Genomic DNA, 114220 nt, shown 5'->3' with positions numbered 1-114220 from the left:
CGGCATCCACGTGCACGCCGTAACTGCGAGCAATTTTTGCCGCCACTTGAGTACGCAAAGCGGGCAAGCCAGTCATTGGCGAGTATTGGTTGTGACCACGGGCGATATGTTGGCCAACCGCATCGCGCAGCGCTTGCGGGCCATCAAAGTCAGGAAATCCCTGAGACAGGTTAAGCGCGCCGGTTTCTGCCGCGAGTTGCGACATGCGCGTAAAGATGGTGGTGCCGACATTCGGCAATTTACTGACAATCATGGACGTCACCCTTTCAGGGAGCTGCAAGTAGTAAGCCTCAAGCTGCAAGCTAAAGCATATTCGCTTTAACTTACAGCTTGCAGCTGAAAACTTACAGCTAGCGCGTTAGCGCTTGTCTCTACGATTTTTCTCGGCTTTCTTGTGGTGCGACATCATGCGGCGCTTCTTGTTGACCTGACGGTCAGTAAGCGAGTTCTTGTTGCCTTCGTACGGGTTCTCGCCACCTTTGAACTCGATGCGGATCGGCGTACCGACCAGCTTCAAGACTCGACGGTAGGTGTTTTCGAGATAACGGACGTAAGACTTCGGAACCTTCTCAACCTGGTTACCGTGAATCACGATAATCGGCGGGTTGGCACCACCCAAGTGGGCATAACGCAGCTTGATCCGGCGGCTGTTAACCATCGGTGGCGCGTGCTCACTGACCGCGTCTTCCAGAATCTGGGTCAGACGGTTGGTCGGCCAGCGCGTTACTGCCGACTTGAAGGAGTTCTGCACCGATTGGTACAGGTTACCGACACCGGTGCCGTGCAAGGCCGAGATAAAGTGAATATCGGCGAAGTCAACGAAGAACAGGCGACGGGTCAATTCGACCTTCACGAACTCGCGCTCGCTTGGGGTCATGCCGTCCCACTTGTTGATCGCGATGACTAGAGCACGACCGGCCTCCAGCGCAAAACCCAACAGGTTCAGGTCGTGGTCAACCACGCCTTCACGAGCGTCCATTACAAAGATCACCACGTTGGCGTCTTTGATGGCTTGCAGGGTTTTGACCACGGAGAATTTTTCGACTTCTTCGTGGATCTTGCCGCGCTTGCGCACACCCGCGGTGTCGATCAGCGTGTACTTCTCGTCATTGCGCTCAAACGGGATGTAGATACTGTCACGCGTGGTACCTGGCTGGTCGTACACGATCACCCGATCTTCACCCAGCATGCGGTTAACCAGGGTCGATTTACCGACGTTAGGGCGACCAATGATAGCGATCTTGATACCGTCTTTTTCACTTGGGCCAGGAATGCGCTTGGCTTCCTCACCTTCGAGCACGATTTCTTCTTCGCCGTCGACCGGCTCTTCTTCATCACGCGGGAAGTTGCCCAAGGCAATTTCCAGCATTTGCGTGATACCACGACCATGAGCACCGGCGATTGGAATCGCATCACCCATGCCCAAGGGTGCGAACTCGGCGCGAGCCATGTCCGGATCAATGTTATCGACCTTGTTGGCAACCACGTAAGAACGCTTGTTACGCTTACGCAGGTGCTCGCCGATCATCTGGTCAGCAGCGGTAAAACCCGCTTTTGCATCTACCAGGAACAGAACAACATCCGCTTCTTCGATCGCCAGCAGTGACTGCTCGGCCATCTTTTCGTCCATACCGTGCTCGTCACCGGAAATACCACCGGTGTCGACCAGAATGTAGGAACGCCCTTGCCACTTGGCCTCACCGTATTGGCGATCACGGGTTAGACCGGACAAGTCGCCGACGATAGCGTCGCGAGTCCTGGTCAGGCGGTTGAACAAGGTGGACTTGCCGACGTTAGGTCGGCCCACCAGGGCGATTACGGGAACCATGCGGCTCTCCACTTCGTTATTTCAGAAAATACAAAAGCCGCAGCAAGGCTGCGGCCAGAGTTCGGAACAGCACATATGTGCCGCGAGCCTTGCCAGAGCAAGGCTGCCTGAGACCCTAGAGCCTCAAGCATAGACGCCTTAGCGAATGGTCAGGGCTTCCAGTTTGCCGCTGTTACCAAACACGTAAATCATGTCACCGACCACCAGCGGACGTGCCCGAAGGCCATCACTGTCTACACGAGTACGGCCAACGAAACGACCATCAACCTGACTGAGCAGGTGCAGATAGCCTTCCATGTCGCCGACTGCCACGTAGCTGGAGAAAACTTCTGGTGCCGACAATTGACGGCGGGCCAGAGCATCGTTGCTCCACAAGGCAGTGGTCGAGCGCTCATCAACGCCTTCAACCGTACCGGACGCCAGGCTGACGTAGACGTTGCCAAAGCCCTGCGCGACACCGGCATAGCTGGAAGCATCGCGCTGCCAAAGCACGCGACCGCTTTCCAGTTCCAGTGCTGCCATACGGCCCTGGTAGCTCGCTACATACAGCGTGCCGCCGGACAACAGCAGACCGCCGTCAATATCAACGATGCGCTCCAGCTCCGAGCGACCTTGCGGTACGGCCACACGCTGCTCCCATACCGGCACACCGGTCTGAGTATCCAGCGCAACGACTTTACCGGTCGACAGACCTGCAACCGCCAGGTGATTGGTTACCAGCGGAGCACCGGTGCCACGCAAGGTCAAAACACCTGGCGTGCTGTCGTAGATCCAGCGCTGATCGCCCGTCGAGGCGTCCAGGCCAATCAGATGGTCGTCCTGAGTCTGAACCACAACGATATCGCCGTTGGTTGCAGGTGGAGCCAGCACTTCGCTGTTAACACGTGCGCGCCATTTCTCTTCACCGTTGCTGGCATCCAGAGCAATGACATCACCCTGCAAGGTACCCAGCAGCACCAGACCATAGCCCAGACCTACTGCGCCAGAAACAGGCTGATCGAGGTCTTTCTTCCACTGAACGTCACCGTTCATGCGGTCAAGAGACATCACTACGCCCGTCACGTCAGCGGCGTAGATGTTATTACCTTCAACAGCTGGTACCAGCATGTTATAGGTTTTGCCCTGACCGTCACCGATCGAGCGATCCCACTGCTTTTGCAACACGACTTCTTCTTTGAAGTCCGTCAATTCAGCCGGTGGAAGTTCTTTTTTGCTGTTGCTGCTGCAACCCGCGGCCAACACGACCAGAGCCAGCAATGCCGCATGTTTCCATCGAATCACTTCACGCATCCCCTTTGGCCAGGTCGTCCAGCTTGATTTGTAAGCCACCGACCGCCGCTTCATCCGACAGCGCGGCTTTGGCTTTTTCGTAGGCGGCACGTGCGTCGTCAGTACGGCCCTGCTGTACCAGCAGGTCGCCTTTCAGTTCTTCACGGCTGGCCAGGAATGCTTTGTCCGAATCGCCTTCAAGCAGTTTCAAGGCATCATCAACTTTGCCTTGTGCTGCCAGAACTTGAGCCAGACGCTGACGTGCAACTTCACCCAGCGTTGGGTTGGTTGGCTTGTCGACAATGGTTTTCAGCTCAGTGGCTGCGTCGTCGAGTTTGCCATTGTCCACGGCCACTTTAGCCACGAACAACCCGCCAAATTGTGCGTAGGCAGAACCTGCGTATTCGCCTTTCAACTTGTTGGCCAGATCAGCCACACGGGCCACATCGGGCTTACCGTCAGGCGTGAGTGTGGTTTCAAGCAACTGCTGATACAGAACCGACGCACCTTGCGACTGATTCGCCTGATATTTGTGCCATAGCTGCCAGCCGGACACCACTACCAGCGCAAGCAAGCCGCCAGTAAGCAGGGGTTTGCCGTTACGCTGCCACCAGTCTTTCAACTCGCCCAGCTGTTCATCTTCGTTACTCGACACCCCAACACTCCTTATTCGCTAAATCGGCTGTTTTACAGCTTCAACCCTGCACAACGCAGGTGGCCAAGTGCTCAGCTAGAGCATCCCAGGCAATCGTTTGTTGTTCGCCCTGGCCACGCAGAGGTTTGACGCCTACCACTTGCTGGGCCAATTCGTCGTCGCCCAGAATCAGTGCGTATAGCGCACCGCTTTTGTCGGCTTTTTTAAACTGGCTTTTGAAACTGCCGGCGCCCGCGTTGATCTGCAAGCGCAGGTTCGGCAATTGATCACGAACCCGCTCGCTCAATGCCAAGGCAGCCAGTTCGGCAGCCTCACCAAACGCGCACAGATAAACGTCCACCTGACGCGCCAACTCTTGCGGGATTTGTTCAAGCGTTTCAACCAACAGAATCAAACGCTCGATGCCCATTGCAAAGCCAACGCCAGTGGTCGGTTTGCCGCCCATTTGCTCGACCAGACCGTCATAACGGCCGCCCGCGCAGACAGTGCCTTGAGCGCCCAGCTTGTCAGTGACCCATTCAAATACGGTTTTGCTGTAGTAATCGAGGCCGCGAACCAGCTTGGGGTTGATCACATAAGGAATACCGGCAGCATCCAGACGGGCCTTCAGCCCTTCGAAATGCACCCGGGACTCTTCGTCGAGGTAATCCACCAGCTTGGGCGCATCCACCAGTACAGCCTGAGTATCGGCGTTCTTGGTATCAAGCACCCGCAGCGGGTTGGATTTCAAACGACGCTGGCTATCTTCGTCAAGCTCGCTCAAGCGCAAGGACAGGTATTCCACCAGCGCCGCACGATAGCGGGCGCGGGCTTCACTGGTACCCAGGCTGTTGAGCTCAAGCTTGACCGCATCACGGATGCCCAGCTCTCCCCACAGACGCCAGGTCAGCACGATCAATTCAGCATCGATGTCCGGCCCATCCAGGTTGAACACCTCAACCCCAATCTGATGGAACTGGCGATAGCGACCTTTCTGCGGGCGCTCGTGGCGGAACATCGGGCCGATGTACCACAACTTTTGAACCTGACCACCGCCGGTGATGCCGTGCTCAAGCACAGCACGGACGCACGCCGCCGTGCCTTCAGGACGCAAGGTCAGCGAATCGCCGTTGCGGTCCTCGAAGGTGTACATCTCTTTTTCGACGATATCAGTCACTTCGCCGATGGAGCGCTTGAACAGTTCGGTGAACTCGACGATAGGCATGCGAATTTGCTTGTAACCGTAGTTATCCAGCAAACGCGCTACCTTGCCTTCGACGTAACGCCATACAGGCGTCTGGTCGGGCAGAATGTCGTTCATGCCACGAATGGCTTGCAGAGACTTGCTCACAAAAAGTCCTTAATTCGTTTGATTAGCCGCGCGCGATAACCGCTGCGTCAGCTTCGACCTTTTCGGCCGCCTTCTGGCGAATCAGCTTTTCGAGCTCATCCACCAGGTTTTCATTCGTCAATTTCTGCGACGGCTTGCCATCGATATAAATCAGGTTGGGCGTTCCGCCGGTCAGGCCCACATGGGCCTCCTTGGCTTCACCGGGGCCATTTACAACACAGCCGATCACAGCGACATCCAAGGGCACCAGCAGATCTTCCAGGCGCCCTTCCAGCTCGTTCATGGTTTTAACCACGTCGAAGTTCTGGCGCGAACAGCTTGGGCACGCAATAAAGTTAATGCCACGCGAGCGCAAACGCAGTGATTTCAGGATGTCGTAACCAACTTTGACTTCCTCAACCGGGTCTGCTGCCAACGAGATACGGATAGTATCGCCAATTCCCTCGGCGAGCAGCATACCTAGGCCGACGGCAGATTTCACTGTGCCCGAACGTAAACCACCGGCTTCGGTGATACCCAAGTGCAGCGGCTGGACGATTTCCTTAGCCAGGAGACGGTAGGCTTCAACCGCCATAAACACGTCGGAGGCCTTAACGCTGACCTTGAAGTCCTTGAAATTCAGGCGTTCAAGGTGCTCAACGTGACGCAGTGCTGACTCTACCAGCGCAGCAGGGGTCGGTTCGCCGTACTTCTTTTGCAGGTCTTTCTCGAGCGAACCGGCGTTAACGCCGATCCGAATTGGAATACCGCGATCACGGGCAGCATCGACCACGGCACGTACACGGTCTTCGCGACCAATGTTGCCCGGGTTGATGCGCAAACAGTCCACACCCAACTCGGCTACGCGCAGCGCAATCCGATAATCGAAGTGGATGTCGGCAACCAATGGCACTTTGACCAATTGCTTGATACGGCCAAACGCTTCTGCTGCATCCATATCAGGTACGGAAACCCGCACGATATCGACACCTGCGGCTTCCAGACGATTGATTTGCGCAACGGTCGCTGCGACATCATTGGTATCGCTGTTGGTCATACTCTGTACAGCAATGGGGGCATCGCCACCGACTGGCACAGAGCCGACCCAGATTTTGCGCGATTCGCGACGTTTGATTGGTGATTCGCCGTGCATGACTTATTGACCTAACTTCAGGCGAGCAGTCTCGCCACTGGTGAAAGGAGCGACATCCACCGCCTGACCGTTGTAGGTCACTTGCGCGCCACGGGCAAAGCCCAGGCGCAAGCTCAGAGGTGGCTTGCCGCTCACTTCAAGATTTTCGCCTTTGCGCTTCAGGCCGCCAAACAACACTTTACCCGTCGCATCGGTGACTTGAGTCCAGCAATCTGCGTTGTATTGCACTGCAACCTTGCCAGCACCGGCTACTGGTGCGCTTTCGACAGGCGCAACTGCGGGAGCAACTGGCGTGGCAGCAAGCGTTGGCGCGACAGGTGCCGCAGGCGCAGACGGGTCAGAAGTGACGGCGGCAACGGGTGCGGAGGCAGTGGCGGCAGGCGCAGACGCAAGCGGAAGTGCCAATGCCGAGCTCTGCGTTTGCTCCTCAGCGGTTTGGGCTTCAACCGGTGATTGTGCTTCAACCTTGGCTTCAGCCACGGCCTGATCTTCCGGCTCGTCGAGCGGGTGGATCTGGGTGGTGCCGTCAGCACCTTCAACTTCCACGTGTTCCGGGGCCAGACCAATCAGGTCTTTGGTGCGCATGGACGTTTGGTCCTGCCACCAGATAAAGCCACCACCGATAACAGCGATCAGCAACAGCAGGCTGACAATACGCAAGATGGTGTGCGAAATACGCACCGGCTCTTCAATGCGGCCAAGGCTGTGCACACTACTGCCGTTGGCATCTGTTCCGGTGTAGAGATCAAACTCATGCACCAGCGCAGTCTGATCCATACCGAGCAATTTGGCATAGGCGCGAATATAACCACGAGCAAAGGTATGCCCCGGCAGCTTGTCGAACGCCCCCGCCTCAAGATTACTCAAGGAGCTGGCCGTGAGATTAAGCTTCATGGCGACTTCAGCCAACGTCCAGCCATTGTTTTCACGGGCCTGACGCAAGGTCTCACCAGGATTGACACGAGTCGCTGCTAGAACTTCGGGTTGCGCCGCTTTCATCATTGCTCCGACAGGTATTGCTGATATTCCGGCGTACCGGGATAGAGTCTTTTTAGTTGATGACCATAATTGGCTGTTGAAGCACGCTCGTCGAAAACATCTGCCAACCGCGCACCGAGCAATAGACTACGTGCATTTTGCCCGCTAAGCAGGCTAAAACGATCGTAAAAGTCACGTGCGGGCACATAATGCCTGTCTTCGTAAGACAACTCAGCCATTTCGAGCAGTGCGCGGGGTTGTCGGGGGTTCAAACGCAGGGCTTTTTCGAGCTGCTGACGGCCCTCATCCCGCTGACCCAACTTGAGTGCAGTCATCCCCAGATTCTCGAAGATGCGCGATCGATCAGGATAGAGCGGGTCGGCCAGAGCTTTTTGAAAGTACGCGCTGGCTTCTTGGTAGCGCTGTTGCTCAAACAGAAAGCTGGCGTAATTGTTGAGAATGCGCGGGTCGCCTGGCCGCCGGTTCAACGCCGTGCGAAATGCCTGTTCAGCCAGCTCAAACTCCATTTCAGACTGAAAAACCAAAGCCAGGGCGGCTTGGGTGTCCGGATCAGTCTTGTCGAGTTCGAGGGCCTTGCCCAAAGGTACTTTGGCCTGTTCTGCCATCCCCTGCTGGAGATAACCGAGGCCCAACTGAACATAAGCCTCACGCGCTGCATCACGCCCTTCGTCGCTGTTCATCGGGCTTGAGCTACCCGATGAAACGCAGCCCGCAACTAAGCCGGCCCATACGACACACAGCGCAGCGCGCAGGATCATGGATGTCCTCTCTCAGGACGCCGAGGCAGCGTTGGGCGCTGAGTCGGCATCGGCGTTGAGCTCACGCGCGGCAATCAGGCGCGAGCTGCGACGGGTGCGGTCATTGACCTGCCCCACCAACTGCCCACAGGCCGCGTCGATGTCTTCGCCGCGCGTCGTGCGCACGGTCACGTTGTAACCCGCCTGCTGCAACAGCTCCTGAAAACGGCGAATGGCGTTGTTGCTTGGACGCTCATAACCCGAATGCGGGAAAGGGTTGAACGGGATCAGGTTGATCTTGCACGGCGTGTCCTTGAGCAACTCGATCATTTCACGCGCGTGGTCAACATGGTCGTTCACGTCTTTGAGCAAGGTGTACTCGACGGTCAACACGCGCTTCTCACCCAAGGTCGCCATATAACGACGGCAAGAATCAAGCAGCATGGCCAGCGGGTACTTCTTGTTGATGGGCACCAACTGACTGCGCAGCTCGTCGTTAGGTGCGTGCAGTGACAATGCCAGGGAGACGTCAATGTGCTTGGCCAGCTCATCGATCATCGGCACTACGCCCGAGGTGGACAAGGTGACCCGGCGCTTGGAAATGCCGTAACCCAGGTCATCCATCATCAATTTCATGGCACTGATGACGTTGTCGAAGTTCAGCAGCGGTTCACCCATCCCCATCATCACCACATTGGTGATGGCACGGTCGATGGTTGCCGGAACACTGCCGAAGGATTTGTTGGCAATCCACACCTGACCGATCACTTCGGCGGCGGTGAGGTTGCTATTGAAACCTTGCTTGCCGGTGGAGCAGAAACTGCAGTCCAGGGCACAGCCAGCCTGGGACGAAACGCACAAGGTGCCGCGTTTGCCCGAGGGAATGTAAACCGTCTCGACGCAGCTGCCGGACTCTACACGTACCACCCATTTACGGGTGCCATCGCTGGAGATGTCCTCGCTGACGACTTCAGGCCCACGAACCTCAGCAATAGCCTTGAGCTTGTCGCGCAAGGCCTTGCTGACGTTAGTCATGGCGTCGAAATCTTCGACGCCAAAGTGGTGAATCCACTTCATGACCTGACCGGCACGGAAACGCTTCTCCCCGATTGAGTCGAAGAATTTCTCCATTTCCGGTTGAGTCAAACCCAACAGGTTGGTTTTGCCAGTCGTTGCAATCATGTCTTCACCCTCACTCACAAGCCAATACTTAGCGAGTGGTTACTTCAGTAGCTGCGAAAAAGTAGGAGATTTCGCGTGCAGCAGCGGCTTCCGAGTCGGAACCGTGAACAGCGTTCGCGTCGATGGAATCAGCGAAGTCAGCACGGATGGTGCCAGCAGCGGCTTCTTTAGGGTTGGTAGCGCCCATCAGTTCGCGGTTCAGAGCGATAGCGTTTTCGCCTTCCAGAACCTGAACAACAACTGGACCGGAGATCATGAAAGCAACCAGGTCGCCGAAGAAACCACGAGCGCTGTGCTCAGCGTAGAAGCCTTCAGCTTCAGCTTTGGACAGCTGCTTCATTTTCGAAGCTACAACCTTCAGGCCGGCTTTTTCAAAACGAGTGGTGATCTCGCCAATAACGTTTTTTGCAACAGCGTCAGGCTTGATGATGGAGAAAGTGCGTTGAACAGCCATGGTGTAACTCCAGAAACAATGATTTAAGCGAAAAATTAAACCCGCGAATTATACGCGGGTTCTGGGGTATTGCATAATTACGTCGTTACAAGCTTAGTCGGCTTCTTCGATCCACAACCCCTGAATGGCTTCGAGAACCTTCTCTCCACCACGATCCGGGATGTCGTCAAAGTCAGGCAGCGCCATCACCAGATTGCGCAGCTTGACGAAGTTCACGGTCAGAGGATCAACATCCGGGTGAGCTTCAGCCAGTTGTATTGCAATTTCTTGAACATCAACCCATTTAAGGCTCATGACAATTCCTTATCAGTGCGGCGCTTCGGCAGCATGGTTAAGGGAATATTTCGGAATCTCGACCGTCAGGTCTTCAGTACCGACCTTGGCCTGGCAGCTCAAACGGGAGTGAGCTTCAAGACCCCAGGCACGATCCAGGTAGTCTTCTTCCAGCTCATCAGCCTCTTCGAGCGAGTCAAAGCCTTCACGAATAATGCAGTGACAGGTCGTGCACGCACAGACACCACCACAAGCACTTTCGATTTCGATGTGATTGTCATGGGCCACTTCGAGAATGGACTTGCCGGTCTCAGCCTCAACGACCATACCGTCCGGGCAATGCTCGGCATGTGGCAGAAAAATGATCTGCGGCATCAGTTATTCCTCGATTTCATTCAGGTTGCGCCCAGACAGGGCGGCTTTGACCGTCAAATCCATACGACGGGCAGCAAAGGCATCAGTGACTTGCGACAGACGCTTGGTCTGCTGCTCGATGGCGTAACCATCTGTGCCTTTCATCAATTCAGACAATTCTTGCATTTGCGCTTCGATGACCATGCGCTCTTCGGCGTCCAGCAAGCGATCACCGTCAACCTCTAGCGCTGACTGCACAGCCTCGATCAAACGCTGCGCATCGACCTGTTGCTCACGCAACACACGGGCCACTTTGTCATCACCTGCGTACTGGAACGAGTCTTTGAGCATCTTGGCAATTTCGCCATCGGTCAGACCGTAAGACGGCTTGACCTGAATGCTCGCCTCAACGCCCGAACCCAGCTCGCGAGCGGCAACGCTGAGCAAACCATCCGCATCGACCTGAAAGGTCACACGAATTTTGGCTGCGCCGGCCACCATCGGCGGAATGCCACGCAACTCAAAGCGTGCCAGGGAACGGCAGTCGCTAATCAGTTCACGCTCGCCTTGCAGCACATGAATCATCATGGCCGTCTGACCATCTTTGTAGGTCGTGAAATCCTGCGCACGGGCCACTGGAATCGTGGTGTTGCGCGGGATAACTTTCTCCATCAAGCCGCCCATGGTCTCAAGACCGAGCGACAATGGAATCACGTCCAGCAGCAACAGCTCGCCACCTTCACGCTTGTTACCCGCTAGGGTATCGGCCTGGATCGCAGCACCCATGGCCACCACTTGATCCGGGTCGATATCGGTCAGCGGCTCGCGACCAAACATTCCGGCGACGGCTTCACGAACACGCGGTACGCGGGTCGAACCGCCAACCATGACAACGGCCTGAACGTCTTCAATTTCGATATTGGCGTCGCGCACGGCGCGGCGGCAAGCCTTGAGGCTGCGTGCAACCATGGGCTCAATCAGCGCATCAAAGGCTTCACGGGTCAGCTCTGCACTCCACTCGCCAAAAGCAACCGTTACAGATGACGCATCAGTCAGCGCTTCTTTGGCAGCGCAAGCAGCCTGAAGCAAAGCGCGCTGAGTGCCGGGATCTAGATCAGCCGACAAGCCCGCCTGCTCGATCATCCAACCCGCAATGGCATGATCGAAATCATCGCCGCCCAACGCGCTATCACCACCCGTGGCCAGCACTTCAAACACACCGCCGGTCAGGCGCAGGATCGAAATATCGAACGTGCCTCCGCCCAGGTCATAAATAGCCACAACCCCTTCAGCCGACTGATCCAGCCCGTAAGCCACGGCCGCAGCGGTTGGCTCATTGAGCAAACGCAGCACATTGAGGCCTGCCAATTTGGCTGCATCTTTGGTGGCTTGACGCTGAGCGTCATCGAAATAGGCCGGAACGGTGATCACCGCACCCACCAATTCCCCGCCCAAGGTCTTTTCAGCGCGCTCACGCAGCACTTTCAGAATTTCAGCAGACACTTCAACCGGGCTTTTAGGCCCTTGCACGGTGTCGATAAACGGCATGTGCGACTCACCGCCAACAAAGCGATAAGGCAGCTGCTCGCCCAACTGCTTGACGTCAGACAAGCCGCGGCCCATCAAGCGTTTGACCGACAGGATGGTATTGAAAGGGTCGCTTGCGGCTGCCAGACGTGCCGACTCACCGACCTCGACGCGATCAGCGTGATAGCGAACGGCAGACGGTAAAATGACATTGCCATTTGCGTCAGCCAAGGGCTCGGAAAGACCGCTGCGCAATGCAGCGACCAACGAATTGGTAGTGCCCAAGTCGATCCCCACAGCCAGACGACGCTGGTGCGGTTGAGGACTTTGGCCGGGTTCGGCGATCTGCAGTAGGGCCATCGTAATCAGGACTTATCTGTAATCAGGCGTGCCATCAGGGAAGCACGGAGTTAATCGTCGAGGCGCTCTTCTAGCTGGCGCACTTCGTAAGTGAGCTTGTCGAGGAACTGCATGCGGCGCATCAGACGTTCAGCCTGCTCGCGTTGCGCAGCGTCATCCCAACAAGCAGCGAAGCTGTCATTCAGTTGATCCTGAGCGACTTTCAGTCGACGCTTGAATGCTGCAATACCCGCCATATCGGCGCTGTCCTGCAAATCTTCAAGTTCTTCGCGCCACTGCATTTGCTGCATCAGAAACTCGGGATCATGCACCGTGACTTCCAGCGGCAACTCCCCACCCTTCAATGCCAGCAGATAGCGCGCACGTTTGGACGGGTTTTTGAGCGTCTGATAAGCCTCATTGAGGCTGGCCGACTGCTCCAGCGCCAGGCGCTGCTCGCGCTCGGAAGCATCAGCAAAACGATCCGGGTGAACACCGCGCGCCAACTCTCGGTAGCGCACAGCGAGCTGATCGAGGTCCAGAACGAAACTCGGTTGCAGCTCAAACAAAGCAAAATGACAAGGAGTACCCACGACTAGCCTCAGATGTTGAAGCTTTCGCCGCAGCCACATTCGCCGCGCACGTTAGGGTTATTGAACTTGAAGCCCTCGTTCAGGCCTTCCTTGACGAAGTCCAGCTCAGTGCCGTCCAGGTAAGTCAGGCTCTTAGGATCAATGATCACTTTTTCGCCATGGGTTTCGAAGACCTGGTCTTCTTCGCCCACTTCATCGACAAACTCCAGCACATAGGCAAGACCGGAACAGCCTGTGGTGCGAACACCCAGACGAATCCCCTCACCTTTGCCGCGCCCGTCAAGGGAGCGGCGAATGTGTCGAGCAGCCGCTTCTGTCATGCTGATAGCCATCGTGACTCCTTACCTTTTGCCAGTCTCTTCACCACGCCTGCGCCATTAAAGACGCAAGCCATGCGGATCAGATCAAACCTTTCTTCAGCTTGTAATCGCGAACAGCCGCCTTGATGGCGTCTTCTGCGAGTACCGAGCAGTGAATTTTCACCGGAGGCAAAGCCAGTTCTTCGGCCAGCTGAGTGTTCTTGATGGTCTCTGCTTCATCCAGAGTCTTGCCCTTCATCCACTCGGTAGCCAGGGAGCTGGACGCAATTGCCGAACCGCAACCATAGGTCTTGAACTTGGCATCTTCAATGATGCCCTGCTCGTTAACCTTGATCTGCAAACGCATTACGTCGCCGCACGCCGGTGCGCCCACCATGCCGGTGCCAACATCCGGGTCTTCCGCGTCCATCTTGCCGACGTTGCGCGGGTTCTCGTAGTGGTCAATGACCTTTTCGCTGTAAGCCATGGTACTAATCCTCACTCATCAGAGAGTCGCTCTTCAGACGTTGTAAACGCTGCTTTGGCTGCGTTTACAACGCCTGTCTACGGCGACTTGAAATATCAGTGCGCCGCCCACTCGATTTTCGAGATGTCGATGCCGTCTTTGTACATGTCCCACAGCGGCGACAGAGCGCGCAGCTTGGTAACGGCCTCGCACACTTTCTGCGCGGCGTAGTCGATTTCTTCTTCGGTGGTGAACCGGCCGAAGGTGAAACGGATCGAGCTGTGTGCCAATTCGTCGTTGCGGCCCAGGGCGCGCAATACGTAGGACGGCTCAAGGGAAGCAGAGGTGCATGCCGAACCGGACGACACCGCCAGATCCTTGAGCGCCATGATCAGCGACTCGCCTTCAACGTAGTTGAAGCTCAGGTTCAGGTTGTGCGGTACGCGGTGAATCATGCTGCCGTTAACGTACAGCTCTTCAAGGTGTTCAACCTGCTTGAAGAAACGGTCGCTCAAGGCTTTGATTCGAATGTTTTCAGCGGCCATTTCTTCTTTGGCAATCTGGAACGCTTCGCCCATGCCCACGATCTGGTGGGTGGCCAAGGTGCCGGAACGCATGCCGCGCTCGTGACCGCCGCCGTGCATGGCGGCTTCAATACGTACGCGCGGTTTGCGACTTACGTACAGAGCACCAATGCCTTTAGGGCCGTAGGTTTTGTGAGCCGAGAAGGACATCAAGTCGACTTTCAGCTTGGCCAGGTCGATTTCAACCTTACCGGTGGACTGTGCCGCATCAACATGGAACAGCACGCCGCGCGAGCGAGTCAGCTCACCAATGGCAGCGATGTCGTTGATGGTGCCGATTTCGTTGTTCACATGCATGATCGACACCAGGATGGTGTCATCGCGCATGGCGGCTTCAACCATGGCAGGCGTAACCAGACCGTCTTCACCCGGCTCGATGTAGGTCACTTCAAAGCCTTCACGCTCCAGCTGACGCATGGTGTCGAGAACGGCTTTGTGCTCAATCTTGTCGGTGATCAGGTGCTTGCCTTTGGTGGCATAGAAATGCGCTGCACCTTTGATTGCCAGGTTGTTGGCCTCGGTTGCACCGGAGGTCCAGACAATTTCACGCGGGTCAGCGTTAACCAGGTCAGCGACCTGGCGACGACCGTTCTCAACCGCTTCTTCAGCTTTCCAGCCGAACACGTGAGAGCGCGAAGCCGGGTTACCGAAGTTCCCGTCAACCAGCAAGCAGTCGCTCATTTTTTGAGCAACACGCGGATCAACCGGGGTGGTGGCTGAGTAATCAAGGTAAATGGGCAATTTCATGGACTATCTCCTAAATCAGGCTGGCTGGCGCACCGTCGTTTTTATGCAATCACTCGACGGCGGACGCTTCGATCTTATCCAGGTGCGGCGCTTTGCCATTACAGCGGCGCTGATCCTGACGCTGGGCTACTTCTTGTACCTCACGGCGAGTAACAAGATCAGCCAAGCTGATACCGCTGAGAAATTCGTGGATTTGCAGGCTCAGGTCGCACCACAAGTGGTGGGTCAGGCACGTGTCACCGGCATGGCAATCGCCAAGCCCTTGGCAACGCGTGGCGTCGACAGATTCGTTGACCGCATCAATCACTTGAGCGACCTGAATACCTTGCATGTCACGCGACAGCCGATAGCCGCCGCCCGGCCCGCGCACGCTGGAAACCAGGCTGCTGCGGCGCAATTTGGCGAACAATTGCTCAAGGTAGGAAAGAGAAATGCCTTGGCGCTCGGAAATATCAGCCAGGGACACCGGCCCGTGCTGTGCGTGCAACGCCAAATCAAGCATTGCAGTAACGGCGTAACGGCCTTTTGTAGTCAGTCTCATGGACAGGTACCACGGAATTCGGAATGGAGGCGAGTATGCTATTCCCGACTATTTAAGTCAACTATTAGACCTAGCACTTTAGTCGGGATTACCCGCAAAACAGCGGCCGCATTGTAGCAGGGTCTGCGACGTAATGGCACACGGGCCACAGCAAACGCCCTGCTCACCGTCGTAGACTTCAATAAGGGTTGCAGGAATCTCCTGCAGCCCAAAAAGCACGGCCGCTTCGCGCCCGATCGCAGCCTGCGGCAGCGGCTACAAGCCTACACGGCCTGACTTTCGTCCTTGCCTTTAACGCAGGCAAAGTCTTCTTCACGCAGCTCAGGAAGATCCTGCGCGCAATAAGGACTGCCCAAATCCTTCAGAGCGCCGCACATACCCTCAAGCTTGCCGTCAACCGCTTGAAGATGATCCAGCAATTGGGCAATCGCTCGCGCCACCGGATCTGGCATGTCTTCACCCACACCATAGGCATCAAAGCCGATTTTTTCAGCCATCGCCTTGCGCTTGGCTTCGACCGCATCGTCACTTTTGACAATGATACGACCCGGAATCCCTACTACCGTCGCGCCGGCAGGCACAGGCTTGGTGACTACCGCATTGGAACCGACCTTGGCGCCAGCACCCACGGTAAACGGCCCCAGCACCTTGGCACCCGCACCGACCACCACACCATTTTCCAGCGTTGGGTGACGCTTGCCTTTATTCCAACTGGTACCGCCCAGCGTCACCCCCTGGTACAGCGTCACGTCATCACCGATCTCGGCAGTCTCACCAATCACAATACCCATGCCGTGATCAATGAAGAAACGGCGCCCGACTTTGGCCCCAGGATGAATCTCGATACCGGTCAACCAACGCCCGAAATTCGACACCAGGCGCGCCAACCATTTCCAGCCCGCCCCCCACAACACAGCCGACAGGCGATGAATCCAGATGGCATGCATGCCCGGATAGCAGGTCAGCACCTCGAAAGCATTTCGCGCCGCAGGATCACGATGAAACACACTTTGAATATCTTCACGCAGACGCTCAAACATGATCAATCCTTGCGCTTGAGCAGCTCGCCGCGGGCTGCTTTTTGGGTTTCAGTGAGAATGCCACGCAAAATATTCATCTCCGCCCGACTGACCGAACTGCGGCCATACAGTCGGCGTAAACGCGCCATCAAATGACGCGGCTTCTCAGGGTCCATAAACTCAATGGCAACCAGTGTCTGCTCCAGGTGCTCGTAAAAGCGCTCCAGCTCATCCATGGTCGCTAGCTCCCCACTTTTGGTGGAGGCCACTTCTTCTTTTTCGACCTTGCTGGGCTGGCCCTGAGCCGCCAACCAGGCCATGCGAATCTCATAGCTCAACACCTGAACAGCCGCACCCAGGTTCAGGGAGCTGAACTCAGGGTCTGAAGGGATGTGCACATGAAAGTGGCAACGCTGCAGCTCGTCGTTCGTGAGGCCGGAGTCTTCACGACCAAACACCAAGGCGATTTCTGCACCGTTAGCGGCCTCGGCCACGACTTTTTGCCCGCACTCACGCGGATCCAGCAGCGGCCAGGGAATACGGCGATCACGCGCACTGGTGCCCAGCACCAGATTGCAGCCCACCAACGCATCCTCAAGCGTGGCGACGACTTGCGCATTTTCTAGAATATCGCCCGCCCCAGAAGCACGCGCATCGGCTTCATGGTGCGGAAATACTCGGGGCTCAACCAGCACCAGACGCGACAAGCCCATGTTTTTCATGGCGCGCGCAGCACCGCCGATGTTCCCGGGATGGCTGGTATTGACCAGAACGACACGAATATTAGGCAACAAAGGAAGCGCTCACAGGCCAGCAAAAGGGAACAAATCTTACCTAACGAAAACGCCATAAGCTACGAAAGCTAACGCAAACCTTCATCTACTAAAGTTTTCTGATAGAATATTCGGCTTTCTTTAACAACCTTAGGTGAAACGTCCATGCAGCCCATGCTGAATATCGCGCTGCGCGCCGCCCGCAGCGCCAGTGAATTGATTTTCCGCTCCATCGAGCGCCTGGATACCATTAAGGTTGACGAAAAAGACGCCAAGGATTACGTCTCTGAAGTCGATCGTGCGGCCGAACAGAAAATCATCGACGCCCTGCGCAAGGCTTACCCGACGCACGGCATCCTCGGTGAAGAAACCGGCTTGCACCCAGGCAGCGGTGAAGGTGAAGACTACCTGTGGATCATCGACCCACTGGATGGCACCACCAACTTCCTGCGCGGCGTTCCACACTTCGCCGTCAGCATCGCCTGCAAATACCGCGGCCGCCTAGAGCACGCCGTGGTTCTGGATCCGGTTCGCCAGGAAGAGTTCACCGCCAGCCGTGGCCGTGGCGCTCAACTGAACGGTCGCCGCCTGCGTGTCAGCGGTCGCACCAGCCTGGAAGGCGCATTGCTGGGTACGGGTTTCCCGTTCCGCGACAACCAGATGGATAACCTCGAAAACTACCTGGGCATGTTCCGCAGCCTGGTTGGTCAAACCGCCGGCATCCGCCGCGCAGGCGCCGCCAGCCTGGATCTGGCTTACGTGGCTGCTGGTCGTTTCGATGCATTCTGGGAGTCAGGCCTGTCCGAGTGGGACATGGCCGCAGGCGCACTGCTGATTCAAGAAGCAGGCGGCCTGGTCAGCGACTTCACCGGTAGCCACGATTTCCTTGAAAAAGGCCACATCGTTGCTGGCAACACCAAATGCTTCAAAGCAGTTCTGACTGCAATCCAGCCTCACCTGCCGGCTTCGCTGAAACGCTAAGCGAAACCCACAGACAAAAAAGCACCCTTAAAGGGTGCTTTTTTTTGGCTTGCGGTTTCCGAGCTGGAAACTGCAAATCCCGAACTTAATTCAAAATCAGGTTGCCCTGCTTATCCACGGCAATCTCACTGCCCGGCTCACGATCCATCCGCACCTTGCCTTCCTTGCCGTTTAAGGAATAGCGCACGTCATAACCAACGACCTTTTGACTGATGTCGTTGACAGTATTGCAGCGTGTTTGGGTCGTGGTGTAGGTATCGCGGTTCTGCATACCTTCCTGAACCTTGTTACCGGCATATCCACCGCCCACCGCACCGGCAACAGTAGCAATCTTCTTGCCGCTACCGCCACCTATCTGATTACCCAGCAAACCGCCCGCCACCGCGCCAATCACGCTACCGACGATTTGATGCTGATCCTTGACCGGCGCTTGTCGCGTCACAGCCACTTCCTTGCACACTTCTCGCGGCGTCTTGATCTGCTGATTGACCGGAACAACCGCCAACACCTGCGCAGCATCAGGGGATTTAACCAAGCTGTAGGTCGCAAAAGCACCTCCGGCAGTCACACCGACAGCACCCAAAACAGCACCAACCAGCAAAGACTTGTTCACGCGAACCTCCAGACCATCACACGTGGGGACAGTCCCACACCAATCCTGGAGTTGGAGCATAAAAAAAGGCGCGAGTTCAATACTCGCGCCTTTTTGTTACGGCTTTGAGATAACTAACCGTTAAGGACGGTCATCGACCTCTTTCTCGCTCGCTGCAGGCGGAATCAAATCCTCAGCACTGAGGTTCAGCCAGATCAATACCACGTTGGCGATGTAAATCGACGAGTAAGTACCCGCCAACACACCCACGAACAAGGCAATCGAGAAGCCCCACAGGTTATCGCCACCAAAGATCAGCAGTGCAGCGATCGCCAGCAGGGTGGAGATGGACGTTGCCATGGTGCGCAGCAGGGTTTGCGTGGTCGAGATGTTGATGTTCTCGATCAGGCTGGCCTTGCGCAGCACCCGGAAGTTCTCACGAACCCGGTCAAATACCACGATGGTGTCGTTGAGCGAGTAGCCGATGATTGCCAGCACCGCCGCCAACACCGTCAGGTCAAAGGTGATCTGGAACCACGACAGCACGCCCATGGTGACGATCACGTCATGCACCAGCGACACAATGGCGCCAACCGCGAACTTCCACTGAAAGCGGAAAGCCAGGTAGAGCATGATGCCGCCCAGCGCCATCAGCATGCCAAGGCCGCCTTGATCGCGAAGCTCTTCACCCACTTGCGGGCCCACAAACTCAACCCGCTTGATCACCGCAGGGTTGCTGGTATCTGCCTGACCCAATGCGGCGGCCACCTTGTTGCCGAGCAACGGATCATCACCGGGCATACGCACCAGCAAGTCTGTGGTCGCACCAAAGCTCTGCACTACCGCGTCATGAAAACCCGCCGTAGCCAGCTCATTACGCACCTTGGTCAGGTCAGCTGGCTTTTCGTAGGTCAGCTCGATGAGCGTACCGCCGGTGAAGTCCAGGCCGTAGTTCATGCCCTTGTGGAACATGCTGAACAATGCCAGCACGGTAAGCACTACAGTGACGCCGAACGCAACGTTGCGAACGCCCATGAAGTTGATTGTACGTAACATGGCAGCCCCTTAAATCCACAACTTCTTGAAGTCCCGACCGCCATACACCAGGTTGACCATTGCGCGGGTCACCATAATGGCCGTGAACATCGAGGTAAAGATCCCGAGGGACATGGTCACCGCAAAGCCTTTAACCGGCCCGGTACCCATGGCAAAGAGAATCCCGCCGACCAACAGGGTTGTCAGGTTGGAGTCAACAATGGCCGTAAAGGCACGGTTGAAACCTTCGTTGATTGCCCGTTGCGGGGTCATGCCATTAGCCATTTCCTCACGAATCCGCGAGAAGATCAGCACGTTGGCATCGACCGCCATACCCATCGTCAATACGATACCGGCGATACCTGGCAGGGTCAGTGTTGCCCCCAGCACCGACATCAAGGCCAGCAGCAAGACCATGTTGCCCGCCAGTGCCACCGTCGCAATCACACCGAAGAAGCGGTAGATGGCAATGATGAAGATCGACACGAACAGCATGCCCCACAGCGATGCATCAATACCCTTGGTGATGTTGTCAGCACCCAGGCTCGGGCCAATGGTGCGCTCTTCAGCGAAGTACATCGGCGCTGCCAGACCACCAGCACGCAGCAACAGCGCGAGCTCGGAAGCCTCACCCTGGCCATTCAGACCGGTAATCCGGAACTGACTGCCCAGCGGCGACTGAATGGTCGCCAGGCTGATGATCTTCTTGTCTTCCTTGAAGGTCTGTACCGGCACTTCTTTCTCGACACCGTCTACCACTTGCTTGGTGTACGTCGTCACCGGGCGCTGCTCGATGAAGATAACCGCCATGCTGCGACCGACGTTGCTGCGAGTTGAACGGCTCATCAGCTCACCACCATGACCATCAAGCTTGATGTTCACTTGTGGACGGCCGTGCTCGTCAAAGCCCGCCTGAGCATCGGTCACCTGGTCACCGGTGATGATCAGGCCACGCTCGATTTGCGCGGCAGGACGATTGCCTTCACGGAACTCGAAGGTCTCGGAAGTGGCTTTGGATGCGCCCGGCTCTGCAGCCAGACGGAACTCAAGGTTGGCTGTCTTGCCCAGAATACGCTTGGCTTCTGCGGTGTCTTGCACGCCCGGCAATTCAACCACGATGCGGTTGGCACCCTGACGCTGAACCAAAGGCTCGGCAACACCCAACTCGTTGACCCGGTTACGGACCGTTGTCAGGTTTTGCTTGATGGAATATTCACGGATTTCCGCCAGCTTGGCCGGGGTCATCGCCAGACGCAGAACTGGCTGGCCGTTAAGGTCCGCTGTCGTTACGTCAAAGTCATTGAAGTTCTTGCGGATCAGGCTACGCGCTTGCTCAAGGACAGCTTCATCAGTGAAACCCAGCTGAATGGCACCATTGAGTTGCGGCAGGCTGCGATAACGCACTTTCTCTTTACGAAGCAGGCTTTTGACATCGCTTTCGTACACTTTCATGCGTGCATCGACAGCTTTGTCCATGTCCACTTCCAGCAGGAAGTGCACACCACCCGACAAGTCCAGACCCAACTTCATTGGGTGAGCGCCCAGGCTACGCAGCCATTGCGGCGTGGTCTGTGCCAAGTTAAGCGCTACAACATAGTCGTCGCCCAGGGTCTTGCGTACAACATCCTTGGCGGGTAACTGGTCGTCTTTCTTCTCCAGTCGCAGCAAGCCACCCTTGCCGTTCTCGGATAACGTAGCTGCCTTGACGGCAATGCCAGCTTGCGCCAACGCCTTGCTTGCACGATCCAGATCAGCTTGAGTGACCTGCAACGCAGTGCTCGCACCCGAAATCTGGATCGCCGGGTCATCTGGGTACAGATTGGGAGCGGAATAAATAAAACCGATCGCCAGCACAGCCAGGATCAGAATGTATTTCCACAGAGGGTATTTGTTCAGCATCAATCACGCCGCCCGCTTAAAACGCGGGGCGCCTTGCGCGCCCCGTCGATTGTTAAAAGTTGAAACTTAGATCGCTTTCAGCGTGCCTTTAGGCAACGTGGCTGCAACAGAGCCTTTCTGAATTTTCAGCTCGACAGTGTCAGACACTTCGATCACAACAAATGCATCGGAAACCTTGACGATTTTGCCGGCAATGCCGCCAGTCGTTACGATCTCGTCGCCTTTTTGCAGGTTACCCAACAGGGCTTTCTGCTCTTTGGCGCGCTTGGCCTGTGGACGCCAGATCATCAGATAGAAGATGACCAGGAAACCCACCAGGAAAATCCATTCAAAACCACCACCCATAGGGCCAGCAGCGGCAGGTGCAGCAGCGTCCGCGAAAGCGGAAGAGATGAAAAAGCTCATTAAGCACTCCAGTTGCATTGTTGTTTCTTAAAGGTCGTAATTTCAGTCCAGGGGCGGCACAGGAAGCCCGCGCTTGGCATAGAAGGCGTCGACAAAGGTGGCCAATGTACCCTGTTGAATAGCCTCGCGCAAACCAGCCATGAGCACCTGATAGTGCCGCAAATTGTGGATGGTATTGAGCATGCTCCCCAACATTTCACCGCACTTGTCCAGATGATGCAGATAAGCGCGGGAGAAGTTCTGGCAGGTGTAACAATCGCAGGTCGGATCCAGCGGCGAATCATCATGGCGATGGAACGCATTACGGATCTTGATCACACCCGTATCGATAAACAAATGCCCGTTGCGGGCGTTGCGGGTTGGCATCACGCAATCGAACATGTCCACACCGCGGCGCACACCCTCAACCAGATCTTCAGGCTTGCCAACTCCCATAAGGTAACGAGGTTTGTCAGCAGGCATCATCGCCGGCAGGTAATCCAGCACTTTGATCATTTCGTGCTTGGGCTCGCCCACCGACAACCCGCCAATGGCCAGGCCATCAAAGCCGATCTTGTTCAGGCCTTCGAGCGAGCGTTCGCGCAGGTTCTGGTGCATGCCGCCCTGAACGATACCGAACAAAGCTGCGGTGTTATCACCATGAGCGTTCTTGGAGCGCTGCGCCCAGCGCAACGACAGTTCCATGGACACGCGCGCTACATCTTCATCCGCCGGGTACGGCGTGCACTCGTCGAAAATCATCACGACGTCGGAGCCAAGGTCACGCTGAACCTGCATCGACTCTTCCGGCCCCATAAACACTTTGGCGCCGTCTACCGGTGATGCAAAGGTCACGCCCTCTTCCTTGATCTTGCGCATGGCGCCCAGGCTGAACACCTGAAAACCACCCGAGTCAGTCAGGATCGGCCCTTGCCACTTCATGAAGTCGTGCAGATCGCCGTGCTTCTTGATCACTTCAGTGCCAGGGCGCAGCCACAGGTGAAAAGTGTTGCCCAAAATCATCTGCGCGCCGATGGCTTCAATATCACGCGGCAGCATGCCCTTGACCGTGCCATAGGTGCCTACAGGCATAAAGGCCGGGGTTTCAACCACACCACGCGGGAAGGTCAAACGACCGCGACGCGCCTTGCCATCAGTGGCAAGCAGCTCGAAAGACATACGACAGTTGCTCATGCTTGATCCTCTGGGGCCGGGGCAGGAGCCGTCGGCGCAGGATTGCGGGTGATGAACATTGCATCACCGTAACTAAAGAAGCGGTACCCATGCTCAACCGCAGCCTTATAGGCCGCCATAGTTTCGGGATAACCGGCGAACGCCGAAACCAGCATCAACAGCGTGGATTCCGGCAAATGGAAATTGGTCACCAGCGCATCGACCACATGGAAAGGCCGACCGGGGAAAATAAAGATATCGGTGTCACCACTGAACGGCTTGAGCACACCATCACGTGCCGCGCTCTCAAGCGAACGAACACTGGTGGTGCCCACCGCAATCACGCGACCGCCGCGTGCACGGCATGCGGCTACGGCATCCACCACATCCTGACCGACCTCAAGCCACTCAGTGTGCATATGGTGATCTTCAAGACGCTCGACCCGTACAGGCTGGAACGTACCCGCGCCCACGTGCAGGGTCACAAATGCAGTCTCGACACCCTTGGCGGCAATGGCTTGCATCAACGGCTCATCGAAATGCAGACCCGCTGTGGGGGCAGCTACTGCGCCCAGTCGCTGAGCGTAAACCGTCTGATAACGCTCGCGATCCGAACCTTCGTCCGGGCGATCGATATAAGGCGGCAACGGCATGTGCCCGACACGGTCCAGCAGCGGCAACACCTCTTCGGCAAAGCCCAACTCGAACAACGCATCGTGGCGTGCCAGCATCTCGGCTTCGCCGCCGCCATCAATCAGGATTTTCGAGCCTGGTTTGGGCGACTTGCTGGAGCGCACATGCGCCAGCACCCGATGACTGTCGAGCACCCGCTCAACCAGAATTTCCAGCTTGCCGCCCGACGCCTTTTGGCCGAACAAACGGGCTGGAATCACCCGGGTATTGTTAAACACCATCAAATCGCCCGGGCGTAAATGCTCAAGCAAATCAGTAAATTGACGATGTGCCAGTGCCCCGCTCTCCCCATCAAGGGTCAGCAGGCGACTGTTGCGGCGCTCCGCCAAAGGATGGCGTGCGATGAGTGAATCAGGGAGCTCGAAAGTAAAGTCAGCAACGCGCATGATAGGTTTCGTCTAGCAGGGCCGGGGAGTTTAACGGACTTAGTAAAAATAGACCAATAAGTTGTTGACCGACCTCAACCTCATCTCTATACTTCGCCGCCATTGAGCCCTGATGGCGGAATTGGTAGACGCGGCGGATTCAAAATCCGTTTTCGAAAGAAGTGGGAGTTCGAGTCTCCCTCGGGGCACCAAACAAAGATCTCAAGGTGCTGCTCAATGCACCTTGAATACAAAAAAACCGGCCACTAGCGCCGGTTTTTTTGTGCCTGCGATTTAGCCCCGTCACTGACTGGAACCCGTCCCATGGATTCGCCTCTGGAAACCGTCGCCCTGTACGCCCTCAAACTGGCTTATGAGCCCGAAGGGGCAAGCCCGCTGTTGCGCGACGACCCGGCAATGGCTCAATACCAGCGCGAAGTCTTTGCCCTGCTGCTGCGCAACGGCGATGTCGACGCCATTCAGCTCAAGCTCAGCCAATGCCTTGAGGTGGCGCTGATTGCCCTGGGCGGCGCGGGGACTGTGATGGGCAGGGAGCTGAATAAGCTGTCCGCTCAGGTCGCTGATGCTCAGACGCTCGAACAACTGCACCTACCTTTGGCCCATCTCAAGGACTACTTGAAAGCCATTCAGTGATCAGTGGTCTTGAAACTTCTCGATGTACGCCAGGATGTTGTCGATTTTTTCCGGGTCACTGATGCCCCAGAAAATCATTCGGGTGCCCTTGACCACTTTCTTCGGCGCTTCGATATAGGCCGCCAGTTTGTCTCGTGTCCACACCACACCGGAATTCTTCATGGCGTCTGAGTACAGATAGGTCGGTGAAGTCCCAGCCGCGCGTCCAATCACGCCATTGAGCTGCGGGCCAAAACCGTCCCGCGCGTTTTCGCCAATGCTGTGACAGCCTCCGCACATTTTGTTGTACAACCTCTCGCCCGCTTCGGCATCGCCAGCGGCCAAGGCCACCGTGCTGTTAAAGAACGCAGCGAGGCTTAGAACAGCGGTCAATAACAGCGCTTTTTGCATGAGTGCTTCCACATTCAGGTATCTGACCAAGCGGCAATCTTACAGGGCCTCGATCCGGTCAGCGCACGCAAAACGCTGACTCGGATCAAGGATTGTTGCTCACAAAAGGCGCTCGCGATCAATATTGATGAATAACGTTCGTTGACCCACTATGGCCTCTGTTCATCTGAACCCATTGCGAGGCGTCATGCTTTCTGAAAACGATTACGTCACCGTTGACGCCACTGTATTGGGCGAAACAACCCTTGCGGACTTCATTAAAGACGTTCGCCGTCCAGTTCGCTTTCAGAGCATTGATTTCAGCGGGCAAGACTTGTCCCGTCTAAACCTGAGTCACTCACGCTTTGAGCGCTGCCTCTTTGGCGACACCAATCTGACGGCGGCCGACCTTTCCAACACTCACTGGCAAAGCTGTCGAGCAGCCCAGGCGGTGTTTCGTTCTGCAACGCTGGAAGAAGCGGTGTTTGTTAATTGCGACTTGAACAATACCCTTTGGCAACGCAGCAAGCTGGCCCACGCCTTATTCGAAGGCTGTAAATTAACCGGAGCCAATTTCGTAGACAGCTCTACTCTGGGGCTCGTGTTCAAAGACTGCGTGTTGCGCAGTGCCGTCCTGTCGGGACTGTCCTTCTACAAAACCGAGCTGCACAATCTGGATTTCGCCGAAGCCGACCTGAGCTATTGCGACTTTCGCCAGGCGGTTTTTGTTGAAGGCGGCAGTCTTTCCCTCGCTCGGGTCAACAATGCGCGCTTTGATCAAGCCGACTTGCGAGAAGCCAGCCTGCACGGGCTCCACCTCACCGACGCCAAACTGTTCAAGGGCGCGATTATCTCCAAATCTCAAGCCGGCATGCTGCTGGCCGGCCTCGGGTTGCACGTTCTGTAATCAATGCAACATCTGCTCCGCCAACAACACCAGCGCAATGATGACCATCAACACCCCAGAGACCCGACTGACGGTTTTCGCAGCACTGGGCCGGGTCTGCAATACCGCTTGAGCACTGAAGCCCACCAGCAGATAGACCACCGCACAACTCAACGCATGCAAAGCGCCCAAGGCCAAGAGTTGCGCCGGGATCGGCCAGTTCGATAACGGGTCGGTGAATTGCGGCAACAGCGCCAGAAACAGCAATAAAACCTTGGGATTCATGCCACTGACGCACGCGCCCTTCCAGACCCAGCGAGACCAGGAATCCTCGATCTGCGCCTGCCCCTCTTCGGGGGCAGATGGCTGGCGAACCATCGCAATGCCCAGCCACAGCAGATACAGAGCACCGGCCAAGGTGAGCAGCGACAAGACCACCGGGCTTTTGGCGAGCAACGCGCCCACGCCCGCCGCCACCAACAGCGTTGCCAGCAAATGCCCCGACAGCAACCCCGCAACCGCAGGTGCGACGCGGCGCTCGCGCATACCGGCTGAAATGGCGTAAGCCCAGTCTGCGCCGGGGGTAATGATGAACAGAAACGACACCACCCAAAAGGCGGCCACAATGCTGAGAGTCACAGGATGCCTACCTTCTACGCGCCGAGTGCGTCACACCTGATGTGGCGAACGCTATGTGTAGAAGAATAGGGAAATGCTGGTAGGATTATCTTTCGTTTATACCAAGACCACCTAACCAGACTGGAAGGTTCTTCTGCATGGATCGTATTGACCGAAAGATTCTTGCGCAGCTGCACGCGGACGGCCGGCTTTCTCTCACTGAACTGGCTGAGCGGGTAGGTTTGAGCCTTTCACCTTGCCATCGACGGGTACGGGCACTGGAAGAATCAGGGGTGATTTTGGGGTATCGCGCACTGTTAGCGCCCAAAGAGCTGGGCCTTGGTTTTTCAGCGATCGTGTTCGTGACCTTACGCGAAGTAACGCGTCAGGCGATTACCGACTTTGAAGCCGCTTTGCTGGAGGTCCCTCAGATCGTCGAAGCACAGCGGCTGTTTGGCGACCCGGACTACCTGCTGCAAGTGATCACCAAAGACCTTGCAGCCTTTCAGCAGCTCTATGATGAGTCCCTGACCTCACTGCCCAACGTCCAAAGGCTGGTCTCGACGCTGGTCATGAAAAACGTCATCAATGACCGGGTGTTGCCGCTGTAGCCGCAGGCTGCGATCGGGCGCGAAACGCCCGCAAACCGGGGGTCTTAGGTATGTCTGGGTTTACGGCGGCGGTGCCGCCGATCGCAGCCTTCGTTCCTCGACAGCGGCTACAGCGTCTGTATACCGCCGGCCAACCCCTGTGCCAACGCATCGAGAAAAACACGCACTTTGGGCAGATCCTGACGGTTTTTTGGCCACACTAGATGGATCGGCAACCCCTCACTGGCCAACTGCGGCAGTACTTCGACCAAGGAGCCGTCAGCCAGTGGTTGCTTGATCAGCCAGGTTGGCAACTGGGCAATACCGCACCCGGCCACAACCGCCATTACCTGCCCTTCGCCATCACCCACGATGTACTGGGCGGGCATGACCCGTCGCTCAATCTCGCCCGGTCGGGTACCCGCAAAACGCCACGGGCTGACCGTCCCGTCTGCCAAACCATAAGCGACACACTGGTGATGCTCCAGATCACGATCAGTCGCAGGTGTGCCGTGGACGCTCAAATACGACGGGGCAGCACAAAACACATGCCGCTCACTGCCCAGGTAGTGATGTTCCAGCGTCGCCGGCCAGACCTGTGGCCCACCGACCCGCACCACAATATCGACGCCCTCTTCCACCGGGTCGATAAAGCGATCCGAAAACGAGATATGCGGCAACAACAGCGCATGCGCATGCACACAACGCAGAATCACCGGCAATGCCAACAAACGGCCGAACGCTGCTGGCAAATCAATGCGCACTCGCCCCCGCGGCACGGTGTTTTGCACATGCAAGGCCAGCTCGGCCTCTTCCAGTTCAGCCAATACGCCAGTGCAGGTTCGATAGAACGCGCTGCCCGCATCGGTCAGGGCCAAGCGCCGTGTTGTGCGCTCAAACAAACGCACCTGTAACCGGTCTTCAAGACGGGCGATAGCTTTGCTGATCGCCGATGCCGTCAAATTCAAGCGCTCGGCCGCAGCCCGAAAACTGCCTGCATCCGCGACACAGACAAACACATCAATGCCTTTCAAGCGCTCCGAAGAAAACATACCGGCCCCTATTCATGAATTCAGTTCACGTGATTGAGTAAAAGGTATCGCAAATAAGCGCTCATTTCCCCAGTAAGCTGATTCACTTCTATTTATTCACAAAACAGGCTGATCGATGACTTCGCAAAAACCCACGGTTTTAATCACCGGCGCCACCGGCCAGATTGGCGGCGATACCCTGCGCAACCTACTGGAGGATGACAGCATCACGCTGGTGGCAGCGGTACGCTCTGCAGCCAAAGCCAAACCTTTTGAAGCGCTGGGCATCCGCACCGTCATGCTCGACTTCGACAAGGAAGAGACACTGGCACCGGCCTTACAGGGCATTGACCGCGCCTTGCTGGTCACGGGCTATACGGTGGATATGCTGCGCCAAAGCAAAGCGTTCCTTGATCAAGCGAAAAAAGCCGGCGTGCAGCACATCGTGCACCTGGGCGCCTGCGGGCGGGACGACACCACCATCGGCCACTGGGCCTGGCACCAGTTTGTAGAGCGCTACATCGAATGGTGCGGCTTCTCGTTCACCCACTTGCGGCCCGAGTGCTTTATGCAAAACCTGCTCAGCTACGATGGCACCCAAGCCGTTAAAAACGGGGTGATCGAGCAATACACCGGCGACGCACGTTTCAGTTGGGTGGACGGCGAAGACGTTGCCCGCGTTGCAGCGCAGACGCTACTGCATCCACAAAAACATGGCGGCAAAACCTATCGCTTGGGCTACGACGTGCAATCCTACGGGGACATCGCCGCCATCATGACCCGCGTGCTGGGTCAGCCGTTCCGCTATGACGCCCAATCGCCGGATGTGTTTCTGGAAAACATGCGCGCAGCCGGGGCCGAAATGGCTTACATGACCTGCGTACACGACAACTTCACCCGTATGGCCGCACGGCAGATCCCCGGTGTTGAAGAAACCTTCGACAACTTCCCAGAGATCACTGGCCGCCAGCCCGTGCGCTGGGAAGACTTTGTGCAAAAGCACCGCAGCGCGTTTGTTTATTCCTGAGCCCGCTGGATCGCAAAATTGTTCCAGGACTGGCTGACTTATAAATCCCGTAGCAGTTGCCGCAGGCTGCGTTCGACAGCGCAGCCGGCGGAAATACAGGCAGTTCGGATCGGCAATTCACCTCCGGTAACTGGTTACGATTGCTACGCAGCCATCGGCAGTTGCTACAGGGGCGCTCAGCTGCGACTAGGATTGTTTGATCAGCCCGCGCAGCAAGGTTTCGGTCTGCTCGCGCACGATCTTCATCAGCAACGCGTACCGCTCTGGCGTTAACGCGTCCCAGCCCAGTGACTTGAGGGAGCTGTTACGTGTCAGGTGAAATGGCAGCAACTGGCCGGTCAGCGTCATGCAACGCAGGCTGCACTCTTCGTCACTCGCCTCTGGGCCCATGAGTCGCGAGATGATGCCGCTGGTTACACCAATGATGCGCTGACCAATGCGTTGGCTGACCACTTCTTCATTCGCGCTGGGGCCCAAACCTGCTTGTTCGCGCGCGTAAAATTTACGCCAGCTATTGGTGCGATTGGAGAGCAGCATGAATTCAGCAATCTTGCTCTGCACCGCGCAGAAAGTCTCAATCAGTTGTTCACTGTCCGGTCGCCCGCCCAGTTGCGCCTGAGCCGCTTCGATGGTGGGTGCCAGATAGTCCCAGATGCGCTCGACCATGTACTCGGTACAGGCCCGGTAGACCCCTTCCTTGTTCTTGAAGTAGTAATTCAATGCCGGCGCATTCACGCCCGCCAGCTCGGCAATATCGCGAGTGGATGCACCGTCGTACCCCCGCTCGCCAAACAGGTTCAGGGCCGCTTCGATAATCCGTGCGCTGGTTTCATCCCCACAGGTGTAGCCGCCTTCGCTGGCAGGTCGGCGCCGGTGAATGCTGGTCATGGGTCTCTCCTTGATCAATGAAGTCGCGAGTTTGCCTGAATTTATATCGATTGACATAATTTTACCGATCGTAATAATTGTTACAGACGCTAACAATTGAGATCATCATGACCGCACATCAACCCCTCGATGAACCGACCCAGCTGCGGCCATCACGACGCAGGTCCTTGAAAAAAATGCTTTTGCGAGGATTTGGATTGGCCGCTCTGGTCGGTGCAGCGGTGTGGGGAGCGCACTGGTGGAGCGTGGGGCGATTTATTGAAAGCACCAACGACGCTTATTTGCAGGCTGATAGTCTGAGCGTGTCAGCGAAAATCTCGGGCACGGTGAGTGAGGTGTATGTCACTGACAATCAGACTGTCAGTGTCGGTCAGCCACTGGTGCGCCTCGATGTTCGGCCCTATCAGGCAGCGCGGGAAAAATCCGAAGCGGCCATTCGTGCCGCACAGGCTGATATTGCTCGGGGCGAGGCGGAACTGGAGCAGCACACCGCTTCGATTGCCCAGGTACAGGCGCAACTCGACGGAGAAATTGCCAACGAGCAATACGCCGCCGCACAGGTCAAACGTTACGCGCCACTGGCCCAAAGTGGTGCCGAGACGCAAGAACGCATGGCCGAGCTGCGCAATGCCCTGCGTCAGGCCAGTGCTCAACGGGCAGCTCAGGCCGCCGCCCTGAACGTGGCCCAACGTCAGTTGCACACTCAACGCGCCGCCATCGAACAGGCCCGCGCGCAGTTAGCCAGTGCGCAGGCCAGCACCCGTCAAAGCACACTCGATGAGCAAGACACCGTGGTTTACAGCACGCTGGACGGACGGGTGGGCAGCCGTTCGGTGCGGGTGGGCCAATACCTGCAACCCGGCACCCGGCTGATGACCATCGTGCCGATCAATGAGGTGTACCTCACCGCCAATTTCAAGGAAACCCAGATCGAGCGCATGCACCCCGGTCAGACCGTCGCGGTGCACATTGATGCCTGGCCGGGGGTTGAGTTTGAAGGCGTGATCGAAAGCCTGTCACCCGGCACCGGCTCGCAATTTGCCTTGCTGCCGTCCAACAATGCCACCGGCAACTTCACCAAAATCGTTCAGCGAGTGCCTGTGCGCATTCGTCTGCACGCTTCACCCGACGCCAGCATCGAATGGATGCCGGGATTGTCAGCCACGGCCGACGTCGATACTCGTCGTGGCTAATGCAGCCGCTGCACCCGCAGCGCTCAATCCCCCTCAGGCAAATGCCAGCACCAGCGACTGGATCGTAGTCTTTGCAGGTGCGTTGGGGGCGTTAATGGCCACACTGGACATCTCCATCACCAACGCCGCGCTGCCGCAGATTCAGGGCCAGATTGGTGCCTCGGGCACGGAAGGCACGTGGATTTCAACCGGCTATTTAATGGCCGAAATTGTCATGATCCCGCTGACCGCGTGGCTGACGCGGGTGTTTGGTCTGCGCAACTTTCTGATCGGCAACGCCATTCTGTTCAGTGTGTTTTCAATCCTCTGCGGCCTCAGCGAAACCTTGCCGCAAATGGTCATCGGCCGACTCGGCCAAGGCTTCGCGGGCGGTGCCATGATCCCAACGGCGCAAGTGCTGGTGGCCACCCGCTTGCCGCGTCATCAAATGCCCATCGGCATGACGATATTCGGCCTGATCGTGCTGCTCGGCCCGCTATTGGGGCCTGTGTTGGGCGGCACCTTGACCGAGAATTTCAGCTGGCGCTGGTGCTTCTTCTTGAATATTCCGGTGTGCGCCCTGCTGCTGGTCATGCTGAGTCATGGCCTGAAAAAAAGTACGAGCAGCTGGCAAGCCTTTATCAACGCCGACTGGTTGGGGATTATTGGCCTGACCCTGGGCTTGAGTGCCATGACCGTGGTGCTGGAAGAAGGCAACCGCGAGCGCTGGTTCGAGTCCTCGCACATCATTGCACTGAGCCTGCTGGCCGTGGCCGGGATTGCCCTGCTGCTGTATGCACAGAAACTCACCCAAACGCCGATCGTGCGCCTCAGATTGTTGCTCAACCCACGCTTTGCCAGTGTGATCGCGATTGTCTTTGTGGTCGGCTGCGGGCTGTACTGCGTGGCCTTTGTGTTGCCGCAGTTTCTCAGCAATATCGCGGGTTTCAACGCTCAACAATCGGGTGCAGTGATGCTGATGTCAGGCCTGCCAGCCTTCTTGATGATGCCGATTCTGCCGCGCCTGATCGGCCGCGTAGACACCCGCCTTTTGGTGATGGCAGGCCTGGGCTGTCTGGCCAGCAGTTGTTTACTGGCCACGGGACTGACGGCTGACAGTGTGGGCGACAATTTCACCCGCACTCAATTACTGCTGGGGCTGGGCCAAGTGCTGGCGATGATGCCGCTCAATCAGGCGTCTATGAGCTGTGTGCCGCCCCATGAAGCGGGCGAAGCGGCCGGTATTTACAACATGGCGCGCAACCTCGGCGGCTCGGTGGGGCTGGCGTTGCTGGGCACCTTTATCGAACGGCGCAGCAGTTTCCATGACGACACCCTGCGCGATGCCGTGAACGTGCAATCCGTCGAAGCGCAAAACCACCTTGCCACGGCGACCCAAGGCTTTTTCGCTGAACACGGCGATCTTGCCCATGCCCAGCTTCAAGCCTTGGGCCAACTGGCCAGTCAAATTCAAGTGCAGGCGCAAGTGATGACCTACAGCGAAACCTTTTACGTGCTCGGCATCGCTTTACTGCTGTGCCTGCCCCTGGCCTTCTTTTTGAAAAAGCCGCCTGCCGGTACGCCCTTGAGCACAGGACACTGACCATGATCGCGAGCAAATCCCTGAGCCTGCTGTGCCCGCTGTTGCTGGTGGGCTGCACCCTTGGCCCGGACTACCACGCCGCGCCCGACAGCACGCTGCAAGGCACGGCCTTTCAACGTCAAGTACCCGGCACTCGGGCCGGTACGCCACAGGTTGCCGAGTGGTGGCGCGACCTCAATGATCCGCTGCTCAATGAGCTGATCGACAGCAGCCTGCGCAACAGCCCCGATCTGCACGCTGCGGCAGCGCGCTTGCGTCAGGCCCGCGCCGGCCTGTCAGAAAAGCGCAGTGACCTGCTGCCAAACAGTTCGGCCACGGCGGCAGCTTTGTACACCGGCTCGGGGGACAAAAACACCGACGCCACGCACCTGTACCTGAGCGGTTTTGACGCCAGCTGGGAGCTGGATATGTTCGGCGGCGGACGCCGTGCCGTTGAAGCGGCCAGCGCCGAAGCCGATGCCGTACAGGCCGACCTCGCTGACGCCCATGTGCAACTGGCGGCTGAAGTCGGCCAAGCGTATGTCGGCCTGCGCGACCAGCAGCAGCGCCTGCTTATTGCCCGCGAGTCCGAAACACTGGAGCGGCAGTTGCTCGACTTTACCGAGCAACGTTTGACCCAAGGCACGGCGTCGGAGCTGGATCGTGAACGCATTGCCACTCAAGTAGAGACCACCCGGGCCGCCTCCATTGCACTGGAACTGGAGGTGATCGAATCCCTCGATGAACTGGCCGTGCTTAGCGGTCTGCCGCCCGGTGCACTGGACACCCGCTTGCAGCAGCAAACGGCCCTGCCCGTACTGCCCGCCACGGTCAACATCGGCGACCCTGCGCACCTGCTTCAACAACGCCCGGACATCCGCGCCGCCGAACGTCGGCTGGCCTCCAGTACCGCGCAAATCGGGGAACGCAAGGCAGCGGCTTTTCCCAAAGTCAGCCTGTTTGGCTCCCTGAGTTTCAGCGCCAGCGAGCCGGGCCATTTACTGCGCAAAGATAACCTCAGCGCGCTGGGCGTGCCGTACCTGCAATGGAACTGGTTGGATTTTGGCCGGGTACAGGCGCAGGTCACCCAAGCCGAAGCCGGACGCGATGAAGCCTTGGCCACCTACCGCAGCAGCGTGCTTGGCGCTTTGCGCGATGCTGACGTGGCACTGGCACGCTATGGCAATGAACGTCAACGTCGCAGCACCCTTGGCCGGGTCGAGAGCAGCGCCGTGCGCGCCTCCCAACTGACCGATCAACGTTACCGTGCGGGCACCAGCAGTGTGCTGGACTGGCTCGACGCCGAACGCACTCGCTACCGGGCCGAACAGGATCGGGTTCACAGCGACGGCCAACTGATCAAGGACTACATAGCTCTGCAAAAGAGTCTTGGGTTAGGGTGGCGCTCCCAATCCACTCGGCACTGTTGCAAAACATGAAACGTCCTACCCGTGTTAATTAATTAACCTTACAAACAACGTCTTTAACTTACACACCCATACCGGCAAGTATTAGCCGCAAGCTGCCAATACTTGCCAATCTTTAAACCTGTTAGTTGTAGAACGCGTTGATTTATTGCCCTTATGAAGACGGCCACTGAGTCCACACACATCATTTATTGAACATGGCACCGTCTTTGCTCTCCTGATAAAAACAACAGGAGCAATGCATGATGGAAAAACTAACAAAACCTACGTTATTACAGCTCTCCTCTCAAAGACCGGCTGCCCTCGAAAGAATCCCTGAACCCCGGTCAAATCGTTTTTCCCAACTATTGAGTGATACAACGGATCGCGCAAAGGAAAAACCTGCGATCGTCGCCTGCTCAACGCTCTGCAAGTCAGTGACGCCACGTTCAACTCGCTTCGCGAACAGCCTGAATATTGAACAGCGAACATCCACGGTAGATGACAAAGACTTCTTGCTCATGCCTGCAGCATTAGAGAGTATGCGAAGGGCTGTAAAATGACCGATCTCAACGTTCCCCCCTTACAGAACTTCACCCCACTCGGCGTACGCTATAAAAGAACGTCATTAGCCCAAACATCACCCAGCGAGACCTTCGCGCAGGCACTGAAAAAGACTACACATAAAAAAGAAATACCCCACCACGAAAGGACAGATACCAGAGTTGGATTGCTAAAACAGGAGATTATGGCTGAGACGGAAAACGATTCGAAAAAAGCAGCGCTGTTGGCTGAAGTCTATGCTTACCGATCCTTGACTTGCGAGGTCGTAGACCTGTTTGACTACCCAGTAATACGTTACTGGGCTACCGGCGAAATTGTGACATCTGAGTCCAAGGCTTATTTTCAGGAAACATGGAGTCGCATGCAAATAAAAAGGACTGACCTCTATCAAGCAGAGCTTTCAAAGGGTACACCTGCAGTCAAAATCCTTGAAAAAATATTAAGCTTCAATGATGCCCTTCCTCAGAAATTTCGGGACATCACTAATTGGTAGTTCAAGACTCCCTCCCTGCGCGCAGGGAGGGAACCTGTGAATCACCAATTGACCGTGATGTGTCCCAGCTGGCCAGCAAGTGGGACCCTACCTGCATTGCCAACCCTTAGAGCATAATAAAATTTACGACTTGCCAACACCTTACTAAAACGCGCTGTTGACCCTACTCGCTGACGCGATATATCTAAACAGGCGCCACTCGCGTGGCATATGTAGACTTCCAATCCTTGGGGCCAACCTACCACGCTCCAGTTCCAACTCACATTGCTCACCGTCGCGGCAGAAGGCGCATGCCTACTGACTGGCAAATCAGCCGTATAAAGATAGCCTTTGGAATGAATAACCGGCAAAGCGACCGAGGATTGATAATTTCCAGCCAGTGCATTATTAACCAAAACTATACATGTCAAACAAAATAGCAATACTGTGCGAAGCCAATACCACTTTATATAATTAAAATCCATTTATTCACCTAATCCATTTTATTTAAGAAAACGAGAACCTTGAGTAGCTCATAATTTTTTGTTATCGAGCTCGACAACCAGACATTAGTAGACTGGCAGTCAAGATCAACCCCTTTAAGTGCGTACTACATACTTTTAGGAAAAGACGCAGATTTCTGAAGGTCACAAACACAATAAACCTTACAAATGACCGGACGCAAAGAAGTGAGTGCAACACCTCGCCCACGCTAAGTTTGCGTCATGTCCAATACATAACGCAGCATTGAAGAACGCGGGGGCCTTCAAGACGGGCAATACAAGCAACTCACTCAGCTCTAACAGCCCGGATGCTGGGTCGTAGCCGTTTGCTACGCCGCACCCGATTTATTGCGAACCAAACTCAAAGATAGTATGAAAACTTAATAACGCACTGACCCATCAATATGGACATATAAAAATGAGGCTTTTAAACCCCTCATCACACGCCAGTTCCAACTTATATGACTTCTTATCGTGGAAAGAGGCGCAAACTGGCACTTAACATCCAGCCACACAGTTTGACAACTATATACCACCCTCCCCAGAACCCCTGACTTACTGTGAAGTTATCCCCCACAAGTAAGTGATATTCCATGAACACCTACAGCAGCCAAAAAATGGCGAGCCTTGATATCTATGACATTGCTAATAACTTGGGCTACCGCACGACCGACCGCAGTGACTCTGCTGCTTTTAACCTAGCGATGAAAATCATTGCCGGACTGCTCAGGGATTGTTCCGTATCTGACCTGTCGAAGGAACAATGTGCCCATCCGACATTTCTGAAAGTTTTTTGCACACAACTCAGTGCACGTCGCGCAACCGCACTGGCCATTGGCGCCGAGCTTGATAAAACAGATCATCAGCATGTACGGGATCTTGTTTGCAAACTGGCCAATCTTATTTGGAGCGTCGAATTTCCGTTGCTCAGTTACCCCCTGCTCCACCCGCACCGGACGTCGCGCGCACAGTTCAGAGAGCGCGTTATTGCAACGCTGTCCAGTTTTCCGTTGAACCGGGTGATGAGCGAATGCACCACCCACTTCATCGCCAATCTGCTCGACTGCCAGCACCTCAGAAACCTGCAACAGGTACTGACCAACAGACTCATGACTGATAACAGCATTGAGATGCTGTTGGCCCGGCAGCCAAGCCTGATGGAGTGCTTACACGCGGAACTCAAGGCCATTTTTACCGATCTTCCGGATACGCTGCTGCTCGCCAACTTCGACTCACTGTGGTTTGTCGACAGAGAAGGGAGCCCCCCTTTTGAACAAAGCCTGGCAAGCCTCATCCGACAATCGTTAGCGACCTCCCCCCAGACAGAGCCGGTGAGTCGGCCTACTGAAATTCGCTTTTTGACACAACTGAACCCACCCCAAGAACAGTACTTGTCGATCGCTGAACCTCAGTACAGGGCCTTCTGTGAGCGCATTAAAAACCTCAACACGACCTGCATCGAGCGTTTGAAAGGCTACTGGAGCAGCCCCGCAGACGACCGTGCCGATTCCCCTACAAAAGAGCAGGACTATGTCGTCCACCTCAAGCAATTTCTGGAGACACACCGGCAACTGCTGTGCGCCGATGGCTACCTTGACCACGATGATGACACCGCCATTCGCACCCTGATCTTTCAGTCCTCCCTTGAAACCCCAAATAAATTGGGGGCTGCGCGACTCGGCATACGCAATGCCGCTTCATTAAAACCACGGAGCAGCTCATTTGCCGTGGCATTTCAGATCAGGACCCCAACCGCAGCAGTGCCCCGGACCACCTATGTGTTCACCGCGCACCACGGCTTTGAGGTGTTCGCCAACGCGAACCAAGCCAGAACCGCACTGTATCAACACTTGAACAACCGCCAATCGCTCCCTGCCTGGGTTGAGTCTGTGGCCCTTGAACACAAGGCAGAGACGGCGTTTTTCAGTCACCGCGTGCGCAAAACCATGACATTGGAACGCCTCAGGGAAAACATCGTTGAGGGTTTAATCGCTTTCAAACTCGAACAAAGCTACGAGGACATAAACACAACGTTTAACCAGTTCCGTGCGCTTCAAACCGAACAACAAACGATGAGCCTAAGCACGTGGTTTGACTTGGCAACTCGCCGCACATCGCGGCCCACCACTGGCGATTTTTTAAATGCCCGCGCTCACCGTGTGATCGAAGGCCTCCTCCCCGAAGCAATCGCTCAGGCTTTTTTAATCCAGCAAGAGCCTCAGATCGAACTGCCCCTTCATCGCCAACTGCCAACACCCGACATTGCCAACGTTCTGCACCCCTCAACCGAACTGAAAACGCTGATCACCGACACTCAATTCAAAGCCTTCGCCAGCGACCTGCTGGCTACGCACGTTCACCAAACCCTGTTGAGGAAGGTGCTGGAGGATGTGCTTGATCCGATTGCAGCAAGCGTTCCGATCACGCCAGAAATTGGCCTGAAGCTGGTTCATAAATATGTCAGCCACAACAAAGCAATACCCGAGATTGATAGCCGTCACCACCGAGTCATCATTGCGGTGCAGCAAGCGCTGCGTAAAAACACGTTTTTCACCGCCGATTATCACTATCTGACGTCATGTTTTCTGTTGCTGGGCAATGCACCAATAACAGGCACAAGCAATGAGCCTCTGAGTTCAGGGCTTTGGGCATCGGCCAACGTGTGCGCGGCCTCTTCAACACTGGACATCCATGCCAACATTTCAGGAGGTGAGCGCACGCCGGATATTAATGCGCTGACGGCGTACTTAGAGCTTTCGACGCTTATTCGTGACCCAAGGTTTCCCGACTCAGGACTTCATCGTGACGCGACATTCACCACGCATATGAGCATCGTGGTGGATTCACCTGTTTTTCAACAGTTGGAACGGGCCGCTGTCAGTACGTCCTCTTGGACAGAACAAGAGCGCAAGGAGGCGACGCCCGACATGACCAAGGCGCTGGCGTTGGCTTGCATCACCGACTACCTGTATCCACCCGAGAACCACAGCGAAGGCTATGTCTGCGGTCTTAACTTGAACACCCTGGCAATGGGCGGTCACTCGATCAGAGAGGTGCGGCGACAGGTCATGGAGCATCTGCGCAGCACGCTCCATTGCACATCCGAACATGCTATGCGTCTGGCTTTTGAGTTGATTGCCGGGCGCTATTGCCCGCAGTTGACGGTGTATGACGTACCGCAGGATCTGCGCTATGGCGATACCCGCGACGCCGTTGACTTTCGTCACGCAGTGGCATTGGCCGAATCAGCCCGGCCCGGTGCTGCTGTCGCTCTGGGGTATAAGCGCCTGATCGAACTTTTGAACAAGACCCTCTCTCAATCGATGACCCACGATGAACAACTGGCCATCACCGCACTGCGCCAAGAGCCCCTCCTGCATTTTGCAATGTGCCGCGCAAAAATTCCTTTCACGGACACGGCCGAGGTAAAACCTGAAGAGGCGATGATTGCCCTGCAATACAGCCTCGAGCTTGAAGAGCAAAAGGCCTCGGCCATGAGCACACTGGTGCAGCTCCCGCCGGATCGCAAAAAAATGGCACTCCAGCAATTGTCAGAACATCACCCCGGCATAGATGTGAACAAAAAACGGCCCTTCACCGAAGCCGAAATCCATAAGTACTTCGTCCCCCGTTTCAAAACCCGCGGACGCACTATGAACATGTCGCTCGTGGAACGGTATATGACCTGCGGCCAGGACCGTGCCTTCTCTGACGGTGAGCTGGGCTTGGAATCCAAGGGGTTGGGAGGTTGCACGCTGCTCAAGGCATTCAATGAGCAGTTCGATGCTTTTCAACAAAAATACAACGCCGCACTGAAGGTGCAGCTCACCCACGCAATCAATGATTTAACTCCCGAACTGCGGCGCGATCTGCTCAACGCCGAACATTTCCTGAGGGTTACTTTCACGGTTGAGGACCAAGAGGTGCCTGGTTTCTATGGCGTGTTGGCATTTTCAACAGACCCGCAAAACAATGGCTTTTATGAAGTGTTTTGCCCTTCCGGCACCGTCCGAAAAATACAGGCTGAGGGAAACACCCCTATTCAATATGACGCTGATGATTGGGCACTCACTGAGGCAAACAAGTACGTGATTGGTGTACCCCAACTCGATCAGCAAGCGTACCTGACAGGCACGCCCGGTAGTCTGAAAGGCACACCGGCACTAAAGTTGAGCTTTACATTGAACAACCCGGCAGGGGTCAGCGAAGAGGAGCGTGTGCAGCAACTGTGCGAGAAGTTGGTCGACTCAATCTTCAGCCAGAGCCTGTCGCAGCAGCGTTCAGCATTCAGAGGCTCCACGCCTTACGAATCGTACCGTGATGAGCTGGTCAATCGAACCGAGATCATTTTCAAAGTCCTTATTCCGTTCTATTCCCTCTATCGAGATATAGAGAGCAAGAACGTCTCAGCAGGGACGGTGCTATTGGGCGCCCTGGAAGTTCTGGCGTTTGTTGTGCCCTTCGGCAAAGCGGCTTACAGCGGTTTCAGAGCCTCCATCACAGTGGGCAAGATTGTGGTGCGCAGCACCTCATTCGGGGTTTCAAAATTTGCACTGAACTCAATGAAAACGCTCTATGCCAGCAAGACTTTTGCGACGACGTTGGGCAAAGAATTGATTTCTGCCGCGAACCCGTTAGCCCTCGCAGGGCTTTTGTTCCGAGGCGGTCTCAAAGGGGTGGCATTTATTCGGTTCAAGCTTCAGGCCGCAAAGTCGCTGAATAACCTGATATCACTGACAGAACTTAAAACCAGACTGCATCCCGAGAGGGCCTATTCATCTTTTATTACGGCCCCTTTGATTCAACCAAAAGCCATCAACAGCCCGCTCATCGACCCGCCTCTTGTTCAGTTCAAACCTGATTTTTCGTGGGGTAATCGCAAGCTGAATATTGCCCAACAACATTTCTTTCATGTTAATGATGTAGATTTATCCATCGCGCAACGGGTGGATAACATTTATCAGCTGGCGGAATTAAGCTACATCAAAATGCAGGGTAATATTTTTGCGGTAACACGCGCTTCAGGCCGTGAATTCATGCACGTGTATAAAGGCACTGTAACAGGCCCAGCGGTTCGATATAGCGCAACCAACAACAGCTGGGAGCTTGCCCACAGCGGTCTTGCCGGAGGCATGGAAACGCCTTCAACTTCCCAATTTTTTCAGCGCCAGTTAAGTGTACCCATGGACAACATAATCAATCTAAATGCCTCTGCTCACACGCCTGATTATGTCATTGTATTGCGCCAGTATCTGACTCAAGTTGCGTATGACGCCAACTTGGGCACTTGGCGCCAACGCAGTGTGACATCACTGCCCGGAGCTCACGCCGAGGTGGATATGACATTCGGCGACCCTGTTTGGCTTAAATCGGATGGCAAATGGGAAACAGGCAATATTGAACAATACAACGGGGTTAAACCCTCTCTACCCACCGCCCAAACACATCTCACTTTTACACTGCCGCAGTTACCTCAACTGCCTCAAAACACATTGGCCATCCCGAGTAAAATCCATTACATCTGGATCGGCACTCAAGCGCCGGGCAGTCACCTGTTTGACAGGATTGCTAAAAATTTCAAGTACGCCACTGAATTCACCAGCACCTTGCATCTCGATGTCAGCGATGAACTATTCACTCAAATAAAATTTATGAGCGACATATACACTCCCACGTTACAGCTCTCCAAAATCAAGGACGAGCCCTTTTACGAAGTATTCAAAAATAGTATAAACGCTGATCAATACACCACTATTTTAGAGGCAGAACATAAAACCTGGTCTGCGGCCTGCGATGTCATTCGATTCCCGTTGATCAATTATTACGGCGGCCTCTATCTGGACATGGATGATGCATTGATCGTTTCGCTTGTGGCAGGTGATATCAAAGCAGCACCGCATGACCTTTTATTAGGCGGCATTGTTACGGAAGCCACATTGGATTTTGAAGGCTATAACACGAGCCATTTTGCATCACATCCAAACAGCGAAATGTTAACCGCCATCTCTGCCGAAATGCATAAGCGCTTTATAGAGAACAGAGGTTTTTACTCGCAACCCAAACCCGTGCTTGACCTGACGCTGACGGGGGACGCTTTGGTCAAAAACAAGGCCGATTGCAAAGCTTATCACCAGACCTATTTTCGACTCACCGGCCCCACACTGATGAATGATGTTCTAATCGATAAAATACCCGTCGTTCATAAAACCATGTTTGAACTGATGCCCAAGTACAGCACATTCCAGACACAAGGCATCTATGACGTCACGCATCACAAACAAGCGATTGATTGCACCCATTACTACTTCCCGTTTTCAAGTAAATACATCATTGAAACTGGAAACGAACATTCCTGGATGTAATGCGCTGTAAAAACCAAAAAAAAAAACCGCCCTTCTCATCGAAGGGCGGTTTTTTTGATTCTGGCTTTATTAGTGCGCGTAAGTGAGTAACAACTCGCTAGGCACTTTAAAGTCCAGTGACATCATGACGCTCAACGCGGTAATGGTGAAGATCGAGAACACGAACAGCTTGCGTGCCCAGACCTTGTCGTCGACGGCCTTGTAGCCTGTCCACGCCATGTACAGCCAGTACATGCCCATCGCTGCTGCTACGGCCATGTAGCTCATGCCGGCGTAACCGCCAAGTGTGAGCATCAGGGTCGCGATCAGGAACGCGAGGATGTAAAGCAGGATGTGCTTCTTGGCAACCTTGATCCCGCGCTTCACCGGCAGCACCGGAATCGATGCGGCCAGGTAATCGTTGAAGCGGAAGATCGCGATGGCGTACGAATGCGGCATCTGCCACAGGCTAAACATCACCAGCAGGGTCAGAGCAGCCATGTCGAAGTGGTTACTCACTGCGACATAGCCGATAACCGGAGGCATTGCACCCGACAGACTGCCTATCAGCGTGCCGTGAACCGACTTGCGCTTGAAGTACAGGCTGTACAAACACACATAGATCACAAAGCCGATCGCTGCGAACAGAGCCGCCAGCGGGTTGGCCACGCGATACAACAGCACCAGGCCAGCGACCCCCAGCAAGGTGGCGTAAAGCAGTGCCACCTTGAGGGAAATCAAACCTTGTACCAATACGCGGTTTTTGGTGCGGTCCATCTTGATGTCGATGTCGCGGTCAATGCAGTTGTTAAACACGCATCCAGACGCAACCACCAAGGAGGTGCCGATTACCGCGGCCAGGAAGAGGGCAAGATCGAAATGCCCCTTCGAGGCCAGGAAGAACCCGCCTGCCACAGAAAGCACGTTACCGAAAATGATCCCCGGTTTGGTGATTTGGATAAAGTGCTTGAAGGACATCGGGTCTTACCTCACTTCGCCATCATTTCAGCGTGGATGCTAAACATGATCCACAGGGACAAGCCCACCAGCAGGACAATTACCAGCGCGGCAAACACCAGCGCTGTCACGTTATTGCGTTGTGCCGGCGAGCGGTCCAGGTGCAGGAAGTACACCAGGTGAACAACCACTTGCACCACTGCGCACAGCAGTACGACTGCCAGCGTGGTGATCTTCGGCAAGCTCGGGTACATGACCAGCCCGAACGGAATGGCGGTCAGGATTACCGACAGGATGAAGCCGATCACGTATGACTTCACGCTGCCGTGGTTGGCGCCGTCGGAATGTGCGTTAGCCATTACAAAGTCCCCATCAGGTAAACAACGGTGAATACGCAGATCCACACCACGTCCAGGAAGTGCCAGAACAGGCTCAAGCAGCTCAGACGGGTCTTGTTGGTCGCCGTCAGGCCGTTTTTCTGGACCTGATACATCATGATCGCCATCCAGATCAGACCGCTGGTCACGTGCAGACCGTGGGTACCGACCAGGGTGAAGAACCCGGACAGGAAGCCTGAACGGCTAGGGCCGTAGCCTTCGGAGATCAACAGGTGGAACTCGTTGATTTCCATGGCGATAAAGCCGGCACCCAGCAGGAAAGTCATCGCAAGCCAGAACAGCACTTGCGGCTTCTTGCCCTTGAACAACGCCAGCATGGCGAAGCCGTAGGTGATCGAGCTGAACAGCAACAGGGCAGTTTCACCCAGTACGTACGGCAGTTCGAAGATGTCGTGGCCCGACGGGCCACCTGCAACGTTGTTCACCAATACCGCGTATACCGCGAAGATCGACGCAAACAAGATGCAGTCGGTCATCAGGTAAAGCCAGAAACCGAATACGGTTGTCTCGCCTGCATCGTGGTGCTCATCATGATGCTCATGGTCGTGACCATGAGCGTTTCCAGCAGTGGTCGCTAAGTTCGACATGGTTTAAACCTGTTCCAACTTGGATTCAACACCGGTAGCCGGGATTGCTTTGGCGGCTACCAGACGCTTGTGCTGCTCGGCCTCGATACGCTCGATGGTCTCGACCGGCACCATGTAGCCTTGGTCGTCACGGGCGGCGTGAGCAACGAAGACAACAACCGTGCCTACCAGACCCACGATGGCCAGCCACCAGATGTGCCAGATCATCGCGAAACCGAAGACGGTCAGCAGTGCGCCCATGTACACACCAGTCGCGGTGTTGTTAGGCATGTGGATCGGCGAGTACTTGGCCGGAGCCTTATACGCTGTTCCGTTTTCTTTCGCTTCGGTGAACGCGTCGATACCGTTTACGTGTGGCACAACAGCGAAGTTGTAGAACGGTGGTGGCGACGAAGTCGACCATTCCAGGGTGTGACCATTCCATGGATCGCCGAATTCGCAGGCGTTCTCTGGTTTGTTACGGTCACGTACGCTGACGTACAGCTGGATCAACTGGCTGGCGATACCCAATGCAATCAGGAACGCGCCGAACGCAGCAACGTACAGGTAAGGCACCCACTCAGGGTTGGTTGTGGCGTTCAGACGACGGGTCATACCCATGAAGCCTAGTGCATACAGCGGCATGAACGCGATGAAGAAGCCAACAATCCAGAACCAGAACGCTGCCTTGCCCCACTTCTCGTTCAGTTTGAAGCCGAACGCTTTAGGGAAGTAGAAGCTGAAACCAGCGATGTAACCGAATACCGCACCGCCAATGATCACGTTATGGAAGTGAGCAATTACAAACAGGCTGTTGTGCAGTACGAAGTCAGCACCCGGGATGGCCAGCAGTACGCCAGTCATACCACCAATGGCGAAGGTCACCATGAAGCCCAGGGTCCACAGAACCTGGCTGGTGAAGCGCAGACGACCTTGGTAGATGGTGAACAGCCAGTTGAATAGCTTGACCCCCGTCGGGATCGAAATAAGCATCGTCGCCAGACCGAAGAAGGCATTGACGCTCGCACCCGAACCCATGGTGAAGAAGTGGTGCAGCCAAACCATGAAACCCAGCACCGAGATCGCGCCGGAGGCGTAGACCATCGAGTGGTGACCGAACAGACGCTTGCCGGTGAACGTGGAGATAACTTCAGAGAAGATACCAAACGCTGGCAGAATGAGGATGTACACCTCAGGGTGACCCCACGCCCAGAACAGGTTGACGTACATCATTGGATTGCCACCAAGTTCATTGGTGAAAATGTGGAAATCCATGTAACGGTCAAGTGTCAGCAGTGCCAGGGTAGCGGTCAGGATCGGGAACGAAGCCACGATCAGGACGTTTGCCCAGGTGCAGGTCCAAGTGAAGATCGGCATGTCCATCAGTTTCATGCCTGGAGCACGCATCTTCAGCACGGTCGCCAGGAAGTTAACCCCGGTTAACGTCGTACCTAGCCCCGATAACTGCAGGGCCCAGATGTAGTAGTCCATCCCCACGCCAGGGCTGTACTGCAAGCCCGACAGCGGCGGATAAGCAACCCAACCGGTCTTGGCGAACTCGCCGACGCCCAGCGACAGGTTAACCAGCACAACGCCGGACACCAGCAGCCAGAAGCTCAGGGAGTTAAGGAACGGATAGGCAACGTCACGTGCGCCGATCTGCAGCGGCACTGCAAGGTTCATCAGGCCGGTGAAGAATGGCATCGCCATGAAGATGATCATGATCACACCGTGAGCGGTGAAGATCTGGTCATAGTGTTCAGGCGGCAAGTAGCCAGGTGAACCCTCGGTGGCCATGGCCAACTGGGTACGCATCATGACGGCATCGGCAAAACCGCGCAGCAGCATGATCATGGCGACGATGATGTACATCACGCCGATTTTCTTGTGGTCGACTGACGTTAGCCATTCAGTCCACAAGTAGGTCCACTTCTTGAAGTAGGTTATTGCTGCAAACAGTGCCAGACCACCCAGCGCGATCATGGCAATGGTCACCATTACGATCGGCTCGTGGAATGGGACCGCTTCCCAACTTAATTTACCAAACATCGTTTACTCCTCTGCCCCGGCAGCTGAATTCGAACTCTCGTCCACCCCATCGGTCCCGGCGACTGCTTTCTTCTCGTGCTTCACCGGCTTGCCTGGTGTCATACCTTCATACTTGTCGATGATGGTCTGGAACAGGTTCGGTGCGTACGAAGAATAAAGCGCAACGGGGTTGTTTTGACTTGGCTTGGACAAGGCGGCGTATTCAGCTTGATCAAGCTGTTTAGGTGACGCTTTGACTTCATTTACCCAGGCGTCGAAATCGGCCTGAGAGGTCGCAATTGCTTTGAATTTCATGCCGGTGAAGCCCGCGCCGCTGTAGTTGGCAGAGATGCCATCCAGTTCAGCGTTGTGGTTGGCAATCAAGTGCAACTTGGTCGTCATACCGGCCATGGCGTAGATCTGGCCGCCCAGGCCTGGAATGAAGAACGAGTTCATGACCGTGTCAGAGGTGATACGGAAATTGATCGGCGTATTGGCCGGGAACACGATCTTGTTGACAGTGGCGATACCCTGTTCCGGGTAGATGAACAGCCACTTCCAATCCATTGCTACCACTTCGATGGTCAACGGTTTGACGTCGGACTCAAGTGGACGGTATGGATCCAGAGCGTGGGTCGACTTGTAGGTCAAAACGCCCAAGGCGAGGATGATCAGGATAGGAACAGTCCAGATCACGACTTCGATCTTGGTGGAGTGCGACCATTTAGGTGCGTAGGTAGCATCTTTGTTCGACGCACGGTATTTCCACGCGAAGATAAACGTCATCGCGATGACCGGGACCACAACCAGGAGCATCAACAATGTTGCAGTGATGATCAGATTACGCTCTTCGATCCCGACCTGCCCCACTGGATTGAGCAATGTCCAATTGCAACCTCCCAGCAGCAACGTGCCGAAAAGTGGCAATAAGCCAAGGAGTCTGGGGTACCTTTTTTTAGTCATCTCACGACCTCTAAAACAGCTTGCACAATGCAGTTGGTTTTTTTCGCCAACGCTTCACCCTGCCAAGCGTTGGCTCTTTTCCGGAATTGAATGAAGCCCTGCTCTATCACTATCACTATCAGGCGATTAGGCGAATTCCGGGGTAGCAGTGATTTCTTATTTGATACGTGGTCAATGGCCTTGTTACGGACCAAATCCATTTGGTGCAGAACTTAGAAGGGTTGCCAGTACCTGGGAGTCGCATGGGACGCCTGTCGAACTGCCCAGACGTCCGTCAACTACCCGCTTGGGCTCAGGGACGAGCAGGCTGGACGTTCAGTGCGTGCGATTGTAGTTAGGTAGCCCTCCATAAACCATGTCTCATACCGAAATAATTCATCTCGGCTACGGTAACAATCCCTAACTATTATTACGCCACAGGCTCTTAAGCCCTCTCGACGTCGCTTGTAGCACGCCACTGACCCTTTCAAAAAACGCCTCTTTTTAGCGCACGACTACCCCATCGTCAACCCGCGTAAACGCCCAAACAAAGAGGCTTACAGCGATTTTCCATTGAGTCGCCCAACGTACTTTTCAACCCCGGCCTTACAGAAGTAAGCCGTGATCCATTAATACCCGATCGGCGGTTTTATGACCCGCCTTCCCCCGCTAAATCCGCTGTGCGACACCCTTTGCGTGACAATATGTCGCAGCTTAGCAGACCCTTTTTTTAATGCTTCATCACATCCTGTTGACATTTTGGGAGGACATAAAAAACCCGTACTTCCAGAAGAAGTACGGGACTGTTGCAAAGGCTTTACTGTGTTTTTCTGCGATTGCGGTAAATGCCCACCGGCACCAGCAAGGTGGTCAATACAAACGCTACCAACGCCCATTGCGCCAGCGACAAGCCCAATACTGGGGGATAAGGCGTTGAGCAAAAGCCATCGACTTGAAAACCCAAAGGGAAAATCGCAGCCAGCGGCAGACCATCAACGATGGGCTGCAACACATCAAGGCCACAGCTCACGGCCGGGTTGGAAAGGATATAGACATGGCGCGCCGCCGCGACAATGCCGCCAATGGCACTGAGCACCACCAGCACCTCACACACCGTAATACTGCGCCGGGTCGGCATCGCCACACCGATAAAGGCAAAGAGTGCGATCAGTAACAAGGCATAGCGTTGCAGAATGCACAGCGGGCATGGCGCCTCGCCGAGAACGATTTGCATGTATAACGCCCCACCGATCAGCGCCAGGCAAATCAACCCGAGCAACGCCAGAAAGCGCTTCTCGGGGCCCAAACGCATCGTGTCATGTGTCATCGCGCATCCCTTAAGCCTGAATAATGGAAAAGTCCGCAGTTTACACGCAGACCTGCAGCCTGAAGGAGTGAAAACTGTGTGGATAAACGTGGCGTAAGGTAATTAATGCAGCATTAAAGACTGGAAGCAGCACCCATGCGTCGAAACAGGGTGCGGCCAAACCCCGTAGTCGCTGTCGAGGAACGAAGGCTGCGATCGGCGGCGCAACCGATCGCAGCCTTCGGCAGCGGCTACAGTTAGATCAATCCAACAGCGCAGCCGGGCCGAAGAACTCATAACGGCTTTGTTGCTCTGGCACGCCCAGCGCCTTGAGGTGGCGTTTTACCGAGCGCATAAAGCCTTGCGGGCCAAGGAAGTACACGTCTACATCACGATCAGCAGGTAACCATTGTGCCAGCACCTCCTCCGTCAGCAGGCCAACATGGTCTGCCCCTTCGTCATGCTCCTCATAGCAGTAGAAACGCTTCAGCTGAGGGTGTTGCTCGGCCAGCTCATCGACCCACGTGCGGAACGCATGTACACGGGCATTGCGGGCACAGTGAATGAAATGAATGGGACGGCCTGTTTTGAGCGCAACTTCAAGCATTGGCAAGGTCGGAGTAATGCCCACGCCACCGCTGATCAATACCAAAGGCTTATCGCTCTCGGTCAGGGTGAACTCTCCAGCGGGTGGAAATAGCTTAAGGGTATCGCCCACTTGCATACGCTCATGGAGGTAGTTAGACACTACGCCACTGTCCACACGCTTGACGCTGATGCGGTAGCGGCCCAGCTGGGCTGTGGCCGACAATGAATAGTTACGACGCACTTCTTCGCCATCGATATTCAATTTGAGACCAATGTACTGACCGGGGGTGAACTCTAAAATGGCCTGTTCATCCACCGGGCGGAAGTAGAAAGAGGTCACTTCAGCGCTTTCTTCAACTTTGGCCACCAGTTTGAATTCCCGCGCGCCACGCCAGCCACCCGGCGCATTAGCCTTTTCTTCGTACAGCGCCGCCTCGGCGCCTATCAGAATTTCAGCCAGCTGATTGTAGGCGGCACCCCAGGCTGCAAGCACCTCAGGGGTGGCAATGTCGCGGCCCAGCACCTCTTCTATGGCCCGCAGGAGGCAGCTGCCAACAATGGGGTAATGCTCGGGAAGAATTTGCAGGGCAACGTGCTTGTTGATGATACGTGCCACCAGATCACCCAACTGGTCGAGTTGGTCGATATGACGGGCATACATCAATACGCCATTAGCCAGTGCCCGAGGTTGAGCTCCGCTGGCCTGGTTGGCCGGATTGAACAAAGGACGCACTTCAGGGTGCTCGGCGAGCATCATTTGATAAAAATGAGTGGTCAGTGCTTCACCACCGCTTTCCAGCAGCGGTACAGTCGATTTGACGATGGCACGATCTTGAGCAGTAAGCATAAGAGTGACTCCTGATAATGTAGAACCATTGCCCTCTACACATCACTATTCGTGCCAACATATAAAGCCTTGTAAATCATCAACTTATAAATATATTTGTCATTTTGACCCACTCTGAACTAGAGTCATATCGACTACACGAGGTCAAAATGACTGCAAAATTGCTGCTCACCACACTCTTGCCACTGGTCGCTGACCTGGCCCGCGACCTGCCTGAAAGTGAACGCTACCGCCGCTTGCTGCATGCACTGCGCACCTTGCTGCCGTGCGATGCGGCAGCGTTATTAAGGCTGGACGGTGAATGGTTGGTGCCCTTGGCCGTCGATGGTTTAAGCCTCGACACACTGGGCCGGCGGTTTAAAGTCAGCGAACACCCGCGTTTTGAATTTCTGCTCAGCAGCCCCGGCCCCACGCGCTTTCCCAGTAATTGCGAACTGCCGGACCCCTACGACGGACTGGTGGATGGTTTGGGCGATCACCTGGAAGTTCACGACTGCATGGGTTGCCCGCTGTTTGTTGATGAGCAGCCCTGGGGATTATTGACGCTGGACGCGCTGGACCCAAAACGCTTTGAACCCATTGAACTGGATGACCTTCAAGCTTTTGCCAGCCTCGCAGCGGCTACGGTTAAAGTGGCCCAGCGCATTGAGCACCTGGCTCTGCGGGTCGAGGATGAACAGCAAAGGGCCGAATCGTACCGTCAGGCCCACGATTCACCTGATAAAGAACTGATCGGCCAGAGCCTTCCACACAAACGCCTGCTTGAAGAAATAGCCTTGGTAGGCAGCAGTGACTTGACTGTACTGATCACAGGCGAAACTGGAGTCGGCAAGGAGCTGGTGGCCCAGGCCATTCATGCGGCCTCGCCGCGCGCAGATAAACCGATGATCAGCCTCAATTGCGCTGCGTTGCCCGACACATTGGTAGAAAGCGAACTGTTCGGCCATGTGCGAGGCGCTTTTACAGGGGCCACCCAAGATCGGCGCGGCAAATTCGAACTGGCCAATGGCGGCACATTGTTTCTGGATGAAGTGGGCGAATTATCACTGACGATACAGGCGAAGCTGTTACGCGTGCTGCAAAGTGGACAGTTGCAGCGCTTGGGTTCAGATCAGGAGCATCGTGTCGACGTGCGCTTAATCGCGGCAACCAACCGGGATTTGGCCGAAGAAGTGCGCAGCGGTCGCTACCGTGCAGACTTCTACCATCGTTTGAGCGTCTACCCGCTCAGGGTTCCGGCGTTGCGTGAGCGCGGGGGGGATGTGCTGCTGTTAAGTGGCTTCTTTCTGGAACAAAACCGTTCGCGCCTGGGCCTTGGCAGCCTACGGTTAAGCGCCGATGCCCAAGCCGCACTGCTGCACTATGACTGGCCGGGGAATGTGCGAGAACTGGAACACCTGATAGCGCGCAGCGCGTTAAAAGCCTTGGGCCGTTGCACCATTCGACCGCGTATTTTGACGTTGACGGCGGCGGATCTTGATTTGCCGACTGTCACAGAGCGCGCTGGCATGAATGAGCCGCCGATGAGCATAGAAAACGTGGGCGACTTGCGTCATGCCACTGAGAATTACCAGAGGCAGCTCATCAGCGCCTGCCTGGAACGTCATCAGCATAATTGGGCCAGCGCGGCCCGCGAGCTGGGGGTCGACCGGGCGAATCTGGGGCGGATGGCCAAGCGATTGGGGTTGAAGTAAACACTGCCCTCTCCCAAAGGGAGAGGGGACCAACAGCAAAAGCAAATCCAGCCCCCTCTCCCTTTGGGAGAGGGTCGTGAAGACCACACAATCTCACAGACCACCTAAAGCCCAACCCGATCAGGTCGATAACCCTGTATCCCACGCCACCCTTGGCCTTTTGAAGGTTTTTATGTCCTCTAACAACGCCCGCGCAGATTCACTTTCGCTTCTGCTCTTTACCCTGCGCAGCGGCAAGCTGATGGCAATCAATCTGCTCAAAGTCAGTGAAATCATTCCGTGCCCGCCACTGACCAAAATGCCCGAATCGCATCCCCATGTGAAAGGCATTGCGGTGCTGCGTGGCCTGTCTCTTTCAGTAATCGACCTGAGCCGTGCCATCGGCGAACAACCGTTGCTCGATCCTGATGGCGGCTGCCTGATCGTGACCGATGTCAGCCGCTCCAGACAGGGGCTTCACGTACAAGCCGTCAGCAAGATCGTGCACTGCCTGACGACGGACATTCGCCCGCCGCCCTATGGCTCTGGCAAACGCTCGTACATCACCGGCGTTACCCAGGTCGAGGGTGCGCTGGTGCAAATACTGGACATCGAAAAAGTCATTCACGGTATTGCCCCCACCCGAGTTGAAAACTCAGCTGAAGTTCTCAGCCGTGAAGATGCCAAACTGCTGGCCAACGCGCGAATTCTGGTGGTGGATGACAGCCAGGTGGCCTTGCAACAATCGGTCATCACCTTGCGCAATCTAGGCTTGCATTGCCACACTGCCCGCAGCGCCAAGGAAGCCATCGACCGCCTGCTGGAGTTACAAGGCACGCCGCAGCAGATCAACGTGGTGGTCTCGGACATCGAAATGTCTGAAATGGACGGCTACGCGTTCACCCGTACGGTACGCGACACCCCCGACTTTGCTCACCTGTATGTGCTGTTGCATACCTCATTGAACAGCACCATGAACACCCAGAAAGCCCACTTGGCCGGAGCCAATGCGGTGCTGACCAAGTTTTCATCGCCGGAGTTGACGCAATGCCTGATTCAGGCAGCGCGCACGGTTGCTGACCAAGGCTATTAAACAGCATGAGTGACTACAGCTTGTTGTTACGTAAAGACCTGCGCGAACCCTTATTAGCCGTTCGCTGGCCTGACGACGTAACGCTAGCAACCCTGGACCCACAATGGCTGCCTCAGGCCCACGCCTTGCTTGCCCTGGCGTATGGTTGCGGCCAAGGCAGCGTCGAATCGCTTGCGCACTGGCAACACGCCTTGGTGCATGACGCTGAATATGATCCGCAGTTGTGTTTTGCACTCCTGCGCAAAGGTCAGGTCATCGCGTTTGCACAAGCCTGGACAAGCGCCTTCCTCAAGGATTTGGTCGTGCATCCCGACCACCAGCGCCGTGGCTTGGGCGAGGCATTGCTAAGCCATGTGTTCGCGGCCTTTGAGCAACGTCGCGAAGCCTGCGTGGACCTCAAGGTCATGGAACACAATCACACGGCCTTGTGCCTGTATCAAAAACACGGCATGACCGTGGTGCAACGCGAACGGGTGCTCTAACCCATAGTCGCGTTGATCAGCGTTTGCCCATGGTTTTACGCGTGCCATGCGGCGGTGCGCCCGGCGTTGTATCGTGGCCGCCAAGCCCGCTCTTCTGGTAATACGCTTTGCCCTGAGATTTGGCTTTAGCAAACTCGGCGGGCTTGAACGGGAATTTGAAGGCCGGGATCACCGGCTTTTCTTCGGCAGTGAGGCGGGTTTCGCTGTCAACCGTGTCCACAGCATCAGGAGCGGTTGTTTGTGTAGGAGTAGTCATGAAGGCTCCGGGATACGGGAATAATCAGGCCAATTGGCGAAAAGCCGCGCAGTATACCTGCCTCGTTCCCCCGCCGCTCAGTCACAAGTAGGAAATAGTTACCACACCCTTTTCACTCGGAGACTCTATACGGGCGCCTGCGGGTTCGAGCACCTGATACGACGCGACAAACGGTAGGTCAGCAAAGCGGCATACCCGGGTAGCACGGTTCACGGCCAGTACGACTGAGGGAGTGACGTTGATACGCTCGGTTGAGGCGCCATACGTGACCTTGGCGCCAGTGCCCAGATCGCACATTCGCTCGACGATAGAGCCTCGAAAATAGAGGGTGCCCCCGTCTACGGCTGTCTGGGCATTTACTTCAATTATCAGCCCCATCATCACGTATGCCGACAGCCCGAACGCTACATTCTTCATGATGCATCTCCGTGCGGGAACGCTGGAGCGCTCCTCTTTCTTATAAGCCTATCGGCCTTATATGACAGATCCTGACAAGCCTTCACAATTTTTAAATTTAGCTGTCAGTAATGTCAGTTAGCCGTCACTGTACTGACCGGGTTCACGCGCTATAACCCTTGGATGAGCCTACTCAACAATCTCACGCACACGGCGTCTAACCGGCATGCCCACTAAAACCAATAAAATATGGCTGGGGGCATTAGTGGTTGCCCTTATCGGCGGCACACTGTGGTGGGCCACACGCGCCACCCCCCTCACGTCATCCGGTGCTGCGCCCGTACCGGTCAGAGTGATTCACGTGGTTCAGCAAGATGTGCCGCGTTATGTGAGCGGGATTGGATCAGTGCTGTCGCTGCACAGTGTGACCATACGCCCGCAAATCGACGGCATTCTGACCCGACTGCTGGTAACCGAAGGCCAGACGGTCAAAGCCGGGGACTTGCTGGCAACGCTCGATGACCGCGCAATCAAGGCCAGCCTCGCTCAAGCCAAAGCCCAGCTGGGGCAGAATCAGGCGCAGCTGCACGTTGCCCGGATCAACCTCAAGCGTTACCAGTTGCTCAGTGTCGACAACGGCGTGTCCAAACAAACCCTCGACCAGCAACAGGCGCTGGTCAATGAACTCAACGCCACGGCGCAAGGTAATCAGGCCGCCATTGCCGCCGCAGAGGTTCAGTTATCGTTCACCCAAATTCACTCGCCGGTGTCGGGTCGTGTCGGCATTCGCACGGCTGACCCGGGCAACTTCCTGCGCGTCAGCGATGCACAGGGCCTATTTTCTGTCACTCAAATCGACCCGATTGCCGTGGAGTTTTCGTTACCGCAACAGTGGCTGCCGACCTTGCACACACTCCTCGACGCCCCGCAACCGGCCTTGGTCAAAGCCTTTCTAGGTAACGCCGGCCCCGGTGGCACGCCGCTGGGCCAAGGGCGCTTGAGTCTGATCGACAACCAGGTCTCTGCAACCACCGGTACGATTAAAGTCAAAGCTCAATTCGATAACCCCACCCATACCTTGTGGCCCGGCCAGTTAGTCAATATCGAGATCCAGACCGGGCTTGAACAACGCGCCCTCGTGGTGCCGCCGCAGGTCGTGCAGCGCGGGCTGGATAATTACTTCGTGTACCGCACGGCGGGCGACTCGGTTGAAACCGTGCCGGTGCAGATGATCTATCAAGACACGACGCTCAACGTGATCAGCGGGGTCAATGTGGGCGACACACTGGTCAGCGATGGCCAGTCACGACTTAAACCGGGCTCACGCATCACCGTTTTGAGCGAACCGGGGCTAACCGACGCGCCGGTGCAACCATGAGCCGCAGCCGCTCGCTCTCTGCCTGGTGTGTTGATCATCCGATAGCCACAGTGTTACTGACCTTTGCGCTGGTATTGCTGGGGTTGATCGCCTTCCCGCGGCTGCCCATCGCGCCTTTGCCCGAGGCGGAATTCCCGACCATTCAGGTCTCTGCGCAGTTACCCGGCGCCAGCCCCGACACGATGGCGTCGTCGGTGGCCACACCTTTGGAAGTGCAGTTCAGCGCCATCCCCGGCATGACCCAAATGACCTCCAGCAGCGCGCTGGGTTCGACCACCCTGACCCTGCAATTCACCCTCGACAAAAGCATTGATACCGCCGCCCAAGAAGTACAGGCGGCCATCAATACCGCATCCGGCAAGTTGCCCAAGGACATGCCGACATTACCGACCTGGAAGAAGGTCAACCCGGCGGACAGCCCGGTATTGATCCTCAGCATTAGCTCAATGCAAATGCCCGGCACCGAGCTGAGCGATTACGTCGAAACTTTGCTGGCCCGACAGATCAGCCAAATCGACGGCGTGGGCTTGATCAATATCACTGGCCAGCAGCGTCCCGCGATCCGGGTACAAGCGTCTGCGGACAAACTGGCCGCCATTGGCTTGACGCTGGCCGATATACGTCTGGCCATTCAACAAACCAGCCTCAATCTTGCCAAAGGTGCGCTCTACGGGCCTTCGAGCATTTCGACCCTGTCGACCAACGACCAATTGTTCAACGCCGACGAGTACAGCCAGTTGGTGGTCTCTTACAAAGCGGGGGCCCCGGTACAACTTCGGGACGTGGCGCGTGTGATCGACGGCTCCGAAAACGACTATGTGCAAGCGTGGTCCGGCCATCAGCCGGGCCTCAACCTGGTGATTTCGCGCCAGCCTGGCGCCAACATTGTCGAGACCGTAGACCGTATTCAGGCCGCCCTGCCCGGCTTGCAAGCGATGCTCCCGGCATCGGTTGAAGTCACCGTACTGAGCGACCGCACCAAAACCATTCGCGCGTCCTTGCATGAGGTGGAAATAACCTTGCTGATTGCCGTGCTGTTGGTGATCGCCGTCATGGCGCTGTTCTTGCGCCAATGGTCAGCCACCCTGATCGTGTCCGCCGTGCTCGGTGTCTCACTGATTGCCAGTTTTGCCTTGATGTATGTGCTGGGCTTCAGCCTGAATAACCTGACACTGGTGGCCATTGTCGTGGCCGTGGGGTTTGTGGTCGACGATGCCATCGTGGTGGTGGAAAACATTCACCGCCACCTCGAAGCGGGCGAGAGCATGCGTGATGCGGCGATCAAAGGCTCCAGCGAAATTGGCTTTACTGTGGTGTCGATCAGCTTTTCGCTGGTGGCGGCCTTTATCCCACTGCTGTTTATGGGCGGTGTAGTGGGCCGTCTGTTCAAGGAGTTCGCCCTGACCGCCACCTCGACCATTTTGATTTCGGTGCTGGTGTCGCTGACCCTGGCGCCCACGCTGGCAGCGCTGTTCATGCGCGCGCCGGTGCATCACGCCGATGCCAAACCGGGGTTTGGTGAACGCTTGCTGAGGCTTTACGACAGAGCGTTGCAACGCGCACTGGCGCACCAACGGCTGATGCTGGGGATCTTCGCTGTCACACTGGCGATGGCCATCGTTGGCTATGTATTGATCCCCAAAGGCTTCTTCCCGGTACAGGACACCGGCTTCGTGCTTGGCACCACTGAGGCGGCGTCTGATATTTCTTTTAGTGACATGAAGCAAAAGCATCTGGCGCTGGCCGACATCGTCAGCAACGATCCCGCCGTGCAGTCATTTTCCCACTCCGTGGGGGTGACCGGCAGCAACCAGACCATCGCCAACGGACGCTTCTGGATTGCCCTCAAGGATCGCGGCGACCGCGACGTGTCCGCCAGCGAATTTATCGACCGTATCCGCCCGCAACTGGCCAACGTGCCGGGCATCGTGCTGTACCTGCGCGCCGGGCAAGACATCAACCTTAGCTCGGGGCCAAGCCGCAGCCAGTATCAATATGTACTCAAAAGCAACGATGGGCCGACGCTCAATACCTGGACTCAGCGGCTGACTGAAAAGCTGCGGACCAACCCGGCCTTCCGCGACGTGTCCAACGACCTGCAACTGGGTGGCAGCATCACCTCGATCACTATCGACCGCAATGCTGCCGCACGTTTTGGCCTTACCGCGACCGATGTGGACGAGGCGTTGTACGATGCGTTTGGCCAGCGCCAGGTCAATGAATTCCAGACCGAAATCAATCAGTACAACGTGATTCTGGAAGTCGATACGCAGCAACGTGGCCAGGCGCAAAGCCTCAACTACTTCTACCTGCGCTCCCCGTTGACCGGCGAAATGGTGCCGCTGTCGGCCGTGGCTAAAGTCAATGCGCCGGTCAGCGGCCCATTGTCCATCAGCCATGACGGCATGTTTCCGGCCGCCAACCTGTCGTTCAACCTCGCCCCAGGCGTGGCGCTGGGTGATGCGGTGTTAATGCTCAATCAAGCGAAAAACGAAATTGGCATGCCGGCCACCATCAGCGGCAACTTTCAGGGCGCGGCACAAGCCTTCCAGAGCTCGCTGGCCAGCCAGCCGTGGTTGATTCTGGCGGCGCTGGTGGCGGTGTACATCATTCTCGGCGTGCTGTACGAAAGCCTTGTACACCCGCTGACCATCATCTCAACCTTACCTTCGGCCGGGCTTGGCGCACTGTTGATGTTATGGCTGTGCGGTCAGGACTTCTCCATCATGGCGCTGATCGGCCTGGTTCTGCTGATCGGTATCGTCAAGAAAAACGGCATTTTGATGGTCGACTTCGCCCTTGATGCCCAGCGCACTCGCGGCTTAACGCCCGAACAGGCGATTTACGAAGCTTGCCTCACGCGTTTTCGGCCCATCATCATGACCACCCTCGCCGCCTTGCTCGGCGCACTGCCGTTGATGCTGGGTTATGGCACCGGCGCTGAACTGCGCCAGCCCCTGGGCATTGCCGTCGTCGGCGGGCTGTTGGTGAGCCAGGCGCTGACGCTGTTTACCACGCCAGTCATATACTTGTGGCTCGAACGGCTGTTCCATCGTTCCAAACCTGTCAGCGAGCTGGCGACAAATCACTGAGGCGGGTCATGCGCGTTCTGATTATTGAAGATGAAGATAAAACCGCCGACTACCTGCACCGCGGCCTGACCGAGCAAGGCTACACCGTGGATGTGGCCCGCGATGGCCTTGAAGGGTTGCACCTGGCACTGGAAAGCGATTACGCGGTGATCGTGCTTGATGTGATGCTGCCAGGCCTGGACGGCTTTGCTGTGTTACGCGCTCTTCGCGCGCGCAAACAAACCCCGGTGATCATGCTGACCGCGCGCGAGCGGGTAGAAGACCGCATTCGCGGCCTGCGCGAAGGGGCCGATGATTACTTGGGCAAGCCGTTTTCATTTCTGGAACTGGTCGCCCGTCTGCAAGCATTGACCCGCCGAAGCGGCGGCCATGAACCGGTGCAGGTGACGGTCGATGACTTGTGGATCGACTTGATCAGCCGCAAGGCAACCCGTTCCGGCAGTCGGCTGGATCTGACCGCCAAAGAATTTTCACTGCTCAGCGTGCTGGCCCGACGCCAGGGTGAAATCCTGTCTAAAACGGCCATTGCAGAAATGGTCTGGGACATCAATTTCGACAGCGATGCCAATGTGGTCGAGGTGGCGATCAAACGCTTGCGCGCCAAACTCGACGGCCCCTTTGAACACAAATTGCTGCACACCATCCGCGGCATGGGATACGTACTGGAGCGGCGCAGTGACTAAGCGCCCCAATCGCTTTAACGCCATCGCCCTGCGCCTGAGCGCGCTGTTTACGCTGGTGGCCTTGTTGGTATTTGTATTGATTGGCGGGGCGCTCTACCAGCAAGTCGACAAAAGCATTGGCTTACTGCCCGAAGCGGAGCTGGATGCGCGTTACAGCGTACTGGAATCGTCCATTAACCGATTTGGCAACCCAGATCATTGGGCCAAAATAAGCGCCAAACTCAAATTGCTCAGTGAAGAAGACAAGCGCATTCGGTTTTGGGTCATCAGTGATCATCCCGATTATGAATACGGTCAGCCTGACGCCACCGTCCGGGCATTTGCCAAAGGGCCACCGGGCGTGCGTGACCTGCAATTGCCCGGCGAAGCCTACCCCTTCAAAGTGTTGATCAGCCAGATGCCGGCCAAAGATCAGCGTCCACCCCTGCGCTTTTTGATCGCCATCGACACCGAGACCTTTCGCCAAACTCAGCACCATTTACTGGTGGCGCTGGTCAGCCTGGCAATAATTGGCGTTTTGCTCGCGTCGCTATTGGGGTACTGGGTGGCCACTATTGGCCTAAAACCCCTGATCAAGCTGTCTGAAGAAGCGCAAAAGCTCACACCACCCCGCTTGTCCGGACGCTTGCACCTGGCCTCATTACCGCCCGAGCTGGATCAATTCGCCCACGCGTTCAATGCCACCCTGGAGCGGGTCGAACAGGCCTACAACCGACTGGAGTCCTTCAATGCCGATGTGGCCCATGAACTGCGCTCGCCACTGACCAACCTGATTGGTCAGACCCAAGTGGCACTGACTCGGGGGCGCTCGGCCGAACATTACTTCGAGGTGCTGCAATCCAACCTTGAAGAACTGGAGCGTTTGCGCACCATCATTAACGACATGCTGTTTTTGGCCAGTGCCGATCAGGGCAGCAAGGCCAGTAAATTGGTGCATGCCTCATTGGCAGACGAAGTCGCAACGACTCTGGAGTATCTTGAGTTCATCCTTGAAGATGCGCATGTACAGGTCAACGTCAGTGGCGATGCCCACGCCAACATTGAAAAAGCCCATCTGCGTCGAGCGCTGATTAACCTGCTCAACAACGCAGTGCAGCACACCGATGCCGGGCAAACGATTGAAGTGTTGATCATCCAGACCGCTGAACGAGTGAGCATCAGCATCAGTAATCCCGGTGAGCCCATAAGCGAAGAGCATCTCACTCACTTGTTTGAACGCTTTTATCGTGTCGATGCCTCACGCCATAACAGCGGTGCCAATCACGGTCTGGGGCTGGCAATCGTCAAGGCGATTGCTCAAATGCATGGCGGAGATGTCTTTGTGTATAGCCGTGCAAACCTCAATACGTTTGGGCTGTACATCCCGACATAGCCATCGGCAACAGCCACGAAGCGTCTAGCCCGAACCTCTCAGCCTTTGTTACTTAAAACGCAAAAGTCCTTGTTCAAAACAAGGCTTTTTCGCCCCCTCATCCCGCTATAAATTTGTCTCAACCAAACAGAACTTGCTCAGCAAGAAGGTCTTTGAAATGTCCAGCAGTATGGGTATGGCTAGCGTTTTCGTTTTGTCATCTTTGTTGTTGTCGCCCCTGGCCATGGCGGAAGAATCGCCTGCATTCGTCGCGCAAAATGCGGCCCGCGCAGCCGCTTTCGAACAGCACCAGGAAGAGCTCACAGCACAGCAGCAAAACGTTGCGCAGCCTCAGCAAACACAAGCTACGGCTAGCACGTCCGATGAAGCGAAAGACAGCTGATCCGAGGCAACACGACTTCCCGACCCAGTCGCTCACACGCTACAGATGTGACTGACTGTTTCAAAAGCCGCTATCATAGCGGCTTTTTTTTGTGCCTGAAAAAGTCGCCGCCGCACGGGGCGCTTTAAAACAAGAACAGAACTTTTTAAAAGAAAATAAAAACTGCCGCCACTCTCAAGGAGCAACTCACTGGTGAAGTCTTCACTCAAACTCAGTCCGTTATTCATTGCCCTGGCTGCAACGATCTCTACCTTCGCCCACGCCGACGACGAGGCCACTCAAGACGGTTTTATTGAAGGCTCAAGCCTCAACCTGCACGCTCGCAACTACTACATGAACCACGACATCCGCAGCCCGCATGCCGATGACAGCAAAGAATGGGGCCAAGGATTTCTCGGTAAGTTCGAGTCGGGCTTCACTCAAGGCGTGGTCGGGTTCGGACTGGACGCGTACGCCATGCTGGGCCTTAAGCTCGACGGTGGTGGCGGTACGGATGGCAGCAGCATCCTGCCTGTCAGTGATGGTAACGGCAAAGCACCGACCTCATTTTCGTCCGCAGGCGCTGCACTGAAAATCCGTGCCTTCGACACTGAACTTAAAGCCGGCGATCTGTTTTTGACCAATCCGGTGATTGCCGGCGGTGAAACCCGCATGCTGCCGCAAACCTTTCGCGGCGTCAGCCTGACGAACAATAGCTTTGACGGCTGGATGCTGGAAGGCGGTCAGGTCAGCTTCAACAAACCCTACAACCAGAGCGGCATGCACCGCCTGACGACCACCTATGGCGACCTCGGCGATCAGACCACCAAGCACCTGACCTGGGCGGGCGTAGCGTGGAGCGGCGTCCCGCAGATCACCAGCAACCTGTATGCCGCACAGCTCAAGGATGTATGGAACCAGTACTACTACGATCTGGACTACACCCACGCGCTGACTGAGAGCATCAGCCTCAACCCCGGTGTGCATTTCTATCACACCGAGAACAGCGGCAAAGCGCTGCTCGGGGACATCGACAACAACACCTTCAGCCTGCACCTGGCGCTGGCAATGGCGGGCCACACCGTCACGGCGGTGTATCAGCGGGTGAATGGCGACACCCCGTTTGACTACATCAATCAAGGCGACAGTGTCTATCTGGATAACTCACAGCAATATTCAGACTTCAACGGACCCAACGAACGCTCCTGGAAGCTGCAATACGAATACGATTTTGCGGGCCTTGGAATTGCGGGGCTGACGTCGACTGTTTCGTACTCGCACGGTGAACTGGACCTGACAAAAGCTGACCCGAACAGCATCGGTTACGGCAACTGGTACAACCCCGAAGGTAAAAACGCCCGTCACTGGGAGCGCGATCTGGGCCTTAAATACGTGATACAGGACGGCAAAGCCAAAGACCTCGCGATCAACCTGCGCTGGGCGTCTAACCGCGGCAACACGGCTTACCAAACGGTGGATAACGATGTTGATGAGTACCGTGTAATCATCGACTATCCTCTTGACGTGTTTTAAACGATAAGCTCAAGGCTGGCGCTTGCTGGCCTTGAGCTTTTTGACTGTGACTCATGCCCAGCGCCGTTGACATCAGTGAGGGTCGAGCTATTACATCTTTCGTTCGCACACGCATCATCACGCAGCGCATGCTGATAAGCGCCACAACCCTGCTAGTGGTGACGGCTCTGTGCATCGTCAGCTATTTGCTGGTGCGCGAGTACCGCAACACTGAACAACAGGCCACGCGTTCAGCGTTTAATCTTGTGCAACTGATTGATCGTGAGGCACGCAATACCGTATCGCTTTACGACACGGCGCTGATGAGCTTGATCAGTTTGTTTCAAAGCCATGCCCTCGATTCTTTTCCTCAACCCCTTAAAAACACACTGCTGTTTCACCAAGCCAGCGAGCTGCCTTCAAACGGCGGTTTTTATGTACTCAACGCGGTGGGCAACCTGATTGCAACTTCAGCTGCGGACGTCGTCCTGGGCGAGAACGTAACCGAGCAACCTTGGTTCAAGGTGCATCGCGAGCTGGACAGCGGAGAGATCTTCATCAGTCGCCCGTTTCAAAACAGCGGTAGAAATGGCGACTGGAGCATCCGATTTTCCCGCCGTATGTCCGCACCAGACGGCTCTTTTGCGGGCGTGGCAGTGGCCCAGTTGAAGCTGGACTACTTCACCAGCCTGTTACGCAGCCTGGATTTGGGCCCCGATGGCAACATAAGCCTCTTTCGCACTGACGGCATCATGCTCGTGCAATACCCTCCGATCCCCTCCATTCGTACAGGGGAAGACCTGAGCAGCTACCCCAACTACATGCGACTGCTGAATGAGGGGTACGGTAGCTTTATCGCTATGTCTGAAACCTTTCAGACGCCACGGCTCTATACGTTCGCTCAGGTTTACAACTTGCCTGTCGTGGTGGTGGTGGGCTTATCTGGGGAATATATTTTCAGCAGTTGGTGGCATACAGCCTTACTGATCGGAACCGCCACCCTGCTGCTGTGCCTGGGCTTGATCTGGCTGACGCTGTTGCTAAGTCATGAACTGAACTTGCGCCAACAGGCCGAGCGCTCGCTCGCTGAACTCGCCTCAACAGATCCTTTGAGCGGGTTGGCCAATCGCCGCGTCTTGGATAAAACCCTTGCCGAAGAATGGCGTATTGCACAGCGCACTGGCCGGCCTGTATCGCTTTTGATGATTGATATTGATCACCTCAAACAATTCAACGACCTCTATGGGCATCAGAGTGGCGATGAGGCTATTCGTCGGGTCGCGAAGATCATCAAAACGCACATGCGTCGACCCCGAGATCTGGCCACTCGTTACAGCGCAGAAGAGTTTGCCGTTGTACTGGCCGACACCGATGCGGCGGGCGCCCGACAATTGGCTGAAGAAATCCGCTCGTCAGTCGATGCGATGGAGACTTTGCCCCAGGGTAAGCAAAAACTCACGGCAAGCCTGGGGGCGTGCACCTGTTATGCCAAGCCAGGGGATGACGTTCAAGTGCTGTTAAGCATGGCGGACAAAGCCCTGTACCAAGCCAAGAAAGGGGGCAGAAACCGAGTCGTTGCAATCAACCAGACCGGGCTTAATGCGATCAAGCCTTCCCCCGAAATCCTTTAACCGCCGCAACGGTGCGAATGCGCACCATAAAAAAAGCCACCCGAGGGTGGCTTTCAAAACTAGAGAAAGAAGTTTTTACTTAAACAGCTGCAACCGGACGCATGTACGAGATCGGTGCCGTGCTGGCATCTTCAAAGGTCACGACTTCCCAAGCATCTTTCTGCTCAATCAGCTTGCGAAGCAGCTGGTTGTTCAGTGCATGGCCAGACTTGAAGCCCCTGAATTCACCAATCAGGCTATTGCCCAAGAGGTAAAGATCACCAATGGCGTCGAGAATCTTGTGCTTCACGAATTCGTCTTCATAGCGAAGACCGTCTTCGTTCAGTACACCGTTAGCATCAACCACGATGGCGTTTTCTACGCTACCGCCTAGTGCAAGGTTGTGCTTGCGCAGGTACTCGATGTCACTCATAAAACCGAAAGTACGGGCGCGGCTGACTTCTTTAACAAACGAAGTGCTGGAAAAATCCACGCTTGCACTTTGGGTACGGTTAAGGAAAACCGGGTGATCAAAGTCGATCTCGAAGCTCACCTTAAAGCCTTCGAAAGGGACAAAGGTGGCGCGCTTGTCGCCATCTTCTACGGTCACTTCACGCAGGATTCGAATGAACTTCTTCGGCGCGTCCTGTTCTTCCAGGCCCGCCGATTGAATCAGAAACACGAAAGGCCCGGCGCTACCGTCCATAATCGGGACTTCAGACGCGGAGAGTTCGACGTAGGCGTTATCGATCCCCAGGCCAGCCATGGCCGAGAGCAAGTGCTCTACCGTGTCTACTTTTACATCGCCGTTGACCAACGTGGTCGACATCGTCGTCTCGCCGACGTTTTCCGCGCGAGCAGGAATCTGCACCACAGGGTCAAGGTCTGCACGACAAAACACGATGCCGGTATCCACAGGCGCAGGTTTGAGGGTCAAGTAGACCTTCTCACCGGAGTGCAGGCCGACACCTGTGGCACGGATAATATTTTTCAGGGTGCGTTGTTTAATCATGGCATTGGCCGCTTCAGCGCAAATTGCGAACTGGTATCAACAAAGGCTGGCGATAATAGCAGACCGAGCCTTTGCTGAATACCAATCACCTTAATCCCCCTGATTGATTTCATTAATCAGCCTGTCGACGCAGGAAAGCCGGGATGTCCAGGTAGTCCAGATCGTCTTGCGGATTCAGTTTGGCAGCAGTTGTTGCCCCTTGCTGAGCCTGATTACGCATCACGGTTGGACGATCCAGATCGCGGTAATTCACCACTGGCTGTTCCTGACGCTCGGTACGTGCGTCCTGACGAGCAGGTGCGGTATGTGCCTGAGAGGCGGCGTAGGAAGCCTGCACGTTATCAATGACCTTAACCGGCTTCTCGATTTTCGCGCCCAAACCAGTCGCTACCACGGTCACGTGCAATTCGTCGCGCATGTCCGGATCGATCACCGTGCCCACTTTGACCATCGCGTGCTCCGAAGCAAAGGCTTCGATGATGCTGCCCACGTCGGAGTATTCACCCAGTGACAGGTCAGGACCGGCAGTGATGTTAACCAGGATGCCGCGAGCGCCTTCCAGGTTTACGTCTTCGAGCAACGGATTGCGAATGGCCGCTTCGGTGGCTTCACGCGCACGGTTCGGACCGCTGGCGCAGCCAGTGCCCATCATCGCCATGCCCATTTCGCTCATCACGGTACGCACGTCGGCAAAGTCGACGTTGATCATGCCCGGACGCTTGATGATGTCGGAGATACCGCGAACGGCACCGGCCAGCACGTCATCAGCCTTGGCAAACGCAGACAGCAGGCTCGCGTCCTTGCCCAGGATGGTCAGCAGTTTTTCGTTCGGAATCGTGATCAACGAGTCGACGCTTTCGGACAGCAGACGAATACCTTCGTCAGCAATCTGCATGCGCTTGCGACCTTCGAACGGGAATGGACGTGTCACCACCGCAACGGTGAGGATGCCCATTTCCTTGGCCACTTCGGCAATGATCGGCGCAGCACCGGTACCGGTACCACCGCCCATACCCGTGGTGATGAACACCATATTGGTGCCCTGCAACACTTCAGCGATGCGCTCACGGTCTTCAAGAGCAGCCTGACGGCCGACCTCAGGGTTTGCGCCGGCACCCAGGCCCTTGGTCACACCAGTGCCCAATTGCAGGATGGTACGCGCGCCGATGCTTTTGAGCGCTTGTGCGTCAGTGTTGGCGCAGATGAATTCCACACCTTCGATGTTGCTCTTAACCATATGGTTAACAGCATTGCCACCGCCACCACCAACACCGATAACCTTGATTACCGGGCTTTGCGGGATGTTGTCTACGAGTTCGAACATGGTCCCTCTCCTTACAGTTCTCTAGTTTTTTTCGCCTACTTCTACCGCTTTGAATCTTTTACTGCTCATGCTTTAAAAGTTGCCCTGCACCCAGCGCTTGAGGCGCTCGAACACAGGGGCTTTCTGTTCATCACTGCTGTAGTTGTCGCGGTTGCTGATACCCGATATGGAAATACCGTCCGACTGCTTTTGCAGTCCGTACAGCAACAAGCCCACAGCGGTGGAGTAAATCGGATTGCGCACAACATCAGACAAGCCTTTGGCGCTGTGCGGAACGCCCAGACGCACTGGCATGTGGAAGATTTCTTCCGCCAGTTCAACTGCGCCTTCCATTTTCGAAGTGCCGCCGGTCAGGACAATGCCTGCCGGAATCAGGTCTTCGTAGCCGCTGCGACGCAGCTCCGCCTGAATCAGGGTGAACAGCTCGTCGTAACGCGGCTCGACCACTTCGGCCAGCGCCTGACGAGACAGCTCGCGCGGAGGACGATCGCCCACGCTCGGCACCTTGATGGTTTCACCGGCACCCGCCAGTTTGGCCAGTGCACAGGCGTAACGGATTTTGATTTCTTCGGCGTACTGCGTCGGGGTGCGTAGCGCCATCGCGATGTCGTTGGTCACCTGATCACCCGCAATCGGGATCACTGCCGTATGGCGGATGGCGCCTTCGGTGAAAATAGCGATGTCGGTCGTGCCGCCGCCGATGTCGACCAGGCACACGCCCAGCTCTTTTTCGTCATCGGTGAGCACCGAGTAAGCCGAGGCCAACTGCTCAAGGATGATGTCATCAACCTCAAGGCCACAACGACGTACACACTTCTCGATGTTCTGGGCGGCATTCACTGCACAGGTCACCACGTGCACCTTGGCCTCCAGACGCACGCCCGACATGCCCAGCGGCTCACGCACGCCTTCCTGGTTATCGATCACGTAATCCTGCGCGAGTGTGTGCAGCACACGCTGGTCAGCAGGAATCGCGACAGCCTGTGCAGCATCGAGTACACGCTCAAGGTCTGCAGAGCTGACTTCACGGTCGCGGATTGCCACGATGCCGTGGGAGTTCAAGCTGCGGATGTGGCTACCGGCCACGCCGACGAATGCCGAGTGAATCCGGCAACCGGCCATCAGCTGCGCTTCTTCGATGGCGCGCTGGATCGATTGCACGGTGGACTCGATGTTCACCACCACGCCCTTTTTCAGGCCCCGGGACGGATGCGTGCCAATACCGACGATTTCGATCGTGCCGTCTTCACCGACCTCGCCCACCAGCGCCACCACCTTGGAGGTGCCGATATCGAGACCGACGATCATTTTTCCGCTTTGCACGTTTGCCATGGGTCCTGCCTCTTCTTAATTCTTCGCGACAGCGGGTTGGGCTATCGTGGGAGCCACAGGTTCCCGCCAGCCGACGGCCAATCCGTTGGCGTAACGCAAATCAATGCGCGCTATGTTCGTAATCTGTTCTTTAAGCGTCTTGTCATAGATGGCTATGAATCGACGCATTTTCTCTACCAGGTGATCGCGCCCCAACAACAGCTCGATTCCCGGCCCTGCACTGCCAGCTCCGGTGGTCAGGAACCAGCTACCGCGCTCACGAAGCTCCAGACGGGCGATGGAAAAGCCCATCGGACGCAACATCTGGCTTAACACCTGATACTGCTGCATCACTTGCTGCTGAGCCCGTTGTGGACCAAACAGCTGCGGCAAGTGCTCGTAATTGGCCAGTTCACGCGGTGTAAACGCCTGCCCCTGGTTGTTGAGCAAAGCTTCATCACCCCAACGAGCGACGGGCAGTTGCTCTTCAAGGCGAATGACCACCTGGTCAGGCCACACGCGGCGTACTTCTGCGTGGGCAATCCATGGCATTTGCTCAAGCTCGGTGCGCATGCCTTCCAGATCCACCGTAAAGAAGCTCGCGGCCATGTAGGGGGCAATGCGCTGCTGCACGGCTTGTTGGCTGATATAGGTCAAATCACCCTGCACGTTGATATTGCTGATCGGGCGGTCCGCGTACGGCATCAAGCGCTGCGCACCTTCGTAGGTGCCATAACCCAACACAACCAACAAGACCGGCCAAAACAACATCTTCAAAAAGCCAAAATTGGCTTTTGGCAGACGCCCCGACATCGGCTCTTTAGCCACCATTCGGCTTGCACCCCGTGGCACCGGCTTACGGCCGGGAACAGGTTGCTGATGACGAAGCGATGCGCCTTGCATGGTCTTAACCTCGCGACTCTTCAACACTGGCGGCCAGGATCGACAACACCAGTTGCTGGAAATCCAGACCGGCAGCCTTGGCCGCCATCGGCACCAGACTGTGATCGGTCATGCCCGGGGCCGTGTTGACCTCAAGCAGCCAGAACTGCCCTTCGGCATCCTGCATCACGTCCAGACGGCCCCAACCGGCAATACCAATTGCCTCACAGGCTTTGGCGGTGAGGTCCATCAATTCTTTTTCCTTGGCCTCATCCAGACCGCACGGCACCCGGTATTGAGTGTCGTTGGCCACGTACTTGGCGTCGTAGTCGTAGAACGTATGCGGAGTGCCCAGTGCAATCGGTGGCAACACCTGATCACGCAGGGTGGCGATGGTGAACTCGGGACCGGTGATCCATTGTTCTACCAATACTTGCGAGTCGTACTTACTGGCCTCGGCCCACGCGCTGATTAATTCATCAACGTTGTTCACTTTGGCCATACCGATACTTGAACCTTCATGGGCCGGTTTGACGATCAAAGGGAAGCTCAGTTCCTTCGCTGCGCAAATACAATCAGCTTCAGTGGCCAGCACGGCGTGTCGCGGAGTCGGAATACCCAAGCTGTGCCACACCTGTTTGGTGCGCAGCTTGTCCATGGCCAGTGCCGAGGCGAGGATGCCGCTGCCGGTGTAAGGAATGCACAGGCACTCCAGCAGCCCTTGCATGCTGCCGTCTTCGCCACCACGGCCGTGAAGAATGATAAAGGCGCGGTCGATTTTTTCTTGCGTAATGCGTGAGATGAAATCGTCGCCTACATCAATGCCGAATGCATCGACGCCCGCATTTTGCAGCGCTGCAAGCACGGCATTGCCGGAGTTGAGCGACACCTCGCGCTCGGCGCTTTTGCCGCCGAACAGCACTGCCACACGGCCGAAGTCGGCGGGGGCAATGGTCGAGAACAGGTTGGCGTAGGCAGCAGTCATTTCAACTTCCCTTCTGTGGCTGCAACAACAGCACCGGCAAACAGCGGACTTTTAATAAGTTGCGGTGCCAGACGGCCAATATCGCCCGCCCCTTGGCACAACAAGATGTCGCCAGCACGCAGCAGCGGCTTGACGATCGGTGCCAGCTCAACACCGCGCTCGATGTAGATCGGGTCCAACTGACCCCGTTGACGGATGCTGTGGCACAGCTGACGGCTGTCAGCCCCCGGGATAGGCTCTTCACCGGCCGGGTAGACCTCCATCAATAACAACACATTGGCGTCGGCCAGCACTTGCACAAAATCGTCATAAAGGTCGCGGGTGCGACTGAAACGGTGCGGCTGGTACACCATGACCAGACGGCGCTCCGGCCAGCCCCCGCGTACCGCCTTGATCACGGCGGCCACTTCGGTCGGGTGGTGACCGTAGTCGTCCACCAACATCACACTGCCCCCTTCCACGGGCAGCTCGCCGTACACCTGGAAGCGTCGACCGACACCTTCAAAGCGAGACAGCCCCTGAACGATGGCCTCATCGCTGATCCCTTCATCCGAAGCGATGCAAATGGTGGCCAAGGCGTTCAATACGTTGTGGTTGCCCGGCATATTGACCGACACATCCAGAGGTTCACGATCAGGACGCAGAACGGTAAAGAAGGTCTGCATGCCTTGCTGGCGAACATTGATCGCCCGAACGTCTGCCGCTTCGCTGAAGCCGTACGTGACCGTTGGACGCTTGACCAGCGGCAGGATTTCACGCACTACCGGGTCGTCGAGACACACCACGGCCAAACCGTAGAACGGCAGGTTGTGCAGGAACTCAACAAAGGTTTTCTTCAGTTTGTTGAAGTCACCTTCGTAGGTCGCCATGTGGTCGGCGTCGATGTTGGTCACAACGGCGACCAGCGGCTGCAAGTGCAGAAAGCTGGCATCGCTTTCGTCAGCTTCGGCAATCAGATAGCGGCTGGTACCCAGCTGAGCATTGGTGCCTGCTGCATTCAGCCGGCCACCGATGACAAAGGTCGGGTCCAGACCACCGGCCGCAAATACGGACGCCAGCAGGCTGGTGGTGGTGGTTTTGCCATGCGTACCGGCAACGGCAATACCGTGGCGATAGCGCATCAACTCAGCCAGCATCTCGGCCCGAGGCACCACTGGAATACGACGTTCCAGCGCATTAGCGACTTCAGGGTTAGAGGTATTGACCGCGCTCGACACCACCAGCACATCGGCATGGGCAGCGTTTTCAGCGAGATGGCCGATAAAAATCTTCGCGCCGAACGACTCGAGGCGTTCAGTCACAGGGGATGCGTTCAGGTCGGAACCCGACACCTGGTAACCGAGGTTAAGCAATACCTCGGCGATACCGCACATGCCCACACCACCGATACCGACAAAGTGAATATGACGGATACGGCGCATTTCCGGCTGTGGAATGGCTTTCTGATTCTCAACCATTGGCCACCTCCAGGCAGATATCAACAACGTTGCGGGTTGCATCAGGTTTGGCCAGGCGGCGAGCATGGGTCGCCATGCTGTTCAGTCGTTCCGGTTGCATCAATACCTCTGTCAGGCGTTCAGCCAGTTCAGCTGCGCCAGTTGTCGCTTGCGGCATCAGGAAGGCGGCGCCCTCGCGTGCCAAAAAGTCGGCATTACGGCTCTGATGGTCGTCAATCGCGTGGGGCAAAGGCACCAACAGCGAAGGTAGACCGGCCGCAGCCAGTTCACTGACAGTCAGCGCGCCTGCGCGACAAACCACCAGGTCGGCCCAGCCATAGGCATGGGCCATGTCTTTGATAAACGGCTGAACATCAGCCTCAACGCCGACCGCTTGATAACGCTCGGCCGTTATTTGATCGTGTTGCTTGCCCGCCTGATGAAACACCTCAGGACGCACCTCGGCCGGTACTTTGGCCACTGCCTCAGGCAAGAGTTTGTTCAACGGCTCAGCACCCAGACTCCCGCCCAGCACCAGCAGGCGCGCCTTGCGGCCTTGCAGTGGAGCGCGCGGCGCCAGACCGAACAGCTCACTGCGCACCGGGTTGCCGGTGGTGCGCAATTTGTCCATCGCTGTAAAGGTTTGCGGGAAGGCTTCACACACACGGCTCGCCATCGGTACCAACAAACGGTTGGCCGTTCCGGCCACCGCGTTCTGCTCGTGAATGATCACGGGCACTCCGCAGGTTTTCGCCGCCAGGCCACCTGGGCCTGTGACGTAGCCGCCAAAGCCCAACACGCAAACAGGCTTGAGTTGACGAATAATTTTGCGCGCCTGAAACAAAGCCTTGAGCAGCACAAACGGCGCTTTGAGCAGCGACAGTTTGCTTTTGCCCCGCAGGCCCGCCACGTTAATCAGGTGCAGTTTGAAGCCCGCGGGCTCAACGAGTTCGTTCTCGATGCCACGCGGTGTTCCCAGCCAATGCACGGTGTAGCCACGCGCCTGGAACTCACGTGCGCACGCCAGTGCCGGGAACACATGCCCGCCAGTGCCGCCCGCCATGATCAGCACATTAGCGCCCATGGTTCGGCTCCTCTGCGAAGTCGCTTTCTTTGAAATCGGTCTCTTCGCTGCCCAGGTGGGTTCGACTCTCCCACTCGATGCGCAGCAACAAACCCATACACACACAGCAAATCACCAACGAGCTGCCGCCATAACTGAGGAACGGCAAGGTCAGACCTTTGGTTGGCAGCAGACCGACGTTTACCCCGATATTGATCAGGAATTGGCCAATCCACAGGAAGGACAGGCCATACGCCATGTAGGCGGCGAAATATTGTTTGGCGCGCTCAGCCCACAGGCCGATGTACATGCCGCGTACGCAGACGAACACGAACAGCGCCACGGTCAGCAGCGAGCCGACCACGCCCAGCTCTTCAGCCAGCACCGAGAACACGAAGTCGGTGTGAGCTTCTGGCAGGTAGAACTGCTTTTGTACGCTGTTGCCCAAGCCCACCCCGAACCATTCGCCGCGACCAAACGCAATCAGTGCCTGGGTCAGTTGGTAGCCGGAACCGAATTGATCGGACCACGGGTCGGTAAAGGTAATCAGACGCGCCATCCGGTAAGGCTGAGCCTGTACCAGGACGAATACTGCACCGACTGCAAGCGCCACCATCAGGGCGAAACGGAACAGACCGACGCCACCCAGAAACAGCATCGCCGCTGCCGCCCCCATCATTACAACCGTTGCGCCAAAGTCCGGCTCCATCAGCAACAGACCGGCCATTGGCAGCAACACGATGAACGGCTTGAAGAAGCCCATCCAGCTTTCGCGAACTTCTTTTTGCTGGCGCACCAGATAACCGGCGAGGTAAATCACCACGAATACCTTGGCAATTTCCGAAGGCTGGACGTTGAAAAAGCTGAAGCCAATCCAGCGCATGGAACCGTTGACCTCACGGCCAATTCCCGGCAGCAGCACCATCACCAACAAACCGAACGCACCCAACAGCAACATCCAGCCCATACGTTGCCAAGTCGCAATCGGCACCATCATGGTCAGCACACAAGCGCCCAGACCGAGCACGATATAAAACAGATGGCGGATCATGTGGTACAGCGTGTTGCCTGACTGCAAAGCAGCCACTTCGGACGACGCCGAAGTAATCATCACCAGGCCCAGACCGAGCAGCGCCAGGCAGCCGGCGAGCAACGGGAAGTCGAGGTCAATGCCACGGCCCGTGATCAAGGGTGAAGGATAAGGTTTGATAATGCCGAAGATCATGCCAAGGCCTCCACAGCGCGAGCGAACAGCTGGCCGCGCTCTTCGTAGTTCTTGAACATGTCGAAGCTGGCACAGGCCGGAGACAGCAACACGGCGTCACCCGGCTGCGCCAACACGCGGCTTTGTGCAATCGCGTCGTCCAGCGAAACGGCTCGCACTTGCGGTACTTCCTCGCCCAAGGCTGCAGCGATCAAATCCGCATCACGGCCAATCAACACCACGGCGCGACAATGCTTGGCCACGGAGTCACGCAGGCCGCTGAAGTCAGCGCCCTTGCCATCCCCGCCAGCGATCAGCACCAGCTTGCCATCCATGTCGGCACCCAAACCGTCGATGGCTGCCAGTGCAGCGCCCACGTTGGTGGCCTTGGAATCGTTGTAGTAGCTCACCCCATCGAGTTCACGCACCCATTGGCAGCGGTGTTCAAGCCCGGTGAAGCGGCGCAGGCTGCTCAACATGGCGTCGAACGGCAAGCCTACGGCATGCCCCAGCGCCAGAGCGGCCAACGCATTCGCCTGGTTATGGGCGCCACGCACTTTCAGCTCGCGCACCGGCATCAGGTTTTGAAATTCAAAGGCCAGGTATTTTTCGCCGTTTTCTTCACGCAGGCCAAAGGCCTTGAAGTCAGGCGCGCTCAGACCGAAGGTCCAGCACGGCAGACCCTCCCCCATCAGTGGGCGGGTCAAGGCATCCTGGCGATTGACAACCACCTGTTTGGCCCCGCGGAAAATCCGGTGCTTGGCCAGATGGTAAGCCGGCAGACCGCTGTAACGGTCCATGTGGTCTTCGCTGACATTCAGCACGGTGGCCACTTCGGCGCCCAGCTGATTGGTGGTTTCCAGCTGAAAGCTAGACAGCTCCATCACGTACAGCTCGACGTCATCGTTGAGCAGATCGAGCGCTGGAGTACCGAGGTTGCCGCCGACCGCCACGCGCTTACCGGCAGCCGCCGCCATTTCGCCAACCAACGTGGTCACGGTGCTCTTGGCGTTGGAACCACTGATTGCCACGATGGGCGCTTTCGCGTTACGCGCGAACAGATCGATGTCACCCGACAGCTTCACCCCACGGGCAGCCGCCGCTTGCAGCGCAGGCGTCGCCAGGGCCAGACCGGGACTCACGTAGAGTTCATCGGCGCGGCACAGGAAGTCGACATCCAGTTCGCCACAACGCACTTCCACTTGCGGGTAGTCACGGCGCAGCGTGGCCAGCTCCGGTGGTGTTTCCCGCGTATCAGCCACAGCAAACGACACGCCCTGCTGCGCTAGAAAGCGCACCAGAGACATGCCGCTCTTGCCGAGGCCGACAACAATGCGGAAGTGGTCAGAAGCGATCAGAGACACAGGTTCTACCTCAGCTTCAGAGTGGCAAGGCCAATCAGCACAAGAATCACGGTGATAATCCAGAAACGGACAATCACTCGCGGCTCAGGCCAGCCCTTGAGTTCAAAGTGGTGATGAATCGGTGCCATGCGAAACACCCGTTTGCCGGTCAACTTGAAGGACGCGACTTGTATCACCACTGACAGGGTTTCCATCACGAACACACCGCCCATGATGAACAGCACGATTTCCTGGCGCACAATCACTGCAATGGTGCCCAGCGCAGCACCCAGTGCCAGCGCGCCGACATCGCCCATGAAGACTTGCGCCGGGTAGGTGTTGAACCACAGAAATCCAAGGCCAGCGCCTATCAGCGCGCCACAGAAGACAATCAGTTCGCCTGCCCCCGGCACGTACGGAATGAGCAGGTAATCAGCGAACTTCACGTTACCCGACAGGTAGCAGAAGATACCCAAGGCACCGCCCACCATTACCGTTGGCATGATCGCCAAGCCGTCGAGGCCATCAGTCAGGTTGACGGCGTTGCTCGACCCCACGATCACGAAGTAGGTCAGCACCACAAAACCAATGCCCAGCGGAATGCTGGCATCTTTAAGGATCGGCAGAATCAGTGTGGTTTCAACAGCGCTAGGGGCTGTGGCGTATAGAAAGATCGCTGCACCCAGACCGAAAACCGACTGCCAGAAATACTTCCAGCGGCTCGGGAGGCCGCGGGAGTTTTTCTCGATCACTTTGCGATAATCGTCTACCCAACCAATGGCACCGAACAGCAGGGTCACAATCATCACGACCCAGACATAGCGGTTGCTCAGATCAGCCCACAACAAGGTGCTGACGGTGATCGCCGACAGAATAAGCGCACCACCCATAGTGGGCGTACCGGACTTGGACAAGTGTGACTGCGGACCATCATTACGAACCGACTGGCCAATCTGGCGGTTTTGCAGGGTGCGGATCATCCACGGCCCAAGGCACAACGACAAGGTCAACGCGGTCAGTACCCCAAGAATCCCGCGCAAGGACAGGTACTGGAAGACCGCGAAGCCTTTATAGAACTGTTGCAGATACTCCGCTAGCAGCAGCAGCATTAGTGTTTCTCCCCGCTGGAACCGCACAAAGCCGCAACGACGTTTTCCATCGCTGCACTGCGCGAGCCCTTGATCAAAATAGTGGTGTTGGTTTGGTGCTCAGCGCGAAGCGCCTTGATCAGGTCAGCCTGATTGGCGAAATGACGAGCCTGTGGTCCAAATTTAGAGACGGCATGAGCCATCATCGGTCCCACCGCATAGAACGCTGAAACCTTGTCGGCGGCATATGCGCCTACTTCACGATGTCCTTGCTCCGCCCACTCACCCAGCTCGCCAATATCTCCGAGCACCAGGACGGTGCGACCGGAAAAGGCGGCGAGTATATCAATGGCGGCGCACATTGAGGTGGGGTTTGCGTTGTAAGTGTCATCAATAATTCGCAAGCCAGCGGCCGTCACTTGAGCAACCGCACGCCCTTTGACCGGCTGCACCGCTTCAAGGCCGGTTTTGATGCCAAACATCGACACACCCAACGCATGAGCAGCGGCCGCAGCGGCCAATGCATTGGCCACGTTGTGAGTCCCCAGCAGGTTGAGTTGAACCTGCTCAACACCCATCGGGCTGTACAGTGTGAAACCGGGGCAGCCCCGTGCGTCTCGGGTCAGATCGCCCGCGTGAAAATCGGCTTGAGGGTTGCTCAACGCAAAGCTGAGCACCTTGCGGCCCGCGGCCCGGTTCTTCCAGATACCAAAAGCCTTGTCATCCAGATTCAGAACGGCGACGCCATCGGCGTCCAGCCCTTCAATGATTTCACCTTTGGCTTCGACGATTTTGTCCGGCCCACCGAATTCGCCTACATGAGCAGTGCCTGCATTATTAAGCACAGCAACATGAGGTCGGGTCATGGCGACGGTGTATGCAATTTCACCCAGACGCGAAGCACCCAGCTCAATCACGGCAGCAGTATGCTCGTGAGTCAGTTCAAGCAGTGTGAGCGGCACGCCCAGATCGTTATTCAAATTCCCTTTGGTCGCCAATACCGGCCCGCGCGTGCGCAGGATGCAGGCCAGCATTTCTTTGACCGTGGTTTTACCGCTGGAGCCGGTAATCGCTGCAACAGACCTGTCATAACCGGCACGATTAAGCGCACCCAGTTGACCCAAGGCTTCGCGGGTATTTTTGACGACGAGTTGCGGCAGCGCCGACTCAGGCACTTCTCTCTCAACCAGGGCAGCCACAGCGCCCTTGGCGGCGACTTCATTCAAATAGTTGTGGCCGTCGAAGCGCGGGCCGGTCAGCGCGATAAACAGCTGGCCTTTGGTGATTGCGCGACTGTCGATGCTGACGCCGCTGAAGCGGCTATCCGCTGCGACTAAACGCCCGCCAAGGGCGTCGGCTACTTCGCTCAACAACAGAGGTTTAAGCATGCGTGGCCTCCCAAGCATCGAGCGCCTTTTGAGCTTCGACCAGATCAGAGAAGTCGTGGCGTACGCCGTTAATTTCCTGATAGTCCTCATGACCTTTGCCGGCCAGCACAATCACATCTTCAGCACGAGCGCTGGCGATGATCCTGGAAATCGCGTCACCGCGACCGGCGACAAAAGTCACGTTGTCAGGAGCAGCAAAACCAGCCCGTATATCTTCAAAAATTTGCGCAGGCGATTCGGTGCGCGGGTTGTCATCGGTGACCAACACCGCGTCAGCCAAACGCTCAACCACCTCGGCCATTAACGGGCGTTTGCCGCGATCACGATCACCGCCGCACCCGAACAGGCACAACAACTGACCTTTGGCGTGGGGACGCATGGCCAGCAGCACTTTTTCCAGTGCATCCGGGGTATGGGCGTAATCGACCACCACCAGCGGTTTGTTGCCGCCACCCAAGCGCTGCATACGCCCCACCGGGCCTTCAAGCTTGGGCAATACTTTGAGAATGTCATCCAGCGGGTAATCGAGCCCCATCAAGGCGCCTACCGCTGCCAGTACGTTGCTCAGATTGAAGCGCCCCAACAAAGGGCTGCGCAGGTGATGCTCACCTTGCGGGGTAACCAATGTGGCGCGCACGCCCTCATCATCGAAGGTTGCTTCGCGGCAATACAAATAGGCGCTGCTGTCTTCAAGGCTGTAACTGATCAGGCGCGAGTCGTGCTTTTCTGTGGCCAGTTGACGACCGAAGTCATCGTCCAGATTCAGTACGCGGCAACGCAGATCAGCCCATGCGAACAGTTTGGCCTTGGCGGCGGCGTAGGCCTCCATGGTGCCGTGGTAATCCAGATGATCGCGGGACAGGTTGGTCAACACCGCCACATCGAACGCCAACGCACTGACCCGGCCTTGATCAAGCCCGTGGGACGAAACTTCCATCGCAACCGCTTTGGCTCCGGCCTTTTTCAAGTCAGCCAGCATGGCTTGCACGGCAATCGGATCAGGCGTGGTGTGGCGGCCACTTTGCAGCGCGCCGTAAAAGCCAGTGCCCAGAGTCCCCACGATGCCGCAGTGCTGACCGAGCAAATCCAGGGCTTGCGCAACCAGTTGAGTCACACTGGTTTTGCCGTTAGTGCCGGTCACACCGACCAGATTCAGATGATGGCTCGGTTCACCGTAAAAACGCCCGGCAATGTCCGACAACTGCGCGGCCAACCCCTTGACCGGAATCAATGGAACCGCGGTGATCGGCAATACATCGGCGCCGTCCACTTCATAAGCCACAGCGGCCGCGCCTCGCTTGAGTGCGTCACCAATATGCTCGCGGCCATCGAGCTTGCCACCCGGCACCGCGAGGAACAAATCTCCGGCGCGCACATTGCGGCTATCGAGCGTCAGCTCACGAATCAACAGATCGTGGCCAGCGTGAGGAAAAATCTTGTTCAGGCTCAGGGACATTAGCCGCGCCCTCCTTTGGCTGTGGCAGCAGCGGCTGCAGCTTGTTGCTCGGCGGCTGTCGGCAGGTTGTCCGGTGTCACGTTCATCAGGCGCAGGGTCCCCGACATGACTTTGCTGAAGACCGGGGCAGAGACCAGACCACCGAAGTAACCGGCCTTGCTCGGCTCATCAATCACGACAACGATCGCGTAACGCGGATCGCTCATCGGACCAAACCCGGCGAACAGAGAACGATAAGAATTCACCGCATAGCCTTTAACGCCGCCCGAGGACGTTTTACGCGCAGTACCTGACTTGCCTCCGACATGATAAGCCGGCACCTTGGCACGCCAGACACCCCGTGGGTTTTCAATCACTTCCTGCAACATGCCCTGAACGGTTTTGGCCACTTGTTCAGGCATGACTTGGGTGCCCTCTACAGGCTTGTCCTTGTCTGTTTTAAGCAAGGTCAGTGGCGCCAGCTTGCCGTTGTTGGCCAATGCCGAGAAAGCGTGGACCAGCTGGATAGCCGTTACCGAAACGCCGTAGCCGTAAGACAGGGTCGCGGTTTCAGCCTTGCGCCACTCGCGGTAGTTCGGCAGATTGCCGACGCGTTCACCCGGAAAGCCCAGGCCTGTGTCTTGACCCAGACCCATTTTTGCCATCTGCCGGAAGATCGCTTCACCGCCAATATCGAAAGCGACCTTACTCATGCCGACGTTACTGGAGTTGATCAGGATGCCGGTCAAGTCAAGGACCGGTCCTTCGGTGCGCGATACGTCACGAATGGTGTACTTGCCCAACTGCAACGTCCCCGGATACACCTCGACTTTATCCGTCGGTTTCCAGCGACCGGTTTCCAGTGCCGCGCTCATCGAGATCGGTTTAACGGTCGAACCTGGTTCAAACACGTCGATCATGGCGCGGTTGCGCATCATTGCCGGCTGCAGGTTGCGGCGGTTGTTCGGGTTGTAAGTCGGCTGGTTGACCATGGCCAGAATCTCGCCGGTCTTCACATCCATGATCACCAGACTGCCCGCCTTGGCACCGTTCTCGACCAGCGCATTGCGCAGTTCGCGGTTGGCCAGATATTGCAGGCGCAGGTCAATCGACAACGCCAAGGTCTTCCCTGCCTTGGCGTTTTTTGTCACCTGAATGTCTTTGATCAAGCGCCCTCGTCGGTCCTTGATCACTTGTCGCTTACCCGGAACACCGGCCAGCCACTCGTCATAAGCCAGCTCAACGCCCTCGCGACCTTTATCGTCGATATCGGTAAAGCCGACCATATGCGCGGTGACTTCACCGGCAGGATAGAAACGTCGAAACTCCTCGATGCCATAAACGCCTGGCACTTTCAGATCGAGAACGACTTGGCCCTGCTCCGGCGTCAGCCCCCGAACCAGATAGATAAACTCTTTGTTGGCTTGCTGCTCAAGACGGGCCGTCAGTACTTTCGGGTCTTGGCCCAACGCGTGCGCCAACGCTGGCCAGCGGTCTTTGGCCGTTTGCATTTCTTTGGCATTGGCCCACAACGTGGTCACCGGCGTACTCACAGCCAACGGCTCGCCATTGCGGTCAGTAATCAGGCCACGATGCGCAGGAATCTGGATATGACGCATGCTGCGCGCATCGCCCTGACCTTTAAGGAAGTCATGGTCAATGACCTGCAAGTAGACAATTTGGCAGGCAATAGCCCCTACCAGCAGTGCCAGCAATGCCAGCACTACGCGAAAACGCCACGGGTAGAGTGCGCCTTCGAGTTTAATCATGGCGCCACCATCCGCACTTCCGCTGCGCCCGGAATGTGCATTTTCAGTTGTTCACTGGCCAGTGTTTCAATGCGGCTATGGGCCGTCCAGGTACTTTGCTCCAGGATCAGGCGCCCCCACTCGGCTTGCGCTTTGTCGCGCACGCTCAGCTCCCCGTACAGGGTATTGAGCAACTGTCGGTTCCAGTGAGCACTGTAGGAAACGCCCACGGCCGAGACCAGCACGCCAATAAATAGCAGCAACATGAAAAAGCTTCCGCCGGGAAGTGGCTTGGCGAAGAGCTTGTTCAACGAAGCTTCTCCGCGACGCGCATAACAGCGCTGCGCGAACGCGGATTGGCCTTGAGCTCTGCTTCAGAAGCTGTCTGGGCCTTGCCGTGGATCTTGATTTTGGGAATAAAGGCAACGTGCTGTACGGGCAAGCCGCGTGGCAAATTGTCGGGCTCGCCCTTGACCAGTTTTCGCATGAACAGCTTAACGATGCGGTCTTCAAGAGAATGGAAGCTGATCACAACCAAACGGCCGCCAACTTCGAGCGACTCCAGCGCCGCTTCGAGTCCCGCCTCAAGATCACCCAGCTCGTTATTAACGTGAATACGCAGCCCTTGAAACGTTCGGGTGGCCGGGTGCTTGCCCTTCTCCCAAGCCGGATTGGCCGTTTTCAACACCTCAGCAAGATCACCCGTGCGCTCGAACGGCTGGATTTCGCGGCGCTCAACGACAGCGCGAGCCATGCGGCCCGAGAAACGCTCTTCGCCGTACTCTTTGAAAACCCGAGTGATTTCTTCATGGGAAGCCGTGTTCACGAACTCAGCCGCGCTGATCCCTTGACTCGGGTCCATGCGCATATCCAACGGGCCGTCATTCATAAAGCTGAAGCCGCGCTCTGGATCGTCAAGCTGCGGCGAAGATACGCCAAGATCAAGCAGAACACCGCTCACCTTGCCCGCCAAACCCCGCGCAGCAACTTCGGAGCCCATCTCGGCAAAACTGCGTTGCACAATGACAAAGCGGCCGTCTTCGGCCGCTAGCGCTTGCCCGGTGGCAATCGCTTGTGGATCTTTATCAAACCCGAGGAGACGCCCCTCAGGCCCCAGCTTCTGGAGTATCAAGCGGCTATGTCCGCCGCGACCGAAGGTGCCATCCAGATAGCATCCATCAGGACGTACGGCGAGAGCCTCTACGGCTTCGTCGAGCAGTACGGTGATGTGGTTGAAGTCGCTATCTATAGTCACAGAATTAAATCACGCAGTTCTTCAGGCATAGCGCCCGGTTGTTGAATGGCTGCAAGGTCAGCGGCAGAAACAGCTTCCCAGGCATCCTCGTCCCACAGTTGAAACTTGTTCAGCTGGCCCACCAACATTGCGCGTTTATCCAACCTGGCATATTCACGCAACCGCGGCGGCACCAGAAAACGACCGCTGCCATCGAGCTCAAGGTCGACGGCGTTACCAATCAAAAGACGCTGCAAACGACGGTTTTCTTCCCGTAGCGAAGGCAACGCACGAAGCTTGGTTTCAATCAATTCCCACTCATCAAGCGGGTAAACGCACAAGCAAGGATCGACCGCATCGATGGTCACGATCAGTTGCCCGGAGCTTCTCGAAATCAGCTCGTCACGGTACCGGCTCGGCATTGCGAGACGACCCTTGGCATCGAGACTGATTGCGTTAGCTCCACGAAACACGAGCGTCACTCCAATTCTTAGCGTTTTACGTCTGAAAAACCCACTTTATGCCACTTTTCGCCACTTGCGCACACTATAGGAATGCGCCCACCACACCGTCAAGGAGCTGCCCATAGGAAAATCCTTACAGAACGGAGTTTTAGCGGGGTAAATAGACGTACAGCATTTAGCGAAGGGATTTTTTGACAACTGATACGCAGCAAACTCGGGGCTCTAACCTTAAAACTTAAAGTAGTTTATTAAGAGTAAGAACTTTTTGGCATTACTTGGCCAAGTTTGCTTGCGAATGTTTCGAAGGGATGTGACTCGATATTTCAACAAGCGATCTGCTTGCGAAGCAAACAGAGAGAAAAAGGTGGAGAGTCGATCTGTAAGCCGGGTTCTGTCGTGAACAGTCATTCGTCTACGATGGCCATCACTGGACATCTTTAGCAACCTACCCGGTCCCAGCGCGGGCCACGCCTTGGGACCCTATTTGGTCTTGCTCCAAGTGGGGTTTACCTAGCCACGAACTGTTGCCAGTCGCGCGGTGCGCTCTTACCGCACCTTTTCACCCTTACCGGCACCGAAATGCTTAGGCGGTTATTTTCTGTGGCACTTTCCGTAGGCTCACGCCTCCCAGGCATTACCTGGCACTTCGCCCTATGGAGCCCGGACTTTCCTCCCCCCCCTAATTTTCATAGAGGGCAGCGACTGTCCAATCGACTCTCCGGCGCAAAGGTTAACTGTACAGAGCGTATAGAACAAGCGCTAAAGCCACATAGCCACTACATTCATCTGTTGCAAAACCTTTTGCCGGCAGAACAACGCGCCAGAAAATATCAAAGCGCTACTCTCCACAGACCGCACTTAATCGGCTTTTTGTTTTTCCAGCGCCACTTGATACAACACATTTTTGCGTTCGCCCGTTATTTCAGCGGCAAGGGCTGCAGCACGCTTGAGTGGCATTTCCTTGAGGAGCAGATCAAGAATCCGCATGGCCTCGCTGCTGACCACCTCACCTGTTTCAGGCGCCGTCCAGCCCGCCACCAACACTACGCACTCCCCGCGCTGCTGGTTGCTGTCGCCTTCTACGAAAGCGCGCAGCTCGGCCAGCGGCAGCCCCTTGAGCGTCTCGAAGGTTTTGGTCAGCTCACGCGCCAGCAACGCTGGACGCTCGGGGCCGAAAACCAGTTCCAGATCCTGCAGGCACTCAAGAATACGGTGAGGCGCCTCATAGAAAATCAGAGTGCGCGGTTCTTCTTTCAACAATTCCAACCGCGAACGCCGTCCAACAGCCTTGGCCGGCAGAAAGCCCTCAAAGATAAAACGGTCTGAAGGCAGACCTGCCGCAGACAAGGCTGCAATCAGGGCACACGCGCCTGGCACCGGCACCACCTTGACGCCTGCGGCCCGCGCCTGACGCACCAAGTGGTACCCAGGATCAGAAATCAGTGGCGTGCCCGCATCGGAGATCAGGGCCACGTCTTCACCGGCCAGCAACCGCTGGATAAATCGACTGCCTTCTTCACGCTCGTTATGTTCGTGGCAAGCGCCCAACGGCGTGGAAATACCGAAATGCTGCATTAAACGCAGGGAGTGACGCGTGTCTTCGGCCGCAATCAGCGACACCTCACGCAACACTTTGAGCGCACGCGCACTGATGTCGTCCAGGTTACCGATGGGCGTGGCCACCACATAAAGCGAGCCGACAACGGAATTCATTGCACCTGGAGCAGTCAAAACGCACACCTCATGAGAGTTAAAGGCGCCATTGTAACGCGTAGACCCCTCATGAAAGCACCCTCAAGAACGGCCGTTAACCGCATAACCGGAAAACTTCAGCCGCCACAGGTCATATATGTGATCTAAATTTAAGCTTTAACGAAGGTAACATCGCGCCCCGGCCAGCGCTTGGGTACACTTCCCCCTCATTTGATCGAGTATCAGGAACACTACATGACCGTCTGCCTGCGGCTGTTCACTGCCCTCTGCCTTGCTGCCCTGCTAGCAGCTTGTGCCAGCTCGCCCTCGTCCAGCCTTGGCGAACTCCCCCGGACCCCGGATGCCAGCCTTGAACAGCTGCTGCAACAGGCGTCTGCTAGCCAGGATCCGCAAAAGGCCGCACTGCTGCGCCTGTCTGCGGCCGACCTCGCCATGCGCCAGCAAAATAATGAGCGCGCAGCACAAATCCTGGCACAAGTGCCGATGGATCAACTCAAACCCGCCCAACAGGTTTTTGCCAGCACGCTGACCGCTGAGCTGGCGATGAATCGCAACGACCCTAAAGCCGCACTGACAGCTCTGAGCCACCCGAGCGTTGCGCGACTGGACGAGATGCCTGCCGACCTGCAAGTGCGCACACATACGGTTCATGCCCGCGCACTCGAAGCGGATGAGCAAACCCTCGCGGCTGCGCGTGAACGCGTAGCCATGAGCGCAAACCTGACGGGCGATGCCGCCAACAGCAACAATGACGCTATCTGGGCGCTGGTTGCCGCGTTGCCGGTCGAGCAATTACAAGCTCAAAGCAATGGCTTGCTGGGCGGCTGGACATCATTGGCACTGGCCGTGAAGCGTGCCGGCACCGTGCAGGAACAACAAACTGCCATTGACCAATGGCGTGCCCAGAACCCTGCTCACCCTGCCGCCATCCAACTGCCGACACCTCTGGTCAAACTCAAGGAACTGGCCAGCCAGCCACTGACTAAAATTGCGCTGCTGCTGCCACAAGAAGGCCAACTGGCTTCAGTCAGCAAAGCGCTGCGTGACGGCTTCGTGGCGGCTCATTATCAAGCTCAACAGGCTGGCCAAAACCCGCCGAGCATCCAGTTTTATGACAGCTCACGCCTGACTTCGCTGGACGATTTTTATCGTCAGGCCCAAGCCGATGGCGTGCAATTGGTAGTCGGCCCACTGGAAAAAACACTGGTCAAGCAACTCAATGCGCGCTCGCAATTGCCCATTACCACACTGGCCCTGAACTACAGCGAAGGCACTCAAGGCCCGGCGCAGCTGTTTCAGTTCGGCTTGGCAGCTGAAGACGAGGCCCGTGAAGTGGCTCGTCGCGCACGTGCCGATGGCTTGACCCGCGCTGGCGCCATGGTGCCTAAGGGTGAATGGGGTGAGCGCGTGCTTAACGCCTTCCGCCAGGAATGGGTAGCCCACGGTGGCAGCCTTGTCGGCATTGAATACATCGATCAACCCGTTGCATTGGCACAGCAAGTTGGCGATTTGGTGCAGCAGCGCAAAAACTCCAGCGAGCCCATGCAGTTCCTGTTCTTGGCGGCCACCCCTCAGCAAGCCCAGCAGATCAAGCCGACCCTCAATTATCAATACGCCAGCGACCTGCCTGTGTATGCCACGTCCCACGTTTTCAGTGCGAGCGGCAATCAGGATCAGTACAACGATATGAACGGCGTACGTTTTTGTGAAACACCCTGGTTGCTTGAACCAGGTAATCCACTGCGCCAGCAAGTTGCCGCGCAATGGCCTCAAGCCGCTGGCAGCCTGGGACGCCTTTATGCAATGGGCGTTGATGCTTACACGCTGACTTCGCGCCTGGGCCAACTCAAGGCACTGCCTGATAGCCGGATTGACGGCTTGTCCGGCAGCCTCGGCATGAGCCCAACCCAGCACGTTGAGCGCCAGTTGCCATGGGCCGAGTTTGTTAACGGCCAGGTACAACGCCTGCCCGATACCCCGAACTGATGCCTGAGCGCTCCAGCCAAAACACCGGCAAAGATGCCGAGCGCCTGGCGCTACGGCATCTTGAGCAACATGGCTTGCGGCTGCTGGCGCAAAACTGGCTATGCAAACGCGGCGAGCTGGATCTGGTCATGCTTGACGGCGATACAGTAGTATTCGTCGAAGTTCGTTACCGGCAACACGCACAATGGGGTGGCGCACTGGCCAGTATTGACACACGCAAGCGCCAAAAACTGATTCTTGCCGCCCAGCACTTCTTGCAACGCGAGACACGCTGGGCCAATCACCCATGTCGATTCGATGTGGTCGCCATGGACAGCGCCGCACCTCACTTGAACTGGCTACGGAACGCCTTTGACAGCTAACGCTATCAGGCCTATCCAGCACCCTTTTTAAAACGATTTTTGCTTTGCTTTGCGGGCTGCACATTCTTGTGCCGGGAAGTCACTCAGGAACACCTGAGTCACGCCCGACCAGCCGCCCTACTTAAGGTCACATAGATGGACATGCAATCCCGGATCCGCCAGCTTTTTCAAGCCAGCATCGACACCAAGCAGCAAGCGATGGAAGTGCTTGCCCCTCACATTGAGCTCGCCAGCCAAGTGATGGTCAACGCGCTGCTCAATGAAGGCAAAATGTTGTCGTGCGGCAATGGCGGGTCCGCCGGCGACGCCCAGCACTTCTCATCCGAGCTGCTCAACCGTTTCGAGCGTGAGCGCCCGAGCCTGCCGGCCATTGCCCTGACCACTGACAGCTCAACGATCACCTCGATCGCCAATGACTACAGCTTCAACGAGGTGTTCTCCAAACAGATTCGCGCCCTCGGCCAGCCCGGCGATGTACTGCTGGCCATTTCCACCAGCGGTAACTCGGCCAATATCATTCAAGCAATCCAGGCGGCCCATGACCGAGAAATGATCGTGGTTGCCATGACCGGCCGTGACGGCGGCGGCATGGCCTCACTGTTGCTGCCTGAGGACGTGGAAATTCGCGTCCCGTCTCTTGTCACTGCACGCATCCAAGAAGTCCATCTGCTGGCGATCCACTGTTTGTGTGATCTGATCGACAGCCAATTGTTCGGGAGTGAAGAATGACTTTCAATCGCCTTGGCCTCGTTGCCCTGACCCTGTGTCTGGGCTTGACCGCAGGCTGCAGTTCGGTACTGACCGCCACCCGCGATACACCGATTGAAGATGATCGCGGCACGCGTACTTTTGGCAGCAAAATTGACGACTCCTTGATCGAAACCAAAGTGGCCGTGAACGTGGCCAAAGCCAACCCTGATCTGGACACCGCCTCCCACATCGTTGTCACCAGCTACAACGGCATCGTATTGCTGGCCGGGCAAACACCGCGCGCCGAACTCAAAGCTCAGGCAGAACAGGCTGCTGCAGCCGTTCAGCGCGTAAAGAAGGTCAACAACGAACTGCAAGTGATGGCACCGTCATCCATTCTGGCGCGCAACAATGACGCCTGGCTGACCACCAAAATCAAAACCCAAATGCTGACTGACAGTGAAATTCCGGGCTCGCGGATTAAAATCGTCACTGAAAACGGCATTGTCTACATGCTGGGTCTCGTCACCAAGCAAGAGGCCACAAGGGCCACCAATCTGGTGCAAAGCGTTTCCGGCGTTCAAAAAATCGTAAAGCTGTTTGAGTACATCGACTGACCTGAACGTCAGGCACAAAAAAGGCGACCCTGAAGGTCGCCTTTTTTATTACTTGACCACTTTCAAGCTTGGCCGGCCCGAAGGTCTCGGCGGCTCAGTACTTGGCGGCGGCCCATCATCTTGCGGCTCATCCTCGTCATCACCACCCAGGTGCTCTTCAAGGTCAAACACCATACCCTCGCCATTCTCACGAGCGTAGATGCCCATGATGGCCGGGATAGGCACGTACAGCGTATGCGGCACACCACCAAAACGCCCTTCAAAACTTACCGCTTCGTTGTCCATGTGCAAATTGCGCACGGCGGTTGGCGAAACATTCAGGACAATCTGCCCATCACTGGCAAAACCCGCAGGCACTTGCACCTTCGGGTAGTCAGAGTTAACCAGCATGTGCGGTGTGCAATCGTTATCAACGATCCACTCATAGAGCGCACGTACCAGGTAAGGTCTGCTTGAATTCATCGAGGGCTCCTAAGCCTTAGCGCATGTCGCGTTCGACACCAGACAAACTTGCCTGGAAAGCCTCACGCGCAAACTGGCGCTCCATATAGTCGAGCAACGGCTTGGCTGGCCGCGGCAATTCAATACCCAAAACAGGCAGGCGCCAGAGTATCGGCAATAGACAGCAGTCGACCAGACTTTGCTCATCACTGAGGAAAAAAGGTTTGTCGGCAAATAATGCAGAAACACCTGTCAGGCTCTCGCGCAGCTCTTTGCGCGCCTGAACCCGTGCCGGTTCCTTGGTCTTGGCGTCGAGAATCAAGTCCACCAGCGCACACCAGTCACGCTGGATGCGGTGGATCAACAGGCGACTGTTGGCGCGCGCTACCGGATACACCGGCAACAACGGCGGATGCGGATAACGCTCATCCAGATATTCCATGACTACAGTCGACTCCCACAACGCCAGGTCACGATCGACCAACGTTGGCAGGCTGCCGTAAGGGTTCACTTCAATCAGCTTCGGCGGTTGACGACCCGCCTCCACACTGATGATCTCGGCGCTGACGCCTTTCTCTGCGAGCACAATGCGCACTCGGTGAGAATAGTGGTCTGCTGGGTCGGAGTAACAGGCCAACCGATTGGTCACGCCCATGGCGGTCCTCCTCGCTTGTAGAAATTATCAGGAGCGGCAAAACGAGCACGCCCAAGGAACGTCTCCGATAACTGCAAAATCCGCAGGGGCAAGATATTCACCTTGCCCCTCGCACATCCTGCATGGTTACCCTTAAGAGACACCTCGGGCGCGCACGATTAACAGCATTGCGTGTAAATCTATCAGTGCACATCTTTCCAGTATTCGCGCTTGAGCAGATAAGCGAATACGAACAGGAAGGCCAGATAGAGCAGAACGTAGGTCCCGATGCGCTGATGTTCCAGCTTTACCGGGTTGGCCGAGTAGGCCAGGAAGGTCACAAGGTTCTTGATCTTCTCATCGAACTGCTCTTCAGTCAGCGCGCCGGTTTTAGGCAACACTGTCAGCTGGTCGCATGCTTCATGTGTCAAAGGCGTGCCAGTGAGCGGATCATACTGCTTCTTGCCATCTTCTACGATCTGTACTTGCTTGCAGCCGATAACCTGACGACCCTGCAATGGCGCCAGAACATTAGGCATGCCCACATTAGGGAAGACTTTGTTGTTCACGCCCCAGGGGCGCGACGGATCTTCGTAGAAGGCTCGCAGGTAGCTGTACAACCAGTCCGTACCGCGCACACGCGCCACCAGCGTGAGGTCGGGAGGCGCAGCGCCAAACCAGGCCTTGGCGTCCTCAGGCTGCATACCAATGTTCATATGGTCGCCAATCTTGGCCCCGGTAAACACCAGATTATCGAGCATGACGTCATGGGGGATCCCCAGGTCATCGGCCACTCGCTCATAGCGCTGGAATTTGGCACTGTGGCAACCCATGCAGTAGTTGGCGAACGTGCGTGCGCCATCCTGCAAGGCCGCCTTGTCAGACACATCAATGTCAACTTTGTCGAGCTGCACACCTTGTTCAGAAGCAATGGAGACTACCGGCAAGGCCACGAGCATCAATACAGCCAATAGCTTTTTCATCAGCCAGTCACCCTTTGCGGAACAGGTTTGGTCTTCTCAAGCCGGGTATAGAACGGCATCAGAATGAAGTAGGCGAAGTACAGAAACGTACACACCTGCGACAGCAGCGTGCGACCCGGCGTGGGCGCCATCACACCCAGCACACCGAGAATCACGAACGAGATGCAGAACACCCATAACCAGATTTTGCTCAACCAGCCTTTGTAGCGCATCGACTTGACCGGGCTACGGTCAAGCCAGGGCAACACAAACAACAGGGCAATTGCAGCGCCCATGGCGATCACGCCAAAGAGCTTGTCCGGAATCGCCCGCAAGATCGCGTAGAACGGTGTGAAGTACCAGACAGGGGCAATATGCTCGGGCGTCTTGAAGGCATTAGCCTGTTCAAAGTTAGGCTTTTCAAGGAAGTAGCCGCCCATTTCGGGGAAGAAGAACACAATCGAGCAGAAGATAAACAGGAACACCACCACGCCGACAATGTCTTTGACGGTGTAGTACGGGTGGAAGGGAATGCCATCCAGCGGGATGCCGTTTTCGTCTTTGAGCTTTTTGATATCCACGCCATCCGGGTTGTTGGACCCGACTTCGTGCAAGGCCAGGATGTGCAGCACCACCAACCCCAAAATCACGATCGGCAAGGCCACCACGTGCAAGGCAAAGAAACGGTTCAGGGTAATACCGGAGATCAAGTAGTCGCCCCGAATCCACTGCGTCAGGTCGTTGCCGATGACCGGAATGGCGCCAAACAGCGAGATGATCACCTGCGCCCCCCAGTAGGACATTTGTCCCCAAGGCAGCAAATAGCCCATGAACGCTTCCGCCATCAGGGCCAGGTAAATCATCATGCCGAATAACCACACCAGCTCTCGCGGCTTCTGATAGGAGCCATAGAGCAAGCCCCGAAACATGTGCAGATACACCACGATAAAGAACGCCGAAGCGCCCGTGGAGTGCAAGTACCGGAGGATGGAGCCGTACTCAACATCGCGCATGATGTATTCGACAGAAGCAAAAGCCTCTTCGGCTGACGGCGTGTAGCTCATCGTCAGCCACACACCTGTTACAAGCTGATTAACCAGAACCAGCAATGCGAGGGAGCCGAAGAAGTAGAGGAAATTGAAGTTTTTGGGGGCGTAATACTTGCTGAGATGGTCTTCCCACATTTTCGTGGCAGGGAATCGAGCATCAATCCAATCCATGAATTTGCTCATTACGCGCTCTCCCCTTCAAGACCAACGACAATGACATTATCGCTGCCATCTACATAGTAGTAAGGCGGGACTGGCAGGTTCAAAGGTGCAGGCTGCGACTTGTAAACACGACCGGCCATATCATAGTGTGAACCATGGCAAGGGCAAAAATACCCACCGACCCAATCCTTGCCCAGGTCAGCAGGCGCTACTTCAGGGCGAAACGTCGGCGAACACCCCAAATGCGTACAAATTCCGATTACTACCAGCACTTGCGGCTTAATGGATCGCCATTCATTCGCTGAGTTTTCAGGCTGATCAGACTGCTTGGACTCAGGATCAGCAAGCTGGCCCTCGATCTTTTTCAGATTTGCCAGAATCTCCTCAGTGCGGCGAACAATAAATACTGGCTGACCCCGCCACTCAGCAATCATCTGCTGGCCTGGCTCGATCTTGGCGATATTCACTCTCACCGGCGCACCTGCGGCTTTCGCCTTGGCACTGGGAAACCATGACCCTACGAACGGAACCGCCGCCCCCACCGCTCCTGCAGCACCCACCACGGATGTGGCTGCCACGAGGAAGCGACGCCGGCCGACATTGACGCCGTCATTGCTCATCAGTCCTCTCCCATCAGCTTTTTAGCCTGTAAAACCAGGCTTCTTTTAATTAACAATCTGTAGTTATTAAATTTTGCCGAATGGTAATGAAAAGACCCTACTCTTACAAGGTCTATACCGCTCTGAGTCGGCTACAGCCCTTGCAGTATAGGGCCTCTACTGATGTGGCACGTTGACACAGCACATAATTAACGCCCATAAAAAAAGCCCAGCTCCGAAGAGGCTGGGCTTTTTTTGAACGAAGCTGCGAATTAACGCTTCGAGTACTGCGGACGCTTACGCGCTTTACGCAGACCGACTTTCTTACGTTCAACTTCACGAGCATCGCGAGTTACGAAGCCTGCTTTGCGCAGAGCGCCACGCAGAGTTTCGTCGTACTGCATCAGTGCGCGAGTGATACCGTGGCGGATTGCGCCAGCTTGACCACTTACACCACCACCGATCACGGTGACGTAGATATCGAATTTCTCGACAGTCTCAGTCAGTTCCAACGGCTGACGAACTACCATGCGGGCAGTTTCGCGACCGAAGAAATTCTCCAGAGTGCGGTTGTTGATCGAGATGTTACCGGTACCTGGACGCAGGAAAACGCGTGCGGTTGCGGTTTTACGACGGCCAGTGCCGTAGTTTTGAGTCGCCGACATAATGAACTATTCCGTTAAAACTTCAGTTCTTGGGGCTGCTGAGCAGTATGAGGGTGAGCAGCGCCCGCATAGACTTTCAGCTTACGGTACATGTCGCGACCCAGTGGGTTTTTAGGCAGCATGCCTTTAACCGCGGTCTCGATCACGCGCTCAGGAGCTTTGGCGATCAGCTTTTCGAAGTTGATCGACTTAATCCCGCCCGGGAAACCGGAGTGAGAGTAGTACATTTTGTCAGTGGTTTTAGCACCAGTGACACGGATCTGCTCAGCGTTGATAACAACGATGTAGTCACCGGTGTCAACGTGCGGAGTGTATTCCGGCTTGTGCTTGCCACGCAGACGGCTGGCGATCTCGGTGGCCAGACGACCCAGGGTCTGACCAGCAGCGTCGACGACAAACCAGTCGCGCTTTACTGTTTCTGGTTTAGCAGTAAAAGTTTTCATTCTTTATAGCCTCAGGGGCCGCCCTGTAAATTAGACGGCGGATCTTACTGAATAGTGCGTACTTTGACAAGTCAAAGGCAGCCGGATACAGACGCTATCGGGGGCTCGGGTCAGCGCGTCCGTTCAACGGCAAGATTCTTCGGCAGGCGGCGCATCACTTCCACTGCAGAAAGAGGTCGGCAATTATGCAGATTGCGAAAAAAAATACAACCTGCTTTTATGTTTGTTTACCCGAAGGAGCATCCGATGGACTACCGAAAGCTGGGCAGAACCGACCTCAACGTCAGCGAAATTGCTCTCGGCACCATGACCTGGGGTGAGCAAAACACCCAGACTGAAGCCTTCGAGCAGATTACGTTCGCCAAAAATGCCGGCATCAATTTTATCGACACCGCCGAGATGTACCCGGTCCCTCCCAAAGCTGAAACTTACGCCACAACCGAGCGCTATATCGGCAACTGGTTCAAGGAACACGGTGACCGTGCCGACTGGATTCTGGCCAGTAAGATCGCTGGCCCAGGCAATGGCATCGACTACATCCGTGACGGCCAGCTCAAACATAATCGTGCCCACATCGTGCAAGCACTGGATGCCAGCCTCAAGCGCCTGCAAACAGACTGGATCGACCTTTACCAGCTGCATTGGCCTGAACGCAGCACCAACTTTTTCGGACAATTAGGCTACACGCACAACGCCGATGAACAGTTCACGCCTCTGGAAGAAACCCTCGAAGCGCTGGACGAGCAAGTCAAAGCCGGCAAAATCCGCCATATCGGCCTGTCCAACGAAACGCCTTGGGCCACCATGAAGTTTCTGCAACTGGCCGAAAGCCGTGGCTGGCCGCGTGCCGTTTCGATCCAGAACCCCTACAGCCTGCTCAACCGAAGCTTCGAAGTGGGCCTGGCGGAAATTGCCATTCGCGAACAATGCGGGCTTCTCGCCTACTCACCCTTGGCGTTCGGCATGCTCTCAGGCAAGTACAGCGGCGGCGCACAGCCGCCAAAAGGCCGCCTGAGCCTCTACAGCCGCTTCTCACGCTACTCCAACCCGCAAGCCGTTGCAGCCTGTGAGCGTTACGTGGCGCTGGCTCGGGACCACGGTCTTGATCCGGCGCAAATGGCGTTGGCGTATGTCACCCAGCAACCCTTCGTCACCAGCAATATCATTGGCGCAACGACGATGGAACAGCTGAAAAGCAACATCGCCAGCGTTGATGTGAAGCTCTCGAATGAGGTCTTGGCCGGGATAGAAGCCATCCACAAGGATCAGCCTAACCCTGCGCCTTAGCCAATGTCGCCAATCGCCCCGTAGTAGCTGCCGCAGGCTGCGTTCGATTGCGTAGCGATCGTAAACCCAGACACCGCGATTTTTATTCAAAGATCGCTCCCCCGGGTTTACGACGGCTTCGCCGCCGGACGCAGCCTGCGGCAGCTGTTACGGATTTAGCATGCAGCCCTAGACACACAGGATAAAAAATAAGACGATCCAGCCGTCAGTTGACCAATTTCACCTATAAGAATAATCAAATCATGTCTAATCAACTCTCAACGCCCCTGCGGCGCGTCAGCATATTGGCCATTGATCGGGTATTTGCTTCAACCCTGATGCAAGCCAAGGATTTTTTTCATCTGGCCAGCCTGCGGCACGGCAAACAGTTGGGCCTGGGCCTGACCGCCAGCTTTGAAACCCGACTGGTCAGCCCTGACGGGTTGCCTGTGAGCAGCTTTAGCGAAGTAGCCATTCCCGTCGATGGCGCACTGGAAGACACCGACATCATCATCCTCCCGGCCTTCTGGGACGACTTCGACACCCTCTGCCAACGCTACCCGCAAATCCTGCCGTGGCTGCGCGCCCAGCATGAGCGCGGGGCGGTGTTGTGTGCTGAAGCTACCGGCGCCTTCTGGCTGGCAGAAGCCGGGTTGCTGGACGGCAAGGAAGCGACCACGTACTGGCGCTTTTTCACGACCTTTGCCAAGCGCTATCCGCAGGTGCAGCTCAATCAGGACAAGCACCTGACCGACGCCGACAACCTCTACTGCGCGGGCGGCCCGACCTCAGCCTGCGACCTCTATATTTACCTGATCGAACGGTTTTGCGGTGCCAATATCGCCCAAGCCGTTGCCCGCGACATCCTCTACGAAGTGCAGCGCAACTACACCACGGGGCCAATCGGTTTTGGCGGACAAAAACTGCATCAGGACGTGATCATCTTGCAGATTCAGCACTGGCTCGAAGAGCATTTTGCCGACAAATTCCGCTTTGAAGACGTGGCCCGCGAACACGGCATGAGCATTCGCAACTTTATGCGCCGCTTTCAGACCGCCACCGGCGACAAGCCCTTGCACTACCTGCAACGACTGCGCATTGAAACCGCCAAAGGCCTGCTCTCGGCCACTCGCAAAAGCATCAAAACCATCAGTTACGACGTGGGTTACGACGACGCGAGCTTCTTTGCTCGACTGTTTCGCCAACACACCGAACGCTCGCCCCATCAATACCGCCAGCAGTTTCAGCAAGCGGCTTGAGCCCCACCCAATGCAAAAAGGCCTGCAATCGCAGGCCTTTTTTTGTTCAGGTTTGACTACGGCTTGTGCGCCCGTGTCAGGTACTCGTGGGACTGCATTTCAAGCAGACGGCTCAGCGTGCGCTGGAACTCGAAGTTCAATCGTCCACCGGTGTAGAGGTCTTTGAGCTCCACCTCGGCCGAAATGATCAACTTGACGTTACGGTCGTAGAATTCGTCGACCATGTTGATGAACCGACGGGCTATGTCATCCGTCTTGACGTCCATTTGCTCGACTCCGCTGAGTATCACGGCATTGAAGATTTTACCGAGCTCGATGTAGTCGTTCTGGCTACGCGGGCCATCGCACAGCTCACGGAAATCAAACCAGGCCACGTCATCGCATGTGCGCAACGCGCGAATCGTGCGGTTTTCGATGATCAACTCATCGTTTTCTACCACGTGCGTTGAATTGTGCGTCAGCGCCTTGAAGCTTTCGTGCAGGGACTTTTCAGACGCCTCGTTCAACGGGAAGTGGAACAACTCTGCCTGCTCAAGGTGACGCAAACGGTAGTCGACACCACTGTCGACGTTGACGATTTCAGTGTTCTGCTTGATCAAGGCAATGGCCGGCAAGAAGCGGGCACGCTGCAAACCGTCTTTGTACAAACCATCCGGCACGATGTTCGACGTCGCGACCAGGGTGACGCCGTTTTTGAACAACTCTTCCATCAACGTGCCCAGAATCATGGCATCGGTAATGTCCGAAACAAAAAATTCGTCAAAACAGATCACCCGCGCCTCATCGGCAAAACGCTTGGCAATGATGGTCAGCGGATTCTTTTCGCCAGGAAGCGTGCGCATTTCTTCATGCACACGCTTCATGAAGCGGTGGAAGTGAGTGCGCACTTTCTCCTTGAACGGCAACGCGTCGAAAAAGGTATCAACCAGATAGGTTTTGCCCCGTCCAACACCGCCCCAGAAATACAGGCCTTTGACCGGCGTGCGTTCTTTTTTGCCGAACAGCTTGCCGAACATGCCCGGCTTGCTTTGCGAAGCGGCCACCAGGTCGTCGTACAGGCGCTGCAAATGACGCACAGCGTTTTCCTGCGCAGCATCGTGGAAGAAGTCCGGGCGTTTCAGATCTGCTTGGTATCGTTCTAGAGGCGTCATAATTCGTTAGCAAGGCAACAAAAACGGGCCGTCACTGTAGCGACGGCCCTGAGGAATGGCAATCAAACCTGTGTCGAAACGTCGCACTTTCTCAGTCTTGCGCAGGCATCAGCGCCACACGCAGAGCTTCGATAGCCGCATCACGGGCATCCGCGCCGGTAAACACCGGGCTGTCAGCCACACAGCTGTCGTTGAGCCACAAGCTAAAGCTCAGTTCATCGGTGCGAATATCCAGTGCCTCGCCACTCTGCAACTGCTTGGTCACCTGACCGGCGGCTTTGCCATCAGCAAAACTGCGCGACAACAGCAATTGCTCGCCATCGGCGGCCAGTAGACGGAAGCGGAAACTGCCATCTTCATCACGGAAGCTGACAAAACGCGGGCCTTTTGCCGCTTTCTTTTTGCTGGCAGCGGTGGTTTGCGCCGCGCCGACAAACGAACGCAGGCCCACCGCCTCACGCAGCTCAGCGAGAAAGGGCGTCGCTGTTTTGCGGGCCTTTTGCGCACCGGCCAACAGGATGTCTTCCATGTCAGCAGGACGCGACATCAATTCGTGGTAACGCTCGCGCGACTCACCCAGCTCGCTGTCCAACAGCTTGAACAGCCGATCTTTGGCCTCACCCCAGCCCATGCCCTGCAACAGCTCGCTACGGAACTCTGCGGCTTGCTCAGGCGTCGAGAACGCTTGATACAAGGTAAACAGGTGCGAATTGTCCGGGTCTTTCGGCTCACCCGGTGCACGGGAGTCGGTAACTATGCGCGAGATAGCGCTTTTCATGTCCTTGGCGCTGCTGAACAACGGAATGGTGTTGTCGTAGCTTTTGGACATCTTGCGGCCATCAAGACCCGGCAGCGTGGCGACGCTTTCTTCAATCAACGCCTGCGGCATGGCGAAAAACTCTTTGCCGTTGCCAAACAGGTGATTGAAACGCTGACCAATATCACGGGCCATTTCGACGTGCTGGATCTGGTCGCGGCCGACCGGCACTTTGTGGGCGTTGAACATCAGAATGTCCGCCGCCATCAACACCGGATAGCTGTACAGCCCCATGGTGATACCTGCATCCGGGTCTTCACCGTTTTCCAGGTTTTTGTCGACCGAGGCTTTGTAAGCGTGGGCACGGTTGAGCAAGCCCTTGGCTGCCACACAGGTCAACAACCAAGTCAGCTCAGGAATTTCCGGAATGTCTGACTGGCGATAGAACGTCACGCGATCAACGTCGAGCCCGGCCGCCAGCCAGGTCGCGGCGATTTCCTGACGCGAGCGCTGAATGCGCTGCGGGTCATCGCATTTGATGAGGGCGTGATAGTCGGCCAGAAAGTAGAACGAGTCGGCATTGCTATCACGGCTGGCCACGATCGCAGGGCGAATGGCCCCGGCGTAGTTGCCCAGGTGCGGCGTGCCGGTGGTGGTGATACCGGTAAGAATTCGGGTACGAGTGGTCATGGGTAATCGCTTATCAGGCTGCAATCATTTCGAAAGGCGTGGCGCTACCAACTCTTTGAGCTCAGGCAGCTTGCCGTGAAAAAAGTGCCCGCATTCTGCCACTTTCAGCAGCTCATGGGGACGTGACAGGTGTTCAGACCAGTCATAAACCAGTTGGGGATCAATCACTTCGTCGGTTTCAGGCTGGATCACGGTCAGCGCGCACTGCGCGGGTAGCGAGTCAGTCTCATCTAAACGCATCACGGCAGGCGCGACCATAAAGACGCGCTCAATCGTGACGCCTGCTTTCTCCAGACGCCCGCCGAGGCTGGCCGCAACAAAACCACCAAATGAAAAACCCAGCAGGGTGATCGGTAAGCCCGGGTGCTTTTCGAGCAACCAGTTGGCCGCCGCGTACGCATCGTCAACTTCACCGGCGCCCATGTCGTGGCTACCGGCGCTGGCTCCTGTGCCACGGTAATTGAATCGCAAGGTTACAAAACCGGCATCACGGGCCGTACGTTGCAGGGTTGAAACCACTTTATTCAACATCGTCCCACCCTGCACCGGGTTGGGATGACACAGCAACGCGAGGCCGCGAGGCTCAACGTGATCAAGGTATAAAGCTTCCAACTGGCCGACCGGGCCATCAATGAATAACGCTGTTTCACGCATAAGCAAAAAGGAACTCCGTGACCTCAAAGTGGGTCGACTCGTCTAGCTGATAGATTCTGTCTGAGATATTTGCGAGTGGATCGCGGTATACAGCGCAGGTCCGAGCCGTTAACGTAAAGCAAAGCCGTTTATAGAGGAAGGACTCGTGGAACACTCGCTCTTAATTTGGTTGTTGCCGACTCTAGCCTTGGTTGCCGGTGTCGCCATTGGTTTCCTGGTTGCTCGTCTGCTGCCCAATGCCGCGCCTAACCGCACGCAGCGTCAGCTAGACGACATCCAGGAACGTTTTGACAGTTATCAAAGTGAGGTGGTAACCCACTTCAACAGCACCGCCAATCTGATGAAAAAGCTCAATCAGAGTCATCATGACGTGCAAGAACATCTCGCCGAGGGTGCCAACCGTTTGGCCCTGGACGAGCTGACTCGCCAACGCCTGCTGGCTGCCCTGAATTCTGACGTGGCACAACCGCACCGCGAGCGCATCACCCCGCCGCACAGCACCGAGCCGCCACTGGACTACGCGCCAAAAAGCGCAAACGGCCCTGGCATGCTGGATGAGCACTACGGCTTGAAGAAGTAATTCTTCGGCTTAAACGCTCACCAAAAAGCCCCGTGATCTGCAAGGATCACGGGGCTTTTTTATTGAATCTGCTGCCGCTGCCGAAGGCTGCATCCGGCGGCAAAGCCGTCGCAACCTATGACAACCCGATTTATCTGTTTGACCGCGATCTCAGGTTTTACGATTGCTTCGCAACCGGACGCCGCCTGGGGCAGCTGCTACGAGGTTTGCGTATACGTTAAGGGTACTGCTGAACAGTTCCGGGTTGCTGATAGTTCATGCCCGGAATCGGCGCCAGAGTGATTTGCACGCGGCGGTTCATGGCACGACCGTCAGCCGTTGCGTTGCTGGCAATCGGGTCCGCAGGCCCCATGCCCTTGACCGTCAGGTACTGGCCGCTCACGCCCTGAGACGTCAGGTAGGTCGCTACGCTCTGCGCACGCTGCTGGGAAAGCTGCATGTTGTAGGCATAAGCGCCGGTGTTGTCGGTGTAACCCACCACCTGAATTTGCTGTTGATTGTTCAATTGCTTCAGCGAATTGGCCAGGTTGTTCAGCGGTTGGTAGAAGCTGGAAGCAATGCTCGCCGAGTTGGTGGCGAAGGTAATATTGCCCGGCATCACCAGCGTGATGTTATCGCCCTGACGCTGAACTTCTACCCCGGTATTGGCCATGCTGGCACGCAATGCAGCTTCTTGTTTATCTGCGTAGTAACCATAACCGGCAGCCCCAAGACCTGCCACCGCAGCACCAATCAGTGCGCCTTTGCCACGGTTATTGTGGTCGATGGCCGCACCGGCAACAGCACCGGCCAACGCGCCCAAACCACCGTAGGTAGCCGTTTTGCTCAGGCCAGTAGACCCTTGACCTTGGTTCTCATACGGGTTGGGGGTAGCGCAGCCAGCCAGCAAGGCCATCGCGCTTGCGGCAATAATCAAACGACGCGAGTTGAACATGGTGAAGCTCCTGTCAATCTATCTGGGGGCAAAAACATGGGCGTTAGACTTCTGTGGAGCATTGGAACGCGACCAACGGTAAAAATTCCACCCACCCTTTGGGCGATTACGATAGCTGCCGGATCGCCTGCCCACAAATCAAGCTGCCTTTAAACGCCCACCCACAGATTGATTAACTCACCTCAGTAGCCCGAACCTGTCGCCTGAGCGCCCGTCACAATGGAGATACCCGAGCTGGTGCCCAACCGCGTAGCACCCGCTTCAATCATCGCCACGGCTGTCGCGTAATCGCGTACACCGCCCGAAGCCTTGACGCCGATATCAGCACCCACCACCCGGCGCATCAGCGCCACGTCTTCAACCGTAGCTCCGCTGCGACTGAAGCCTGTGGAGGTTTTGACGAAAGCTACGTTCAACTCACGGCAGATTTCACAGGCGCGTATTTTCTGCTCGTCATCCAACAAGCACGTTTCCAGAATGACTTTGAGCGGCACGCTGCCACACGCCTGCTTCACGGCCTCAATGTCATCACGCACAACCTGCAGAAGCCCTTCTTTAAGGGCACCGATATTGAGCACCATATCGATTTCACCCGCCCCAGCGGCAATCGCCTGCGCGGCTTCAAAGGCTTTGCTGGCGGTTAAACCGGCGCCCAGCGGAAAGCCCACCACAGCACACACCTTGACCTTCTGCCCAGCAAGCAATTGCGCCGCATAAGGCACTTGGCCAGAATTGACGCACACGGAATAAAACCCATGCGCCTGCGCTTCACGGCACAATGTGGCGATCTGCTCACGTGAGGCATCAGCAGCCAACAAGGTGTGATCGATATACTGGGCCAGTGCTGCGGGTTCAATCTTGATCATTGCTTCATATCCTTTAATGAGTCATGACCTGTGAGCGCATCAACGCCCCCAGGGCACACCTGTTATGTTGCTAAATTCACAATTCGTGTTACTTATTTACCACAATTAATCGACTGTCGGAATGCCTGTGGACCGTAAAAAATCAGATCGCATCAAACTGATCCAGCAAGCCCTGCATGATCAGAAGGCCATTCATTTACGAGAAATGGCCGCCTTGCTGGACGTCTCGGAAATGACTCTGCGCCGCGATCTGGGCCGCCACCCGGACAAATTTCATCTGTTGGGAGGGCATATCACGCTGGCGTTCGACCCCACCGAAACAGCGGAATACAAGCTCACCGAGCAAGGCACACGGCACGTCGAAGAGAAGCGGAGAATCGGTAAGCTCGCCGCTGCGTTTATCCAGCCGGGCGACACCGTGTTCTTCGATTGCGGCACAACCGTTCCTTTTGTCGTGGACTTCATTCCCGACGATCTGGAGTTCACTGCGGTGTGCAATTCACTCAACGTCCTGCTCAAACTTCAGCAGAAACCCAATTGCAGCATCGTGCTGTGTGGCGGCACCTTTCACCGAAAAAATCAGGTATTCGAACATCGCGATGAAAGCAGCATCCTGGACAACGTGCGCCTGACCTGGGCCTTTGTATCGGCCGCAGGCGTCAGCCAGACCTTGGGCGTGACCTGTTTTAACTTCAACGAGGTCGAGGTCAAACAGAAGGTCTTGCGCCAAGCCCAGCACTGCATGTTGTTGGCCGACCACACCAAATTCGATGCCGTCAAAACAGCGCACTTCGCGACACTGGAACACTTTCACGTGGTGGTCTCGGACAAGAAACTGCCCAAGACCTACCGCGACTTGATACAAGCAAACGGTGCCAAGGTAGTGATTTAACCCGCTGACCAATCTGCTTCCAGTCGGCGCATTTCATCCGCCGACAAATAGCCCGTAGTCACGCTGAATACCGCGCGCTGCCCGGGGTCAAGCGTGCGCACATGACCCTTGGCCTTTTCTGCCAAATACCCTTCTGGCTCGCACGTGGCGGGCAGCACGAATGCCGCGACCTGTTGGTCAGGGTTGTGCAGAACCCAGCGCGCCGCATGTTCAAATTGCTCGGGCTTGTAGCGCGTGTAAAAAGCAGCGCCTTGTGGATGCTTGAGCAGAAAATGCGCATCGCCGTTGCCGTCTGCCTTCACGCCATCGAAAAAGCACACGATTTCCGGGTCGTACAGGTCGGGGCTGTCCAGCGTCGACAAGCGTTCAGGCGCTTTGGTCAAGTCAGCCATATAGGCCGACCACGCAGGTGTGGGTTTTACATGCGCCGGGACACTGCTGCGCATACGCGTGCGCGCAACACCCAACGGCTCGAAAAATTGGCCCTGCGCCACATAGGCGTAATTCATATGCGCCATGTACATCAGGTCCATCGGCTTGCCAGCAAGATTACTCACGTCCATGCCGATATCGAACAACGCCGTTCCCGCCCGCAACGTGACACTGGGGCACGCGCGATAATGATCGCCAAACCCCTGAACGTATTCGTACTCCCCGCCCAAGCTCAAGAACACACCGTCTGCATCCTCTCCCACTTCCAGCCAGGCACTATCCATCGGCGCGCAGGGCATTTCGCCGTGTATCGGATGGTCGTCCTGCGGTGAAGGGCAGCCGTTGCGCAGCAAGCCGCTGTGAAACATAAAGCAGCCATACGTACCCAGTACTGTGGGGCTGGGACGGGGCTGACTGAACATATTGCCCATGGTCAGGTTGCAGCCGTCGAACACAGCTGACCACACCATCTGGCCCTGATACGGCAGCACCACAACGCGCCCACGATTGTTTTCCAGCGCCAGCGCTTTCACCCCCGAAGGATAGGTCCAGGCCAGCACGAGAAAATCAGAGGACTCAAGCAGTGTTTTTTCTGCACTGCCAAATAATTCCGGAAACAACGCCAACGTAACCTTCTTCGCAGACGTGCTCATGAGGCCACCACTGCACACACCGGCAACGGCTCTGTGCGGGTATCACGCAGGCATTTGAGCGCATAGGCCACGATCACCACAAAGCACACCAAAGGCACGCTGTAGGCCAGTTGCATATTGCCGTGGGTCGCGTCAGACAACAGCCCCTGAAAGATTGGAATCACACCGCCGCCGACAATGCTCATCACCAACAGTGAACCGCCCACACCTGTGTCTTCGCCCAGACCATCAATGGTCAGGCCGTAAATGGTCGGCCAGCACGGCCCCAGGAAAATACTCACGCCCACCGCGGCGTACACCGCCGTGATATTGGGCACCAGAATGGTGTAAGCCAGCAGCACGATGGCCAGCACACCATAAATGGCAAGCACTTTGGCCGGGTGCATTTTGCGCATCATAAAGTTGGCAATCAGCTTGCCCACAAAATACGCAGCAAACGTGGTGATCAAAAACCACGACGCACTGCGCTCGTTCATTCCGCCCATTTGCATGGCCAGCCGAATAGTGAAGCTCCACACACCCACCTGCGCACCGACGTACAAAAACTGCGCCAGCACACCGAAGGTAAAGCGCGGGTTACGCCACAACCGCGACAGGCTTTGGCCCACGCTGCTGGTTTTCACGCGGTCTTTGACAATGCCTTTGCACGCAGGGAATTTAGTGATGGCGATCAAGATAAACATCAGCACCAGCACAGCGATCATCCACTTGTAGGGCAGCAAGGTGGACTGAATCATCTGCAACTGCTCAACCGCCGCTTCTGACGCACTCATTTGCGTTAATTGCTCGTGGGTGGCGTCCGTGTCCTTGAACATCACAAAACTGCCAACATACACCCCGGCCATCGCGCCGAACGGGTGGAAGGTCTGCGAAATATTCAGGCGGCGTGTGCCGGTTTCACGGGGCCCCATGAGCGTGGAGTAGGTGTTGCACGCCGTTTCAAGAAACGACAGGCCCGCGGCAATCACAAACAGCGCCAACAGGAACATGCCGTACTTAGCCGTGGCCGCCGCTGGAAAGAACAGCAGGCAGCCGCCCATGTACAGCAGCAGTCCGATCAAAATAGTGGTCTTGTAGCTAAACCGTTTGACCACCATCGCTGCCGGAATTGCCAGAAAGAAGTAGCCCAGATAAAACGCCGACTGCACGAACGCGGTCTCAAAATCGCTGAGCAAGAACGCCTTTTTGAAGTGCGCGATCAGCACATCGTTCATGCCCGCAGCGGCCGCCCACATGGCAAAAATGCTGCACAACAGCAGGAACGCGAACCACGGCGTACGGTTGAGGTAATAGCCATCCGGGGTTTGTTGGAGCGCGGATTTTGTCATTATTGTTCTCCGTGATCTGCAGGGATGCCGCGTGCGCCCTACTCTGTGAAGGGCTTCACGCAGCGGCTTAAAGTGACGCTAAAAACTGTGCGAACGGGGCAGCGTCCGGGTAGGAGGTTTGCGTGCCGAGGCCGGTGACCGAAAACGCGGAATAGGCCACGGCCAAGGTCATGGCGTGGCGGATGTCACCGTCCTGGCTCCAGTGATGGGCAAAGCAACCGATAAACGCATCGCCTGCCCCCGTGGTATCACGCGCTGCGACGTTGAGGCCTTCGACCTGAAACTCGCCTTCCTCGCCCACGTACAACGCGCCGTTGGCACCCAGGGTGACAATCACGTGACGCACGCCCTCTTCGACCAATTGGCGCGCAGCAATGAGTGCAGACTGTGGCCCGTCTACCGGCAGGCCGGTGATCAGTGCCAGCTCGGTTTCGTTGGGGATAAAGAAATCCAGCTGCGACAAGTGCGCGTGGCTCAAACCGGCCACAGCAGGTGCAGGATTGAGCAACACCTGAATGCCGTTACGCTTGGCAAAGTCGATGGCGTAGTAAACGGTGTCGAGCTCGATTTCGAGTTGCAGGACGATCAGCTTGCAGTCGCGCAGATCGCTTTGCGCGGCATCAATATCCGCCGGCTTGAGGTGAGCGTTGGCGCCTTTAATGATCAGAATGCTGTTGTGCGAATCGCACTTCACAAAAATCGGAGCCACACCGCTGGAGACACCCGGCACACGCTCGACATAACGGGTATCAATGCCAAAGCGCTTGAAATTAGCCAGGGTGTTGTCGGCGAACATATCGTCGCCGACCTTGCTCAGCATCAGCACGTCAGCGCCCAGCTTGGCAGCGGCAACGGCCTGATTGGCCCCCTTGCCGCCACAGCCCATGGCAAAATCGGGAGCTTCGAGGGTTTCGCCCTGTGCAGGCATCCGGTCGATGTAGGTGATCAGATCCACCATGTTGCTGCCAATGACCGCGATCTTGTTCATCAATAATTACCTTGTGAACGCCTCGATTCAGTGATCGATGGCGCATTATTTTTGTTATTTAAATAACATTTACTGTGACTATTCAATCTTTTTTATTGCGCACACGACAAAGCGCACAACCAAAAATGGGCCAGACATCACTGCCTGGCCCATTAGAGGCCGCACCAATTGCGTAGCAGTTGCCGAAGGCTACGTCCGATTGCGAAGCGATCGTAAAACTGGAATTTGTGATCTGCCTGCTAAATCGCAAGGGCTGATTTGCGACGACTTCGTCGCCGAACGTCGCCTTCGGCAACTGCTACGGGATTCAGGCGGCCTTGCGCAGCGTTGGCAAACGCACCAGCGACCAGCCCGCTTCCGGTTCGGCCAAGGCCAGGCGCTCGCCTTGCGAAGGCAGCGGCTGCAAGAGCCTTGAGGCCAGGTCCCCGACCATCCAGTTGGGGCTATTGGACGCAATCACGCGGCCATCCACTGCGATCAATACCGCTTCGTGTTCAAGTCGCATCAAACTGCGAATCAACAGGCGCTCGACGTTGTGCAGCGACAAATCCAGCCCCGCCACGCCGATAAAACGACCGTCGACCACAATCGGCACGGTGAAGGTCAGCACGTACATGTTGGTGCCGTAGAGGTCAACGTAAGGACCTTCGACGCAGCTCGATCCCGTGCTGCGCGGACGACTGAACCAGGGCATGGCGGTGTAGTCGTAAAAGTTCTCGCGGCGCAGGTCGAAATTCGGCCGCAAGGGCATGGTTTTTCCGCCATCTGCCAAATACCACCATTCCAGATGCATCTCGCGATCCGCCAGACAACCCGGTTGCAGAATCACTCCGCCCCCACAGCCGAATGCGCCAGTGGCCAGCAGCTGCCGGTCGATATCGGGGCGCAGTGTGGCCAAGTCTTTTGCCGTGGGTTGACGGCCTTCCGCCAGCACCCGCGCCCAGAGGCTACGGGTCTCATCCACCAACTGACGGACCTGACCGAAGATTGTCTCCAGTGTGCTGTTGAGCTGCTGAATACAGGCACCAAGGGGAGCGTTCTCACTCGCGGCGAACATGGCATTACCTCACGCAGGTTTTGGGCTTTCTTTTTATAGGTTAGGGCTGTGTTTGCACTTCATTGCGAACATTCACGCAAATACCACGCCAGACTCACGCGCTTTCATCACCTGAAGCCAGCAGTTCTAGACGCAGGCCGATCAGGCGCTTGATCCCGCGCATGACATGCGCCTCTGCCAGCGCACCGGCCAATACCACATCGTTATTGACCAGCGCTTGCAGAATCGCCCGGTGCTCCTGCTCGACCAACGACACGTCATTACCGCCCATCGCGTCCAGCCACAGCAACTCGCCCACTTCTGATTGCAGGCGCATTTCGGCACTGGTCAACCTCAACGATTGCGCGGCGGCGGCCACTTCAATGTGAAAGCGTGCATCTGCCCGGTGCCGTGCCTGCCGCGTCTGAGCGTTGTGCAGGGCGTCGATATGCTGAGCGATACGGGCGTGATGCTCGGGTGAGCTGCGTTGCGCCGCCAAGCGTGCTGCGGTGCCGGAAATGGCCACGTGCTCGTCGCCCAAATCACGCAAGTCCGGACCGCTGATGTCTTTGAGGCGCTGCAACAACAGGGTTTCGGGCAATTCCACCGGCGCACAGACAAAACTGCCGCCGTTGCGTCCGCGCCGGGTTTCGATCAACCCGCGTTGACGCAGCACCACAAGGGCTTCACGCAAGGTGACCGTCGCCACGCCCAGTTGCAAGGCAAGCTCACTCTCGCTGGGCAGTTGCTGCCCTTCGGCGAACAATCCCAACTCAATCGCTTCCACCAGCCGCCTCGCGACCTCATCGGTACGGCCTTCCTGGCGTAACCGGATAAAGGCAGTACTGCGGGCTGTATTCAGGGCACTCATCGGTTCTCCACATTCCTCGACTTGCAGGGTAACTGCCGCCCTTGTGGGGCAATGAGGCATTTAAAGGTTCGGATTCGTATCTTATAGCGATTGAAGCACCCCTGATAGGCGAAATATCAGCACAGCTTGCGCACGCTACAAACTTTAAGATATGTTTCCATATGTTTTAGATACCAACCTGCGTCGGTTGGCCTCTTCTCTTCATTGCGACTCTCCATCCGCACGCTGACCAAGGGATACGCCATGCAAACCAAACTTCTGATCAACGGCCAGTTGGTCGACGGCGAAGGCACTTGCCAACCTGTTTACAACCCGTCGCTGGGCACTGTGCTGGTGGAGATTGCCGAAGCCAGCACGTGCCAAGTCGAAGCTGCCGTCCTCGCCGCCGACCAGGCCTTTGAAGGCTGGGCACAAACGCCCCCCAAAGACCGCGCGCAGTTGCTGCTCAAGCTGGCCGATCGGATCGAAGAACAGGCTCAAACCTTGGCCCGCCTGGAGTCACTCAATTGCGGCAAGCCTTACCAAGCCGCTCTGAATGACGAAATTCCCGCTATTGCCGATGTGTTTCGCTTCTTCGCCGGCGCCAGCCGTTGCATGTCCGGCTCGGCTGGCGGTGAATACCTGCCGGGTCACACCTCGATGATTCGCCGCGACCCGCTGGGCGTTGTGGCCTCCATCGCACCGTGGAATTACCCGCTGATGATGGTCGCCTGGAAGCTTGCACCTGCACTGGCCGCCGGTAACTGCGTCGTGCTAAAACCGTCAGAACAAACCCCGCTCAGCGCCTTGAAACTGGCTGAAATCATCGCTGAGCTGTTCCCCGCAGGCGTGGTCAACATTCTGTTCGGCCGCGGGCCGAGCGTTGGCGAACCCTTGGTCACTCACCCCAAGGTGCGACTGGTCTCCCTGACCGGCTCAGTGGCCACCGGCGCGCGCATCATCGGCGCCACCGCCAGCAGCGTAAAACGTACCCACATGGAATTGGGCGGCAAAGCGCCCGTGCTGATTTTTAACGACGCCGACATCGACGCCGCCGTTGAAGGCATTCGCGCCTTCGGCTTTTATAATGCCGGACAAGACTGCACCGCCGCCTGCCGCCTGTATGTGCAAGAAGGCGTTTACGAGCAATTCGTGCAAAAACTGGGGGCCGCTGTGGGCAGCATTCGCCACGGCCTGCAGGACGATCCTGACACCGAACTCGGCCCTTTGATTACCCGCGATCATCTGGAGCGGGTCGCAGGCTTTGTCGAGCGGGCCAAGGCTCAGCCACATATACGCGTCATCACCGGCGGCAACCGCGTCGAAGGGCCGGGCTTCTTCTTTGAACCCACGGTGCTGGCCGACGCACGCCAGGACGATGAAATCGTCCAGCGCGAAGTCTTTGGCCCAGTGGTGACGATCACTCCATTTACGGACGAAGCCCAGGCCTTGGGGTTCGCCAACGACTCGGATTACGGCTTGGCTTCTTCGGTTTGGACACAGGATGTAGGCCGAGCCAATCGCCTCGCCTCGCGCCTGCAATACGGCTGCACGTGGGTGAATACGCACTTCATGCTCGTCAGCGAAATGCCCCACGGCGGCATGAAACACTCCGGCTACGGCAAGGACATGTCCATGTATGGACTGGAAGACTACACCTGCGTGCGCCATGTGATGTTCAAGCACTGATTCGCACCTTATACGAGCACGCGCCCCGTTATCGCACCTTTTCTGTGCGCTAAAGGGCAGCAGTGAGCGAGCAACATGGCTAGGAATGGGCCGAAACCTAATACATATAAAACAAGATGAAATATGGCATAGGTTCTGCTTTGTACTTCGCATGAGCCTGAACCTGCCGTCCTTTGTTACCGAACGGCACCGTGGCGGTAACGTATCAAGAGGTGTGTAACCATGCTTATCACCGGCATTAAAAGCCGCCCCGTCTATGACGTGCTGCGCCCCATGGAGGGTGGCCTGCGCCACCTGATCGCAGGCCAGGGCAGCGGCGGCACGGCCATGCTGCGGCTGCTCGAGGAAATGACCCTGAGCCAGCGCCAGAACTGCACGTTGCTCTACTCCACCGAATCGTTTTCCGGGCATAACCACTTCAGCGCGCTGCAACACTGCGCCGCCGATGACCTGCACGTTTTTAACAGCAACCAGGCGCTGCTCAAAGCCTTGCATACCTGGTTGGGCAACGCTCACATGGGCACACGCCTGTACCTCAGCGGCTCTGAAAGTTTTATCGGCACGGCGATGCAAGCGGCCAACGCGGTAGACCTGAACCGCGACGAAGTGCTGCGCGAACACAGCGGCACTCTGGTGCGACGTGTCTGGTGCGTGCACTGCGACACCTACACCGAAAACGTTACCCAACGCCTGTTCACCTGCCCCGGCTGCCAGCTCAATCTGGTTGTACGTGATCATTACTCACGCCGCCTGGCGGCGTTTCAGGGCATCAAGGCCGATGGCGAAGTACCGGGCGAACTGCCCCCTGCCGAGGAGTTGGACACATGAGTACCCATAACGGAACCCTCAGCGTGCGGGTTGCCCGCATCGAGGCGATGACCCCGGAAATCACCCGCTTTACCCTGGTCGACCCGGAGGGCAAACACTTGCCGGCGTTTTCCGGCGGCAGCCATGTGGTGGTGCTGGTGCCTAACGGCGACAAGACCCTGCGCAACGCCTACTCGCTGATGAACTCGCCATATGACTCCAGCGCCTATCAAATCGCCGTGCGCCGGGTCAGTGAAGGTCGTGGTGGCTCGCGCTACCTGCATGACCAGTTGAACGAAGGCGACCTGATCCAAATATTGCAGCCGGCCAACCTGTTCCCGCTGGCCAAACATGCGCGCCAGCATGTGTTTATCGCGGGCGGCGTGGGTATCACACCGGTGTATTCGCAGCTCGAAGAACTGCTGCTCAAACAGGCCGATTTCGAATTGCACTTGGCGGTTCGTGGCCCGGAGCACACCGCACTGGGCCTGGAATTAAAAGCGCGCTACGGCGAGAAGGTCACGCTGTATGTGCCGGGTGAAGGCCCGCGCATGAACATTCGTCAGATCCTCACCGACCGCCCGCTGGGCAGCCACGTGTATGCGTGCGGCCCCGACAGCATGATCGACGACACCCTGGCCAGCGCCCGCGCACTGGGCTGGACCGACAGCCATGTGCACTTCGAGCGCTTCGTCGAACAAGGCTCCAACGGCCAGCCGTTCACCGTCACCCTGGCGCGTCAAGGCGTGACGCTGGAAGTGCCGCCCGATCAATCGTTGCTGGAAGCTGCCGAGCAGGCCGGTTATCAGGTGCCGTACCTGTGCCGGGGCGGTGCCTGCGGTTACTGCGAAACCGAAGTGCTGGAGCTTGAAGGCGAACTGGATCATCGCGACGACTGGCTCAGCGAAGAAGACAAACTCAGCCAGCGCAAATTTATGCCGTGCGTGTCCCGCGCCACGTGTAGCCGCCTGGTCGTAGACCTCTAATTCAGGAACTAAAAGATGACTGCTTTCAAGCCAATCGAAACCTACTCCGGCGACTACACCTACAGCAACAGCCGCGAAGCGGTCACCCGCTTGCCCTTCCCGTACCCGGAAGACCAGTACATGTACTCGATGAACGTCGAACCGCATGTGCCATTCGGCCAAGGCGCCCTTCGCGCTCAATTCGACATCGACGAACATTACATCTCCGAGTGCCATCACCGCGCCCAGACGCTGGAGAACGAGCCCGGTGTTCACTACGCCGCGCTGCCGCACATGATGGAAGCCCAATGGGACTTGCTGGAGTTGCTGATGGAGTCCTACTCCCGTGACTTCCCAGAGCATTTCACCCTGGAGAAAAACGGCAGCCAGTGGCACTGGATCAACCGCCCGCTGCAAATCAATCAGACCTTCACGTTCGGTGACACCAGCACCTTGCCGATGGAGCCGATGGAATACATCACCCGTCAGGCCCAGGGCGAATTCATCCTGCTCGAAGAACGCGACGAAACCCTGATCATGGGCGCAGGCATGGCCACTCAGCGAGCAGACTACTCGTTGCGTTTCAACCTGGGCATGAGCTTTATGGAGTTTCATGGCCCGGTGCCAAAACTTCATGAGATGGGCATCCTGCAACGCGCCCTGAAGTTCCTGCTGCGCCTGCAACCCGGTCACCCGGTGCGCCGCACCAACTGGTCGATCACGGTTAACCCGCGCCTTGAAACGTCGGCTGAAACCTTGCCGGACTGGGCGCCGGATCGCACCATCGTCACCGCCGAAAACGTTGGTGAACTGGTCAACCTGCGCGTCGAACTGCAACCGCTGCACCGCCTGCCGCGCAGCAACGCCGTGTTGTTCCCGGTGCGCACCTATCTGGTGAGCCTCGCTCAACTGGCCGAGTTCGCCCCGCAATGGGCCAAACGCATGCACCGAGTGATCCGCGATCTGGATCAGGAACTGGTGGATTACAAAGGCTTTACCCGTTACCGCGATGCCATGGTGACGTGGCTTTCGCAGTACGACGACGGCACGCCGGTTGACGAAAGCCAGCACTAACGTTTGTACCTGTAGCGCGCCTGTTCAGGCGCGCTTTTTTTAATCCCAGGGATCACCCCATGAAAACAATACGAAACGTCCTGCCCGAGAGCTGGAGTCTGGTGTTCTCCGCCGCAGGTTCTGCCTACGGCGTCGGTCTGCTTGGCCTTTGGGCGTTGCCCTTTTTGATCAGTGCGATCATCCATGACCTCAATTTGAATGAGGCCCACGCTGGCATCCTGATGTCGGCCGAATTTATCTTCACCATGCTGGCGTCCTTGCTGGTCGCCCCTTTGATGGGCCGAGCGCCGCGGCGCACGCTGGCCATCGCGGGCACCCTATTGGCGATCGCCGCCAACCTGATCAGCGCCAGCATGACTGACCTTTACGCCCTGGCGGCCGTACGTTGCATAGCCGGTATCGGTGCCGGTCTGGCCTTGGCCTGCGGCAACGCCTGCGTCGCCAGCGCCAAACAGCCTGACCGGATTGCCGGGCACATGAACGTGCTGTCAGTGCTGCTGATGATTGTGGTGATGCTCGGCTACGCCAAAGTCATGGCCGCCTACGGCCTGCCGGGTCTGTACTACGCAATGGCGGGCACCATGGCAGTCATGCTGCTGGCTATTCCGTTTATGCCCCAGTACGCGCCGAAGGGTGTGATCGAGCCACGCCTGCACAGCATCAAACCCGCGGGCAATGTGCTGCTGAGCCTGCCGGCCATTTGCATGATGCTCGCCATGTTTGTGTTTCAGGCCCGCGACACCATGGGCTGGGCCTTTGTCGAGCGCATCGGCACGATGGTCGGCTACAGCGGCGATGAAGTCGGCATCTTGCTGTCCTTCCAGTCCTTCGTCGGCCTGATCGGTCCGTTACTGGCCGCCCTGATCGGCAAGCGTTTCGGCCTCAGCACCCCAGTGATTCTGGCCATCCTGCTGACCGGCGGCACCAGCCTGAGCTATGTCTTGGGTGAGCACTCGAAAATGCTCTACACCGTCGGCGTGATGACCATCTGCATCACTTACTTTTACGCCTTGAGCTACCTCACCGCACTGGCCGCCGCGCTGGACCGCGAAGGCCGCGTAGTTGCTGCCGCCAGCAGCTTCCTGAGTCTGGGTCTGGCCGTGGGCCCGGCCATTTCCGGCGGGCTGATTTCCCTCGGTGGCCTGACTCTGGCCGCGTGGGGCATTGCCGTCACTGTGCTGCTGACCTTGCTGCTGGTGATTGTGCCGCTGAACAGTGTTCGTCGTGAGCAAGCGTCACCTGACCTCGGCCTGACCCCTCAACCGGCGGTTTAAAACTTGATGCCCACACTCAGCGCCATAAAGTCGCGGTCGCTGAGTGTGCTGTAACGCCCACCAAAGAAATTGGTGTACGACAGACTGCTGGTGTACGTGTTCTGGTACTCGGCATCAACGCCCAGGCTGACCGCCTTGCGGCCTTCCTCAAAAGTGTTTTCCGGGCCGGGTGAATAACCACTGACATCGTGGGACCACGCCAAATTGGGCTTAAGGCGCAGGCTGGGATACACATGGTTGTATTCCCATACGGCACGGGCGCGATACCCCCAGGAATTGGCCGTGGTAAAACCGTCATTGCCCGCCGAACCAAACACCGGGTCACGCCCGTAGCGGCGCTCGGAATTACCCTCCAGCCCGGCCACATGGGTCATACCCACCTCGCCCATCAGGGTCAAACGGTCTGCGCCCATGCCATTGTCAAAGGTATGCGCCAGCGAGGTCTGAAACTGACTGACCTCCTTGCGCCGATACCCTTGTATGTCCGCACCGGGCGTCACGCTCAAGGGTGAGGCATCCGCCAGCCCCGGCAGCAATGTGACATTGGCATAGAGCAGATCATTGCTGTTGAGCTGCACGGGCGCATTGGGACGATAACTCAGCTCGCCTTTCCAGCGCGTGCCTGTGGATAAGGTCGTGGCGAAACTGAGACCGTATAACCGAATGTCTTCGGGGTACTCGACGTAATAGCTGGAATTACCCGCCACAATCATCGGCGCCAGCGCACCTGCACCCATTGCCGCGTTATACGCCGACTGGGGTGCCGCCTGACCGCTGAGGATCGGGTCACGGCTGTGATAGTTCATAAAAAAGGCGCCGAATTCGGTGTCCAAAGGCTCGAACACGTAGTGCATGGCCACACCGAACTGGCCGCCGTTGCGCGCATCACGGTCAGCGCCACGGTGCACCAACACGCCCTCCTCGTTAACCTCGACACCCGCCGAGGTAAGGGTCGACAACTGCGCCACTTCCAGTGCCGAGCGTTTGCTCATCACCCGATAATTGCCACTACAGCCGTCGGCCATCACGTCTGACTGCGAGAAAAACGTCCCGCAGTTATCGGCCTCGGACTGTTCCCAATCCAGTTGATAAAACGCTTCGGCAGACAGATTGTCGGAGAGGTTTTGCGAGAGATAAAACAGGTTGACCGGCACCAGCCCGTCTTTGTATTCAGTTCCGGGACGACGATAGGCTGATACGTCGGTGGGGTTGATCGCATTGATCCCGCCGCCGATAAACGCGGCCTCACCCCAATTGACCACTTGCTTGCCCAAACGCACGGCACCGGGCTGATCGGCGATGGCGTAATTGTGATACACAAAAGCGTCGAGCCACTGAGCGCCCGCCGATTGCGCGGAGGCTTTGCGGCCACGGTCACTGATCTGCTTGAAAGGTCGACTGTCGTCTTGCAGTTCAAAGTCGTACCAATACTTGCCGCGTACATACACACCGCTGTCGCCGTACTTCAACTCCAACGCGTGCATGCCGGTGAACAGCTTGGAGAAAGTTTCGCCGCGCTTGAAGTTCAACCGCCCGTCATCGGAGATTGGCGACTGCCCCTTGCCGCCATTATTGGCGCCGATCAGGTTGTGATCCGCCTTGGCAGTGGACCAACTGGCACCGATGGACAGCTCAGAATCGAGCTGGGCTTCTACTTCACCGATATTGAAACTCAACGCCCAGGCAGGCCCGGCAAAGGTCGAAACGAGGCTGACTGCCAGTGGCAGCTTGGCTCGGCGCCAAAACCGATTGACTGAGGACATCGACACTTCTCCGTGGGCACGCACAATTAGCCCGCAAGGATGAAGCAAACTCAGAAATAGACAAGATCGCAGCCTGCCTGCTCGTCAGAGACTGACGGGTTTATTCAAGAAGCGGGACGTGCTGCCAATTCTGCTTCGCGCTGAATAATCGCGGCCTCCAAAGCGTCTGAACGCTTAGCCCATTGTTCAGGGGGCAGGGGTTTGGA

Annotated in this window: 110 protein-coding genes, 1 tRNA gene and 1 other RNA gene (2 of these 112 cut by a window edge); 35 read left to right on the top strand and 77 right to left on the bottom strand. The window is 56.5% G+C overall.

Annotated features, from left to right (window positions below; translation table 11 throughout):
- The 20 genes from ACI7MX_RS11825 to trmJ form a co-directional block, all read right to left on the bottom strand.
- Nucleotides 1–253 carry the 5' end (the start) of a pyridoxal phosphate-dependent aminotransferase gene (locus ACI7MX_RS11825; protein ID WP_314483534.1) on the bottom strand. 896 nt of this gene lie to the left of the window's left edge, so the window shows 253 of its 1149 coding nt (coding positions 1–253); the start codon lies at nucleotides 251–253; its stop codon lies beyond the left edge, outside the window.
- A 105-nt stretch (nucleotides 254–358) separates the two neighbouring features.
- Nucleotides 359–1828, bottom strand: coding sequence for a ribosome biogenesis GTPase Der (gene der / locus ACI7MX_RS11820; protein WP_405586536.1), 1470 nt, complete (start codon nucleotides 1826–1828; stop codon nucleotides 359–361).
- Nucleotides 1829–1966: 138 nt separating this feature from the next.
- Nucleotides 1967–3118 carry an outer membrane protein assembly factor BamB gene (gene bamB, locus ACI7MX_RS11815; protein ID WP_146384167.1) on the bottom strand — a complete coding sequence of 384 codons (1152 nt, stop codon included), beginning with the start codon at nucleotides 3116–3118 and terminating at the stop codon, nucleotides 1967–1969.
- Nucleotides 3111–3752 carry a YfgM family protein gene (locus tag ACI7MX_RS11810; RefSeq protein ID WP_405586539.1) on the bottom strand — a complete coding sequence of 214 codons (642 nt, stop codon included), beginning with the start codon at nucleotides 3750–3752 and terminating at the stop codon, nucleotides 3111–3113. Before ACI7MX_RS11810 ends, bamB begins: the two co-directional genes overlap by 8 nt.
- 40 nt (nucleotides 3753–3792) lie before the next feature.
- Complete coding sequence (hisS, locus tag ACI7MX_RS11805) at nucleotides 3793–5082, bottom strand: histidine--tRNA ligase (RefSeq protein ID WP_405586542.1); 1290 nt, start codon at nucleotides 5080–5082, stop codon at nucleotides 3793–3795.
- 22 nt (nucleotides 5083–5104) lie between these two features.
- Nucleotides 5105–6214: a flavodoxin-dependent (E)-4-hydroxy-3-methylbut-2-enyl-diphosphate synthase gene (gene ispG, locus ACI7MX_RS11800; protein ID WP_122784839.1), complete on the bottom strand. Its 1110-nt coding sequence runs from the start codon at nucleotides 6212–6214 to the stop codon at nucleotides 5105–5107.
- Nucleotides 6215–6217: 3 nt separating this feature from the next.
- The gene (locus tag ACI7MX_RS11795) at nucleotides 6218–7213 is read right to left on the bottom strand and encodes a RodZ domain-containing protein (protein WP_405586545.1); all 996 of its coding nucleotides are present in this window, start codon (nucleotides 7211–7213) and stop codon (nucleotides 6218–6220) included.
- Nucleotides 7213–7971, bottom strand: coding sequence for a type IV pilus biogenesis/stability protein PilW (gene pilW, locus ACI7MX_RS11790; RefSeq protein WP_405586548.1), 759 nt, complete (start codon nucleotides 7969–7971; stop codon nucleotides 7213–7215). Before pilW ends, ACI7MX_RS11795 begins: the two co-directional genes overlap by 1 nt.
- A gap of 12 nt (nucleotides 7972–7983) precedes the next feature.
- A complete protein-coding gene (gene rlmN / locus ACI7MX_RS11785; protein ID WP_405586551.1) occupies nucleotides 7984–9132 on the bottom strand; it encodes a 23S rRNA (adenine(2503)-C(2))-methyltransferase RlmN in 1149 nt (382 codons plus the stop codon).
- Nucleotides 9133–9160: 28 nt separating this feature from the next.
- On the bottom strand, nucleotides 9161–9586 hold the full coding sequence (gene ndk / locus ACI7MX_RS11780) for a nucleoside-diphosphate kinase (protein WP_010457859.1): 426 nt from the start codon (nucleotides 9584–9586) through the stop codon (nucleotides 9161–9163).
- A gap of 93 nt (nucleotides 9587–9679) precedes the next feature.
- Entirely contained in the window at nucleotides 9680–9880 is a 201-nt protein-coding gene (iscX, locus tag ACI7MX_RS11775) for a Fe-S cluster assembly protein IscX (protein WP_048385877.1), read from the bottom strand.
- A gap of 12 nt (nucleotides 9881–9892) precedes the next feature.
- Entirely contained in the window at nucleotides 9893–10234 is a 342-nt protein-coding gene (gene fdx, locus ACI7MX_RS11770; protein WP_047273851.1) for an ISC system 2Fe-2S type ferredoxin, read from the bottom strand.
- Nucleotides 10235–10237: 3 nt separating this feature from the next.
- Complete coding sequence (hscA, locus tag ACI7MX_RS11765) at nucleotides 10238–12100, bottom strand: Fe-S protein assembly chaperone HscA (protein ID WP_314492764.1); 1863 nt, start codon at nucleotides 12098–12100, stop codon at nucleotides 10238–10240.
- Nucleotides 12101–12150: 50 nt separating this feature from the next.
- The gene (gene hscB / locus ACI7MX_RS11760) at nucleotides 12151–12672 is read right to left on the bottom strand and encodes a co-chaperone HscB (protein WP_405586557.1); all 522 of its coding nucleotides are present in this window, start codon (nucleotides 12670–12672) and stop codon (nucleotides 12151–12153) included.
- Between the two features lie 8 nt (nucleotides 12673–12680).
- Nucleotides 12681–13004 (bottom strand): iron-sulfur cluster assembly protein IscA, encoded by a 324-nt coding sequence (gene iscA / locus ACI7MX_RS11755; RefSeq protein ID WP_016779604.1) that lies wholly within the window; start codon nucleotides 13002–13004, stop codon nucleotides 12681–12683.
- A gap of 67 nt (nucleotides 13005–13071) precedes the next feature.
- Nucleotides 13072–13458: a Fe-S cluster assembly scaffold IscU gene (gene iscU / locus ACI7MX_RS11750; RefSeq protein ID WP_405586561.1), complete on the bottom strand. Its 387-nt coding sequence runs from the start codon at nucleotides 13456–13458 to the stop codon at nucleotides 13072–13074.
- A 95-nt stretch (nucleotides 13459–13553) separates the two neighbouring features.
- Nucleotides 13554–14768 carry an IscS subfamily cysteine desulfurase gene (locus tag ACI7MX_RS11745; RefSeq protein WP_122784846.1) on the bottom strand — a complete coding sequence of 405 codons (1215 nt, stop codon included), beginning with the start codon at nucleotides 14766–14768 and terminating at the stop codon, nucleotides 13554–13556.
- 49 nt (nucleotides 14769–14817) lie between these two features.
- Nucleotides 14818–15309 (bottom strand): Fe-S cluster assembly transcriptional regulator IscR, encoded by a 492-nt coding sequence (iscR, locus tag ACI7MX_RS11740; RefSeq protein ID WP_122784847.1) that lies wholly within the window; start codon nucleotides 15307–15309, stop codon nucleotides 14818–14820.
- Nucleotides 15310–15572: 263 nt separating this feature from the next.
- Nucleotides 15573–16349, bottom strand: a complete 777-nt coding sequence (cysE, locus tag ACI7MX_RS11735; RefSeq protein WP_314492778.1) for a serine O-acetyltransferase — start codon at nucleotides 16347–16349, stop codon at nucleotides 15573–15575.
- Nucleotides 16350–16351: 2 nt separating this feature from the next.
- Entirely contained in the window at nucleotides 16352–17122 is a 771-nt protein-coding gene (gene trmJ / locus ACI7MX_RS11730) for a tRNA (cytosine(32)/uridine(32)-2'-O)-methyltransferase TrmJ (RefSeq protein WP_339405809.1), read from the bottom strand.
- A 144-nt stretch (nucleotides 17123–17266) separates the two neighbouring features.
- Here trmJ and suhB point away from each other — a divergent pair, with 144 nt between their 5' ends.
- On the top strand, nucleotides 17267–18082 hold the full coding sequence (gene suhB / locus ACI7MX_RS11725; RefSeq protein ID WP_122784850.1) for an inositol-phosphate phosphatase: 816 nt from the start codon (nucleotides 17267–17269) through the stop codon (nucleotides 18080–18082).
- An 85-nt stretch (nucleotides 18083–18167) separates the two neighbouring features.
- Here suhB and ACI7MX_RS11720 read toward each other — a convergent pair whose 3' ends face one another.
- The 6 genes from ACI7MX_RS11720 to queA form a co-directional block, all read right to left on the bottom strand.
- The gene (locus ACI7MX_RS11720; protein WP_405586567.1) at nucleotides 18168–18695 is read right to left on the bottom strand and encodes a glycine zipper 2TM domain-containing protein; all 528 of its coding nucleotides are present in this window, start codon (nucleotides 18693–18695) and stop codon (nucleotides 18168–18170) included.
- Nucleotides 18696–18815: 120 nt separating this feature from the next.
- Nucleotides 18816–19730, bottom strand: coding sequence for a protein translocase subunit SecF (gene secF, locus ACI7MX_RS11715; protein ID WP_405586570.1), 915 nt, complete (start codon nucleotides 19728–19730; stop codon nucleotides 18816–18818).
- Between the two features lie 9 nt (nucleotides 19731–19739).
- Complete coding sequence (gene secD / locus ACI7MX_RS11710; RefSeq protein ID WP_405586573.1) at nucleotides 19740–21608, bottom strand: protein translocase subunit SecD; 1869 nt, start codon at nucleotides 21606–21608, stop codon at nucleotides 19740–19742.
- A 66-nt stretch (nucleotides 21609–21674) separates the two neighbouring features.
- Complete coding sequence (yajC, locus tag ACI7MX_RS11705) at nucleotides 21675–22013, bottom strand: preprotein translocase subunit YajC (protein WP_003443398.1); 339 nt, start codon at nucleotides 22011–22013, stop codon at nucleotides 21675–21677.
- A gap of 42 nt (nucleotides 22014–22055) precedes the next feature.
- The gene (gene tgt, locus ACI7MX_RS11700; RefSeq protein WP_122784899.1) at nucleotides 22056–23171 is read right to left on the bottom strand and encodes a tRNA guanosine(34) transglycosylase Tgt; all 1116 of its coding nucleotides are present in this window, start codon (nucleotides 23169–23171) and stop codon (nucleotides 22056–22058) included.
- Between the two features lie 11 nt (nucleotides 23172–23182).
- The gene (gene queA, locus ACI7MX_RS11695) at nucleotides 23183–24244 is read right to left on the bottom strand and encodes a tRNA preQ1(34) S-adenosylmethionine ribosyltransferase-isomerase QueA (protein WP_095001476.1); all 1062 of its coding nucleotides are present in this window, start codon (nucleotides 24242–24244) and stop codon (nucleotides 23183–23185) included.
- A gap of 106 nt (nucleotides 24245–24350) precedes the next feature.
- Here queA and ACI7MX_RS11690 point away from each other — a divergent pair.
- Nucleotides 24351–24435 (top strand) — tRNA-Leu (locus ACI7MX_RS11690).
- A 112-nt stretch (nucleotides 24436–24547) separates the two neighbouring features.
- Nucleotides 24548–24877, top strand: coding sequence for a hypothetical protein (locus tag ACI7MX_RS11685; protein WP_405586578.1), 330 nt, complete (start codon nucleotides 24548–24550; stop codon nucleotides 24875–24877).
- Here ACI7MX_RS11685 and ACI7MX_RS11680 read toward each other — a convergent pair whose 3' ends face one another.
- Nucleotides 24878–25267, bottom strand: coding sequence for a c-type cytochrome (locus tag ACI7MX_RS11680; RefSeq protein WP_405586581.1), 390 nt, complete (start codon nucleotides 25265–25267; stop codon nucleotides 24878–24880).
- Between the two features lie 187 nt (nucleotides 25268–25454).
- Here ACI7MX_RS11680 and ACI7MX_RS11675 point away from each other — a divergent pair, with 187 nt between their 5' ends.
- The gene (locus ACI7MX_RS11675; RefSeq protein WP_314492717.1) at nucleotides 25455–26153 is read left to right on the top strand and encodes a pentapeptide repeat-containing protein; all 699 of its coding nucleotides are present in this window, start codon (nucleotides 25455–25457) and stop codon (nucleotides 26151–26153) included.
- Here ACI7MX_RS11675 and ACI7MX_RS11670 read toward each other — a convergent pair whose 3' ends face one another.
- Nucleotides 26154–26771, bottom strand: coding sequence for a LysE family translocator (locus ACI7MX_RS11670; RefSeq protein ID WP_405586584.1), 618 nt, complete (start codon nucleotides 26769–26771; stop codon nucleotides 26154–26156). It lies immediately after the preceding gene.
- A 137-nt stretch (nucleotides 26772–26908) separates the two neighbouring features.
- Between ACI7MX_RS11670 and ACI7MX_RS11665 the strand changes: the two genes are divergently transcribed.
- Entirely contained in the window at nucleotides 26909–27361 is a 453-nt protein-coding gene (locus tag ACI7MX_RS11665; protein WP_314492723.1) for an Lrp/AsnC family transcriptional regulator, read from the top strand.
- Between the two features lie 107 nt (nucleotides 27362–27468).
- Here ACI7MX_RS11665 and ACI7MX_RS11660 read toward each other — a convergent pair whose 3' ends face one another.
- Complete coding sequence (locus ACI7MX_RS11660; RefSeq protein WP_405586588.1) at nucleotides 27469–28392, bottom strand: LysR family transcriptional regulator; 924 nt, start codon at nucleotides 28390–28392, stop codon at nucleotides 27469–27471.
- 115 nt (nucleotides 28393–28507) lie between these two features.
- Here ACI7MX_RS11660 and ACI7MX_RS11655 point away from each other — a divergent pair, with 115 nt between their 5' ends.
- Nucleotides 28508–29398, top strand: a complete 891-nt coding sequence (locus ACI7MX_RS11655; protein ID WP_405586591.1) for an SDR family oxidoreductase — start codon at nucleotides 28508–28510, stop codon at nucleotides 29396–29398.
- 186 nt (nucleotides 29399–29584) lie between these two features.
- On the opposite strand, the gene ACI7MX_RS11650 is transcribed toward ACI7MX_RS11655, so the two are convergent.
- Nucleotides 29585–30286, bottom strand: coding sequence for a CerR family C-terminal domain-containing protein (locus ACI7MX_RS11650; RefSeq protein ID WP_405586594.1), 702 nt, complete (start codon nucleotides 30284–30286; stop codon nucleotides 29585–29587).
- Between the two features lie 107 nt (nucleotides 30287–30393).
- Between ACI7MX_RS11650 and ACI7MX_RS11645 the strand changes: the two genes are divergently transcribed.
- From ACI7MX_RS11645 to ACI7MX_RS11625, 5 genes are all read left to right on the top strand, one after another.
- On the top strand, nucleotides 30394–31479 hold the full coding sequence (locus ACI7MX_RS11645) for an HlyD family secretion protein (RefSeq protein ID WP_405633898.1): 1086 nt from the start codon (nucleotides 30394–30396) through the stop codon (nucleotides 31477–31479).
- Complete coding sequence (locus ACI7MX_RS11640; RefSeq protein WP_405586600.1) at nucleotides 31472–33061, top strand: MDR family MFS transporter; 1590 nt, start codon at nucleotides 31472–31474, stop codon at nucleotides 33059–33061. The genes ACI7MX_RS11645 and ACI7MX_RS11640 overlap by 8 nt, the downstream gene beginning before the upstream one ends.
- A 2-nt stretch (nucleotides 33062–33063) precedes the next feature.
- Complete coding sequence (locus ACI7MX_RS11635) at nucleotides 33064–34479, top strand: TolC family protein (protein WP_314491444.1); 1416 nt, start codon at nucleotides 33064–33066, stop codon at nucleotides 34477–34479.
- A gap of 230 nt (nucleotides 34480–34709) precedes the next feature.
- Nucleotides 34710–35009 (top strand): hypothetical protein, encoded by a 300-nt coding sequence (locus tag ACI7MX_RS11630; RefSeq protein ID WP_405586603.1) that lies wholly within the window; start codon nucleotides 34710–34712, stop codon nucleotides 35007–35009.
- Nucleotides 35006–35503: a hypothetical protein gene (locus tag ACI7MX_RS11625; RefSeq protein ID WP_314491450.1), complete on the top strand. Its 498-nt coding sequence runs from the start codon at nucleotides 35006–35008 to the stop codon at nucleotides 35501–35503. Before ACI7MX_RS11630 ends, ACI7MX_RS11625 begins: the two co-directional genes overlap by 4 nt.
- Nucleotides 35504–35544: 41 nt before the next feature.
- Here the strand turns inward: ACI7MX_RS11625 and ACI7MX_RS11620 are convergent, their stop codons facing one another.
- A complete protein-coding gene (locus ACI7MX_RS11620) occupies nucleotides 35545–35967 on the bottom strand; it encodes a flagellar protein FlhE (protein ID WP_405586606.1) in 423 nt (140 codons plus the stop codon).
- Nucleotides 35968–36578: 611 nt separating this feature from the next.
- Here ACI7MX_RS11620 and ACI7MX_RS11615 point away from each other — a divergent pair.
- Nucleotides 36579–42347 (top strand): hypothetical protein, encoded by a 5769-nt coding sequence (locus ACI7MX_RS11615; protein ID WP_405586609.1) that lies wholly within the window; start codon nucleotides 36579–36581, stop codon nucleotides 42345–42347.
- A gap of 69 nt (nucleotides 42348–42416) precedes the next feature.
- Here ACI7MX_RS11615 and cyoE read toward each other — a convergent pair whose 3' ends face one another.
- The 7 genes from cyoE to hmpA all read right to left on the bottom strand — a co-directional run bounded on the left by cyoE (nucleotide 42417) and on the right by hmpA (nucleotide 49958).
- On the bottom strand, nucleotides 42417–43304 hold the full coding sequence (gene cyoE, locus ACI7MX_RS11610; RefSeq protein ID WP_314491458.1) for a heme o synthase: 888 nt from the start codon (nucleotides 43302–43304) through the stop codon (nucleotides 42417–42419).
- Between the two features lie 11 nt (nucleotides 43305–43315).
- Nucleotides 43316–43642 (bottom strand): cytochrome o ubiquinol oxidase subunit IV, encoded by a 327-nt coding sequence (gene cyoD, locus ACI7MX_RS11605; RefSeq protein WP_122784869.1) that lies wholly within the window; start codon nucleotides 43640–43642, stop codon nucleotides 43316–43318.
- Complete coding sequence (locus ACI7MX_RS11600) at nucleotides 43642–44268, bottom strand: cytochrome o ubiquinol oxidase subunit III (RefSeq protein WP_122784870.1); 627 nt, start codon at nucleotides 44266–44268, stop codon at nucleotides 43642–43644. The genes cyoD and ACI7MX_RS11600 overlap by 1 nt, the downstream gene beginning before the upstream one ends.
- A 3-nt stretch (nucleotides 44269–44271) precedes the next feature.
- Nucleotides 44272–46296, bottom strand: coding sequence for a cytochrome o ubiquinol oxidase subunit I (cyoB, locus tag ACI7MX_RS11595; RefSeq protein ID WP_405586614.1), 2025 nt, complete (start codon nucleotides 46294–46296; stop codon nucleotides 44272–44274).
- Nucleotides 46297–46299: 3 nt separating this feature from the next.
- Nucleotides 46300–47238, bottom strand: a complete 939-nt coding sequence (gene cyoA, locus ACI7MX_RS11590; RefSeq protein ID WP_405586617.1) for a ubiquinol oxidase subunit II — start codon at nucleotides 47236–47238, stop codon at nucleotides 46300–46302.
- Between the two features lie 796 nt (nucleotides 47239–48034).
- The gene (locus tag ACI7MX_RS11585) at nucleotides 48035–48544 is read right to left on the bottom strand and encodes a disulfide bond formation protein B (protein WP_405586620.1); all 510 of its coding nucleotides are present in this window, start codon (nucleotides 48542–48544) and stop codon (nucleotides 48035–48037) included.
- A gap of 241 nt (nucleotides 48545–48785) precedes the next feature.
- Entirely contained in the window at nucleotides 48786–49958 is a 1173-nt protein-coding gene (gene hmpA, locus ACI7MX_RS11580; RefSeq protein WP_405586623.1) for an NO-inducible flavohemoprotein, read from the bottom strand.
- Between the two features lie 149 nt (nucleotides 49959–50107).
- On the opposite strand from hmpA, the gene norR reads away from it, so the two are divergent.
- The 3 genes from norR (at nucleotide 50108) to ACI7MX_RS11565 (ending at nucleotide 53206) form a co-directional block, all read left to right on the top strand.
- Nucleotides 50108–51652 (top strand): nitric oxide reductase transcriptional regulator NorR, encoded by a 1545-nt coding sequence (gene norR, locus ACI7MX_RS11575; RefSeq protein WP_405586626.1) that lies wholly within the window; start codon nucleotides 50108–50110, stop codon nucleotides 51650–51652.
- Nucleotides 51653–51824: 172 nt separating this feature from the next.
- Nucleotides 51825–52724, top strand: coding sequence for a chemotaxis protein (locus ACI7MX_RS11570; protein WP_314491072.1), 900 nt, complete (start codon nucleotides 51825–51827; stop codon nucleotides 52722–52724).
- Nucleotides 52725–52729: 5 nt separating this feature from the next.
- Entirely contained in the window at nucleotides 52730–53206 is a 477-nt protein-coding gene (locus tag ACI7MX_RS11565; RefSeq protein WP_314491068.1) for a GNAT family N-acetyltransferase, read from the top strand.
- 16 nt (nucleotides 53207–53222) lie between these two features.
- On the opposite strand, the gene ACI7MX_RS11560 is transcribed toward ACI7MX_RS11565, so the two are convergent.
- Nucleotides 53223–53462 carry a hypothetical protein gene (locus ACI7MX_RS11560; protein WP_405586630.1) on the bottom strand — a complete coding sequence of 80 codons (240 nt, stop codon included), beginning with the start codon at nucleotides 53460–53462 and terminating at the stop codon, nucleotides 53223–53225.
- Between the two features lie 81 nt (nucleotides 53463–53543).
- Entirely contained in the window at nucleotides 53544–53879 is a 336-nt protein-coding gene (locus tag ACI7MX_RS11555; RefSeq protein ID WP_314491061.1) for a hypothetical protein, read from the bottom strand.
- Nucleotides 53880–54084: 205 nt separating this feature from the next.
- Between ACI7MX_RS11555 and ACI7MX_RS11550 the strand changes: the two genes are divergently transcribed.
- The 7 genes from ACI7MX_RS11550 (at nucleotide 54085) to ACI7MX_RS11520 (ending at nucleotide 63887) form a co-directional block, all read left to right on the top strand.
- Nucleotides 54085–55236 (top strand): efflux RND transporter periplasmic adaptor subunit, encoded by a 1152-nt coding sequence (locus tag ACI7MX_RS11550; protein WP_405586633.1) that lies wholly within the window; start codon nucleotides 54085–54087, stop codon nucleotides 55234–55236.
- Nucleotides 55233–58328 carry a multidrug efflux RND transporter permease subunit gene (locus tag ACI7MX_RS11545; RefSeq protein ID WP_405586636.1) on the top strand — a complete coding sequence of 1032 codons (3096 nt, stop codon included), beginning with the start codon at nucleotides 55233–55235 and terminating at the stop codon, nucleotides 58326–58328. Before ACI7MX_RS11550 ends, ACI7MX_RS11545 begins: the two co-directional genes overlap by 4 nt.
- 8 nt (nucleotides 58329–58336) lie before the next feature.
- Nucleotides 58337–59011 (top strand): heavy metal response regulator transcription factor, encoded by a 675-nt coding sequence (locus ACI7MX_RS11540; protein ID WP_314491051.1) that lies wholly within the window; start codon nucleotides 58337–58339, stop codon nucleotides 59009–59011.
- On the top strand, nucleotides 59004–60383 hold the full coding sequence (locus tag ACI7MX_RS11535; protein ID WP_314491048.1) for a heavy metal sensor histidine kinase: 1380 nt from the start codon (nucleotides 59004–59006) through the stop codon (nucleotides 60381–60383). Before ACI7MX_RS11540 ends, ACI7MX_RS11535 begins: the two co-directional genes overlap by 8 nt.
- Nucleotides 60384–60540: 157 nt before the next feature.
- Complete coding sequence (locus ACI7MX_RS11530) at nucleotides 60541–60765, top strand: hypothetical protein (RefSeq protein ID WP_405587009.1); 225 nt, start codon at nucleotides 60541–60543, stop codon at nucleotides 60763–60765.
- Between the two features lie 192 nt (nucleotides 60766–60957).
- Nucleotides 60958–62277 (top strand): OprD family porin, encoded by a 1320-nt coding sequence (locus tag ACI7MX_RS11525; RefSeq protein WP_314491045.1) that lies wholly within the window; start codon nucleotides 60958–60960, stop codon nucleotides 62275–62277.
- A 53-nt stretch (nucleotides 62278–62330) separates the two neighbouring features.
- Nucleotides 62331–63887: a diguanylate cyclase domain-containing protein gene (locus tag ACI7MX_RS11520; RefSeq protein WP_405586641.1), complete on the top strand. Its 1557-nt coding sequence runs from the start codon at nucleotides 62331–62333 to the stop codon at nucleotides 63885–63887.
- Between the two features lie 79 nt (nucleotides 63888–63966).
- Here ACI7MX_RS11520 and lpxC read toward each other — a convergent pair whose 3' ends face one another.
- From lpxC to rsmI, 18 genes are all read right to left on the bottom strand, one after another.
- Entirely contained in the window at nucleotides 63967–64878 is a 912-nt protein-coding gene (lpxC, locus tag ACI7MX_RS11515) for a UDP-3-O-acyl-N-acetylglucosamine deacetylase (protein WP_405586644.1), read from the bottom strand.
- 112 nt (nucleotides 64879–64990) lie between these two features.
- Nucleotides 64991–66202, bottom strand: coding sequence for a cell division protein FtsZ (ftsZ, locus tag ACI7MX_RS11510; RefSeq protein ID WP_405586647.1), 1212 nt, complete (start codon nucleotides 66200–66202; stop codon nucleotides 64991–64993).
- A gap of 72 nt (nucleotides 66203–66274) precedes the next feature.
- Nucleotides 66275–67534 carry a cell division protein FtsA gene (ftsA, locus tag ACI7MX_RS11505; protein ID WP_153379026.1) on the bottom strand — a complete coding sequence of 420 codons (1260 nt, stop codon included), beginning with the start codon at nucleotides 67532–67534 and terminating at the stop codon, nucleotides 66275–66277.
- Nucleotides 67535–67549: 15 nt separating this feature from the next.
- Nucleotides 67550–68416, bottom strand: coding sequence for a cell division protein FtsQ/DivIB (locus tag ACI7MX_RS11500; protein WP_405586650.1), 867 nt, complete (start codon nucleotides 68414–68416; stop codon nucleotides 67550–67552).
- A gap of 4 nt (nucleotides 68417–68420) precedes the next feature.
- Complete coding sequence (locus ACI7MX_RS11495; protein ID WP_405586653.1) at nucleotides 68421–69380, bottom strand: D-alanine--D-alanine ligase; 960 nt, start codon at nucleotides 69378–69380, stop codon at nucleotides 68421–68423.
- Nucleotides 69377–70837 carry a UDP-N-acetylmuramate--L-alanine ligase gene (gene murC / locus ACI7MX_RS11490; RefSeq protein WP_314491278.1) on the bottom strand — a complete coding sequence of 487 codons (1461 nt, stop codon included), beginning with the start codon at nucleotides 70835–70837 and terminating at the stop codon, nucleotides 69377–69379. The genes ACI7MX_RS11495 and murC overlap by 4 nt, the downstream gene beginning before the upstream one ends.
- Nucleotides 70830–71900, bottom strand: coding sequence for an undecaprenyldiphospho-muramoylpentapeptide beta-N-acetylglucosaminyltransferase (gene murG, locus ACI7MX_RS11485; protein WP_314491276.1), 1071 nt, complete (start codon nucleotides 71898–71900; stop codon nucleotides 70830–70832). The genes murC and murG overlap by 8 nt, the downstream gene beginning before the upstream one ends.
- The gene (gene ftsW / locus ACI7MX_RS11480; protein ID WP_405586657.1) at nucleotides 71890–73104 is read right to left on the bottom strand and encodes a putative lipid II flippase FtsW; all 1215 of its coding nucleotides are present in this window, start codon (nucleotides 73102–73104) and stop codon (nucleotides 71890–71892) included. The genes murG and ftsW overlap by 11 nt, the downstream gene beginning before the upstream one ends.
- Nucleotides 73101–74447: a UDP-N-acetylmuramoyl-L-alanine--D-glutamate ligase gene (gene murD, locus ACI7MX_RS11475; protein WP_314491273.1), complete on the bottom strand. Its 1347-nt coding sequence runs from the start codon at nucleotides 74445–74447 to the stop codon at nucleotides 73101–73103. Before murD ends, ftsW begins: the two co-directional genes overlap by 4 nt.
- 5 nt (nucleotides 74448–74452) lie before the next feature.
- Nucleotides 74453–75535 (bottom strand): phospho-N-acetylmuramoyl-pentapeptide-transferase, encoded by a 1083-nt coding sequence (gene mraY / locus ACI7MX_RS11470; RefSeq protein ID WP_122785725.1) that lies wholly within the window; start codon nucleotides 75533–75535, stop codon nucleotides 74453–74455.
- On the bottom strand, nucleotides 75535–76902 hold the full coding sequence (gene murF, locus ACI7MX_RS11465) for a UDP-N-acetylmuramoyl-tripeptide--D-alanyl-D-alanine ligase (protein WP_314491267.1): 1368 nt from the start codon (nucleotides 76900–76902) through the stop codon (nucleotides 75535–75537). The genes mraY and murF overlap by 1 nt, the downstream gene beginning before the upstream one ends.
- Nucleotides 76895–78358 carry a UDP-N-acetylmuramoyl-L-alanyl-D-glutamate--2,6-diaminopimelate ligase gene (locus ACI7MX_RS11460; protein WP_405586662.1) on the bottom strand — a complete coding sequence of 488 codons (1464 nt, stop codon included), beginning with the start codon at nucleotides 78356–78358 and terminating at the stop codon, nucleotides 76895–76897. The genes murF and ACI7MX_RS11460 overlap by 8 nt, the downstream gene beginning before the upstream one ends.
- Complete coding sequence (locus tag ACI7MX_RS11455; RefSeq protein ID WP_405586665.1) at nucleotides 78358–80106, bottom strand: peptidoglycan D,D-transpeptidase FtsI family protein; 1749 nt, start codon at nucleotides 80104–80106, stop codon at nucleotides 78358–78360. The genes ACI7MX_RS11460 and ACI7MX_RS11455 overlap by 1 nt, the downstream gene beginning before the upstream one ends.
- Nucleotides 80103–80396, bottom strand: coding sequence for a cell division protein FtsL (gene ftsL / locus ACI7MX_RS11450; RefSeq protein WP_122785729.1), 294 nt, complete (start codon nucleotides 80394–80396; stop codon nucleotides 80103–80105). Before ftsL ends, ACI7MX_RS11455 begins: the two co-directional genes overlap by 4 nt.
- Entirely contained in the window at nucleotides 80393–81340 is a 948-nt protein-coding gene (gene rsmH, locus ACI7MX_RS11445; protein WP_405586669.1) for a 16S rRNA (cytosine(1402)-N(4))-methyltransferase RsmH, read from the bottom strand. Before rsmH ends, ftsL begins: the two co-directional genes overlap by 4 nt.
- On the bottom strand, nucleotides 81337–81792 hold the full coding sequence (gene mraZ, locus ACI7MX_RS11440) for a division/cell wall cluster transcriptional repressor MraZ (RefSeq protein WP_003443645.1): 456 nt from the start codon (nucleotides 81790–81792) through the stop codon (nucleotides 81337–81339). Before mraZ ends, rsmH begins: the two co-directional genes overlap by 4 nt.
- 355 nt (nucleotides 81793–82147) lie before the next feature.
- Nucleotides 82148–82501: RNase P RNA component class A (gene rnpB, locus ACI7MX_RS11435), an RNA gene on the bottom strand.
- 140 nt (nucleotides 82502–82641) lie between these two features.
- Nucleotides 82642–83496: a 16S rRNA (cytidine(1402)-2'-O)-methyltransferase gene (rsmI, locus tag ACI7MX_RS11430; protein WP_122785730.1), complete on the bottom strand. Its 855-nt coding sequence runs from the start codon at nucleotides 83494–83496 to the stop codon at nucleotides 82642–82644.
- 234 nt (nucleotides 83497–83730) lie between these two features.
- Between rsmI and ACI7MX_RS11425 the strand changes: the two genes are divergently transcribed.
- The 4 genes from ACI7MX_RS11425 to ACI7MX_RS11410 all read left to right on the top strand — a co-directional run bounded on the left by ACI7MX_RS11425 (nucleotide 83731) and on the right by ACI7MX_RS11410 (nucleotide 87151).
- Nucleotides 83731–85482 carry a penicillin-binding protein activator gene (locus tag ACI7MX_RS11425; RefSeq protein WP_314491255.1) on the top strand — a complete coding sequence of 584 codons (1752 nt, stop codon included), beginning with the start codon at nucleotides 83731–83733 and terminating at the stop codon, nucleotides 85480–85482.
- Nucleotides 85482–85844, top strand: a complete 363-nt coding sequence (locus tag ACI7MX_RS11420) for a YraN family protein (protein ID WP_405586674.1) — start codon at nucleotides 85482–85484, stop codon at nucleotides 85842–85844. Before ACI7MX_RS11425 ends, ACI7MX_RS11420 begins: the two co-directional genes overlap by 1 nt.
- Nucleotides 85845–85979: 135 nt before the next feature.
- Nucleotides 85980–86573 (top strand): phosphoheptose isomerase, encoded by a 594-nt coding sequence (locus ACI7MX_RS11415; RefSeq protein WP_122785733.1) that lies wholly within the window; start codon nucleotides 85980–85982, stop codon nucleotides 86571–86573.
- Complete coding sequence (locus ACI7MX_RS11410; RefSeq protein WP_314491249.1) at nucleotides 86570–87151, top strand: BON domain-containing protein; 582 nt, start codon at nucleotides 86570–86572, stop codon at nucleotides 87149–87151. The genes ACI7MX_RS11415 and ACI7MX_RS11410 overlap by 4 nt, the downstream gene beginning before the upstream one ends.
- 48 nt (nucleotides 87152–87199) lie before the next feature.
- On the opposite strand, the gene ACI7MX_RS11405 is transcribed toward ACI7MX_RS11410, so the two are convergent.
- The 7 genes from ACI7MX_RS11405 to rplM all read right to left on the bottom strand — a co-directional run bounded on the left by ACI7MX_RS11405 (nucleotide 87200) and on the right by rplM (nucleotide 92106).
- On the bottom strand, nucleotides 87200–87613 hold the full coding sequence (locus ACI7MX_RS11405; RefSeq protein ID WP_405586679.1) for a ClpXP protease specificity-enhancing factor: 414 nt from the start codon (nucleotides 87611–87613) through the stop codon (nucleotides 87200–87202).
- 16 nt (nucleotides 87614–87629) lie between these two features.
- On the bottom strand, nucleotides 87630–88247 hold the full coding sequence (locus tag ACI7MX_RS11400; RefSeq protein ID WP_405586681.1) for a glutathione S-transferase N-terminal domain-containing protein: 618 nt from the start codon (nucleotides 88245–88247) through the stop codon (nucleotides 87630–87632).
- A 182-nt stretch (nucleotides 88248–88429) separates the two neighbouring features.
- The gene (locus ACI7MX_RS11395) at nucleotides 88430–89209 is read right to left on the bottom strand and encodes a cytochrome c1 (RefSeq protein WP_405586684.1); all 780 of its coding nucleotides are present in this window, start codon (nucleotides 89207–89209) and stop codon (nucleotides 88430–88432) included.
- The gene (locus ACI7MX_RS11390) at nucleotides 89209–90420 is read right to left on the bottom strand and encodes a cytochrome bc complex cytochrome b subunit (RefSeq protein ID WP_122785738.1); all 1212 of its coding nucleotides are present in this window, start codon (nucleotides 90418–90420) and stop codon (nucleotides 89209–89211) included. Before ACI7MX_RS11390 ends, ACI7MX_RS11395 begins: the two co-directional genes overlap by 1 nt.
- The gene (petA, locus tag ACI7MX_RS11385; RefSeq protein ID WP_405586687.1) at nucleotides 90420–91019 is read right to left on the bottom strand and encodes a ubiquinol-cytochrome c reductase iron-sulfur subunit; all 600 of its coding nucleotides are present in this window, start codon (nucleotides 91017–91019) and stop codon (nucleotides 90420–90422) included. The genes ACI7MX_RS11390 and petA overlap by 1 nt, the downstream gene beginning before the upstream one ends.
- A gap of 251 nt (nucleotides 91020–91270) precedes the next feature.
- Complete coding sequence (rpsI, locus tag ACI7MX_RS11380) at nucleotides 91271–91663, bottom strand: 30S ribosomal protein S9 (RefSeq protein WP_003216038.1); 393 nt, start codon at nucleotides 91661–91663, stop codon at nucleotides 91271–91273.
- Between the two features lie 14 nt (nucleotides 91664–91677).
- On the bottom strand, nucleotides 91678–92106 hold the full coding sequence (gene rplM / locus ACI7MX_RS11375) for a 50S ribosomal protein L13 (protein ID WP_007917032.1): 429 nt from the start codon (nucleotides 92104–92106) through the stop codon (nucleotides 91678–91680).
- Between the two features lie 246 nt (nucleotides 92107–92352).
- Between rplM and ACI7MX_RS11370 the strand changes: the two genes are divergently transcribed.
- Complete coding sequence (locus tag ACI7MX_RS11370; RefSeq protein ID WP_405586693.1) at nucleotides 92353–93393, top strand: NADP(H)-dependent aldo-keto reductase; 1041 nt, start codon at nucleotides 92353–92355, stop codon at nucleotides 93391–93393.
- A 341-nt stretch (nucleotides 93394–93734) separates the two neighbouring features.
- The gene (locus ACI7MX_RS11365) at nucleotides 93735–94631 is read left to right on the top strand and encodes a GlxA family transcriptional regulator (RefSeq protein ID WP_405587012.1); all 897 of its coding nucleotides are present in this window, start codon (nucleotides 93735–93737) and stop codon (nucleotides 94629–94631) included.
- Between the two features lie 56 nt (nucleotides 94632–94687).
- Here the strand turns inward: ACI7MX_RS11365 and zapE are convergent, their stop codons facing one another.
- The 3 genes from zapE to ACI7MX_RS11350 all read right to left on the bottom strand — a co-directional run bounded on the left by zapE (nucleotide 94688) and on the right by ACI7MX_RS11350 (nucleotide 97883).
- Nucleotides 94688–95782 (bottom strand): cell division protein ZapE, encoded by a 1095-nt coding sequence (gene zapE / locus ACI7MX_RS11360; protein ID WP_405586696.1) that lies wholly within the window; start codon nucleotides 95780–95782, stop codon nucleotides 94688–94690.
- A 91-nt stretch (nucleotides 95783–95873) separates the two neighbouring features.
- Entirely contained in the window at nucleotides 95874–97229 is a 1356-nt protein-coding gene (locus ACI7MX_RS11355; protein WP_405586698.1) for a tryptophan--tRNA ligase, read from the bottom strand.
- Nucleotides 97230–97253: 24 nt separating this feature from the next.
- Nucleotides 97254–97883, bottom strand: coding sequence for an alpha/beta hydrolase (locus ACI7MX_RS11350; RefSeq protein ID WP_405587015.1), 630 nt, complete (start codon nucleotides 97881–97883; stop codon nucleotides 97254–97256).
- 145 nt (nucleotides 97884–98028) lie between these two features.
- Between ACI7MX_RS11350 and ACI7MX_RS11345 the strand changes: the two genes are divergently transcribed.
- Nucleotides 98029–98463, top strand: coding sequence for a ZapG family protein (locus ACI7MX_RS11345; RefSeq protein WP_314489833.1), 435 nt, complete (start codon nucleotides 98029–98031; stop codon nucleotides 98461–98463).
- Nucleotides 98464–98680: 217 nt separating this feature from the next.
- Here ACI7MX_RS11345 and ACI7MX_RS11340 read toward each other — a convergent pair whose 3' ends face one another.
- Complete coding sequence (locus ACI7MX_RS11340) at nucleotides 98681–99397, bottom strand: OmpA family protein (protein WP_314489831.1); 717 nt, start codon at nucleotides 99395–99397, stop codon at nucleotides 98681–98683.
- Nucleotides 99398–99579: 182 nt separating this feature from the next.
- The gene (gene deoC, locus ACI7MX_RS11335; RefSeq protein ID WP_405586703.1) at nucleotides 99580–100263 is read right to left on the bottom strand and encodes a deoxyribose-phosphate aldolase; all 684 of its coding nucleotides are present in this window, start codon (nucleotides 100261–100263) and stop codon (nucleotides 99580–99582) included.
- A 121-nt stretch (nucleotides 100264–100384) separates the two neighbouring features.
- Between deoC and deoR the strand changes: the two genes are divergently transcribed.
- The gene (deoR, locus tag ACI7MX_RS11330; RefSeq protein ID WP_314489826.1) at nucleotides 100385–101155 is read left to right on the top strand and encodes a DNA-binding transcriptional repressor DeoR; all 771 of its coding nucleotides are present in this window, start codon (nucleotides 100385–100387) and stop codon (nucleotides 101153–101155) included.
- Here the strand turns inward: deoR and ACI7MX_RS11325 are convergent.
- The 5 genes from ACI7MX_RS11325 to ACI7MX_RS11305 all read right to left on the bottom strand — a co-directional run bounded on the left by ACI7MX_RS11325 (nucleotide 101152) and on the right by ACI7MX_RS11305 (nucleotide 106463).
- Nucleotides 101152–102240: an aldose 1-epimerase family protein gene (locus ACI7MX_RS11325; RefSeq protein WP_405586707.1), complete on the bottom strand. Its 1089-nt coding sequence runs from the start codon at nucleotides 102238–102240 to the stop codon at nucleotides 101152–101154. The two genes, deoR and ACI7MX_RS11325, sit on opposite strands and share 4 nt — an antisense overlap.
- Nucleotides 102237–103568, bottom strand: a complete 1332-nt coding sequence (fucP, locus tag ACI7MX_RS11320; protein ID WP_314489822.1) for an L-fucose:H+ symporter permease — start codon at nucleotides 103566–103568, stop codon at nucleotides 102237–102239. Before fucP ends, ACI7MX_RS11325 begins: the two co-directional genes overlap by 4 nt.
- A gap of 67 nt (nucleotides 103569–103635) precedes the next feature.
- Complete coding sequence (gene rbsK, locus ACI7MX_RS11315; RefSeq protein WP_314489820.1) at nucleotides 103636–104556, bottom strand: ribokinase; 921 nt, start codon at nucleotides 104554–104556, stop codon at nucleotides 103636–103638.
- Nucleotides 104557–104863: 307 nt separating this feature from the next.
- On the bottom strand, nucleotides 104864–105613 hold the full coding sequence (locus ACI7MX_RS11310; protein ID WP_405586711.1) for a histidine kinase: 750 nt from the start codon (nucleotides 105611–105613) through the stop codon (nucleotides 104864–104866).
- 94 nt (nucleotides 105614–105707) lie between these two features.
- Complete coding sequence (locus ACI7MX_RS11305; protein WP_405586714.1) at nucleotides 105708–106463, bottom strand: FadR/GntR family transcriptional regulator; 756 nt, start codon at nucleotides 106461–106463, stop codon at nucleotides 105708–105710.
- A 243-nt stretch (nucleotides 106464–106706) separates the two neighbouring features.
- On the opposite strand from ACI7MX_RS11305, the gene ACI7MX_RS11300 reads away from it, so the two are divergent.
- From ACI7MX_RS11300 to ACI7MX_RS11280, 5 genes are all read left to right on the top strand, one after another.
- Complete coding sequence (locus ACI7MX_RS11300) at nucleotides 106707–108131, top strand: gamma-aminobutyraldehyde dehydrogenase (protein ID WP_314489813.1); 1425 nt, start codon at nucleotides 106707–106709, stop codon at nucleotides 108129–108131.
- Nucleotides 108132–108353: 222 nt separating this feature from the next.
- The gene (locus ACI7MX_RS11295) at nucleotides 108354–108959 is read left to right on the top strand and encodes a dimethylamine monooxygenase subunit DmmA family protein (RefSeq protein ID WP_405586718.1); all 606 of its coding nucleotides are present in this window, start codon (nucleotides 108354–108356) and stop codon (nucleotides 108957–108959) included.
- Entirely contained in the window at nucleotides 108956–109924 is a 969-nt protein-coding gene (locus tag ACI7MX_RS11290) for a PDR/VanB family oxidoreductase (protein ID WP_314489810.1), read from the top strand. The genes ACI7MX_RS11295 and ACI7MX_RS11290 overlap by 4 nt, the downstream gene beginning before the upstream one ends.
- A 15-nt stretch (nucleotides 109925–109939) precedes the next feature.
- Nucleotides 109940–110977: a DUF3445 domain-containing protein gene (locus ACI7MX_RS11285; RefSeq protein ID WP_314489808.1), complete on the top strand. Its 1038-nt coding sequence runs from the start codon at nucleotides 109940–109942 to the stop codon at nucleotides 110975–110977.
- Between the two features lie 59 nt (nucleotides 110978–111036).
- Nucleotides 111037–112251 carry an MFS transporter gene (locus tag ACI7MX_RS11280; protein ID WP_314489806.1) on the top strand — a complete coding sequence of 405 codons (1215 nt, stop codon included), beginning with the start codon at nucleotides 111037–111039 and terminating at the stop codon, nucleotides 112249–112251.
- On the opposite strand, the gene ACI7MX_RS11275 is transcribed toward ACI7MX_RS11280, so the two are convergent.
- Nucleotides 112248–114014 (bottom strand): DUF1302 domain-containing protein, encoded by a 1767-nt coding sequence (locus tag ACI7MX_RS11275; RefSeq protein ID WP_405586723.1) that lies wholly within the window; start codon nucleotides 114012–114014, stop codon nucleotides 112248–112250. The genes ACI7MX_RS11280 and ACI7MX_RS11275 overlap by 4 nt on opposite strands.
- 104 nt (nucleotides 114015–114118) lie before the next feature.
- Nucleotides 114119–114220, bottom strand: partial view of a hypothetical protein gene (locus ACI7MX_RS11270; RefSeq protein ID WP_405586726.1) — the 3' portion only. It continues 840 nt past the right edge of the window; only the last 102 of its 942 coding nucleotides appear in the window; its start codon lies off the right edge, out of view; it ends in the stop codon at nucleotides 114119–114121.

The sequence above is a fragment of the Pseudomonas sp. 2024-210 genome, assembly GCF_045062345.1.
Lineage (GTDB): Bacteria > Pseudomonadota > Gammaproteobacteria > Pseudomonadales > Pseudomonadaceae > Aquipseudomonas.
The sequence above is the reverse complement of the archived record's forward strand: the minus strand, read 5'-3'. Positions and strand labels throughout refer to the sequence as shown.

What these genes read in the sequence shown, in the direction of transcription:
- der (WP_405586536.1), bottom strand. Translation starts at nt 1,828, where the DNA reads ATGGTTCCCGTAATCGCCCTGGTGGGCCGACCTAACGTCGGCAAGTCC.
- bamB (WP_146384167.1), bottom strand. Translation starts at nt 3,118, where the DNA reads ATGCGTGAAGTGATTCGATGGAAACATGCGGCATTGCTGGCTCTGGTC.
- ispG (WP_122784839.1), bottom strand. Translation starts at nt 6,214, where the DNA reads ATGCACGGCGAATCACCAATCAAACGTCGCGAATCGCGCAAAATCTGG.
- ACI7MX_RS11795 (WP_405586545.1), bottom strand. Translation starts at nt 7,213, where the DNA reads ATGAAAGCGGCGCAACCCGAAGTTCTAGCAGCGACTCGTGTCAATCCT.
- pilW (WP_405586548.1), bottom strand. Translation starts at nt 7,971, where the DNA reads ATGATCCTGCGCGCTGCGCTGTGTGTCGTATGGGCCGGCTTAGTTGCG.
- rlmN (WP_405586551.1), bottom strand. Translation starts at nt 9,132, where the DNA reads ATGATTGCAACGACTGGCAAAACCAACCTGTTGGGTTTGACTCAACCG.
- ndk (WP_010457859.1), bottom strand. Translation starts at nt 9,586, where the DNA reads ATGGCTGTTCAACGCACTTTCTCCATCATCAAGCCTGACGCTGTTGCA.
- iscX (WP_048385877.1), bottom strand. Translation starts at nt 9,880, where the DNA reads ATGAGCCTTAAATGGGTTGATGTTCAAGAAATTGCAATACAACTGGCT.
- fdx (WP_047273851.1), bottom strand. Translation starts at nt 10,234, where the DNA reads ATGCCGCAGATCATTTTTCTGCCACATGCCGAGCATTGCCCGGACGGT.
- hscA (WP_314492764.1), bottom strand. Translation starts at nt 12,100, where the DNA reads ATGGCCCTACTGCAGATCGCCGAACCCGGCCAAAGTCCTCAACCGCAC.
- iscA (WP_016779604.1), bottom strand. Translation starts at nt 13,004, where the DNA reads ATGGCTATCAGCATGACAGAAGCGGCTGCTCGACACATTCGCCGCTCC.
- iscU (WP_405586561.1), bottom strand. Translation starts at nt 13,458, where the DNA reads ATGGCTTACAGCGAAAAGGTCATTGACCACTACGAGAACCCGCGCAAC.
- ACI7MX_RS11745 (WP_122784846.1), bottom strand. Translation starts at nt 14,768, where the DNA reads ATGAAATTGCCCATTTACCTTGATTACTCAGCCACCACCCCGGTTGAT.
- iscR (WP_122784847.1), bottom strand. Translation starts at nt 15,309, where the DNA reads ATGAGACTGACTACAAAAGGCCGTTACGCCGTTACTGCAATGCTTGAT.
- cysE (WP_314492778.1), bottom strand. Translation starts at nt 16,349, where the DNA reads ATGTTTGAGCGTCTGCGTGAAGATATTCAAAGTGTGTTTCATCGTGAT.
- suhB (WP_122784850.1), top strand. Translation starts at nt 17,267, where the DNA reads ATGCAGCCCATGCTGAATATCGCGCTGCGCGCCGCCCGCAGCGCCAGT.
- secF (WP_405586570.1), bottom strand. Translation starts at nt 19,730, where the DNA reads ATGTTACGTACAATCAACTTCATGGGCGTTCGCAACGTTGCGTTCGGC.
- secD (WP_405586573.1), bottom strand. Translation starts at nt 21,608, where the DNA reads ATGCTGAACAAATACCCTCTGTGGAAATACATTCTGATCCTGGCTGTG.
- yajC (WP_003443398.1), bottom strand. Translation starts at nt 22,013, where the DNA reads ATGAGCTTTTTCATCTCTTCCGCTTTCGCGGACGCTGCTGCACCTGCC.
- tgt (WP_122784899.1), bottom strand. Translation starts at nt 23,171, where the DNA reads ATGTCTTTCGAGCTGCTTGCCACTGATGGCAAGGCGCGTCGCGGTCGT.
- queA (WP_095001476.1), bottom strand. Translation starts at nt 24,244, where the DNA reads ATGCGCGTTGCTGACTTTACTTTCGAGCTCCCTGATTCACTCATCGCA.
- ACI7MX_RS11685 (WP_405586578.1), top strand. Translation starts at nt 24,548, where the DNA reads ATGGATTCGCCTCTGGAAACCGTCGCCCTGTACGCCCTCAAACTGGCT.
- ACI7MX_RS11680 (WP_405586581.1), bottom strand. Translation starts at nt 25,267, where the DNA reads ATGCAAAAAGCGCTGTTATTGACCGCTGTTCTAAGCCTCGCTGCGTTC.
- ACI7MX_RS11675 (WP_314492717.1), top strand. Translation starts at nt 25,455, where the DNA reads ATGCTTTCTGAAAACGATTACGTCACCGTTGACGCCACTGTATTGGGC.
- ACI7MX_RS11665 (WP_314492723.1), top strand. Translation starts at nt 26,909, where the DNA reads ATGGATCGTATTGACCGAAAGATTCTTGCGCAGCTGCACGCGGACGGC.
- ACI7MX_RS11660 (WP_405586588.1), bottom strand. Translation starts at nt 28,392, where the DNA reads ATGTTTTCTTCGGAGCGCTTGAAAGGCATTGATGTGTTTGTCTGTGTC.
- ACI7MX_RS11655 (WP_405586591.1), top strand. Translation starts at nt 28,508, where the DNA reads ATGACTTCGCAAAAACCCACGGTTTTAATCACCGGCGCCACCGGCCAG.
- ACI7MX_RS11650 (WP_405586594.1), bottom strand. Translation starts at nt 30,286, where the DNA reads ATGACCAGCATTCACCGGCGCCGACCTGCCAGCGAAGGCGGCTACACC.
- ACI7MX_RS11645 (WP_405633898.1), top strand. Translation starts at nt 30,394, where the DNA reads ATGACCGCACATCAACCCCTCGATGAACCGACCCAGCTGCGGCCATCA.
- ACI7MX_RS11635 (WP_314491444.1), top strand. Translation starts at nt 33,064, where the DNA reads ATGATCGCGAGCAAATCCCTGAGCCTGCTGTGCCCGCTGTTGCTGGTG.
- ACI7MX_RS11630 (WP_405586603.1), top strand. Translation starts at nt 34,710, where the DNA reads ATGATGGAAAAACTAACAAAACCTACGTTATTACAGCTCTCCTCTCAA.
- ACI7MX_RS11625 (WP_314491450.1), top strand. Translation starts at nt 35,006, where the DNA reads ATGACCGATCTCAACGTTCCCCCCTTACAGAACTTCACCCCACTCGGC.
- ACI7MX_RS11620 (WP_405586606.1), bottom strand. Translation starts at nt 35,967, where the DNA reads ATGGATTTTAATTATATAAAGTGGTATTGGCTTCGCACAGTATTGCTA.
- ACI7MX_RS11615 (WP_405586609.1), top strand. Translation starts at nt 36,579, where the DNA reads ATGAACACCTACAGCAGCCAAAAAATGGCGAGCCTTGATATCTATGAC.
- cyoE (WP_314491458.1), bottom strand. Translation starts at nt 43,304, where the DNA reads ATGTCCTTCAAGCACTTTATCCAAATCACCAAACCGGGGATCATTTTC.
- cyoD (WP_122784869.1), bottom strand. Translation starts at nt 43,642, where the DNA reads ATGGCTAACGCACATTCCGACGGCGCCAACCACGGCAGCGTGAAGTCA.
- ACI7MX_RS11600 (WP_122784870.1), bottom strand. Translation starts at nt 44,268, where the DNA reads ATGTCGAACTTAGCGACCACTGCTGGAAACGCTCATGGTCACGACCAT.
- cyoB (WP_405586614.1), bottom strand. Translation starts at nt 46,296, where the DNA reads ATGTTTGGTAAATTAAGTTGGGAAGCGGTCCCATTCCACGAGCCGATC.
- cyoA (WP_405586617.1), bottom strand. Translation starts at nt 47,238, where the DNA reads ATGACTAAAAAAAGGTACCCCAGACTCCTTGGCTTATTGCCACTTTTC.
- ACI7MX_RS11585 (WP_405586620.1), bottom strand. Translation starts at nt 48,544, where the DNA reads ATGACACATGACACGATGCGTTTGGGCCCCGAGAAGCGCTTTCTGGCG.
- hmpA (WP_405586623.1), bottom strand. Translation starts at nt 49,958, where the DNA reads ATGCTTACTGCTCAAGATCGTGCCATCGTCAAATCGACTGTACCGCTG.
- norR (WP_405586626.1), top strand. Translation starts at nt 50,108, where the DNA reads ATGACTGCAAAATTGCTGCTCACCACACTCTTGCCACTGGTCGCTGAC.
- ACI7MX_RS11570 (WP_314491072.1), top strand. Translation starts at nt 51,825, where the DNA reads ATGTCCTCTAACAACGCCCGCGCAGATTCACTTTCGCTTCTGCTCTTT.
- ACI7MX_RS11565 (WP_314491068.1), top strand. Translation starts at nt 52,730, where the DNA reads ATGAGTGACTACAGCTTGTTGTTACGTAAAGACCTGCGCGAACCCTTA.
- ACI7MX_RS11560 (WP_405586630.1), bottom strand. Translation starts at nt 53,462, where the DNA reads ATGACTACTCCTACACAAACAACCGCTCCTGATGCTGTGGACACGGTT.
- ACI7MX_RS11555 (WP_314491061.1), bottom strand. Translation starts at nt 53,879, where the DNA reads ATGAAGAATGTAGCGTTCGGGCTGTCGGCATACGTGATGATGGGGCTG.
- ACI7MX_RS11550 (WP_405586633.1), top strand. Translation starts at nt 54,085, where the DNA reads ATGCCCACTAAAACCAATAAAATATGGCTGGGGGCATTAGTGGTTGCC.
- ACI7MX_RS11545 (WP_405586636.1), top strand. Translation starts at nt 55,233, where the DNA reads ATGAGCCGCAGCCGCTCGCTCTCTGCCTGGTGTGTTGATCATCCGATA.
- ACI7MX_RS11540 (WP_314491051.1), top strand. Translation starts at nt 58,337, where the DNA reads ATGCGCGTTCTGATTATTGAAGATGAAGATAAAACCGCCGACTACCTG.
- ACI7MX_RS11530 (WP_405587009.1), top strand. Translation starts at nt 60,541, where the DNA reads ATGTCCAGCAGTATGGGTATGGCTAGCGTTTTCGTTTTGTCATCTTTG.
- ACI7MX_RS11520 (WP_405586641.1), top strand. Translation starts at nt 62,331, where the DNA reads ATGCCCAGCGCCGTTGACATCAGTGAGGGTCGAGCTATTACATCTTTC.
- lpxC (WP_405586644.1), bottom strand. Translation starts at nt 64,878, where the DNA reads ATGATTAAACAACGCACCCTGAAAAATATTATCCGTGCCACAGGTGTC.
- ftsZ (WP_405586647.1), bottom strand. Translation starts at nt 66,202, where the DNA reads ATGTTCGAACTCGTAGACAACATCCCGCAAAGCCCGGTAATCAAGGTT.
- ftsA (WP_153379026.1), bottom strand. Translation starts at nt 67,534, where the DNA reads ATGGCAAACGTGCAAAGCGGAAAAATGATCGTCGGTCTCGATATCGGC.
- ACI7MX_RS11500 (WP_405586650.1), bottom strand. Translation starts at nt 68,416, where the DNA reads ATGCAAGGCGCATCGCTTCGTCATCAGCAACCTGTTCCCGGCCGTAAG.
- ACI7MX_RS11495 (WP_405586653.1), bottom strand. Translation starts at nt 69,380, where the DNA reads ATGACTGCTGCCTACGCCAACCTGTTCTCGACCATTGCCCCCGCCGAC.
- murC (WP_314491278.1), bottom strand. Translation starts at nt 70,837, where the DNA reads ATGGTTGAGAATCAGAAAGCCATTCCACAGCCGGAAATGCGCCGTATC.
- murG (WP_314491276.1), bottom strand. Translation starts at nt 71,900, where the DNA reads ATGGGCGCTAATGTGCTGATCATGGCGGGCGGCACTGGCGGGCATGTG.
- ftsW (WP_405586657.1), bottom strand. Translation starts at nt 73,104, where the DNA reads ATGATCTTCGGCATTATCAAACCTTATCCTTCACCCTTGATCACGGGC.
- mraY (WP_122785725.1), bottom strand. Translation starts at nt 75,535, where the DNA reads ATGCTGCTGCTGCTAGCGGAGTATCTGCAACAGTTCTATAAAGGCTTC.
- murF (WP_314491267.1), bottom strand. Translation starts at nt 76,902, where the DNA reads ATGCTTAAACCTCTGTTGTTGAGCGAAGTAGCCGACGCCCTTGGCGGG.
- ACI7MX_RS11460 (WP_405586662.1), bottom strand. Translation starts at nt 78,358, where the DNA reads ATGTCCCTGAGCCTGAACAAGATTTTTCCTCACGCTGGCCACGATCTG.
- ACI7MX_RS11455 (WP_405586665.1), bottom strand. Translation starts at nt 80,106, where the DNA reads ATGATTAAACTCGAAGGCGCACTCTACCCGTGGCGTTTTCGCGTAGTG.
- rsmI (WP_122785730.1), bottom strand. Translation starts at nt 83,496, where the DNA reads ATGAATTCCGTTGTCGGCTCGCTTTATGTGGTGGCCACGCCCATCGGT.
- ACI7MX_RS11425 (WP_314491255.1), top strand. Translation starts at nt 83,731, where the DNA reads ATGACCGTCTGCCTGCGGCTGTTCACTGCCCTCTGCCTTGCTGCCCTG.
- ACI7MX_RS11420 (WP_405586674.1), top strand. Translation starts at nt 85,482, where the DNA reads ATGCCTGAGCGCTCCAGCCAAAACACCGGCAAAGATGCCGAGCGCCTG.
- ACI7MX_RS11415 (WP_122785733.1), top strand. Translation starts at nt 85,980, where the DNA reads ATGGACATGCAATCCCGGATCCGCCAGCTTTTTCAAGCCAGCATCGAC.
- ACI7MX_RS11410 (WP_314491249.1), top strand. Translation starts at nt 86,570, where the DNA reads ATGACTTTCAATCGCCTTGGCCTCGTTGCCCTGACCCTGTGTCTGGGC.
- ACI7MX_RS11405 (WP_405586679.1), bottom strand. Translation starts at nt 87,613, where the DNA reads ATGAATTCAAGCAGACCTTACCTGGTACGTGCGCTCTATGAGTGGATC.
- ACI7MX_RS11400 (WP_405586681.1), bottom strand. Translation starts at nt 88,247, where the DNA reads ATGGGCGTGACCAATCGGTTGGCCTGTTACTCCGACCCAGCAGACCAC.
- ACI7MX_RS11395 (WP_405586684.1), bottom strand. Translation starts at nt 89,209, where the DNA reads ATGAAAAAGCTATTGGCTGTATTGATGCTCGTGGCCTTGCCGGTAGTC.
- ACI7MX_RS11390 (WP_122785738.1), bottom strand. Translation starts at nt 90,420, where the DNA reads ATGAGCAAATTCATGGATTGGATTGATGCTCGATTCCCTGCCACGAAA.
- petA (WP_405586687.1), bottom strand. Translation starts at nt 91,019, where the DNA reads ATGAGCAATGACGGCGTCAATGTCGGCCGGCGTCGCTTCCTCGTGGCA.
- rpsI (WP_003216038.1), bottom strand. Translation starts at nt 91,663, where the DNA reads ATGTCGGCGACTCAAAACTACGGCACTGGCCGTCGTAAAACCGCAACC.
- rplM (WP_007917032.1), bottom strand. Translation starts at nt 92,106, where the DNA reads ATGAAAACTTTTACTGCTAAACCAGAAACAGTAAAGCGCGACTGGTTT.
- ACI7MX_RS11370 (WP_405586693.1), top strand. Translation starts at nt 92,353, where the DNA reads ATGGACTACCGAAAGCTGGGCAGAACCGACCTCAACGTCAGCGAAATT.
- zapE (WP_405586696.1), bottom strand. Translation starts at nt 95,782, where the DNA reads ATGACGCCTCTAGAACGATACCAAGCAGATCTGAAACGCCCGGACTTC.
- ACI7MX_RS11355 (WP_405586698.1), bottom strand. Translation starts at nt 97,229, where the DNA reads ATGACCACTCGTACCCGAATTCTTACCGGTATCACCACCACCGGCACG.
- ACI7MX_RS11350 (WP_405587015.1), bottom strand. Translation starts at nt 97,883, where the DNA reads ATGCGTGAAACAGCGTTATTCATTGATGGCCCGGTCGGCCAGTTGGAA.
- ACI7MX_RS11340 (WP_314489831.1), bottom strand. Translation starts at nt 99,397, where the DNA reads ATGTTCAACTCGCGTCGTTTGATTATTGCCGCAAGCGCGATGGCCTTG.
- deoC (WP_405586703.1), bottom strand. Translation starts at nt 100,263, where the DNA reads ATGATCAAGATTGAACCCGCAGCACTGGCCCAGTATATCGATCACACC.
- deoR (WP_314489826.1), top strand. Translation starts at nt 100,385, where the DNA reads ATGCCTGTGGACCGTAAAAAATCAGATCGCATCAAACTGATCCAGCAA.
- ACI7MX_RS11325 (WP_405586707.1), bottom strand. Translation starts at nt 102,240, where the DNA reads ATGAGCACGTCTGCGAAGAAGGTTACGTTGGCGTTGTTTCCGGAATTA.
- fucP (WP_314489822.1), bottom strand. Translation starts at nt 103,568, where the DNA reads ATGACAAAATCCGCGCTCCAACAAACCCCGGATGGCTATTACCTCAAC.
- rbsK (WP_314489820.1), bottom strand. Translation starts at nt 104,556, where the DNA reads ATGAACAAGATCGCGGTCATTGGCAGCAACATGGTGGATCTGATCACC.
- ACI7MX_RS11310 (WP_405586711.1), bottom strand. Translation starts at nt 105,613, where the DNA reads ATGTTCGCCGCGAGTGAGAACGCTCCCCTTGGTGCCTGTATTCAGCAG.
- ACI7MX_RS11305 (WP_405586714.1), bottom strand. Translation starts at nt 106,463, where the DNA reads ATGAGTGCCCTGAATACAGCCCGCAGTACTGCCTTTATCCGGTTACGC.
- ACI7MX_RS11300 (WP_314489813.1), top strand. Translation starts at nt 106,707, where the DNA reads ATGCAAACCAAACTTCTGATCAACGGCCAGTTGGTCGACGGCGAAGGC.
- ACI7MX_RS11295 (WP_405586718.1), top strand. Translation starts at nt 108,354, where the DNA reads ATGCTTATCACCGGCATTAAAAGCCGCCCCGTCTATGACGTGCTGCGC.
- ACI7MX_RS11290 (WP_314489810.1), top strand. Translation starts at nt 108,956, where the DNA reads ATGAGTACCCATAACGGAACCCTCAGCGTGCGGGTTGCCCGCATCGAG.
- ACI7MX_RS11285 (WP_314489808.1), top strand. Translation starts at nt 109,940, where the DNA reads ATGACTGCTTTCAAGCCAATCGAAACCTACTCCGGCGACTACACCTAC.
- ACI7MX_RS11280 (WP_314489806.1), top strand. Translation starts at nt 111,037, where the DNA reads ATGAAAACAATACGAAACGTCCTGCCCGAGAGCTGGAGTCTGGTGTTC.
- ACI7MX_RS11275 (WP_405586723.1), bottom strand. Translation starts at nt 114,014, where the DNA reads ATGTCCTCAGTCAATCGGTTTTGGCGCCGAGCCAAGCTGCCACTGGCA.